The organism is Streptomyces sp. NPDC051133, from assembly GCF_040682635.1.
GTDB lineage: Bacteria > Actinomycetota > Actinomycetes > Streptomycetales > Streptomycetaceae > Streptomyces.
Map to the genome: position 1 here is coordinate 1 of NZ_JBFBBK010000010.1, position 83,171 is coordinate 83,171.

Consider the following 83,171-nt stretch of genomic DNA (forward strand, 5'->3'; position numbering starts at 1 on the left):
TCGATATCCAGTAGTCCGTCGGAGAGTCCTGGCCGTCCGGCCATTCGACGAGGAGTGTCTGGACGGGTAGGACGCCGTCCCACCGGTTGCGGCCGCCGCCCGCCTCCTGAGCTGCGGCCAGGGACTGCTTGCCCGCGGGCCGCACTGTCAGCATCGCGAACCGCGAGGTCATCGCGCCTTTGCTGCCCTGCCTCCAGGTCACCTCGGTGAACCGCTCCGCACCCGCCTCCGCTGCGAGGACGGAGACGGCCCGCGGTGGGGTGCGGTAGCGGGGAAGGGTAGGCGGTCCGAGTCCGCCATAAGCAGGCTGGTGCGGCTCGACATCCTCCGGGTGGGCGACTTCCTTCCCGTTCAGGGCCAGGACATAGGACAGTCCCCGCTCCTCGAGACCGAGCCGGAACGGAGTGCTGACGCCGTAGCCGGCGTCAGCGACCACGACCGGTGCCTTCAACTGCCACTCGGCGAGTGTGTCCAGGAGGCCGAGCGCGAGACGCCATTTTTCCCGGTGCACCACGTCGTCGGGGACTCCTGCCCGGCGGCATCGGCCCGGCTCGTCCGTCCACTCACGCGGCAGATACAACTGCCACTCCAGCGGGCACGAGGCGGTGTCGGTGGCGGCATGGACACTGACCGCGACCTGGCAGTTCGCCCGTTTCCCGACCGCTCCGCAGTACTGGCGGGCCACCCCGACCGACGCCTTGCCGCACTTGGGGAACGACACGTCGTCGATCACCCACACCTCGGGCCTGACAACTCCGGACAGCCGCTCTGCGATCCGCTGCCTGACCGGCAGCGGATCCCACGGCGACTGGTTCACAAACTGCTGCAGAGCCTGCATGTTCGCGTCCGGCAGACGCTCGGCCATCGGCTGGATCGACTTGCGCCGGCCATCCAGCATCAGGCCCCGCAGATAACACTCGCCCCACCGCCGCTGATCCCGCCGCGGCACCGACCCGAACACGTCGGCAACGAACTCCGCCAACTCACCCCGGAGCCGTTCCACTTCCCCCAACCTCACACCACGAAGATGCCCACCACCAGGCGAGATCACTCGACGTAACGAAGCACTACTAGCTCACTTCACGGCCACCGCCCGGATGATCTCCTGGGTCACCGAACCCCCCTTGTCGTCGTGGGCCGAGGCCCGCAGCGAGACGGTCGCGGCACCGCGTGGCACGGTCAGCGTGCCGTGCCAGGCGGCGCCCCCGCCCCGCAGCGGGACCCGCCGCCAGTGGGCCCCCTCGTCGTACGACACCTCGAGCCTCCCGCCGCCGAGCGTGCCGGTGCCCGAGGCACCGGCGACGTACCGGGCGCCGAGGGTGACCGGGATCCGGTGTCCGCCGCGCACCGCACCGGAGAGATCGGTGTCGAGGCCGTACGCGAGGTTGATCAGCGGCAGGTAGGTCCAGTGGTCCTCCGGGGTGGCCGCCGACCGGAAGGTCCACTCGGAGTGGCCCTTCGTGGCGAGTTTCCAGCGGCCGCCGTCGAGCGCGGTGTCGGTGACGACCCGGTAGCCGTGCTCGTCGGCGGGCGCGTCCCACACGTATGCGGCGGAGCCGGTGTTCCGGTCGACGAGCGTGCCGTCCTGGTAGACGGCGGTGGTCTGGCTCATCCCGCTGTCCTCGCTCCACGGGTCGCCGAAGCCGGTGTGGTCGGGCCCGGAGTCGCCCCAGCCGGGGGTGTTGAGCTGGATCTGGTCCCCGGCGCGCTGCTGCCCCCAGCCGAGCCCCGTGCCGAGCCACGGGTGCCACACGGGCCGGAACCAGTTCAGCCGCGGCCGGGTGCCGCCGTCGTAACGGACCAGGCCGCTGCGCTCCTCCAGGGCGCCGTCGCCGGCCGTGACGGACTCGTGCCAGAGCTGGCCTGGGCCGGTGGAGACGTAGTCGGTGCGCTCGGCGGGCAGGGCGACGCGCTCCTGGAAGCCGAGGCCGATCGCGAAGGTGTCGGTGAGGGAGTAGCGGAACTCACCGCCGTTCAGCGGCTGGGCGGAGTGGAACCTGACGTGCACGGCGGCCAGCTGACGCCGCGTCGGGGCGTAGGTGAGGTCGCGGTCCGGGATGGCGCCCCGGTGCCCCTCGGAGAGGTCGTACACGTACGGCGAGTCGGCCGTGCCGGTCATGTCGACGTGGCCGGCGGCGCGGAGGCGTCCCGCGTCGGCCTCGTTCACCGTGGCGATCTGCAGGGGCCGGTCGGCGTTGTCGTCCGTGCCCCACCAGGCCATCAGCCGGCCGGGCGCGTCGTCCGTGACGAACAGGGCCTTGGCGCCCGCGTCCTGGGCGGCCCGGGCGAGCGCGGCCGGGTCGGTGCCGTCGGGGAGACGGGCGAGCACGGCCTTGCCGGACACCCCGGTGAAGGGCCCGTCCCCGACGTCGACGAGCAGCAGCCTGGTACGGCCTTCGAGCAGGGTGCCGCCCGCCTGGACGGTCGCCTCGCCGACGCCTCTGACGGCCAGCCGCGGCTCGGCCAGCCGCCACACGGTCCGGTACTCGAAGCCACCGTGGCCGACCTCGGCCGTGGGTGCGGCGAAGACGCTGTCGTAGGTGAGCGGCACCTGGACCGCGCCGAACAGGTCGGCGCCGTTCGCGGTGCGGTCGTACTCCATGAGCAGCTGGTGGGTCTCGGTGCCCCGGTCCACGTCGGCCCTGATCTCGCGCAGCGTGCGTCCGTCCAGGGTGACGTCCCGGTCGTGGTCCAGGGTGATCTCGGGGGCGGCGAGGAAACCGAGGCCGAGGGAGTCGGCGCCATGGCTGCCGTGCACGTCGAGGAAGGAGGTGAGGGAGTAGGTGCCGGGCTTCAGACGCAGCGCGAGGGTGCCGGAGTCGCCGACGTGGGCGGGCTGGGCGTCCTCCCCCTCGGCGAGCCGCTGCACCGTGAGGTCGGCGGCGGTGGGCGCGCCCGCGCGGTCCTTGACGTGAACGGTGAGCGTGTACCGCTCCTCCTCCTTGACCAGCCCGAACACGGTGTGGGCGACCGGCCGGCCGGACGGGTCCGCGGCCACGATCCGCCCGCTGGTCTCGCCGACCGGGGCCCTGGCGCCGTCACCGGTGACGGTGGTGGACGCGGTGCCGTGCGCGGGCACGGTGAGGGTGTCGCGGGCGAGGGTGGCCACGCCGTCCGGGGCACCCTGGACGGCCAGCTTCAACTCGACCGCCTTGTCGGAGGAGTTGGTGTAGGTGAGGGTGCGGGTGACGGGCTTGTTCGCGTCGTACGGCCAGCTGTGGAAGCCGAGGTCGGCGCTGCCGGTGGCGGTCACGTCCGCCTTCACGGCGTCCGGGACGCTGACCCGGCCCGCGCCCAGCTGGTACGCGGAGGCGTCCAGCTCCTTCGAGCCGGACATCAGCGCGTCCTTCAGCCGCGCGCCGCTCCAGCCGGGATGCTCCTGGGCGAGCAGGGCGGCCACGCCCGCGACATGCGGGGTCGCCATGGACGTGCCGCTCATGGAGGTGTAGGGGCCGCTGCCGGGGGTGAGCGAGGAGCGGGCGGCGAGGATGTCGACGCCGGGTGCGGAAAGGTCCGGTTTGAGGGCGTTGTCGCCGTAGCGGGGCCCGGCGCTGGTGAAGTAGGCGGCCTGGTCGGCGGAGTCGACCGCGCCGACGGTGAGGGCGGCGTCGGCGGCGCCGGGCGAGCCGATGGAGGACGCGGCGCCCGTGTTGCCGGCCGCGACGACGAAGAGCGCGCCCGTCTCCTCGGACAGGGTGTTCACCGCCCGGGCCATCGGGTCCGTGCCGTCGCTCGGCTCGGTGGAGCCCAGGCTCATGGAGACGATCCGGGCGTGCACGTCCCGCGCGGCCCACTCCATCCCGGCGATGATCTGGGACTCGCTGCCCGAGCCCTCGTCGCTGAGCACCTTGCCGACGGCGAGCGTGGCGCCGGGCGCGACCCCCTGCTCCTTGCCGTCGGAGGCGGCTCCGCTGCCGCCGACGGTGGAGGTGACGTGGGTGCCGTGGCCGTTGCGGTCGGCGACCTCCTCGCCGTCGATGAAGCTCTTCGTCTCGCTCACCCGGTGCTCGAGGTCGGGGTGGCTCAGGTCGACGCCGGTGTCGAGGACGGCGACCGTGACCCCCTTGCCGGTGAGCCCGGCGTCCCAGGCGGCCCGGGTGCCGATCTGGGCGTTGCTCTCGGCCATGTCGGTCTCGACCCGCCCGTCGAGCCACACCTTGTCGATGCCGCCGCCCCGGGTGAAGGACCGCCAGAAGGTCCGCCCCCTGTCCGCGTCGAGGGCGGCCCCGCGCAGGCTGGCCAGCGTGCGGATCCGTTCGGCACCGGCGGGGGTGACGGCCCGGGGGTTCCTGCCGTAGGTCACGATCAGCGGCAGCGTGTGCGCCTCGGCGTCCGTGAGTCCCTGCCGGATCAGCCCGCTCACGTCGAACAGCCGCCGGTCCAGCGTCCCGGCCCGCAGATACGGCAGCGCCTCGTCCGGTACGACGGTGAGGTCGCCGTCGCTCGACTGCGTCCGTACGGCTCCGGTGGCCCCGGGCGGGCGCTGCACGGTGACCGTCCTCCTGCCGTGCCCGAGGTCGGTGACGCGCACCGTGTCGCCGGTGACGAGGGTGACGGTGCTGGTGCCGTCGCCCGGCGCGGCGGGGGCGGACGCCGGCCGGGCGGCCGCCGCTGCCTGGCCGGCCGGGAGCAGGGCGGTCACCAGCCCCACCGCCAGCAGGGCCGCCGGGCGTCTGACTGGTCCTCTGGTCATCCACGCCTCTTCTCGTGTGGGTCGAGCGTGTCGCGTGCTGGGACGAGTGTCATGTGCCGCTCACACTGGGGGAGTTGAGCGGAGCTGACGGAAAGGCGCCCTGGCGGGTTCTCGCCAACCCCGGACGGCGCCACGCCTCGCGCGTGCGGTGATGTGACACCCGAAGCACCGTCCGTAACATAGGAGTTGGACACGGATCACGCAGGACGGGGGCGACATCGCCATGGACGGGTTGGTGCAGTTCAGGACCGAGGACGGCGCGGACGTCGTGGTGGAGGGCGTCGACGTCAGGTCCGGCGCCCGGCTCGTCTCGCGCGGCGAGGGGCCGGCCCAGGCGGCGCGCACCTTCGAGGGAGCGCTGGAGGGCGTGCGGGCGGCGGCCACGTCCGCGCTGCGGGTCTTCCGGGACGGGAGCCTGAACCCCGACGCGGTGGAGATCGAGTTCGGCGTGCGGCTGTCCGCGGAGGCCGGTGCCGTCATCGCGAAGGGATCGACCGAGGGCCACCTCGTCGTCAAGCTCAGCTGGTCCCCCGGGCAGCGGCCGGCACCGGCCGCTCCCGGGCCGGGCGAGGCGGCCCGGCCCGTCCCTGAACCGGCGCCCTCCGACCGGTGATGCGCAGTGCCGCCTGGCATGCCCGGATCGTCTGCGGCCATGAGGTGGGGGCGGGCTTCCTGGTCACCGGCCGCCGGGTGCTCACCTGCGCGCACGTCGTCAGGTGGAGCGACAGCGCGGCGGTGACGGTGTCCTTCCCGCACGCCCGGGAGCTGGGCGAGCTGTCCGCGTCGGTCGTCGCCCGGGGCGGCTGGGCCGGCGCCGCCACCGACCCCGGCGACGTCGCCGTACTCGAACTGGACCGTGACGTCCCGCTCGCCCCGGCCGGCTTCGCGCCGCCCGACTCCGCGTACACCGAGCCGTACCCCAAGCTGATCGCGTACGGCTTTCCCGAGGGGTACGACGAGGGCACGCTCGCCGAGTACCAGGCGGTTTCCGGCCAGTTGATCGCCGACGAGTGGCTGGAGCTGGTGGCGTGGAGCGGGCACGGGCAGCCGCTCGTGGCCGGTTTCAGCGGGGCGGCGGCGACCCTCCCGGACGGCCGGGTGGCCGGCATGGTCACCGCGGCCTCGGGCACACCGGACGTGCGCAAGGGCCGGATGCTGCCGCTGGACGTCATGGCCCGGTACTGGCCCGAGCTGGGCGAGCTGGTGCCCACGCCCGGCCACCGGGACGACGCCCGCCGGGAGTTGTACGCCCTGCTGCGGCGGGCCGCGGGCGACGGCGGCCGGGCGGGCGATCCGAACCGGCTGTACGTGGACGCGGTGGGCGCCTTCGGGCCGCCGCTGCCTCCGGGCGGTTTCCCCTCGCTGTGGGCGGCCGCCGGGTACGTGCAGTGGGAGGTCCCGGACCCGGCGGCGGTGAGCCGGTTCGCCGGCCGCCTCCGGGAACTGCTGGACGCGGGCGCGGCCCCGGCGGCTCCGGCGTCCCCCGTCCGCGAGGGGCTCTCGGCCTGGTCCCCGGTCGTCGTCGAGATCGATCACAGCGGCGCCGGGCCCGACCAGGTCACCGTCGAGGTGTCCGCGTACCGCGACGGCCGGCGCCGGCCGGTGGGCGCGCGCCGGCTGCCGCGCACCGGGGTGCGGGCCTACGTGCAGAACCGCATCGACGAGGCCGTCGCCCACCTCGCCCCGGACGCGGACGAGCTGGTGACGTTCGTGCTGCCGCGCGAGTGGCTCAACGAGGCGGTGGCGCACTGGGAGTGCAGCGCGGACGACAGCACGCCCCTCGGCTGCGCCTATCCCCTCGTGGTGACCGACCGCGCGCGCCACCACAGCGGCCGGCTGCGCCACCAGCTGCGCAAGAGGTGGCAGAAGCTGGACTCCGGGCGCGGGGCCGAGATGCACCGCGTCGAGTGCGGCACCCTGGAGCGCCCGCCGAGCCTGCGCAAGCGGCTGTGGGACGGCGAGGCCGGGCTGGCGGGGTTCGCGGCCCCGCCCGCGGCGGCACGGCAGCACTTCGAGGTCGGCCTCACCGTGCCCGTCCCGGTCCTGCTGTGGTCCCGGGCCGGCTGCCCCGGCACGGAGCACCGCCATCCGCCCGGCCCCGGGGCCGCGCACCAGGATGATCCGGTCTGCCCCGGCAGCGCGTTCCTCGACCAGCTCACCGCCTCGCTCGCCGATGTCCCCCCGGCCGAACTCCCGCGCCACATCCTGTCCCTGCGGCTGACCGCGGACGCCGCCGACGAGCCGGACCTGCACTGGGCGCGGGACCTGCAGCTGCTCTGGGACGACCCGCGCTGCTTCCCGGAGACCAGCGCGAGCCTGCACTCCCCCGTCGCCTGACCGACCGCACGACCGCCCGCCCCCCACGGAGAAGAAGATCCCATGCCCCTGTGGCCCGTCTACACCGGTACGAACGAGCCGCACGACGGCATCGAGAAGCTGCCCCCGCCGCCGCCCTGGCGCGCCTTCGACGGCGGGCCGCTGCTCCGGGCCCCGGACGCGGCCGCCGACGCCTCCGCGGTCTCCCCGGACCGTACGCACCGCGCCGCGACGTACCGGGCCACGGAGCAGACGGTGCAGCTGGTCAACGCGGCCCTGTACCTGCGCCGGCCGCTGCTGGTCACCGGCCCGCCGGGCACCGGCAAGTCCTCGCTGGTGTACGCGGTCGCCCGCGAGCTGCGGCTCGGCCCGGTCCTGCGCTGGAACGTCACCAGCCGCAGCACGCTCCACGACGGCCTCTACCAGTACGACCCGCTCTCCCGGCTGTACGCGGCCCGCCAGGAGGCCGCCCGGCCGGAGCGCGCCGGAGGGACGGCGCCGGCGACGGGCGGGGCACCGGCCGGGACGACGGACCCGGCGACGGGCGACGGCTCGGGCATCGAGCACCATCTGCGCCTCGGCCCCCTGGGCACCGCCCTGCTGCCGTACGCCCGTCCCCGCGCGCTGCTCATCGACGAGATCGACAAGAGCGACCTCGACCTGCCCAACGACCTGCTGAACGTGCTGGAGGAGGGGCAGTACGACATCCCGGAGCTGGTGCGCGCCTCCCGGTTCGCCGCGGACGGCGTCGCCGAGGTGCTGGTCGACGGCACCGACGAGCGGGTCCCGGTGGCCCGCGGCCGGATCCGCTGCCGTGCCTTCCCGTTCGTCGTCCTCACCAGCAACGGCGAACGCGAGTTCCCGCCCGCCTTCCTGCGCCGCTGTGTCACGCTGCACCTGCGGCAGCCGGACGACCGGCACCTCGCCGGCATCGTCCGCGCCCACCTCGGCGAACCCGACGCGTACGCGCAGACCCTGATCGAGCGCTTCCTGGCCCGGGCGGGCGTCGGCGACCTGGCCACCGACCAGCTCCTCAACGCGATCTACCTGGCCCGCTCCGCCGGCCTGGACTCCGAGTCCCTGGACCAGCTGGCCGAGCAGCTGATGCCGTTCCTCGGCCGGTCCGCGCAGTCCGATGTCTTCTGACCGGCCCGGCTCCCCGGATCCCCTGGCCCGCCTGGCCGACGTCCTGGCCCGGGCGGCCGACGGGGTGCGCCCGACCCCGCTCGAACTGGCGGAACTGCTGTGGCTGGCCCGGCACGTGACACCCGGCCCCACCGACGCCGACGCCACCGGCCGCCCGGCCGCCGAGCAGGACCTCCCGCAGGTCCCGGAGATCCCGGAAGTCCCGGAGCCCACGGAGCCCCCGGAACCTCCGGCGCTGGAACCGCCGCCCCCGCTCACGCGGGAGGACCCGCGGCCCGAGTCCGCCCGTCCCCCCGGCCCGCCCTCCCGCGTCCCCCTGCACCTGCCCTCCCGCGGCCCCGCGGCAGCCGACGCGGGCCGGTCCCGCACCACGCTCCTCGCCCCGGCACCCCCGATGCTGCGCCACCCGCTCGCGCTGCAGCGCGCGCTGCGCCCGCTCAAGCGCCGGATCGACGCCCCCGTGGGCCACGAGCTGGACGAGCGGGCCACCGCCGACCGCATCGCCCGGCTGGGCGCCGACCCCGCGTGGTGGCTGCCGGTGCTGCGCCCCGCGCGGGAGCGCTGGCTGCGCCTGAACCTGGTGTACGACGCCGGCCCCACCATGCCGGTCTGGCGCCCCCTGATCCGTGAACTGCACACGGCGCTGGCCCAGTCGGGCGCCTTCCGCACGGTCGCCCTGCACCGCGCGGGCGCCGACGGCACGGTGCGGGGCCCCGACGCGCACGCCCCCGCCGACGGCCGCACCGTCACCCTCCTGATCAGCGACTGCATGGGCCCGCAGTGGCGGGAGGGCCCGGCCGGCACCCTCTGGTTCGCCACCCTGCACCGCTGGGCGCGCCGGATGTCCCTGACCGTCGTCCAGCCGCTCCCGGAACACCTGTGGCGGGACACCGCGCTGCCCACCGCCCCCGGCCGGCTGTCCGCCCCGCACCCGGCGGCCCCCACGGCGGCACTCACGTTCACCCCCTACGACGCGCACGAGCACCCCGAGCCCGGTGCCGCCGTTCACCTCCCGGTGCTGGAGCCGGAACCGCGCTGGCTGGCGCACTGGGCCGCGCTGCTGGCGACGCCGGGAGGGGCGGTGTTCCCGGGCGCCGTCGCCGAGTTGGGCCGTCCCCTGCCGGCGGACGCGCAGGACCGTACGGACGTCGGCCTGCTGTCCGCGGAGGAGCTGGTGCTGCGGTTCCGCGCGAGCGCCTCGCCCGAGGCGTTCCGGCTGGCCGGTCATCTCGCGGTGGGCCGCCCCGACCTGCCGGTGATGCGCCTGGTCCAGGCCGCCGTCGAACCGGATCCGCGCCCGCAGCACCTGGCCGAGATCGTGCTCAGCGGGTTGCTCACCACCGTCCCGGGCGGCCCGCCCGGCTCCTACGTCTTCCGGGACGGCGTACGCGAGCTGCTCCTGCTCGGCCTGCCGCGCACCGCCCGCAACCGGACGGCGGAACTGCTCGACCGCATGGGCGAGTTCATCGACCGACGCGCCGGACGGGCGCCGGGCGAGTTCCGGGCGTCGGCCCCTTCCGCGTCCGGCGCGCAGGGCACCGGCACGGCCGTGGAGGGCGATCCGTTCGCCACGGTCAGCCAGGACAGCGTGCGCCGGCTCGCGGAGACGGCCGGCGACGGGGGGCAGCGCGCGGCGCCCGCGGGCCGCGCGGAGATCCGCTTCACGGCCGACGCGCTCACCGGCCGCCCCGAAGCCCGCATCACGCTCGAAGCCGCGGTCCACGACATCCTGGCGCGCGGCTCCCTCGCCCCGCGTCAGTACGCGGTGGAGGTCCGCCCGGACGGCTACCTCGTGCGCACCGAGCCCGGCGCCTATCTGCTGCCCGTGCTGGTCGCCGTCCTGCGCGAACTCCCCCAGGCGCTCACCCGGCTGGCCGATCCGCCGCGGCTGCGGGTGACGTTCGGCGGGCTCGCCGCCGAGCCGCCGGGCCCGGCCGCGGACGTGACGGTCGTCGTGCCGCCCGCGCTGTACGACGACTTCGCCGCCAGCTCCGCCGCCCGTGGCCTCGGGCCCTTCCGGCCCCTGTTCTCCGACACCGCCCCGGACGCTGCACCGGCCGCCTGGTACTGCCCCCTCGCCCCGCCGTCCTCCGCACCGGGGGAACGTGACCTGGTCCAAGGCCCTTTCATCACCCCGGACCTGCGCGCGCTCGGAGTCCCCACCCCCGGCCGCACAGCCATCGTGCACACCCAGCCCGACGGACCGCTGAGGCTGCTCGACCCGCTCCAGCCGTACGGCACGCGTCCGCCCCGCCCGGAGACGTACTTCTCGGTCGACCTCACCCCGTACGAGACCCGGCACACCCTCACCCTGCCGAGTTCCGGCAAGGGCGTCTTCAAGGCCGCCGTCACACTGACCTGGCACGTCGACGATCCGGTCGCCTTCGTCCGTGGTGAGGCCACCGGTGTCCCACGGCTCCTGGTGGACCATCTGCGCGGCGCGGCGGCCCGCGTCACCCGCCGCCATCCGGTGCGCCGGGCGACGGCGGCCGAGCGCGAGGTGAACGCGGGGGCGGGCGACTGGCCGGTCCCGGGGCTGTCGGTGTCGAGCACCGTGCGACTCGTCCCCGAGGGGGCGACCGCACCGCTCCAGGAGCCGCGGGTTCCCTCGCGCCGCGGGCTGGTGTCCCTCCTGAACGGCGCCGACACCGTGCTGATCGGCTTCGACGGTCCCCTCGCCCGGCTGTTTCCGGCGCGGACCGCGCGGGAGGCCGTCCTCGACCTGCTGTCGGTCGTGGCCGAGCACCGTGATCCGCGGGACGCGCTGGCGGGCCGGCCGCTGCCCGTCGTGAGCGGCACCCGGCAGGAGGCGTTCGCGCATCCCCTGGACCTGCTGCGCGCCTACGCCCGCGACCCGCTCGGCCCCCGGCTGCGGCTGCGCCTGGACGACCTCGAACTGCGTGCCGTGCCCGACGCGCCCACGACCCACCGCTGCGTGCCGCTCGTCCGCGCGCTGCACGGTTCCGGCCGGCGCGTCAGCGTGGTGACGGACGTGTCCACCCGGGCCGTCCACCACTGCCTGGAGCCCTACCGTCTGCCCCTCGCGGGCGTCCACGGCCGCGGCGACGACCTCGGCCTGCTCACCCCCCACCCCGACTGTCTGCGACGTGCCCTGACCGCCCGGGACGCGACCGCCGGCACCGGCGTTCTGGTCAGCTCCTCCGTCGCGGAGCTCACCGCCGCCCGGCAGATCGGCCTGCGCTCCGTCGGGTACGCCCCGACCGCCACCGGGCGCCGGCGGCTGCGCGAGGCCGGCAGCGACGTCACCGTCTCCTCCCTCGAACCGCTGCTGGAGGTCGCCCGGTCCCTGTGACGCCGAGCCGACACACCGCAGCGGCCGGAAAGTTCCCCCGTCCGGCGGCACCCCGCCCGGCCCCTCACGAAAGGCGCCCGCTCCCGGCCCCGAGCAGGATGCAGTCAAGAGGAAGGCCCGCCGACCGACGGGCGCCCCAAGGCCTGCGGGAGGATCCGCCGTGACCGTCAGCCTGGAGCAGTTGCGCCGCTGCCACTTCGCCGTCGACCTGGGCGCGGCCCGTACCCGGGTGTATGTGAAGGGTGCCGGTCTCGTCGTCGACGAGTCGTCCGTCGCCGCCGTGAACACCCGTTCCGGGGCGCTCATCGCGGTGGGCGAGCTCGCGGAGAGGATGACCGGGCGGACGCCGGGCTACATCAGGGTGGTACGGCCCATCTCCGGGGGCACGGTGGTCGACATCGAGATGGCCCAGCGCATGCTGCGCCAGCTGCTCGGTGACAAGATGCGCCGGGCCCTGCGCCGCAATCTGCGGCTGCGGGCCGCCGCGTGCACCCCGCACGACGCCGATCCGCTGGCCCAGCGGGCGACCATCGAGACGCTGGTCGGACTGGGGGCGCGCAAGGTCGAGCTGGTGGACACGCTGATCGCCGCCGCCGTCGGCTGCGGGCTGCCGGTGGAACGGCCGGAAGCCACCATGATCATGGTGTGCGGGGCGGCGGCCACCCAGGTCGCGGTGCTCTCGCTGGGGTCCATCGTCACCGCCGAGCGGGTCCCGGTCGGCGGGGAGGCCGTGGACCACGCGATCGTGCAGCATCTGCGGCACGAGCACGAGCTGGTGCTGCCCTACCAGTCGGTACGGCCGCTGCAGCTCGCCCTGTCCGGCAACGGGCTCACGCCGCACGGCCCGACGTCCACCGAGATCCACGGGCGGGACGTGGCCACCGGGCTCGCGCGCAGTGTGCGCGTGGACACCGCCGCGGTGCGCGAGGCGATCCAGACGCCGCTGACGGCCGTCCTCGACGGCATCGGCAAGGTGCTCCGGGAGTGCCCGCCGGACCTGGTGGCCGACCTCGCGGACCGCGGGATCACGATGGTCGGCGGTTCGGCGCTGCTGCCCGGGTTCGACCAGATGCTGCGGGAGGCCACCGGGATGCCGGTGTACATCGCCGAGCGCCCCGACATCTGCGCGGCCCAGGGCCTGGGCGCCATGCTGGAGGGCCGGATCGAGCCCCTGGTGCTGAACCCGCTGGCCGCGTAGGGCGGTCCCCCCGGGCCGGGCCGGCTCAGCGGGCCAGGTGGCAGCGGATCGTCGTGCCGTCCCGGCCGGTGTGCACGCGGACCAGGTCGGCCACCAGGTTGACCAGCAGCAGTCCGCGCCCGCCGCGCTGGTCGCGGAAGGCGGGCCGGCGCCCGGCCGCCGGGGACAGCACGGGCCGCGGCGCCGGCACCACCGGCTCAGGTCCGCTCACGCCTTCTCCCCGGCGCACGTCAATGAGTGCCCCGTATGCGCGCAACCCTTCTCGTCGCGGGGGCGATCCGCTCCGGGGGGCCGCTCGGGTGTAGCCCGTGGTGCCGGGGGCAGGCGCACCGGGGTGGTTTCCGAGCAGCGGGCAGGGGGAGACATGAGCTCTGCGGCAGGCCCGGCGCGCACCGGGCGGCTGGACGGCCTGGTCGTCGACGGCCGGACCGAGGGGGGCCGGGCCCGCTTGCGGGCCCGGGGAGAGCTGGTCCACGGCTGTACGGACGCCGTCGCCGGGGCCCTGGCCGCGCTAGCGCCGGACGTCGGCCGGGTCGAGCTGGACGTGTCGGAGGTGTCCTTCATGGACACGGCGGGCCTGGCGTTCCTGGACGTGCTCGGCGCGTACGAGCGGCAGCACGCGGTGCCCGTCTCGGTCATCGGCTGGCAGGACCAGCCGCGCCGGGTCCTGGAGCTGGTGGGTCTGGACGCCGAGGATCCGCTGCGTTCCGGGATGCCCGCCGACGCGTCCGCCCGCACCGCCTCCGCGGTCGCCCGGGAACGCGCCGAACAGCTGGAGCTGTTGCGTCTGGAGATCGAGCAGCTGCGGCACGCGATCGACTCGCGGCCCGTGATCGACCAGGCCCGCGGCATCCTGATGGCCGCGCACTCCTGCACCCCGGACCAGGCCTGGGAGATGCTGCGGGAGGCGTCCCAGCGGTCCAACACCAAGCTGCGGCAGGTCGCCGCCGCGGTCACGCAGAGCGCGGCGCCGGGCGGCCCGCCCCCGCCCGAGCCGGTGCGCACGGCGCTGCGCGCGGCGGCGGGCCGCCACGCCCCCCGAGGTCAGTAGGGCAGGGCGCGCCCCGAGGGCGTCCTGCGGTCGATCTCCTGCTCGCGCGGCGCGGCGGGCCGCCGGCTGACACGTACTCGGATCCGACGGTCCATGACGCCCTCCTCCTGCCGGTGCCGTCCGGCGGTCGACGCCGGTAGGAGGTGCGTGCCCAGCACGGGGGCCGTTCAAGCGCGGCCCGCTCAAGTCGTGGTGGAGCCCGCGGCATTGGCGCCGGTCCGCCGGGTGTGCCCGGCCGGGAACGGGAAGGCCTCCCCGGGGGGTGACCCCGGGGAGGCCTTCCGGATCCGCTCCGCCGTCCGCCGCGTCAGCGGACCTTCCTGGTGCGGAAGCCCCGGTAGAGCACCGCCCCGCCGAGCAGCAGCGCCGCGCCCGCGGCGGCGGCGGGCAGGGCACCCTCCGCACCGGTCTGGGCGAGCACCGGGACGGTGGGCTGCTGCGGGGTGTGGCTCTGCGAGGATTCCGGGGGGACGTGGGCGCTCGACGGCGCTGGCGGCTCGATCCGCGTCGGCGGCTTCGACGGCTTCGACGGCTCGGACCGTGGCGGAGCTGGCTGATCAACGGAACCGTTGACGGAGGTGTTGCCGAAAACGGGGTTGGCGATGCCGACCACGTTCACCGAGTTTCCGCTGACGTTCACCGGCAGATGGACGGGCAGCTGGATGTCGTTGCCCGAGACGACTCCCGGGGAGTTGTCGGCCTTGCCGACCGCCTGCGCCCCGTCGGTCTTCTGCGCCGTGGTGCCCCCGGACGTACCGGCCCCGCCGTTGGCACAGCCGTTGCCCATCGCCGGGTTCAACAGCCCCGCCACGCTCACCGTGTTCCCGCAGACGTTCACGGGGACGTGCACCGGGAGCTGAATGCCGTTGCCGGAGATCAGTCCCGGGGAGCCCGCTGTGGAGCCGTCCGCCGTCGCGTCGGCGTACGCCGGCACCGCCACGGCCATCGCGCCGGTGGCGGCGATGACGGCGAACGCGCTGTGTCGGGTAACCCGATTCATAGGTTCCCTGCCTTCCAGACTTGGTCGCGGGCAGTCGCCCGCACCAGCACAACGCTGCTGAACCGCCGACGTTCTGGCGCGTCAGCCTTTCGCGCCATCACTCAACCCCACGTCACCGCACCCGCAATTAAAAGCATACATGTCTGAGGCACTCAATTATATTGAATTCAGGCACTGAACAGGGACCGGGTTTCATCGGACACGCTGCACCACAGGTCCATTTGGCCGGCCACGTGCAGCCCGGCCCCGACCATGGCCGTCCACTCGCGGCACCACACGTCCCGTCCAGGCGCAGGGCGGTGGCCAGCGGCTTTCGACTCGAGTAAGGAAGGCCGCACCATGCATCGGAAAGCGATGGCCGCCCTTGTCCGGATGTTCCTAACGTGCCGGATAGGCGCTACGGCCGCTGCGCCCGAGGCGAGGTCGACCCCATCGGGCCGCTGGACCGCTACTGGCTGGTCCTGTTTCGGCATACCGTGACCGAGCAGCTTCACCCAGCGGACCTCTCACGAGTACGTCGCGATCGATGCTTACGCCGTGGTGAGTGCCGGATGCCGCCCGCGTACCAGTCCCTGCCCTACTGCGGGTCGGCGGGCGACCGGGGTCAGGGCGTCAGGAGGCGCTCAAAGCGAGCGGACGTCTTCCACCTGGCCACCACCTGCCAGGACACCGTGGTCACAACGCTGAGCGATCGACCGCCCGTCCACTACCTGTTGAACAGCCACGGCCTGCGGATCTACGACTGGGCCCGCGTGGAAGTACGGCCCCTGGCACGCCCGGAGCGCCGCCACTGGGTGATCGCCCGACACAGCGTCGCCCGCCCGCGGCAGATCTCCTACTACATCGCCTCTTGCCTCGCCGAGGCAATGCTGAACGACCTGATCCGCATCGCGGGCAGCCGATGAGCCATCGAGGAATCTTTACAAGTGCGAAACAGGCAATGCGACCTGGACGACTACCAAGTCTGCCACTGCCCGCGTCCGGCACCGGCACCGGACCCTCGCGATGGCTGCCCACGCCTGCCTGACAACGACACCAGGCCCGCACTAGCCATTACAACCACACGGACAGAGTCCTGACTACCCTTCAGTCACGGCAAAGGCGCCTGGCGGTTTGGGTGAGCAGAGTGGGCTGGTTCGTCCCTTCACCGGGCCACCCCTCGATCGTGTACAACCACCACTGATGGCGACAGCGGTACGGGCAGCTTCCTAAAAGTGATCGACGAACCTGCTGTTGAGATCTGGAACGACGAGCTCGAGGAACTGTTCCTGCGTACCGGCCACCGCTTCAGGCGCGTCGAACCGCGTCGCAGGATGCGTGACTACATCGGCGGACTACTCTGTCCAGTCGCCCGCAAAAACGGCTTGCAACTGGCCGAAGACGACACCGCATACCCGACCGCATCCAGTGGCTCCCCAACGGCGCCCGCTGGGCACCGATGAACTCCGCGACGACCTCCAGCACTGCGTAGCCGAACGGCTCGGCGAGCCCGTCGGAACCTCTCGACGACACCGGCTTCCTCAAAGACGGCACCACCACCGAGAACTGCCAGACCGGCGTGTTCGCCGCCTACGCCAACCCGTGGATGCGTCCTGGTGGACCGGGAGTTGCACCTGCCCAAGTCCTGGACCGACGACCGCGACCGCTGCCGCGCCGCCCACATCGCCGAGCAGCGGGCCTTCGCCGCCAAGCCCGACCCGGCCAGGGCCATTGTGCTGCGGGCGATCGCCTGGGTGACCGCGGACGCCACCTACGGCCAGGAGTAGCGGCTACGCCGCATGCTGGAGGAGACCGGCCTGGGAGAGGTGCTCGCCGTCCCAATCCCAGCAGGCGCGTCACTTCGGACGCATCGATCACCTCTTCTCCCAGCCCCCCGAGGCATGGGAGAGACTTTCGTGCGGCACAGCTTGAGCGGGACCGCCCCGCCATGAACGAGGATGCTCGTCACCGCGGCTTCTGTCGTGGCCCTCCTAGCGAACGCTCGGCTCACGGTCACACTCGGCTCATGGCCACACTCGCCTCCGGTCAGGCGGGAGGCCGCACGCAAGAGCTTCGTCGCGTTCGATGCCATCGTCGGCAACCTGCAGGCACTGTAGACATCGCCCGACGGTGGGGCGCTGTCACGCAGCAATCGGCTCGCGACCGGCACATCCCGTACCGGTTCCACGACACGAATGACGGAACCGGCGAGGGATCCGGCCCACGAGCGCCGGCAATTCAGGCAGAATCTCCGGGCCGGTTGTGAAAGCCGCGAGGCCAACAGCACACCGCAGCAGGATCTGACGCGTTTCATCACCCGGTCCACTTCGACGACTGCAACGGCACCGCCCTCGCCTTCAAGGGCTCCTCCCGCGAGGTGCGCGCTCACCGCCCCGGCCCCACCAGGGGCCGTTCATCCACCGTGACTCCTGCCAGCTGGTCGGCACCAGGAGCACCTGACGATCCGGTCGGCGGACCACGTCCCGACTGTGGCCCGCTACGACATGTGCCTCCTCAAGAACCACCGCCCGCAGGACTTCGCCACAGCGCAAGACAGGGACGCGCTTCGCCACCTTCGTCGGCCGCCTAGCCGATGAGGGGGGACACGCCCCCTGCGGTCGGCACCTCACACTCGGACCGAAGGTGATCTCGCACTCATGCGGGAGGTGCGCCGGACCTGGTCCGGCTGTGTGAACGGTGGCCGCCGCTGCGGCGTGGCGACCACCGTCCTTGCATCACCACAGGTCCCATCGTTTCTGCGCCTGCGGTGCCTGGTGGGGCGGGTGGGACTCGAACCCACGGCCGACGGATTATGAGTCCGCTGCTCTAACCGGCTGAGCTACCGCCCCGTAGCGGCGTGTCGCGTACAAGTGTGCGCGCCGTCTGCCGCAGCATAGCCGCTCATACGATCTCCTGCCTCGGATGGTCGGCTTCCGCGCTGCTCATGACCTTGAGGACTCCGGCGCCGGTGCCGTGGTTCCCCCGGACATGAAAAAGGACCCCGGAGGGGTCCTCGTTCAGCGTGCTCCCCCGACTGGACTCGAACCAGTAACCTGCCGGTTAACAGCCGGCTGCTCTGCCAATTGAGCTACGGAGGACCGAAGCTCCCCCGACTGGACTCGAACCAGTAACCTGCCGGTTAACAGCCGGCTGCTCTGCCAATTGAGCTACGGAGGATCGCCTCGTTTGCATCGAACGTACCTACCTGGGTATTCGCCAGGGGGCGGGCGCTCGCTGCGACACATACATTAGCGCAAGCAGGGGGGTGCTCCGCCAATCGGTTCCCCCCGGCGCCCACGTCGCACCAGCAGACCCAGGCAAGGGAAGGGTGGCAGCCATGCGCTACCGGCTCACGTTCGTCGCCGGACTGGCCCTCGGTTACGTACTCGGCACGAGGGCCGGACGCGAGCGCTACGAGCAGCTGAAGAAGTCCGCTCGCCAGATCGCGCAGAACCCCGCCGTCCGCAACACCGCGGAGACGGCCGCCCAGCAGAGCCGCCAGTACGCCGGAAAGGCGTTCCACACGGTGAGCGACAAGGTCGGCGACCGCGTCCCGGCCTCCGTGGCCCAGCGCGTCCGCTCCCTGCGCGAGCGCAGCGTCAACGGCACGGCCGACGACGACTGGGGCACGAGCAACACCTAGGGGGCTTCGTTTGGATCAGCCCGGGTCCGGCCTGACCCGAACGAAACCCCCTGGCGCGGGCGGCGCGCCCGCCTCCATCGGCGCCCTCGGCCGAACCCGGCGCAGGAATGCTGCAAAATTCTCCGCATGGGGATAGTCGCCGGGTTGGACAGCTCGCCCGATTTCACGCGCATCGTCGTCTGCGACACGGACAGCGGTGCCGTGCTCCGACAGGGGTACGCGCCGCATCCGGTCGAGGCATCGGAGGCCGGGGGACGCCCCAGTGACGTCGACCCCCAGGCCTGGTTGCTCTCCCTCGGTGAGGCCGCCGGAGGCGGTCTGCTGGAGGGCGTCCAGGCCATCGGCGTGTCCTCGCAGCAGAACGCGCTGATCCCGCTGGACGCCCAGGGCAACACCGTGCGCCCGGCCATGGTCGGCGGCGACAAGCGGGCCCAGGTCGCGGCGGCGGATCTCGTCGACGCGCTCGGCGGGCGCGAGGCGTGGGCGCAGGCGGTGGGCTGCGTGCCGCAGGCCGCCCAGCCGGTCACCAAGCTGCGCTGGCTCGCCAAGAACGAACCCGAGAACGCGCTGCGCACGGCCGTACTGCTGCAGGCCCACGACTGGCTGGTGTGGCAGCTGCTGGGCCGGCCCGTGAGAAGGACCACGGACCGCGGCGGTGCCTCGGGCACCGGGTACTGGTCCGCGGCCACCGGCGCCTACCGGCCGGACCTGGTCGAGCTGGCCCTCGGGCACCAGGCGATTCTCCCCGAGGTGATCGGCCCGGCCGACGCCGCCGGGACCACCCCGGAAGGGCTGCTGATCTCCGCGGGGACCGGCGAGACCATGGCCGCCGCGTTCGGGCTCGGCATCGGGCTGGGGGACGCGGTCGTGTCCCTCGGTGCCTCCGGATCGGTGATGGCCGTTCACCCCGAGGCCCTCGCCGACCAGTCCGGAATGATCACCTCCCTGGCCGACGCCACCGGCATGCACCTGCCGGTCGTCACCACCCTGAACGCCGTACGCACCCTGCGCGGCGCCGCCGAACTCCTCGGGCTGCCGGACCTGGAGAGCCTGTCCGACCTGGCGATGAAGTCCACGCCGGGCTCCCACGGGCTGGTCCTGCTGCCCTACCTGGAGGGCGAGCGGACCCCGAACCTGCCGCACACCGCGGGCACCCTCGCCGGGCTCAGGCGTGAGTCGATGAAGCCGGAGCACCTGGCGCGGGCCGCGTTCGAGGGAATGCTGTGCGGGCTCGGCGACGCGCTGGACGTGCTGCGCGGCCGGGGCGTGGAGGTACGGCGGATCTTCCTGCTCGGCCAGGCCGCCGAGCTGCCCGCGGTGCAGGCGGCGGCGCCCGCGCTGTTCGGCGCGCAGGTCGTCGTACCGCAGCCCGCGGACTACGCGGCGATCGGCGCGGCCCGGCAGGCGGCCTGGGCGCTCGGCGTGTCGCAGGGCACCCTCGACCCGCGCACCCCGCCGGCCTGGCAGGGCGCGGCGGCGCAGGTCCTGGAGCCGGGCGACGAGCTGGCCGTGGGCCAGGCGGTGCGCCAGCAGTTCACCGCGGTACGGGAACAGACCCATCCGGGGGCGTTCCGCGTCTGAGGCGCGACCCGAACCGAAAGTGCATGCGGTTGGCTTAATCGGTTGAGGTAACACCGGTGGAGTGTTCGACGATAGGGGCCAAGGGCAACCGACCAGCCCCTGCCGCCGACCCCGAGAGACGTAGCGTGCTCATACGACTTCTGCGGACCTGTCTCAGGCCGTACAAGAAACCCATAGCCCTGGTGGTGCTGCTGCAGTTCCTGCAGACCTGCGCCACCCTCTACCTGCCGACCCTGAACGCGCACATCATCGACAACGGTGTCGTGAAGGGTGACACGGGCTACATCCTGTCCTTCGGTGCCCTGATGATCGGCATCTCGCTGGCGCAGGTCGTGTGCAACATCGGCGCTGTCTACTACGGTGCGCGCACCGCCTCCGCGCTCGGCCGGGACCTGCGCGGAGCCGTCTTCGGGCAGGTGCAGTCCTTCTCCGCGCGGGAGGTGGGTCACTTCGGGGCGCCCTCCCTCATCACGCGTACGACGAACGACGTACAGCAGGTCCAGATGCTGGCCCTGATGACGTTCACCCTGATGGTGTCGGCGCCCATCATGTGCGTGGGCGGCATCGTGCTGGCGCTCGGGCTCGACGTGCCGCTGTCGGCCGTGCTCGTGGCGGTCGTCCCGGTGCTCGCCGTCTGCGTGACGCTGATCGTGCGGCGGCTGCGGCCGCTGTTCCGGTCGATGCAGGTCCGCCTCGACACGGTGAACCGGGTGCTGCGCGAGCAGATCACCGGCAACCGGGTGATCCGCGCCTTCGTCCGCGACGAGTACGAGCAGGGCCGGTTCGGGAAGGCCAACGGCGACCTCACCGAGATGCAGCTGGCCACCGGCCGGATGCTCGCGCTGATGTTCCCGATGGTCATGACGGTGGTGAACCTGTCGTCCATCGCGGTGGTGTGGTTCGGCGCGCACCGCATCGACAGCGGCGGGATGCAGATCGGTGACCTGACCGCGTTCCTCGCCTATCTGATGCAGATCGTGATGTCCGTGATGATGGCCACCTTCATGTTCATGATGGTGCCGCGCGCTGAGGTGTGCGCCGAGCGCATCCAGGAGGTCCTCGGGACCGACTCGAGCGTGGTCCCGCCGACGGCACCGGTCACCGAGCTGCGCCGGCACGGGCACCTGGAGATCCGCGCGGCCGGCTTCCGCTATCCGGGGGCCGAGGAGCCGGTGCTGAAGTCCATCGGGCTGGTCGCCCGGCCGGGTGAGACGACCGCCGTCATCGGCTCCACCGGCAGCGGCAAGTCGACCCTGCTCGGACTGGTCCCCCGGCTGTTCGACGCCACCGAGGGCGAGGTCCTCGTGGACGGCGAGGACGTCCGGCAGGTCGACCCGGTGCTGCTCGCGAAGACGGTCGGGCTGGTGCCGCAGAAGCCGTACCTGTTCGCCGGCACGGTCGCCACCAACCTGCGCTACGGCAATCCGGACGCCACCGACGAGGACCTGTGGCACGCGCTGGAGGTCGCGCAGGCCAAGGACTTCGTGAGCAGGCTGGAGGGCGGCCTGGACGCGCCGATCGCGCAGGGCGGCACCAACGTCTCCGGCGGTCAGCGGCAGCGGCTAGCCATCGCCCGCACGCTCGTCCAGCGCCCGGAGATCTACCTCTTCGACGACTCCTTCTCCGCGCTCGACTACGCCACCGACGCGGCCCTGCGCTCCGCGCTCGCCCGGGAGACCGCCGAGGCGACCGTCGTGATCGTCGCCCAGCGCGTGGCGACCATCCGGGACGCGGACCGGATCATCGTGCTGGACGAGGGCCGGGTGGTCGGCTCCGGCCGCCACCAGGAGCTGATGGTGACCAACGAGACCTACCGGGAGATCGTGCTCTCCCAGCTGACGGAAGCGGAGGCCGCCTGATGTCCGGGCCCATGGGACGCATGATGGCCGGGGGCGGCCCCGACCAGCGCTCGATGGACTTCAAGGGGTCGGGCAAGCGGCTCGTCGCCCAGTTCCGGCCCGAACGGCTCACGATCTACGGCCTGCTGCTGTGCGTGGTCGTCAGCGTGACCCTGAACGTGATCGGCCCGAAGATCCTCGGCAAGGCCACCGACCTGGTGTTCGCCGGGATCATCGGCCGGCGGATGCCCGCCGGGGCGACCAAGGAGCAGGTGCTCGCGCAGATGCGCGCGCACGGCCAGGGCCAGATCGCGGACATGCTGAAGGGCACCGACTTCACGCCCGGCGAGGGCATCGACTTCACCGCCGTCGGGAACGTGCTGCTGCTCGCGCTCGGCATCTTCCTGGTGTCCGGTCTGCTGATGGCGGTGGCGACCCGGCTGGTCAACCGGGCCGTGAACCGCACGATGTACCGGCTGCGCCAGGACGTGCAGGCGAAGCTGTCGCGGCTGCCGCTGTCGTACTTCGACAAGCGCCAGCGCGGTGAGGTGCTCTCCCGCGCCACGAACGACATCGACAACATCGGGCAGACGCTCCAGCAGTCGATGGGGCAGCTGATCAACTCGCTGCTGAGCATCATCGGCGTCCTCGCGATGATGTTCTACGTCTCCTGGATCCTGGCGCTGGTCGCCCTGGTGACCGTGCCGCTGTCGTTCGTCGTCGCCACCCGGGTCGGCAAGCGGTCGCAGCCGCACTTCGTGCAGCAGTGGCGCTCCACGGGCAAGCTGAACGCGCACGTCGAGGAGATGTACACCGGGCACACCCTGGTGAAGGTGTTCGGCCGGCAGGAGGAGTCGGCGCAGCAGTTCGCCGAGCAGAACGAGGCGCTGTACGAGGCCTCCTTCAAGGCGCAGTTCAACAGCGGGGTCATGCAGCCGCTGATGATGTTCGTGTCGAACCTGAACTACGTGCTGGTGGCGGTCGTCGGTGGCCTCAGGGTCGCGTCGGGCGCGCTGTCCATCGGTGACGTGCAGGCCTTCATCCAGTACTCGCGGCAGTTCTCGATGCCGCTGACGCAGGTCGCGTCGATGGCGAACCTGGTGCAGTCCGGTGTCGCGTCGTCCGAGCGGGTCTTCGAACTCCTGGACGCGGAGGAGCAGGAGGCGGACCCGGTGCCGGGCGAGCGGCCGGCCGAGCTGACCGGCCGGGTGCGGCTGGAGCACGTGTCCTTCCGCTACGACCCCGAGAAGCCGCTGATCGAGGACCTGTCGCTCACCGTCGAGCCCGGGCACACGGTGGCGATCGTCGGCCCGACCGGTGCCGGCAAGACCACGCTGGTCAACCTGCTGATGCGGTTCTACGAGGTGTCGGGCGGCCGGATCACCCTGGACGGGGTGGACGTGCGCGGGATGTCCCGGGACGAACTGCGGTCCGGGATCGGCATGGTGCTGCAGGACACCTGGCTGTTCGGCGGCACGATCGCGGAGAACATCGCGTACGGGGCGTCCCGGGAGGTCACCCGCGGGGAGATCGAGGAGGCGGCGCGGGCCGCGCACGCCGACCGGTTCGTCCGCACGCTGCCCGACGGCTACGACACCGTGATCGACGACGAGGGCACCGGGGTCAGCGCGGGCGAGAAGCAGCTCATCACCATCGCGCGGGCGTTCCTGTCGGACCCGACGATCCTGGTGCTGGACGAGGCGACCAGCTCGGTCGACACCCGTACGGAGGTGCTGATCCAGAAGGCGATGGCCAAGCTGGCCGCCGGGCGGACGTCGTTCGTGATCGCGCACCGCCTGTCGACGATCCGGGACGCCGACACGATCCTCGTCATGGAGAACGGGTCCATCGTGGAACAGGGCGCGCACACGGAGCTGTTGGCGGCCGACGGCGCGTACGCCCGCCTCTACAAGGCCCAGTTCGCGCAGGCCGTCGCCGAGGTGGACTGAGCGGGCGGGGGCGCTCACGCCGCCGTGAGCGCCCCTTCAGTCCAGGTAGCCCCTGAGCTGGTCCGCGAAGGCGTGGTCCCGCAGCTTGTTGAGGGTCTTGGACTCTATCTGCCGTATCCGTTCCCGGGTGACGCCGAAGATGCGGCCGATCTCCTCCAGGGTGCGGGGGCGGCCGTCGGCCAGGCCGTACCGCAGCTGTACGACCTTGCGCTCCCGCTCCCCCAGCGTCGACAGCACGGCCTCCAGATGCTCCCGGAGCAGCAGGAAGGCCGCCGACTCGACGGGGCTCGTGGCGTCGCCGTCCTCGATGAGGTCGCCGAGGGCGACGTCCTCCTCCTCGCCGACCGGGGCGTGCAGGGAGACCGGTTCCTGGGCGAGCCGCAGCACCTCGGAGACCCGCTCGGGCGGCAGGTCGAGCTGGGCGGCGACGTCGTCGGGCGTCGGCTCGTACCCCCGCTCCTGCAGCATCCGGCGCTGCACGCGCACGACCCGGTTGATCAGCTCCACCACGTGCACGGGCACCCGGATGGTGCGGGCCTGGTCGGCCAGCGCCCGGGACATGGCCTGCCGGATCCACCAGGTGGCGTAGGTGGAGAACTTGTAGCCGCGGGCGTAGTCGAACTTCTCCACGGCCCGGATCAGCCCGAGGTTGCCCTCCTGCACGAGGTCGAGCATGGTCAGCCCGCGGCCGATGTACCGCTTGGCGACGGAGACGACGAGCCGCAGGTTGGCCTCGATGAGCCGCCGCTTGGCCATCCGGCCCATGACCACCAGCCGGTCCAGGTCCAGCGCCAGCCGGCTGTCGAGGTCGGGGGTGCTGCTCAGCTTCTCCTCGGCGAAGAGGCCGGCCTCGACCCGGCGGGCCAGCTCGACCTCCTCGGCGGCGGTGAGCAGCGGGATGCGGCCGATCTCGCGCAGGTACTGGCGGAACAGGTCGGCCGACGGGCCGCCGGTCTCGGCCCGGGCGGCGGCCGGGTTCCCGGCGGGCTCGGCGGCCTCCAGCGGTTCGCCGGCGTCGTCGGTCTCCTCCGCGAGGGCTTCCGCGGTCGGTTCCGCCGGCTCCGCGGGCATCGACTCCGGGTGCAGGGGGGCAGGTCCCTGCGGGGGTACGGCCACGAGGACGTCCGTCTCCGCGTCCGGCTCGTCCGCGGTTGCGCCGGTGCTGCTGTCGGTCTGGGTGAGGGTCTGGGTCTGCACGGGGGCGACCTCCAGGATGATCGCTGCTGAAGGTGGGGCGGCAGCGGTACTTCGGGGGCGGAGAGTCGTCGGCCTGCGCTCCGAGGACTCGGGCACCGCCCCCAGTGTGGAGTAAGACACATCCCCGCCACGAGGGGCGTGCGGTGACTTTTTGCGTCCGGTCCGTGACCGGCTGGTGATCCGGGCCGGAAAACCGGGCGAACCGCTCCCCCGTGGTCTGGGAGGATCCCGGGGTGTCCGGACTCCTGTACGAAACCCATGTCACTGTCCGCTGTGCCGGTCCCGCCGAGACGGAGCGGCTGCGCGGCTGGGCGGACGCGTCCGGTCTGAAGCTGACGCACATCGTGCTGGCCCGCGGCCGGATGCGGGACCAGCCGATGCTCACCCTCGCCGGTTCGGGCTCGTACGCCGAGCAGTCGACGCGAGCGGCCGGCACCGTGGCGGCGCTGCGGGCGGCCGGTTTCGCGCCGGTCCGGGTGAAGACGGAGTCCGTGCCGTGGGCGCCGGAGGTGCCGGACGGCCCGTGCGGGGGCGGACGGTCCGGCGGACAGTATTTCGAGCACCATGTGAAACTCCTGCTGGACGCCGGCACCGACCTCGGCGAACTGACCGCGCGGGTCGTGCCGCACGGCGCGCATCTGTCGTGGAACGCGCGCCGGGTGCGCGGCGGCGGACGGCACGAGCGCTTCGTGACGCAGCGCTGCCGCGGGGTGGACACCGAGGGGGCGGGGTGGGCGCTGGAGCGGCTGCTGGCCGGCCTCGCGGGGCTCGACGTGCTGTCCGTCGAGCGGGAGTTCGTGCTGTACGACAGCGACGAGTCGGTGGACGACGGATGGCTGGAGGTGTCGGTGTGAGTGAGGCGTGGCGAGCCTTGTGGCGCGGCGGGGAGCTTCCCGCCGGGCCACTGGACGAGGCGACCCGGCGGGCGAACGATCTGCCGCGCACGCTGACCCGGGTCCCCGGTGACGGGGTGACCCAGCGGCCGGTCTTCGAGCCGGCCCTGAAGCAGTACCAGAACGCCTACCGGGCCACCGACCCCGTCTTCGCCGATCCGGCGCGCGGCGAGGCGTGGCGTACCGCCCGGCGGGCCGCCCTGCACCAGGTGCTGGCCGCGATCGCCGATTCGGAGTGGGCCGAGGCGCTGGTGCTGCGCGGCAGTGTGCTGATGTCGGTGTGGTTCGGGGAGGCGGCGCGCGATCCGGGCGACCTGGACTTCGTCGTCGTGCCGGCCGACCGGGGGATCGAGGAGGAGCGGACGGCCCTGATGCTCGACGGGGTCGCGCGGGCGTCCGAGGCCCGTCCGGGCGAGGTCCGCTTCTCGGCGCGGGACGCGGTCACGGAGGACATCTGGACGTACGACCGCGTGCCCGGCCGCCGCACGGTCCTGCCCTGGTCGGCGCCCGGCCTGCCCGGCGGCCACGTGCAGCTGGACTTCGTCTTCAACGAGCGGCTGCCCGAGGAGCCGGAGCCGCTCGAGCTGCCGGGCGGGACGGTCCTGCGCGCGGCGACGCCGGGGCTGTCGCTGGCGTGGAAACTGATGTGGCTGCTCACCGACCTGCACCCGCAGGGCAAGGACCTGTACGACGCCGTCCTCCTCGCCGAACGCCATCCGCTCTCCCACGCGCTGCTGCAGCGGGTGATGAGGGAGTCCGGCGAGTGGCCGGATGCCTCCCTGGAACGGCCGGTGCCCCTGACGGAGGTCGGGCGGGCCGCCGGCGACGTCGAGTGGCACCACTTCGCCACGGAGTATCCGCGGTTCACGGGACGTGAGCGCGAGTTCGCGGACCGCCTGGTCCGTGCGGTGGCCGCGGCCTTCCCGGCCGAGGCCGGCTAGGTCCTGTCGTCAAACTCCCGCCGTTCGCCCGGAGGGCGTGCTCTGCGGCGTCAGGTGCGTGCTCTGGGAGTCCCCCCGGCCCTTTGACGACAGGGCCTAGAGCGCCTGCGCGCCCCGCTCCCGCAGGGTCTGGTCGTACTGCTGCAGGACCCACATCTCGTTCTGCACGGCGGCCAGCTGGGCGGGGTCGCCGCCGGTGGACAGGCGGGTCAACTGGGACTGGATGTCGCGGATGCGGCGCTCGACGGCGCGGCGGCGGATCTGGACCAGGACCGTGCCGGCGTAGGTCTCGTCGACCGTGCGGCGCAGGATCGGTTCGACGGCCAGCTCGGTGACCATCGCGCGGACGGTGTCGTCGGGCGCGGCCTCGCGCACGCGGACCAGGTACTCCTGCGCGTCCTGGACGCCGTACTCGGCGCCGCCCGCCTCCGCGACCGCCTGGCGTACGGCGGCGTACGGCGGCGCGGTGAACTCGTCCACCCCGTAGGCGTCGAAGGCCGGGGAGACCAGCTCGGGGCGCTGCAGGGCGAGTTTGAGCAGTTCGCGTTCGGCGGCGTAGACGGGGTTGCGCAGGGTCAGGGCCGGGCCGCTGTTCGGCCGGCCGGCCGCGGGCGTCGCCCACTGCTGGTCGGCGCCGCGCGGGCGGTCCTGCTGCGGGGCCTTTCCGCCGCGCTCCCGCGCCCAGCGGGCCAGCTGGGCCACGCGCCGGACCACGAACTGGGTGTCGAGGATGCCGAGCATGCCGGCGAGTTCGACGGCGACCTCGTGCTGGGCGCCGCTGTTCTTGATGCGGGCGACGATCGGTGCGGCCTCGTCCAGCGCGGCGGCACGGCCGGCCGGGATGTCGAGGTCGTAGCGGGAGACGATCTGGCGCAGGGCGAACTCGAAGAGCGGGGTGCGCGGTTCGGCCAGGTCGGCGACCGCCTCGTCGCCCTTGGCCAGGCGCAGCTCGCACGGGTCCATGCCGTCGGGCGCGATGGCGATGTACGTCTCGGCGGCGAACTTCTGGTCGTCCTCGAAGGCGCGCAGGGCGGCCTTCTGCCCGGCCGCGTCGCCGTCGAAGGTGAAGATCACCCGGGCCGAGCCGTTGTCCATGAGGAGCCGGCGCAGGATCTTGATGTGCTCGCCGCCGAAGGCCGTACCGCAGGTCGCGATGGCCGTCGTCACCCCGGCGAGGTGGCAGGCCATGACGTCCGTGTAGCCCTCGACCACGACCGCGCGGCTGGCCTTGGCGATGTCCTTCTTGGCCAGGTCGATGCCGTACAGCACCTGGCTCTTCTTGTAGATCGCCGTCTCGGGCGTGTTCAGGTACTTCGGGCCGTTGTCCGCCTCGTACAGCTTGCGCGCGCCGAAGCCGACGACCTCGCCGCCGATGTCCCGGATGGGCCACATCAGCCGGCCCCGGAAGCGGTCGATGGGGCCCCGGCGGCCCTCCTGGGAGAGGCCGGAGAGGGTCAGCTCCTTGTCGGTGAAGCCCTTGCCGCGCAGGTAGCGGGTGAGGTGGTCCCAGCCCTGGGGGCTGTAGCCGACGCCGAAGTGGACGGCGGCGGACTGGTCGAAGCCGCGCTCGGCGAGGAAGACCCGGCCGGTCTCGGCCTCGGGGCTGGTGGCGAGCTGCTCGGCGTACCACTGCGCGGCGATCTTGTGCGCCTCGACCAGGCGGATGCGCTCGCCGCGCTGGTGGGCGGGGTTGTACCCGCCCTCCTCGTAGCGCAGCGTGATCCCGGCCTGGGCAGCCAGGCGCTCCACCGCCTCCGAGAAGGAGAGGTGGTCCACCTTCATCACGAAGGTGAGGGTGTCGCCGCCCTCCTGGCAGCCGAAGCAGTGGAAGAGTCCCTTGCTGGGGCTGACCTGGAAGGACGGCGACTTCTCGTCGTGGAACGGGCACAGGCCCTTGAGGTTGCCGCCGCCCGCGTTGCGCAGCTGGAGGTACTCGGAGACCACGGCGTCGATCGGGACCGCGTCCCGTACCGCCTTCACGTCCTCGTCGTTGATCCGTCCTGCCACGCGTGAATTCTACGGGGGCGCGGTGACAGTCCCGGTGCCCGTCAGGTCCGGGGGACGAGGCTGTCGAGCGGGACGTGCGGGTCCGAGAGCGCCTCCACGTTCACCTGGGCCCGGGAACGGACGAGCTGCTGGATCTTGTCTGTGACATCCCACACGTTCACGTTCATTCCGGCCAGGACCCTGCCCTCCTTCACCCAGAACGCGATGAACTCCCGCTTGCCGGCGTCTCCGCGGATCACCACCTCGTCGTAGGAGCCCGGCGGCGCCCAGCCGCTGTACTCCATGCCCAGGTCGTACTGGTCGGTGAAGAAGTAGGGCACGCGGTCGTAGGTGACGTCCCGGCCGAGCATGGCGCGGGCGGCGGCCGGGCCGCCGTTCAGCGCGTTCGCCCAGTGCTCCACCCGCAGCCGGGTGTCGAACAGGGCGAGCGGGAAGGACGCCACGTCACCGGCCGCGTGGATGTCGGGGTCGGAGGTGCGCAGCCGCTCGTCCACCACGATCCCGCCGCCGTCGGCCCGGGCGGCGATCTCCAGGCCGGCCGCCTCCGCGAGGGCGGCCCGCGGGGCCGCGCCGATCGCCGCCAGCACGTCGTGCGCCGGGTGCTCCTCGCCGTCGTCCGTGCGGACCGCGAGGACCATGCCGTCCTGGCCGACGATCTCGGTGAGCTGCACGCCGAAGTGGAAGCGGACGCCGTGCTCGCGGTGCAGCTGGGCGAAGACGTTGCCCAGCTCGGGGCCGAGGACGCCGTGCAGCGGGGTCGGCGACGGCTCGATCACCGTGACCTCGGCGCCGTACTCGCGGGCCGCCGCAGCGACCTCCAGGCCGATCCAGCCGGCGCCCGCGATCACGAGGTGCCCGTTGTCCCGGCCCAGGTGCTGCAGGACGCCCTTGAGCCGCTCGGCGTGCGCGAGCCGGCGCAGGTGGTGGACGCCCGCCAGGCCGGTGCCGGGGATGTCGAGCCGGCGCGGCTCGGCGCCGGTGGCCAGGAGCAGCTTGTCGTAGCGGACGAGCGTGCCGTCGTCGCCGAAGCGGACCGTCTTCGCCGTGCGGTCGATGCGGTCGACGGTCTGGCCGAGGTGCAGCTCGACGTCGTTCTGCGCGTACCAGGCGGGCTCGTGCACGAAGACGCTGTCCCGCTCCTTCTTGCCGAGCAGGTAGCCCTTGGACAGCGGCGGGCGTTCGTAGGGGTGGTCGCGCTCGTCGCAGATCAGTATCACCCGGCCGGTGAAGCCCTCCGCACGGAGCGTCTCGGCCGCCTTGGCGCCGGCGAGACCGCCTCCGACGATGACGAATGTCTGATCCGCGTCGACCACTTGATGCCTCCTCGTAAGGGTGCCGCCACATGCGAGCGTCCCGCACGCGGCGTGCTGCGGGAAGAGGGAGTGACCCGATCAGGCCACGGCGCGTCATGTTCCTCTCACATATGCCCCGTCAGTCTGGCGTGCAGGGAGCGTGCGGAGGCGTCGGTGAGGGACGCGATCTGGTCGACGATCACCCGCTTGCGCGCGTGGTCGTCGCATGCCCCGTCGAACAGGGCCCGAAACTGCGGATCCAGCCCGTCCGGGGCGCGGGCGGTCAGCGCCTCGGCCAGCTCCGCGACGACCACCCGCTGGTCGGCGCGCAGCCGCTCCTGTTCGGTGCGCTGCATCACGTACCGGTCGGCGACGGCCTTGAGCACCGCGCACTCCATGCGGGTGGCGCGGGGGACGACGAGTTCGGCGCCGTAGCGGGTGAGCCGGCCGCTGCCGTGGGCGGCGCGCGTGGCGCCCTCCGCGGCCAGGCAGAACCGGCCGATGAGCTGGCTGGTGGCGTCCTTGAGGCGGGCCTGGGCGGCCGCCGTGCCGTCGTAGCCGTGCGGCCACCACTCCTCGTCCAGGAGGCGGTCCAGGGCCTCGGCGAGTTCGGCCGGGTCGGTGTCCGCGGGGACGTACCGGCCGACGGCCACCTCGAACACCGCCTGCCGCTCGGGGTCGGCCTGCAGGCAGTTGGGGTCGATGTGGCCGGCGTGCAGGCCGTCCTCGACGTCGTGCACCGAGTAGGCCACGTCGTCCGACCAGTCCATGACCTGCGCCTCGAAGCAGGTGCGGGTGCCGGGGGCGTGCGCTCTGACCCAGTCGAACACCGGGCGGTCGTCCTCGTACACGCCGAACTTCCCCGACGCCGGGTCGGTGGGGTGGGCGCCGCGCGGCCAGGGGTACTTGGTGGCGGCGTCCAGGGCGGCGCGGGTGAGGTTGAGGCCGACGGAGCGGTCCTCGGTGAAGCGTTTGGGCTCGATCCGGGTGAGGAGCCTGAGGGACTGGGCGTTGCCCTCGAAGCCGCCGCAGTCGTCCGCGAAGGCGTTCAGGGCCTGTTCGCCGTTGTGGCCGAAGGGCGGGTGGCCGAGGTCGTGGGCGAGGCAGGCCGCCTCGACCAGGTCGGGGTCACAGCCGAGGGCCGCGCCGAGCTCCCTTCCGACCTGGGCGCATTCGAGCGAGTGGGTGAGGCGGGTGCGGGGGCTGGCGTCCCAGACCTGGCTGCGGGCTCCCGGGGTGACGACCTGGGTCTTGCCGGCGAGGCGGCGCAGGGCGGCGGAGTGGAGGATGCGGGCGCGGTCGCGCTGGAAGGCGGTGCGGCCGGGCCGTTTGTCGGGCTCGGTGACCCAGCGCTCGGCCGACGCCGGGTCGTAACCGGTGGGGGGTGCGGTGCCTTCCATGGTTCGACAGTAAGCGTCGGCGGTGACGAAACGGTGCCCCTAGGCGGCTTCCGTCCACGGTGTTGCCAGGCACTCCGCGTAACGGCGCAGGACCAGACGGGCCATCGCCGGGTGGGCGCCCAGGGGGGCCGCGGCGATCCACGGGGCCGCCTGCGCGACCTGCGTCGCGAAGCGGCCCGGCGCCGTGAAGTACGACGCGATCGCCACCCGGTGCCGGCCGCGGGCCGCCAGGGTGCGCAGCGCCGCCGGGACACCCGGGCTCGCGGCACAGGCGTAGGCCGGGACGACGGGGACGCCGAGGCGGTCGGCGAGCAGGCGGGCCGTGCGGCGGGTGTCGGTGGCCGATTCCGGGTCGCGGGAGCCGGCGGCGGCGAGGACGACCGCGCTGGTGCGGCGCGCCGGCTCGTCCGGCGCCGCGGGCCAGCCGGCCTCCCGCAGGCGGTCGTACAGGGCCTCCGCGAGCAGCGGGTGCGGGCCCAGCGGGGCGGCCACGCGTGCGCGTACCGGTGCGGCGGCGGCCATCTGGGGGATGTCCTGCTTCACGTGGTAGCCGCGGGAGAGGAGCAGCGGCACCAGGACGGCCTGGGTGCCGCCGAGGGCGGCGAGGGTGTCCGGGAGCAGGGGCTCGTTCAGCTCGATGTGACCCAGATGGACGGGGAGGGTGGGGCGCAGCTCGCGGATCCGGTCCACCAGGGTGCGCACGGTGGCGAGCGCCCGCGGGTCGCGGCTGCCGTGGGCGGCCAGGACCAGGGCGGGCGGGGCCGGGCGGCGGCGTCCGGGCGGCGGGACGAGCCGGAGCTGCCCGGCGAGCCGGCTGCCGATGCTGTTCATGAGGTGCGCCGTGCTGTCGAGGTGGAGGTCGGACTCGGGGCGGGGAGGGTGCGACGCCGTCATGGGAGGATCCTGCCGGGGTCAGGTTGCGCGGTCGTTGCCGGACCGTCACGAGCGTTTTCCGCTGCTTCACCGCGTACGGATGCACGCTGTGAGGCACGGACGCACGAGGTGCGGCGAACCGGTTCGTCTCCGGCCGCGTCCTCCAAGGTCGAAGCGATGGGATTCCCCTGGGGGGCCGTATGAAGATCCGCCGACCGCGGCTGCCGCGCACCCGCAAAGGGCAGCGCCGGCTGGTGCAGGCCGTGATGGCCGCCTGCGTGCTGGCGCTGCTGCCGGCGACCTGGCTGTACGTGTCCACTGCGGACCGGCTGCGCACGACGGCGGACGCACCGCGGGCGCAGGTCGCCGTGGTGTTCGGGGCGGGACTGTGGAACGGCGAGCCGTCGCCGTATCTCGCGCACCGCCTGGACGCGGCGGCGAAGCTGTACCGGGCGGGGCGCGTCGAGGTCGTCCTGGTCACCGGGGACAACAGCCGCGAGGACTACGACGAGCCCGACGCCATGCGGGCCTATCTGACCGGGCACGGGGTGCCGGACAAGCGCATCGTCAGCGACTACGCCGGGTTCGACACCTGGGACTCCTGTGTGCGGGCCCGCAAGATCTTCGGTGTGGACCGGGCCGTGCTGATCAGCCAGGGCTTCCACATCCGGCGGGCGGTGGCACTGTGCGAGGCGGCGGGGGTGGACTCCTACGGGGTCGGGGTCGACGCCAAGCACGACGTGACCTGGTACTACGGCGGCACCCGCGAGGTCTTCGCGGCGGGCAAGGCGGTGCTGGACGCGGTGTTCCACCCGGATCCGCGGTTCCTGGGGCCGCGTGAGCCCGGGGTGGCGCGGGCTCTGGCCGCCGGGCGGTGAGGCCTCGCCTCACGGCGCGGCGGAGGGCGCGGGGAGGTCGCCGTGCCGAGGGTGTAACGGGGAGCGGTCCGGGGACGTAACACGCCGGAAGCACGCTGGGCGGTATGGAAACGATCGCCTCGACGCCCACGCACTGCCCGTACTGCGCCCTGCAGTGCGGGATGAACGTCACGCCTCTGCCGCGGGGTGGCGTCGAGGTCTCCGGGCGTGCCGGCTTCCCCGTCAACCGGGGCGCGCTGTGCGGCAAGGGCCGTACGGCGGCCGAGGTGCTGGCACCGGGGGTGCGGCTGGCCTCGCCGCTGGTGCGGTCCGGGGGCCGGCTGGTGGAGGCGGGCTGGGACCAGGCGCTGGACCTGGTCGCCGACCGGCTCGGGCGCACCCGGCGGGAGTACGGTGCCGACGCGCTGGGCGTGTTCGGCGGGGGCGGCCTGACGAACGAGAAGGCGTACGCGCTCGGGAAGTTCGCCCGGGTGGTGCTCGGCACGTCCCAGATCGACTACAACGGCCGTTTCTGCATGTCGTCGGCCGCGGCGGCCGGCACCAGGGCGTTCGGGCTGGACCGGGGGCTGCCGTTCCCCCTGGAGGACGTTCCGAGGACCGGGTGCGTGATCCTCGTGGGGTCGAACCCGGCCGAGACCATGCCGCCGTCCCTGCGCTACTTCACCGAGCTGCGGGAGAACGGCGGCACGCTGATCGTCGTCGACCCGCGCCGGACCCGCACCGCCGAGCAGGCCGACCTGCATCTCGCGCCCCGGCCCGGCACCGATCTCGCGCTCGCCCTGGGCCTGCTGCACCTGGTGGTGGCCGAGGGGCGCACGGACGAGGAGTACATCCGGGAGCGTACGGCGGGCTGGGAGGAGGCCCGGGCGGCGGCGATGGCGCACTGGCCGGAGTACGTGGAGCGGATCACCGGCGTGCCCGTCCCGCACCTCCGGGAAGCGGTACGGCTGTTCTGCGAGCCGGAGGCGGCGATGGTGCTCACCGCGCGCGGGCCCGAGCAGCAGTCCCAGGGCACGGACACGGTGGGCGCGTGGATCAACCTGTGTCTGGCGACGGGCCGGGCGGGCCGCCCGCTGTCGGGGTACGGCTGTCTGACGGGCCAGGGCAATGGGCAGGGCGGGCGCGAACACGGCCAGAAGGCGGACCAGTTGCCCGGGTACCGCAAGCTGGACGACCCCGCGGCGCGGGCGCATGTGGCCGGGGTGTGGGGCGTGGACCCGGACAGCCTGCCCGGCCCCGGGCGCAGCGCCTACGAACTCCTCGACGCCCTCGGCACCGACATCCGGTCGCTGCTGCTGATGGGTTCCAACCCGGTGGTGTCGGCGCCGCGCGCGGCCCACGTCGAGGAGCGGCTGCGCTCGCTGGACTTCCTGGCCGTCTGTGACGTCGTCCTGTCGGAGACGGCGGAGCTGGCGGACGTCGTGCTGCCGGTGACGCAGTGGGCGGAGGAGACGGGCACGACGACGAGCCTGGAGGGCAGGGTGCTGCTCCGCCGCCGGGCCGTCGCTCCCCCGCCCGGGGTCCGCAGCGACCTCTACGTCCTGCACGAGCTGGCGGCCCGCCTCGGTGTGGAGAAGGGCTTCCCGGCCGCCCCGGAGGAGGTCTTCGACGAACTGCGCCGGGCGAGCGCGGGCGGCCCGGCGGACTACTCGGGGATCACCTACCACCGCCTGGCGCAGGAGGACGGGGTGTTCTGGCCGTGCCCGCAGAGCGCGGACGATACGGACCACCCCGGCACCCCGCGCCTGTTCCTGGACCGTTTCGCCACCGCCGACGGACGGGCGCGGTTCGTCGCCGCGGTCCATCGGGGGACGGCGGAGGAGCCGGACGCCGAGTACCCGCTGCTGCTGACCACCGGCCGCGTGGTGTCCCAGTACCAGTCGGGGGCCCAGACCCGGCGGGTGGCGGAGCTGAACGCGGCGGCCCCCGGCCCGTTCGTGGAGCTGCACCCCCGGCTCGCGGCCCGGATCGGCGCGGCCGAGGGCGACCCGGTGAGCGTGGTCTCCCGCCGGGGCCGGGCCACGGCCCCCGCCCGGATCACGGACGCCATCCGCCCGGACACCGTCTTCATGCCCTTCCACTGGCCGGGCGAGGGCCGCGCCAACACCCTCACCAACCCGGCCCTGGATCCGACCTCCCGGATGCCGGAGTTCAAGTCGTGCGCGGTGCGGCTGGAGGTGACACCGGGCGTAGGACCACAGTCGTAGCCAGGATCGGTCCGTGGGGCGCGGCGCAGGGCGGGTCGGGCGGCGTAAGTTCGAGAGCATGTCCGACGATGAGCAGTTCGACCTCGGCGCCTACCTGGACCGCATCGGCTGGAAGGGGGAGCGGCGGGCCGATCTCGCGACCCTCGGCGGTGTGCATCTGGCGCACGCGCTGTCGCTGCCCTTCGAGAATCTGGACCCCGTGTCCGGCAGGGCCCCGTCCCTCGCCCCCGGCGACCTGATGGCCAAGATGATCCACGGGCGGCGCGGCGGGTACTGCTACGAGCACAACACGCTGCTGCGGCTGGCCCTGGAAGCGCTCGGTCTGCGGGTGACACCGCTGGCCGCGCGGGTGGTGGCCGGGGGCGGGACGCCGATGAGCCGGCCGCGCACGCACGCCATGCTGCGGGTCGAGGTGCCGGGCGAGCCGCAGCCGTACCTCGCGGACGTCGGGTTCGGTGCCGCGGCCGCGCTGCTGATGCCGGTGCCCCTGGTGCCCGGTACCGAGTACGAGGGGGCGGGACGCCGGCACCGGCTGGTGCCGCTGCCGCACGACGGGCCGCTTCCGCTGTGGGGGCTTCAGGCGTACGACCGGCAGGCGGCGGACTGGGCCGCCCAGTACGCGTTCACGCTGGAGCCGTTCACCGCCGCCGACTTCGAGGTGTTCAACTGGCACGTCGGCACCAACCCCCGCTCCCCCTTCACCCAGCGCCCCTATGTGCAGCGGACCACCGCGGAGCGCCATCTGTCCCTGGACGGAGCCCGGTTGACCGAGACCCGGGCGGACGGGACGGTGACCGGGCGGACGGTGTCCGGCGAGGACGAGGTACGGCGGGTGATCGAGGAGGAGTTCGGCATCGAGGTGCCCGCGGGGCTGCGGCTGCTCGGCGGCTGAGCCAGCAGGCGAGTCGGCGGCCGAGTCAGCGGCGGGAGAGCCAGTCGCCGCCCTCGATGCGGGTGCCCCGGGTGCGCAGCCGGGCGGCGACGGGCGGGGCGGCGAGGTACACCCAGGCGCGGACCGGGGTGCCGTCGGCGCGCACGGTGTCGCGGGCGACGCGTTCGTAGAGGTTGCGGGGGTCGTCCGGGGCGTACTCCTCCAACAGGTCCAGCGCGGTGAGCAGGTCCTCGTAGGCCTCGGGAAGGGCGGTCACCAGTTCCCCGCGCACCTCCTCGCCGTCCTGCTCGACGGCGTAGGGGTAGCCGGGGCCGTCGTACAGGGCGGCGCCGGGGAGGCGGGCCGGTGCCTCGGCGGCGGTGCGGCCGCGCAGGAACAGGTCGTGGTTGGGTTCGCCGGGGCGCAGCGTGCCGTAGACGAAGAACGGCAGCGGCCGGCCGGGCTCCGGAGTGATCACGGAAACGATTCTGTACCCCCTCGGGCTCGTCACACATCTCCATGAAGGCGCTATGGACATGACATGTCATGGCCTCTTAAATCTCTGTGACGCCAGCGCCCGCCCCCACGCCTTCGAGAGGCGCCTCCCCCGAGGAGACAGATGAGCCGGATACGGCAGCACGTCCGAGGACCCCGTCGCATCGCCACGGCCGGCATCGCCGCCACCACCGCCACCCTGCTGGCGGCCGCTCTCTCCCCCGCCGCCCACGCCGACACGAGACCGACCCGGGTCACCGCGATCGAGAACGCGGCGTCGGCACTCGTCGCCCACGCCACGAGCCTCGGCCTCACCTCCGCCGAGGGCACCAGCGTCCGCGACGTGATCGTGGACAAGGACGGCACCCAGCACGTCCGGTACGACCGCACGTACCGCCACCTCCCGGTCCTGGGCGGCGACTTCATCGTCCACCTCACCCGCAGCGGCGCCTACCACAGCGCCGACCGCGCCAGCAGGAGCCGGATCTCCCTGGCCACGATCGTCCCGGAGGTGTCGGCACCCAAGGCCGCCGACCTCGCGGTGAACGCCCTGCGCGCCGTCAACCTCGGCGAGCGGCTGAAGCAGGTCAAGGCCAGGCCGGAGCTGATCGTCGACGCCCTGCACGGCACCCCCAGGCTGGCCTGGCGCACCAACGCCGTCGGCCAGGACTCGCTCGGCAACCCGGTCGCCCGCACGGTGCTGACCGACGCCCGCACCGGCGCCCAGATCGACGCCTGGGACAGCATCGAGACGGCCACCGGCGACGGAAAGTCGCTGTACAGCGGGACGGTGCCGCTGGAGACCACCCAGTCCGGGTCGTCGTACCAGCTCAAGGACCCGACGCGCGGCAACACCTACACCGGTGACGCCGAGGGCAAGACCGACCTGTGCTTCTTCGGCATCTGCTTCAGCCGGGCGCCCGCGACCCTGTTCACGGACGCCGACAACCACTGGGGCACCGGCGCCACCGCCGACCGCGCCTCGGCCGCCGTCGACGCCCAGTACGGCACCAACGAGACCTGGGACTACTACAGATACGTCCACGGCCGCAACGGCATCGCCGGTGACGGCAAGGGCTCGTACAACCGCGTCCACTACGGCAGCAACTACAACAACGCCTTCTGGGACGACAGTTGCTTCTGCATGACGTACGGCGACGGCGACGGGACCACCTTCGGCCCGCTGGTCGCCCTCGACGTCGCCGGGCACGAGATGACCCACGGCGTCACCTCCAAGACGGCCGCGCTGACGTACTCCGGCGAGTCCGGCGGACTGAACGAGGCCACCTCCGACATCCTCGGCACGATGGTGGAGTGGTACGCGAACAGCGCCTCCGACCCCGGTGACTACCTCATCGGCGAGAAGATCGTGAAGCCCGGCTTCGGCCAGCCCGCCCTGCGCTTCATGGACAAGCCCTCCAAGGACGGCAACTCGGCCGACTACTGGAGCAGTTCGGTCGGCAACCTCGACGTCCACTACTCCTCCGGGGTCGCCAACCACTTCGCCTACCTCCTCGCCGAGGGCAGCGGGGCGAAGACCATCAACGGGGTCAGCTACAACTCCCCGACGTCCAACGGCTCCACGCTCACCGGCATCGGCCGGGACAAGGTCGGCAAGATCTGGTACCGGGCGCTGACGGTCTACATGACGTCCTCGACGAACTACGCGGGAGCCCGTACGGCGACCCTCAACGCCGCCAAGGACCTGTACGGCGCGGGCAGCGCGGAGTACAACGCGGTGGCCGCGGCCTGGAGCGCGGTCAACGTGAACTGAGCGGGCTGCGACGGCTGCAGCGGGCCGGTGCTCCGTGCGGGCACCGGCCCAGCCGTGTCCCTGACGTCCCGTCACCCGGTCGACGGTCTCCGTCGGTCCATTCGTGTTCTCTTCGTACGATTATCTTGAGAACGCCCTCGCGCGCCCGTGACCTGCGGGAACCTCGCGACGCTAGGCCGTGTGGGGGCCGTCGACGCCACCCGTTCACCACATTTCCGACGCAGCATCGGCAAGCGGATCTCCCGGACAGCGACTTACCTCGGAAGGGCAGGGGCGCGCCCCTGGACCAGCCGAAACGCAAGCCGTGGGGAGCACCATGCGACGCACCGCCCGTCTGCTGACCGGTACCGCGCTCGTCGTGGCGGCCGCGGCACCCGCCTACGCCGCCGACACCGGCCGCCTGGACGTCTACCCCGCCACCGTGACGCCGGGCGCCCTGGTCTCGGTGAACACCGCCGCCTGCGGCGACAAGGGCGCGGCGACCGGGGACGCGGGCGCCCTCGGGGCCGGCGTCTTCACCCTGGCGCCCAGCACGCACCAGGGCGAGGCGATCGGCCAGTTCCGGGTGCCGCCGAGCGCGCAGCCGGGGACGTACGAGATCGTCGCCAGGTGCGCCGAGGGCACCCGCCAGGTCACGGGCGACCTGATGGTGGCGTTGAGCGCGGCACACGAGCAGGTGCAGCCGCGAGGAATCATGAAGACGGGGGTCGGCGGAGCACTCGGCCCCGACCCCGTGCAGACCGCGGCGGGCGTGGCGGCACTGGCCGTCGCCGCCGCGGGCGGTACCTGGCTCCTGCATCGCCGGGCGAGAGGCGACGGGATCTGACGGACACCCTCCGCTGTCCGTCCGCCGGTACCGCACGTCCCGCCCCCTCCGGGTCCGATGCCCCTCGCGACCCGGAGGGGGAGGGCGCCTACGGAGGTGCGCCTCCGGGAGAGGGGTTGGTATGCGCAGGAGCGCCAGACGCGACAGGGTCGGCGACACCGCCATAGCCGCCGTCACCGTCGTCGCCCTCGGCTCGGGCGTGTGGCTGCTGGGCGGAGGCACCGCGGCGCACACCCCACCGCAGCCGTCGGCGGTCGAGGGCCGCCCCGACCCCGGCGGCGAGCGCCTCGCCGCACCCTCGCTGCCGCCCTCCCCGCCCCTGCGGATCAAGATCCCCGCCATCCGCGTGAACGCCCCGCTGATGGGCCTGGCCCTGACCCGCTCCGGCAGCCTGGACGTACCGCCCGCCGGTGAGAAGAACCTGGCCGGCTGGTACGAGGCCGGCACCACCCCCGGCGAGACCGGCACCGCGATCGTCGCGGGCCATGTCGACAACGCCGACGGCCCCGCCGTCTTCTACGACCTCGGCGCGCTGAAGCGGGGCACCACCATCGAGGTGGACCGCCGGGACGGCTCGGTGGCCGTGTTCACCGTGGACGCGGTGGAGGTCTACGCGGCCCGCGACTTCCCCGACGACAAGGTGTACGGCGCCGCCCCCCGCCCCGAGCTGCGCGTCATCACCTGCGGCGGCGGCTACTCGAAGGCGACCGGGTACCAGGGCAACGTCGTGGTGTTCGCCCATCTGACGGGCAGCAGATAGCTTCTCGGCGCGGTGCGCGCCGGGGCCGCCTCAGTGCGGTGCCGGATCACCGCCGAGGACGTGCTCCCTGCCCCAGGCGCCCAGCGGTTCCAGCGCCTCGTTCAGCAGGGCGCCCCGGCCGGTCAGCGTGTACTCGACGCGCGGAGGCACCTCGTCGTACTCCTCGCGGTGCACGATGCCGTCGGCCTCCAGCTCCCGCAGCTGCGCGGCGAGCACCTTCTCCGTCACGCCGGGCAGCGCCCTGCGCAACTGGCCGAACCGGTGCGGGCGCTCGTTCAGCGCCCACAGGATCAGCACCTTCCACTTGCCGCCCACGACGTCCATCGCGGCGTCGGTCCCGCAGACGTACGCCCCGGGCCGTCGTCCGACCGGCATGTGCGCTCCCCCCTCGCGGCCTGCAGCCTTCCCTCCAGGTAACCACCCACTTCGAAGTGGGTACTTACGCCGGGCGGCTCCCTGCGACGAGCCTAGCCGTCATGACCGACACCACACCCCTGACCCTGCTCGGCACCGGCGCGATGGGCACCGCCCTCGGCCGGGCCTGGCTGGCCGCCGGACACCCGCTGACCGTCTGGAACCGCACTCCCGCACGCACCGCCGCCCTCACCGCCGAGGGCGCGGTGGCCGCCGGCAGCGCGGCGGAGGCGGTGGCCGCGAACCGGCTCGTCGTGGCCTGCCTGCTCGACGACGCCTCGGTCGGCCGGGCCCTGGCCGGCACCGACCTGGCCGGCCGTGACCTGGTGAACCTCACCACCGGCACCCCCGCCGATGCCCGGGCCCGGGCCGCCTGGGCCGAGGAGCGCGGCGCACGCCTCCTGGACGGCGGGATCATGGCCGTACCGCCGATGATCGGCACGCCCGGCGCGTACGTCTTCTACAGCGGCCGCACGGACCTGTTCGAGGAGCACCGGGACACGCTCGCCGTCCCGGCCGGCACCCGGTACGTCGGCGCCGACCCCGGCCTGGCCGCGCTGTACGACGTGGCGCTGCTGAGCGCCATGTACGGCATGTTCGCGGGCGTGACGCACGCCTTCGCCCTGATGCGCGGGGAGGAGGTGGCGCCCGGGGAGTTCGCGGACGTGCTCGTGCCGTGGCTGCAGGCGATGGCCGGCTCGGCGCACGGGACGGCGGCGCGCCTGGCGAGCGGCGACTGGACCGGCGGAGTCGTCTCCCCACTGGCCATGCAGGTCGCGGGCGCGGAGACGCTGCTGCGCACCGCGCAGGAGCAGCACGTGGGCGCGGAGCTGCTGACGCCGTTCCTGGACCTGATGCGCCGGCGGCTCCAGGACGGGCCCGGCACGCACGGGGCCGAGGACACCGCGGCGCTGGTGGACCTGCTGCGCCGCTGAGACGGCGCCCCGCGGGAAGGCGCCGCGCCCGGCCTCACAGCCCGCCCCGGCGCCTCCTCGGGACCCTCACACCCCCGGCCCGCGCCCGCTGAGGGCAGCGTTCCTCCCGGGAAACAGCGGTGATGCCGCCGGGTAACGTCGGGGCCGCACGCTCGGGGACATGACCTCGAATACGCGTGTGGTGGTGATCGGCGCCGGCCTCGCGGGCGTACGGCTCGCCCGGCGGCTCGGCGAGCTGGGCACGCCCGCGCTGCTCCTCGGCGAGGAGGAGTACCCGCCGTACAACAGGGTGCTGCTCGCCGAGGTGCTGGCCGGCCGGTACGCCCCGGAGGTCATCGGCCTGCCGGCGCCGGCGGGGCTGCTGCGGGCCCGGGTCACCGGCATCGACCGGGCCGCCCGCACCCTGGACTGCGCCGACGGCACCTCGATCCCCTACGGCACGCTGGTCCTCGCCACCGGCGCCAACCCGGTGCTGCCGCCGCTGCGCGGCCTGTTCACCGCGGATCACCGGCTGCCCGAGGGCGTCCACGCGTTCCGCACCATGGACGACTGCCTGGGGCTGGCCGAGGCGGTGCGGCCCGGCGTACGCGCGGTCGTGATCGGCGGCGGGCTGCTCGGCGTGTCCGCGGCCCGCGCCCTCGCCGTGCGCGGCGCCCAGGTGGTCCTCGCCCAGCAGTCCGAGCGGCTCATGGAACGCCAGCTCGACCCGGACGCCTCCCGGCTGGTGCTGCGGCACCTCACGGGCCTGGGCGTCGAGGTGCACACCGAGTGCCGGGTGCGGGACGTGCGCTGCCTCGCGGGTGCCGTCCGCTCGGTGGAGATGGCCGACGGGTACGCCCTCGACGCCGACCTCGTGGTCCTCGCCTGCGGGGTCCACCCGCGCACCGGCCTGGCCGAGCAGGCGGGTCTCGCCGTGGACCGGGGCGTCCTCGTCGACGACCGGCTGCGCACCTCCGACCCGCACATCCACGCCCTCGGCGACTGCGCCCGGCACGAGGGCACGGTCTACGGCCTCGCCGCCCCGGCCCTCGAACAGGCCGACGTCCTCGCCGCGCTGCTCGCGGGCGACGCGACCGCCCGCTACCGCGGCACCCGCTCCCTGACCCGGCTCACCCTGACCGGCCCGGGCTCCCCCTTCGACCTCGCCGCGTTCGGCGAGAGCGAGGCACGCCCCGGCGACGACGTGGTGCGCCTCACCGATGCCACCCGAGGCACCTACCGCAAGGTCGTCGTCCGCGACGACCGCCTGGTCGGCGGGGTCCTCGTCGGCGAACTCGGCACCGTCGGCGCGCTCGCCCGCGCCTGGGAGGGAGCAGAGCCGCTCCCCGACGACGGCCCCCTGCTCCACCTGCTCACCAACGACGGAGGCTCCTGATGTCCAAGACCGCACTTCTTGGGGAACGCCCCCGCCCCACGATCCTGCTCGTCGGCCACGGCATGGTCGGCCAGCGCTTCCTCGAGGCGCTCGCCGAGCGCGGCCTGACCGCCACGCACCGCGTGGTCGTGCTGTGCGAGGAGCCGCGTCCCGCGTACGACCGCGTCCAGCTCACCTCGTACTTCTCGGGCCGCACGCCCGAGGACCTCTCCCTGACCGACCGGGAGTTCATCGAGGCCCACGGCATCGAGCTGCACGTCGGCGACCCGGCGCAGACGGTCGACCGCGCCTCGCGCACGGTCACCGCCCGCTCCGGGCTCACCGTCGGCTACGACGTCCTCGTGCTGGCCACCGGCTCCTACCCGTTCGTGCCGCCCGTGCCGAACAAGGACGCCGAGGGCTGCTTCGTCTACCGCACGATCGAGGACCTCCTCGCCATCGAGGAGTACGCGAAGGCCAGGGCGACGACGGGTGCCGTGGTCGGCGGCGGGCTGCTGGGCCTGGAGGCCGCCGGTGCGCTGAACGGCCTCGGACTGAACGCCCACATCGTGGAGTTCGCGCCGCGTCTGATGCCGGTGCAGGTGGACGAGGGCGGTGGCGCGGCGCTGCTGCGGACCATCGAGTCCATGGGCCTGACCGTGCACACGGGCGTGGGCACGCAGGAGATCGTGACGGACGCGTCCGGCGCCGTCACCGGCATGAAGCTGTCCGACGGCTCGGAACTCGCCGTCGACATGGTGGTGTTCAGCGCCGGCGTCCGCCCCCGCGACCAGCTGGCCCGGGAGTGCGGACTGCGGGTCGGCGAGCGCGGTGGCATCGCGGTGGACGAACGCTGCCGCACCGTCTCCGACCCGCACGTGTTCGCGATCGGCGAGTGCGCGCTGGCGGTGGACGGCCGGGTGTACGGCCTGGTCGCGCCCGGCTACGAGCAGGCGGAGACGGTGGCGGCAACGATCGCCTCCGCCGAGGCCTCCTTCACGGGCGCGGACCTGTCCACCAAGCTGAAGCTGCTCGGCGTGGACGTGGCCTCCTTCGGCGACGCGCACGGCACCAGCGGGGACTGCCTGGACGTCGTCTACTCCGACTCCCGCGCCGGCCTCTACAAGAAGCTCGTCATCGGCCCGGACGGCACGCTGCTCGGCGGCATCCTGGTCGGCGACGCCGAGGCGTACGGCACCCTGCGCGCCCTGACCGGCTCGGTGCCCCCCGTCTCCCCCGAGTCGCTCGTCCTGCCCGCCGGAGCGGGCTCGGGGGCCCAGCTCGGCCCGTCGGCGCTGCCGGACGAGGCGGTCATCTGCTCCTGCCACAACGTCAGCAAGGGCACCGTCCGCGGCGCGGTGACGGAGCACTCGTGCACCACCGTGCCCGAGGTGAAGAAGTGCACCAAGGCCGGTACCGGCTGCGGCAGTTGTGTGAAGGTCCTCGGCCAGCTGGTCGACGCCGAGCTGGAGGCGTCCGGCATCGAGGTCGACAAGGGCCTGTGCGCCTGCTTCGCACAGACCCGCGAGGAGCTGTACGAGATCGTCCGCGCGCTGGGCCTGACGTCGTACCAGGAGCTGCTGGACCGCTACGGCCGCGAGGGCGCCCGGGGCGGCGACGGCTGCGAGGTCTGCAAGCCGGCCGTCGGCTCGGTCATCGCCTCCCTCGCCCCGGCGATCGGCGCGAGCGGTTACGTCCTGGACGGCGAGCAGGCCGCCCTGCAGGACACCAACGACCACTTCCTCGCCAACCTGCAGAAGAACGGCTCCTACTCCGTCGTGCCGCGCATCCCCGGCGGTGAGATCGCCCCCGAGAAGCTGATCGTGATCGGCGAGATCGCCCGGGACTTCGGCCTCTACACGAAGATCACCGGCGGCCAGCGGATCGACATGTTCGGCGCCCGCGTCGAACAGCTCCCGCTGATCTGGACCCGTCTGGTGGACGCCGGCTTCGAGTCCGGGCACGCCTACGGCAAGTCGCTGCGCACGGTGAAGTCCTGCGTGGGCTCCACCTGGTGCCGGTACGGCGTGCAGGACTCGGTCCGCATGGCGATCGACCTGGAGCTGCGCTACCGGGGCCTGCGCTCCCCGCACAAGCTGAAGTCCGCCGTCTCCGGCTGTGCCCGCGAGTGCGCCGAGGCCCAGTCGAAGGACTTCGGCGTCATCGCCACCGCGGGCGGCTGGAACCTGTACGTCGGCGGCAACGGCGGCGCCACCCCGCGCCACGCGGACCTCCTGGCTCAGGACCTGTCCGACGCCGAACTGGTCCGGCTGATCGACCGGTTCCTGATGTTCTACATCCGCACCGCCGACCGCCTGGAGCGCACCTCGACCTGGCTGGAGCGGATCCCGGGCGGCCTGGACCACGTACGGGACGTGGTGGTGCACGACTCGCTCGGCATCTGCGACGACCTGGAGAAGCTGATGCGGGCGCACATCGCGCACTACCGCGACGAGTGGGCGCAGACCGTCAACGACCCCGAGAAGCTCGCCCGGTTCGTGTCCTTCGTGAACGCCCCGGACACCCCGGACCCGGTCGTCGCCTTCGTCCCCGAGCGCGACCAGATCAAGCCCGACCTGCCGCTGCTGTCCATCGGCACGCGTCCCTCGGACGGCGCGGCCGACGTCCTGGAAGGAAGCGCCCAGCGATGACCCTGGCACTCGAGACCACCGACCTGAAGATCCAGCTCCAGCTGACCGGCAGCTGGTTCACGGTCTGCGACCTGAGCCTGCTGACCCCGGGCCGCGGGGTGGCCGCCCTGCTGCCGGACGGCCGCCAGGTGGCCCTCTTCCGGGACCGCGCCGACCGCCTCTACGCCATCGACAACCGCGACCCGTTCACCGGCGCGGCCGTCCTCTCCCGCGGCCTGACCGGCACCCACGAGGGCCGCCCGTTCGTGGCCTCCCCGCTGCTGAAGCAGCGCTTCGACCTCGACAGCGGGGAGTGCCTGGACGACGAGTCGGTGCGGGTGACGGTGTACGAGGTGCGAGCGGCGTAACCCACCCCCGCCCCACCATGTTTGACTGATCGTTCCAGAAAACCTAGGCTGCGCCCCGTGGCCAGGACGAAGGAATTCGACCCCGACGCCGCGCTGCAGTCGGCCCTGGAGCTGTTCTGGCGGCGCGGCTACGAGGCGACGTCGATGGCCGACCTGGTCGAACACCTCGGGATCGGCCGGGCCAGCCTGTACGCGACGTTCGGCAGCAAGCACGAGCTGTACCTGCGGGCGCTGGACCGGTACGGGCAGGTCCAGAACCCGCTGCTGACCCGGGAGCTGTCGCCGCCGGGCCCGGTGCTGCCCGCCGTCCGCGCGCTGGTCCGGCGGTTCGCCGCCGAGGCCACCGCGGAGGCCACCCGGGAGCAGGGCTGCCTGGTCACCAACACGGCCGTCGAACTGGCCCCGCACGATGCGGCCTCCGCCCGCCGCGTGCAGCAGAGCTGGGACGCCCTGGAGACGCTGCTGCACTCCGCGCTGGTCCGCGCCCGCGCCCAGGGCGAGCTGCCCGGGGACCGCGATCCGCTCGCCCTCGCCCGCATGCTGCTCGTCCTGCTCCAGGGCCTGCGGGTGGTCGGCAAGGCCGCCGCGGACCCGGCCAGGGTGCGGGACGCGGCGGAGCAGGCACTGGCCCTGCTGGACTGACGCGACCGAGGCGCACCTCCTGGGTGCGCCTTTTTCCGGCCCACATACTGAACCGATCGTTCTAAAAAGGGAGATCGTCATGACGCACCGCTTCACCGGCCGCACCGCCCTCGTCACCGGCGCCGGCACCGGCATCGGGCGGGGCATCGCGCTCGCCTTCGCCCGCGAGGGCGCGCACGTGGTCGTCGCCGGGCGCCGCAGGGAGCCGCTGGAGGAGACGGCGGCGCTGATCGAGCGGGCGGGCGGAAAGGCGCTGGCGGTCACCGCGGACGTGACCAGCGCCGAGGACCTGCGGGCCCTGGTGGCCGCCGCCGTGGACCGCTTCGGCTCCCTCGACGTGGCGGTGAACAACGCCGGCGTCCTGGAGGGCCGCGGCAAGGCCGCGGCCGACCTGTCCGAGGCGGACTGGCGCCGGATGCTCGACGTCAACGTCACCGGTGTCCTGCTCGCCCTCCAGGCCGAGGTCGCCCAGATGCGGACCCAGCCGGACGGCGGCGCCGTCGTGAACATCGCCTCCCGGATCGGCGTCCACAGCCGGCTGCCCGGCACCACCGGCTACGCCGTCACCAAGGCGGCCGTCTCGGTGCTCAGCCGCAGCGCCGCCCTGGACCACATCGCCGACGGTGTGCGCATCAACGCCGTCAGCCCCGGCCCCACCGCCACGGACATGTCCTTCAGGCCCGGCGAGACCGAGGCCGGCCGGGCCGCCCGGATGCGCGCCGAGGTCCCGCTCGGCCGGGTGTGCACCGTCGAGGAGGTCGCCGCCGCCGTGCTCTACCTGGCCTCGGACGACGCGGCCTCGGTCGTCGGCACCGACCTGGTGGTGGACGGCGGCTCCACCGCCTGACCCGGTTCAGTCGATCCCGGACCGCTCCACCCCCGCCACGATCCACCGCTGGAAGCACAGGAACACCACCAGCAGCGGCAGGATCGACACGGCGGCGGCGACGAACAGCTCGTGCAGCCGCACGACCTGGGCCGTGGTGAAGGACGACAGGGCCACCTGCACCGTCCAGGCGCTCTGGTCCTGCCCGATGACCAGCGGCCACAGGAAGGAGTTCCACGCGCCGAGGAACACGATCGTGCCGACGGCCGCGAACACCGGCCGCGCGTTCGGCACGACGACGAGCCAGTACGTCCGCCAGTACCCCAGCCCGTCGACCTGCGCCGCGTCCTCCAGCTCCCGGGGGAAGCCGAGGAAGTACTGCCGGAAGACGAAGCAGGCGAACGCGGAGAACAGCGTCGGGACGATCAGCCCGCGCAGGGTGGAGATCCAGCCCAGCGACGACACCAGCACGAAGCTCGGCACGAAGGTGACGGCGGCCGGGACCAGCAGGGTGCCCAGGATGCCGTAGAAGACCTTGTTCGCGTGCCGGTAGGGGATGCGGGCGAGGCCGTACCCGGCGAGGGACGCCAGGACCAGGGTGCCCAGCGTCGTGGCGACGGCGATCAGCGCGGAGTTGAGCAGCGAGCGGGCGAACGGCACCGACGGATCGTCGAACAGCTCCCGGACGTTGCCCCACCTCACCTCGCCCGGGAAGAAGGTCCACCCGGGCGAGGTGATGTCCCGCTCGCTGGACAGCCCGTTGCGCACCAGCAGATAGAAGGGGACGAGGAAGAGCAGCGCGAGCGCGACCAGCAGCACCAGCCTGAGCGCCCGCCCGGCCCGCACCAGGGCGTCATCCATCGGCGTCCGTCCTTCCCAGCTTCAGCCACCACGCCTGTCCCACCGTGACGACCGCGATGATCAGCGCCAGGATCACCGCGCCGGCACTGCCGAGCCCGAGGTTCTGCCCCTGCCCGAGGGCGGTGTAGTAGAGGTAGACGAGCGGCGGCCGGGCGTAGGGCGGATAGCCCCGCGCGTCGGACAGCAGGTTGTAGAACTCGTCGAAGGCCTGGAAGGCGTTGATGACGAGCAGCAGGACGACCGCGACCGAGGTGGCCCGCAGCTGGGGCAGGGTGATGTGCCGCAGCACGGTCCAGCCGGGCCGGGCCCCGTCCACGGCCGCCGCCTCGTACAGCACCGGGTCGATCCGCTGCAGCCCGGCCAGGAACAGGATCATGTAGAACCCGGCCTGCAGCCACAGCCGTACGGTCACGATGACCAGCCAGTACCAGGGCGGGTCGGTGCTCGACAGCCAGGCGACGGGATCGCCCCCGAACCACCCGAGCACGGTGTTGGCGAGCCCGAACCGCACCCCGTTGAACAGCGACATCTTCCAGACCAGCGCGGCGACGACGTAACTGCACGCGGCCGGGAGGAAGAAGACCGACCGGAAGAACGCGCGAGCGTGCCCGATGCGGTTGACCATCAGGGCGAGGCCGAGGGAGCACACGTACGTGACCGGCACGATGAAGGCGGTGAAGAGGAGGAAGGTCTTCAGAGCGCCGACGAACGCGTCGTCCCGGAGCATCGCCGTGTAGTTGCCGACGCCGACGAAGTGCGTGGGCGTGACGGTGTTGTGCGCGTCGAAGAAGCTCAGGCCGACGCTCCACAGCAGCGGAACGTACGTGAACAGCGCGAGCCCCAGCGCGAACGGCCCGACGAACACCCAGAACCACAGGGCCCTGCGCCGCCTCACGACTGCTTCTTCACCCGGTCGAGCTCGGCGCTCACCTTCCGTACGACGGCCCGCAGCTCACTCTCCGGAGCGGCGCCGCCCCTGATGATCCGGCTGAGCGCGTCCTGGTAGGCGGTCTGGGCGGCCGGCGTCCACGACAGCGGCTGGGCGTAACCGAACTCGGTCGTGAACCGCACCGCGTCCGCGGCCGGCCCCGACTTCAGCTTGGCGGCCTTCCTGGCGAGGGAGATCCGGGCGGGGATGTGGAAGCCGTAGGAGAGGGCGAAGTCCTCCTGGTAGTCGGTCCGCTCCACCCACAGCCACTTCACGTACTCCTTGGCGGCCTCCCTGTGCTTGCCGCGCGCGCTGACGGCGGCGCCGTACGCACCGACGGGCACGGAGGGCCGGCCCGCGCCGCCGTCCTTCGGGAACGGCAGGACACCGAAGTCGTCCCCGAGCTCCTTCTGCACCTGGGGCAGCGTCCACAGCCCGGACCACTGCATCGCGGTCAGCCCCTGGGTGAAGGCGGAAGGGTCGGCCCAGTCGGCGGGGGCGCCCAGCAGCAGGGACTTGCCGGCGTACAGCTGGTGCAGCTTGCCGAGGGTGCGGGCGGCGGCGGGGTCGTCGAAGCCGACCTTCCCGTCGTCGGTGACGAGCCGGAGTCCGGCCGCGTACAGGGGTGTCCCGCCGAGGACGCCGGCTCCCCCGTCATTGCCGAGGAAGAGGCCCTTGACCTTGCCGCGGGTGAGCTCCCGGGCGGCGTCGATGAGCCCGTCGAGGCCGGCCGGCGGCTCGACCCCCGCCTCCTTCAGCAGGCTCTTGCGGTAGTAGAGCATCTGCATGTCGACGACCTGCGGGATGCCCCAGATCCTCCCCCGGTACGTCTTGGGCGCGAGGACGGCCTGGTTGAAGTCGTCCTTCACCCCGTCGAGCAGCTCGGTGAGATCGACGACCTGGCCGCCCTGGATCTGGTCGAGGGTGGGCCCGTTGACCTCGAACACGTCCGGCCCGGAGTCGGTGAGCAGGGCGGCGGCGGTCTGCTGGTCGTAGTTTCCGGGCCGCCACTGCACATGGACGTCGGCCTTCTTGTAGGCGGCGGCGTACCGCTGCACGGCCTGCTCGGTGCCGGTCTCGCCGTACTGGTGGTACCACTGCGCCAGTTGACCGCTCCCCGAACCACCGCCCCCTCGCCCGGTGTTGGAACCACAGGCGCCGAGAAGGCCACCCGCCCCGGCACCGGCACCCGCTGCCAGCAAGGTCCTACGACTGATGCTCGTCATCGTGCCCCCAGACGTTCGTCACGTTCGTCATCGATGCACGGCCCAACGATCAACCATGCGGAGTGATTACGAAAGGGGGCCGGGGGCGGGGCGGAGGGAGCGGAGCCCCAGGAGGTCCGGGTGGCGAAGGACGTGCCCTTGGAGTCGTACTCGTAAACGGTGTTGTCGGACGCGCGGCGCACGAAGAGGTCGGCACCGGGGCGCGGTCAGGAGTGCGTCCCCGTTCCCTCCAGCCGCTGTTCCGTCGGTGCCGGGGAGTGGGAGGCGGTGACGGCGGCCCGGCGGCGGGGCAGCACGCCGATCGCCACGACGGCCGCGAGCAGGAAGAGGGCGGCGCTGACGGCCAGGCCCAGCGCGTAACCGGAGGAGAGCGAGGCGGGATCGGTGGCCTTGCCGGTGTGGTGCGCGGCGATCGTGGCCAGGGCGGCCAGGCCGACGCAGCCGCCGAGCTGACGGGAGCTGTTGAGCACGCCGGAGGCCATGCCGGCCTCGCTGATGCGCACGCCGGTCGTCGCGGCGGCGGCGGCCGGAGCCAGCACCAGACCGGCGCCGACGCTGGTGAGCAGGGACGGGCCGAGCACATCGGTGAGGAAGCTGCCGTCCGGGCTGATCCGGGAGAACCAGGCCAGTCCGGCGGCGGCCAGCAGCGCGCCCGGCAGCAGGGCGGCGCGGGGCGAGCGGGCCGCGGTGACCTTGGTCGCGACGACGGTGCCCGCGACGAGTCCCACGGAGAACGGCAGGAACGCGGCACCGGTGGCGGCGGCGCCCATGCCGAGGACCTGCTGGAGGTACAGGGACACGAAGTAGAAGGCGGTGAACTGCCCGGCCGCGGCCAGGAACACGAGCAGATTGGCGCCGGAGACCCACCGGCTGCGCAACAGGCCGAGCCGCAGCAGCGGTGCGGAGACCCGGCTCTCCACCACGGTGAACGCGGCCAGCAGGACGACCGCGACGCCGAGCGTGACCAGCGTCGCCGGGGATCCCCACCCCCGGGTGTCGGTCCGTACGACCCCGAAGACCAGCAGCCCGGTCCCGCCGGTCGCGAACAGCGCACCGAGCGCGTCCGGCCGCTCGCGCCGCCGCTCGGGCCGCGACTCGGACGGTACGGCGACGTAGGCGAGCGCGAGGGCCACCGCCACGACGGGCAGGTTGATCAGCATCACCCAGCGCCAGCCGGCGTACTCGGTCAGCAGCCCGCCCGCGAGCACGCCGAGTGCGCCACCGGCGGCGTTCACCGCGCTCCACACACCGAGGGCGCGGACGCGTTTCGGGCCCTCGGTGAAGGTGGTGGTCAGCATCGCGAGCGCGGCCGGGGCGGCCGCGGCGGCACCGATCCCCTGCCCCGCACGGGCGCTGACCAGCTCCCAGGGCTCCTGCGCCAGCCCCCCGGCCAGCGAGCAGATCCCGAACACGACCATCCCGAACACGAACAGCCGCCGCCGACCGTACAGATCACAGGCCCGCCCGCCGAGCAGCAGAAACCCGCCGAAGGTGAGGGCGTAGACGTGGACGACCCAGGAGAGGTCGAGCGGCGCGAATCCGAGGGCGGTGCGTATGGCGGGGAGGGCGACATTGACGACGGCCATGTCGAGGGCGACGACGAACTGGGCGACGGCGGCAGCGGCGAGAACGACACCCGGGCTGCCGCGTAACTTTTTATACATGTAAGGAAAGTAGCGTGCGGGGGCCGGGGTTGTCGACAACGGCTGGGAGAAGTGGCACAGATCTCGCACGCCGGGACGGCGGGGTCCCCCACCCGCACGAAGGAGCGGCCCCCACACCGTGGTGCCGCCCCTCAGCGCCCACCCCCTCCCCTCAGTCCCGCCGAATCAGCTCCGGATCGATCCGCCGCCCGACGAGGGGAAGCGAGCCGAGGGCGGCGACGGCGACGACACCGACGGCGCCGGCGAGCAGGAGGGGGAGCCCGGCACCGTCCCAGAACACCGCCCCACCCCCGGTCACCAGATAGCTCGACTCGGCCATCTTGCCGAGTGTGACGGCCAGCAGCAGGCCTAGGGCCAACGGGAGGACGACCTGGGCAACTTGTACCGCACGGAGCGTGCGAGGACGAGCACCGAGCAGAGCCAGAGCAGTGACCTGGGAGCGCCGCTCCACTGCGCGGTCGGTGGCAGCGACTACGTAGGCGGCTACGCCGATGACGGCACCCAGGACCATGCCGAGGGCCAGCAGCGCTTTGACGACGGCGATCTGCTGGAGGGCGGTGACGTTCAGCCCTTGGGGAATCACCGCAGCGGTGGGAACGATATGAGCGATGCGATCGAGAACGGCCCGGACCGTGTCCGAGTCCGAAGCGCTGATCAGGCTGAGCGTGCCGTCGCTGGGGCGGAGCCCCTCAGGCAGCGCGGAAGGCGGAAGAAGAATCATGCCACTGCTGAGAACCGGCATACCTACCTGATCACGGTACGGCAGGGTGCGCCGTGGTGCCGTGATCTCCATGGTCCGGTGCCCATCGGCCAGCGTGATGCGCAGCTTCCCACCCGCCTTGAAACTCCCGTCCTGCACCTGTGTGGGGTCATACAGCCGTAGGGGCCGACCGTCGACGCACTTGCCGACCCAGGGCACAGCCTTCCGGAGCTCGGCGCAGGTCGCCAGGACGACCGCTGGTGACCAGTCACGCCAGTCATCGCCTACGTGCGTTGGCGCGGTGACGAGGTGAGCACGAATGCCCCGCATGTGTTCGAGGGCGCCCCGCTTGGTTGCGGTGAGCCCCTGATCGGGCATGTCGTACATCTGAATCGAAGCAGTGTTCTTGGAGACCTGATCCAGCTCGATCAGCACGCCCTGGGCGAGTGAAGCCGCGAACACCAGCAGAACCAAACCGGCGGCGACCCGAAGCGCACCACCTGGCTCCGCCTCGTTACGCCGCATGGCGAGCCCTAGAGCGAGTGAACGGGTGCTTCGGGCGACCCGTCCGGAGAAGGACCGGCATAGACGCGGCAGCATCGTCACGAGGCCGATGCCGATGAGGACGATCATTGAGGGGATGAGCAGAGCGGACGCCCCGGTGTCCGAAGGAGCATGCCCCGTCGCCCCGGCGACGCAGTAGCCTGCGGCGACGCCCGCCCCAGCGAGCAACGGGACCATACCCCAGACAGAAGGGGGGTTCTCCGGGGCTGCCCTACGGACAGCGAGCGGATTCACGGCCGCCTTCCGCGCACTGACCCGTCCGACGAACCAGGCGAGCGCCGGACAGCCCAAGAGGCACGCCCCGAGGGTCGAACCGCTCAGTGCACCATCACTCGGATACCAGGTGAATCCAGGAAGACCGACTCTGGAAAGAAACTGGTTCAGTAACCAGTACTCACCCAAGCCCAGCAGCGCTCCAAGGCTGGCGGCGGCGACCGTCTCAACCGCGTTCACTCGCCGCACCTCCCGGGCACTCATGCCCAGCAGACGGAGCGCCGCCAATCTGCGGGCTCGCTCGGCCGCGGACAAGCGAGCACAGACAGATAGGAACACCGCCAAGGGGACCAGGACGACCCCCACCATGGTGAAGCGCAAGATGCCGAGCGTCGCCGGCTCCACGGTGGGTTCCGGGGCCTCCCCCCTGCCGAAGCGCTTGACGGGAATACCGTCGGACAACTCACCACGAGGCATGCCGACGTAGGCAACCAGCTCGCTGGGTCGTGCGAGTCCCTGCGGGCCGATCAACCCCGCTTCCCTTCCTGGAAAACGTTGAGCGAGACCCGGCTGGGAACGCAGCATCTCGTGCAGCCGCGGAGAGACAAAGAACTGACCAGCGGCCGGGAACGACGACAACCCCGGAGGCGACTCAACGTCCTTGGTGCCGCGGGCCAGAAAGATGCGGGTAAGAGGCTTGGCTCCGTACGGATCCGTCCTTTCCAGCGAAAGCGGGAACCCTGAGAAGACCGGCTTGTGCGACCCGTCTCGCGGAACCACAGGCTGCCTTGCCGCAACGCGGGCGTCCTGCGCGGCAAGGATGCCGGGGATCGTGAGCACCACCGCCAGACAGCACACTGCGATCGAGCCGCCCACACTCATCAGCGTGAACCGCACGCGATTGCCGCGACCGCTGCTCAGCAGCAGCCGTAGCCCCAGAAACAGCTCCTTCACGATCCGACCGCCCTTTGTGCGGTGAGGACGCCGTCAACCATGGAGTATTGGCTGTCGGCGCGAGCCGCTACGTCCCGGTCATGCGTGACAAGGACCACTGCTGTGCCTTGCGAACGGGCCAACGCCAGGAACTCCTCCAATACGGCCGAAGCGTTGGCGCTGTCGAGCGAACCCGTCGGTTCATCAGCAAAGACCACGGCTGGTCGATGAACCAGGGCACGGGCCACGGCGACGCGCTGACTCTGCCCGCCCGACACCTGAGAAGGCCTTCGTTCGCGCAGCTCCGCAAGCCCCAGCCTGCCGAGTACTTCACCGGCAGCGGCGAGCGCAGCCCTCTTCCGCTGTCCTGCCAGGCGCAGGGGCAGGGCGGCGTTCTCCTCGATGGTCAACTCGGGCAGCAACTCGCCGTACTGGAAGACAAACCCGAAGCGCTCGCGGCGCAGTGCACTCAGCTCGTCATCATCCAAGTCGCTGAACGAGCTTCGTTCGAAGCGGACTTCACCACGGCTGGCGGGCAGCACCCCCGCGAGGCAGTAAAGCAGGGAGGACTTGCCTGAGCCGCTCGGCCCGGTGATTGCCGCGATCTCGCCGCGACGCAGGACGATCGACGCTCCCTTGACCGCTTGCGACCTCCCGTAGAAGAGATCGACGTCTCTGGCAACAAGACTTTCCGGCCCCATAACCGCGGTCAGCCGTTGAGCTTGTAGCTGAAGCGCAGCTCAGACGCGCAGTTGTCGGGGCGAAGGGCACCTTTATCGCGACAGACGTGGAAACGCGCGTCCTCGATGTACCGCTCGGCTCCGTCCCAGTTGGAGTGGTGCATGAACACAGACTTCCGCTGCTTGCCGTAGTAGCGGATCCAGCCATGGCCTTCGACCTTGACTTCCACGTACCCGTTGTGGCCGTCCCCCGGGTCGGTGTCCTGCAGCTGCCCCTTCCACTCGAACGAGCCGTGGTTCCTCTCAGGAGGATTGACTCGGTACTGCCCCGTGAATGCAACTCCTGTCGTGCTCTGCGCAGGCAGGTTCCGCCACGACGAAGCAACCGCCGTCCCTGCCCCCGCAAGAAACACCCCCGCCGTGACGAAGCCGACCAGTACTCGCTTCATGCGCCACCTCTTCCATGACTCCGACAGCCCCACCGGCCATCGGAGTTACAGAAAGTAGCGCCTCGATCACTTGCTGAATCCTTCAGCCTCCCGCCCACCACCACATCAGGTGATCACGATTCAGACAGCGGCCGAAATTGCACAACACAAAGAGAGACGACACCCCCGCACAAGGGTGCCGTCTCTCTTTCGTGTGCCGGAGCCGTCGCCGATCGGTCTGAGGGTCGGGGACCGGCGACAGCTCCGGGGTCTGGTGGCCGTGAGGCCTAGCGGTGGTCGCTGCCCTCCGACTGCGTCGCCGCGCGGCCCGCCTCCAGGCGGGCGACCGGGATGCGGAAGGGGGAGCAGGAGACGTAGTCCAGGCCGGCCTCGTGGAAGAAGTGGACCGACTCCGGGTCACCGCCGTGCTCGCCGCAGACGCCGAGCTTGAGGTCGGGGCGGGTGGCGCGGCCGGCCTGGGCGGCCGCCTTCACCAGGGAGCCGACGCCGTCCTTGTCGATCGTCTCGAAGGGGGAGACGCCGAAGATGCCCTTCTCCAGGTACGCCGTGAAGAAGGAGGCCTCCACGTCGTCGCGGGAGAAGCCCCACACCGTCTGGGTCAGGTCGTTGGTGCCGAAGGAGAAGAACTCGGCGGCCTCCGCGATCTGACCGGCGGTCAGCGCGGCGCGCGGCAGCTCGATCATGGTGCCGATCGCCAGCTTGAGCTTCGTCCCCGTCGCCGCCTCGACCTCCGCGATGACCTGGTCGGCCTCCTCGCGGACGATCTCCAGCTCCTGGACCGTGCCCACGAGCGGGATCATGATCTCGGCGCGCGGGTCGGCCTTGCCGTTCTTGCGTTCGGCCGCGGCCTCGGCGATGGCGCGGACCTGCATGGTGAACAGGCCGGGGATGACCAGGCCGAGGCGGACGCCGCGCAGACCCAGCATCGGGTTCTGCTCGTGCAGGCGGTGCACCGCCTGGAGCAGGCGCAGGTCGTTCTCGTGCGGCTCCTGGCGGGACTCCGCCAGCGCCACGCGGACCGAGAGTTCCGTGATGTCGGGGAGGAACTCGTGCAGCGGCGGGTCGAGGAGGCGGATGGTGACCGGGAGGCCGTCCATCGCCTCGAAGAGCTCGACGAAGTCCTTCTTCTGCAGCGGCAGCAGCTGCTGCAGAGCGGCCTCGCGCTCCTCCTCGGTGTCGGCGAGGATCAGCTTCTCGACCATCTCGCGGCGCTCACCGAGGAACATGTGCTCGGTGCGGCACAGACCGATGCCCTGGGCGCCGAAGCGGCGGGCGCGCAGCGCGTCCTCGGCGTTGTCGGCGTTGGCGCGCACCCGCAGGCGGCGCTTGCGGTCGGCGAAGGCCATCATGCGGTGCACGGCCTCGACGAGCTCGTCGGCGTCGTCGGCGCCCGGGTGCATCCGGCCCTCGAAGTACTCCACGACCGGGGAGGGGACGACGGGGACCTCGCCCAGGTAGACCTTGCCGGACGAACCGTCGATGGAGATGACGTCGCCCTCCTCGACGACGTGACCGCCCGGTACCGTCATCCGGCGGCGCTTGGTGTCGACCTCCAGGTCCTCCGCGCCGCAGACACAGGTCTTGCCCATGCCCCGGGCGACGACGGCCGCGTGGGAGGTCTTGCCGCCGCGGGAGGTGAGGATGCCCTCGGCCGCGATCATGCCGTCCAGGTCGTCGGGGTTCGTCTCGCGGCGGACCAGGATGACCTTCTCGCCCGAACGGGACCACTTCACCGCGGTGTAGGAGTCGAAGACGGCCTTGCCGACGGCGGCGCCCGGGGAGGCCGCGATGCCCCGCCCGACCTGCTCGGTCTTGGCGCTGTCGTCGAAGCGCGGGAACATCAGCTGGGCCAGCTGGGCGCCGGTGACGCGCTGGAGCGCCTCCGTCTCGTCGATCAGGCCCTGGTCGACCAGCTGGGTGGCGATGCGGAAGGCCGCGCCCGCCGTGCGCTTGCCGACGCGGGTCTGGAGCATCCACAGCTGACCGCGCTCGATCGTGAACTCGATGTCGCAGAGGTCCTTGTAGTGGTTCTCCAGCGTCTCCATGATCTGCATGAGCTGGTCGTACGACTTCTTGTCGATCTGCTCCAGCTCCGCCAGCGGAACGGTGTTGCGGATGCCCGCCACCACGTCCTCGCCCTGGGCGTTCTGCAGGTAGTCGCCGTAGACGCCCTGGTGGCCCGAGGCGGGGTCGCGGGTGAAGGCGACGCCCGTGCCGGAGTCGGGGCCCAGGTTGCCGAAGACCATCGAGCAGACGTTGACGGCCGTGCCCAGGTCGCCGGGGATGCGCTCCTGGCGGCGGTACAGCTTGGCGCGGTCGCCGTTCCAGGAGTCGAAGACCGCCTTGATGGCGAGGTCCATCTGCTCGCGCGGGTCCTGCGGGAAGTCCCGGCCGGCTTCCGTCTTGACGATCTTCTTGAACTTGGTGACCAGCTTCTTCAGGTCGGCGGCCTCCAGGTCGGTGTCGACCGTGACCTTCTTGGCCGCCTTGGCCGCGTCGAGCGCCTCCTCGAACAGCTCGCCGTCGACGCCGAGGACGGTCTTGCCGAACATCTGGATGAGGCGGCGGTAGGAGTCCCAGGCGAAGCGGTCGTCGCCGGCCTGCTTGGCCAGGCCCTGGACCGACTTGTCGGAGAGGCCGATGTTCAGGACCGTGTCCATCATGCCGGGCATGGAGAACTTGGCGCCCGAGCGGACCGACACCAGGAGGGGGTTGTCCGCCTGGCCGAGCTTCTTGCCCATCGTGGTCTCGAGGGCGTCGAGGTGTGCACTCACCTCGTCACGCAGTGCCGCGGGCTCTTCACCGCTGTCCAGGTAGACCTTGCAGGCCTCGGTGGTGATGGTGAAGCCGGGAGGGACCGGGAGACCGAGGTTGGTCATCTCGGCGAGGTTGGCACCCTTGCCACCGAGGAGGTCCTTGAGGTCCTTGTTGCCCTCGGTGAAGTCGTAAACGAACTTCGCTACGTGGGGTTCTTTGTTTTCCGACACGGGTCTCGACTCCTTGAGGCCACGGTGGCTGCCCTGACGGCGAGGAATGTACCCAGATCAAAGGCGCATGGGTACGTCCACTTGTGCGTCATGCGCCTGTAACCACTCGTCCGCCAGCGGATCGAAAGTCAAAGCTTGGCAAGCGGTGACCGGGTTATGTTTTCACTTCTTGAACGCATCACCTCCCAAAGACCGGGGAACCCGCTCGGATGAGCGACCTCCGACACGTCTGAGTTCGATCGATGAACGATCAAGGGGTGGCACTCGGTGCCACCCCTTGGAGAAGTGCAGTCGCCCATGATCCGCTCATCTGAGCGCAACCCTTATCAAGGGTGGCGAGAATCACGCTGCCACAGCGGGCCCGATTTCACCATGCGGACGCCCGCGCGGGCCCGGAACCGCCGGTGAACGCCCTCGTCACACACCCATCTCCGTGAGCCGCTCCTCCACCCGCTCCGGCGCGTACAGGTGCTCCACGACCAGCGCCGCCGCTCCGATGAGCGCCGCCTGGTCGCCCAGCCGGGACGTGACGACGTCCAGGCGGGCCGTGGAGCGGGGCAGCGCCCGCTGGTACAGCAGCTCGCGCACCCCGGTGAGGAAGGGGGTTCCGGCCAGATCGCCCGCGATCATGAGCACGCCCGGGTTGAGCAGGGTCACCACCGTCGCCAGCACGTCCCCGACCCGGCGCCCGGCCTCCCGGGCCAGCGCCGCCGCCTGCGGATGCCCGGCGGCCAGCAGGTCCCGCACGTCCGAGCCGGAGGCGGCCGGCACCCCGGACTCGGCCAGCCGCCGGGCCACGGCGCCCCCGCTCGCGACGGCGGCGAGACAGCCGTACGACCCGCAGCGGCACAGCGCCTCCGCGCCCACCCGGATGTGCCCGATGTCGCCCGCGCCGCCGTCGACGCCCCGGTAGACCGAACCGTCCACGACGACCCCGGCGCCGATGCCCGTGGACACCTTCACCAGCACGAACGCCGCGCAGTCGGGGTGACCGGTGCGCTGTTCGCCGTAGGCCATGAGGTTGGCGTCGTTGTCCACCAGGACCGGGACCGCCGGGGCTCCGGTGCGCTCGCCGAAGGCGCGGGACAACCGGCCGGTGATGTCGTAGCCGTCCCAGCCGGGCATCATCGGCGGCTGGACGACCCGCCCGGTCTCGCTGTCCACCGGCCCCGGCACCGCGAGCCCGATCCCGCAGACCTCCGCCGCCCGGTGCCCGGCCTCGCTCAGCAGCTCGGCGAACCAGCCGCCGAGTTCCCCGAGGACGGTCTCCGGGCCCTCCTCCACGACCAGGGTCCCCGCGTGCTCGGCGAGTATCTCGCCGGTCAGGGTGAGGACGGCCGCGCGGGCGTGCCGGGTGTCGAGATCGGCGGCGAGCACCACGGCGTGCGAGCCGTCGAACTCCAGGGTGACGGCGGGGCGCCCGCCGAGCGGCGAGTCGACCGGCCCGCCGGCGCCCTCGCGCAGCCAGCCCGCCCGGAACAGCCGGTCCAGGCGCTGGCCCACGGTCGCCCGGGACAGCCCCGTGGCCTGCTGGAGCGCGCCGCGCGTCACCGCCCGGCCGCTGCGGACCAGTTCCAGCAGATCACCGGCGCTCGTCTGACCGCCGCCCCTGACGGCTCTTCCCGGACTCCCGGCCATGCGCACCCCCTTGTGTTTCCTCAACCTGCATTACATAGTGGGTTTTGCGTGTTAAATAGACGTAACCCCTCCGGTGGCCACGGTCAAACCCCGCCGAACCCGGTCGCCCCGCCCGCCGGACGTCTTCGTCTTCGGGGAGCCCCGAGTGGATCGCACCGCACAGCTCACCACCCGCCCGTCCGAGCCCGCGACCGCGTACGATCCACCGCCGTCCGCCCTTTCCCCTTCCGCCGCCGATCCCGCGTCAGCGGCCTGTGACGCGTCCCTGCGGGTCAGGGCGGCCCGGGTGCTGGAGGCCAACTGGACGGGCGCCTCGACCGTCCCCTCCCGGAACCTGTATCCGCACCAGTGGTCCTGGGACTCGGCGTTCATCGCGATCGGCCTGCGGCACCTGTCGCCGGGGCGCGCCCAGACCGAGCTGGAGACGCTGCTGGCGGCGCAGTGGGGCGACGGGCGCGTCCCGCACATCGTCTTCAACCCCTCCGTACCGCTCGACGCGTACTTTCCGAGCCCCGACTTCTGGCGCTCCGCCACCGCCGGACGCGCCACGGGCGCCCCGCGCACCGTACAGACGTCGGGCATCGTGCAGCCACCGGTGCACGCGCTCGCCGCCTGGCTGGTGCACCGAGCCGACCCCGCCCTGTCCCGGGCGCGCGGCTTCCTGGCCCGGGTGTACCCACGGCTGGCCGCCTGGCACCGGTATCTGCTGCACCGGCGGGACCTGGGCGGCGGCGGTCTGGTGTCCGTCGTCCATCCCTGGGAGCAGGGCATGGACAACAGCCCCTGCTGGGACGCCCCGCTCGCCCGGATCGTCCCGGCCCGGGCGCGCACCTTCCGCCGCGCCGACCTCGACCACGGCGCGCCCGAGGACCGGCCGACGGATCTGGACTACGGGCGGTACGTGCGGCTCGCCGCCGACTACCGGGACGCCGGATACGCGGACGGCGGCGGGGACTTCGCCGTGGAGGACCCGGCGTTCAACGCCCTGCTCATCGTCTCCGAGCACGCGCTGGCGCGGATCGCCCAGGAGCTGGGCGCCGCCGGCACCGCCCGGCACGCGCGCGCGGAGCGGCTGACCGCGGCGCTGGTGGAGCGGCTGTGGGACCCGGCGGCCGGGATGTTCCTGTGCCGGGACCTGCGGGGCGGCGGGGGGCCGGTCCGGGAGCGCGGCGTCACGGGGCTGGTCCCGCTGCTGCTGCCGGGCCTGCCCCGCACCGTCGCCGCCGGCCTCGTGCGCACCCTGCGCGGCCCGCACTTCTCGCTCGGCGACCGCACCCGGCTGGTGCCCAGCTACGACCTGCTCGGCGAGGCCTTCAACGCGCACCGCTACTGGCGCGGGCCGGCCTGGTTCAACACGAGCTGGCTGCTGGAGCGGGGGCTGCGGGCGCACGGCGAGAGCGCGGCGGCAGACGCCCTGCGCGCGGCGGTCGTCGACCTCGCCGACCGCACCGGTTTCGCCGAGTACGTCGACCCCTACACCGGCGAGGCCTGCGGCGCGACCGGCTTCAGCTGGACCGCGGCGCTCGCGCTTGACCTGCACAAAGATCTGCTCAAGCGCCCCTGACAGGGCGTGTCCATCAGGGCACCGCCACGTTCGACAGGGAGTGACGAAGGAGGGCACCGGGGATGACGGACCGGCATCACCTGCTCGTGCACGGGGCGACGTTCGCCGTCGTGGGCGACCGGGGCGACATCAGCGGGGTGCGCGGCGGCAGCCCCCCGGACGGGCTGTTCGTACGCGACGCCCGGCACCTCAGCCGCTGGCAGCTCACCGTCGACGGCGCGGTGCCCGAGGTGCTCACCCCGGTCGCGGAGGGGGACGCGGCGCGCTGCGTCCTGGTCCCGCGGGGCGGCCGGCAGGAGCCTCCCGCGCACACGCTCTTCCGGGAGCAGGCCGTCGGGGACAACGCGTTCGTGGAGTCCCTGCGGATCACCAGCAACCGCCCGGTGCCCACCACGGTGCGCCTCGCCCTCACCGTCGACGCCGACTTCACCGACCAGTTCGAGCTGCGCTGCGACCACCGCACCTACGTCAAGGCCGGCGCCGTACGCTCCCGTGAGGTCCTCGACGACGGCATCGAGTTCGCCTACCGGCGGGCCGAGTGGCGGTCGTGCACGAGCATCACGGCCGACCCGGCACCCGACGCCGTGGAGGAGACGGGGACGGGCGCCCGCCGCCTGGTGTGGGCCCTCGCCCTGGCGCCGCACGGCACGACCGAGCTGCTGCTCCGGGTGATCGCCCGCCCGCACGGCGAGAGCCGCGCCCTGCGCGTGCCCCGCGACCCGGCCGCCGTGCGCGATCAACTCCGCTCGCTGGAGGAGGAGTTCGTGGAGGGCGTGGCCTTCCCGGCCGGCTGGCCGGAGCTGTCGGAGGCGTGCGCGCGGGGCCTCGCCGACCTGGCCGCGCTGCAGATCCCGGCCACCGGCCCGGACGGCGAGGAGCTGCGCGTCCCGGCGGCGGGCGCCCCCTGGTTCCTCACCCTCCTCGGCCGCGACGCCCTGCTCACCTCCCTGTTCGCCCTGCCCTACCGCCCCCGTCCGGCCGCCGCCACCCTCCTCGCGCTCGCCGCCACCCAGGCGACCGGCAACGGCCCGTCCCGCCTCGCCCAGCCCGGCAAGATCGTGCACGAGGTACGGCACGGCGAGCTGGCCCACTTCGGGCAGGTCCCGTTCGGGCGGTACTACGGCTCGGTCGACGCCACCCCGCTGTTCCTGATCCTGCTCGGCGCGTACGTCGAGCGGACGACGGACACGGCACTGGCCCGGCGCCTGGAGCCGCACGCCCGCGCCGCCGTCGGCTGGATGCTCGACCACGGCGGGCTCACCTCCCGCGGCTACCTCGTCTACCGCGCCGACGAGGGCGGCCTCGCCAACCAGAACTGGAAGGACTCCCCCGGCGCGATCTGCTGCGCGGACGGCACCCGGCCGACCGGCGCGGTGATGGCGGCGGGCGCCCAGGGTTACGCCTACGACGCGCTGCGCCGCACGGCGTGGGTGGCGCGCACGGTGTGGGCCGACGCGACGTACGCGGCCCTGCTGGAGCAGGCGGCGGCGGATCTGCGGGACCGTTTCCAGCGGGACTTCTGGATGCCGGAGCAGTCCTTCCCGGCGCTGGCGCTCGACGGCAAGGGCCGCCGGATCGACGCGCTGGCCTCGGACGCCGGGCATCTGCTGTGGTCGGGGCTGCTGGACAAGGAGTACGGCGAACTGGTCGGCCGGCGGCTGCTGGAGCCGGACTTCTTCTCCGGCTGGGGCGTCCGCACGCTGGCCTCCGGCCAGCCCGCCCACCATCCGCTCTCCTATCACCGCGGTTCCGTCTGGCCGCACGACAACGCGCTGATCACGCTGGGCCTGGCGCGGTACGGGCTGCACGACGAGGCCCGCACGGTCGCCCGCGCGCTGGTCGACGCGGCGACGACGGCGGGGCACCGGCTGCCGGAGGTGCTGGCGGGGTACGGACGGGACACGCATCCGGAGCCGGTTCCCTGTCCGCACGCGTGTGTGCGGGAGTCCCGGTCGGCCGCGGTGCCGCTCGCTCTGCTGACCGCGGTGGGCGGGGCTTAGCGGGGTTCGGCGCCATCCCCGTGGGGGACCCCCGGGGGCGTTTGCCAGGTGTTTGCCCGGCGTTGTGAACAGCGGACCGAGACCGGCCGTAGGGGAGGTCGGATCGGTCTCGCAAGGAAGGACGCCGGGTTGTCCCAGGACATGAGCACGCGCGAATCAGCCGTAGCGGCAGCCGAGGAGGCTGAACCGGACGAGTCCGTCCCCCCGGCGCCCGGCCCGCGCCGCCCGTCGCGCCGCCCCTGGACGGCCGTGGCGGCGCGCACGCGGCGCCTGCGGGAGGAGCACCCGGCGGCCGCCCGGGCGCTGTCCGTCACCGTCACCGTGCTCGCCGCCGCACTCGTCGTCGCCGCGCTGGTGATGCCGAACTCCGTGGTGCGGCTCGGGCCTTCGGCGTTCCTGCGGATACCGGCCGAGGCCGTGATCGGGGCGGCCGTGATGATCGCGCTGCCGCGCCGGCCGCGGGTGGCGCTGGCGGCGGTGTCCGGGGTCGCGCTGGCCGCGATGACCGTGCTGAACGCGCTCGACATGGGCTTCAAGCAGTACCTCGGCCGCGGCTTCAACGTGGTGCTCGACTGGAGCCTGTTCGCCGACGCGGAGTCGTACCTGGAGGACTCGCTCGGCCGCACGCGGACCCTGGCCGCCGTGGCCGGTGTGCTCGCCGTGGTGCTGCTGCTGTTCGTGCTGCTGGCGCTGGCCATGGTCCGGCTGAGCAATCTGCTCGCCCGGCACAGCGCTCTCGCGACCCGGGGCACGCTGGTCGCCGGGGTCGTCTGGATCACCTGCTCCTCCCTGGGCCTGCAGCTGTTCGGCGTACCGCTCGCCTCCGACAGCACCGCCACCGCGCTGAAGGCCCAGGCCCACATGGTCTCGGCGACGCTCAAGGACGAGGCGGAGTTCGAGAAGGTCGCCAAGGTGGACCGGTTCGGGAACACTCCGGGCAGCCAGCTGGTGCCGGATCTGCGCGGCAAGGACATGATCTTCACGTTCATCGAGAGCTACGGCCGCAGCGCGGTCGAGGACCCGATCATGGCGCCCGGGGTCGACGCGACCCTCGACGCCCGCACCAAGGCGCTGGCCAAGGCCGGCTTCCACGCGAAGAGCGGCTGGCTGACCTCGGCCACGTACGGCGGCAGCAGCTGGCTCGGGCACTCCACCACCATGTCGGGGCTGTGGATCAGCAACCAGCAGCGGTACCGCACGGTCATGGCCAGCGACCACCTCAGCCTGACCGACGCCTTCGAGAAGACCGGCGCCTTCGACACCGTCGGTGTCATGCCGGGCGTGCAGAAGGGGTGGCCGGAGCAGAAGTGGTACGGCCTGGACAAGGTCTACAACGCCTTCGAACTGGGCTACAAGGGGCCGAAGTTCAGCTGGTCGACGATGCCCGACCAGTACGCGCTGCAGCAGTACCAGGAGCGGGTGCACAGCAAGAAGCCCGCCGACGGCAAGGCGCGGATGTCGCTGCTGATCCTCACTTCCAGCCACCAGCCCTGGGCGCCGATCCCGAAGATGGTCGGCTGGGACCAGCTGGGCGACGGCTCGGTGTTCAAGGGCATCGAGGCGGCGGGCAACAATCCGGCCGACGTCATCGCCGACACCACCAAGTCCCGCCAGGAGTACGGCAAGTCGATCCAGTACTCGGTGACCGCGCTGACCCAGTGGCTGGAGCGCTACGGCACCAAGGACACGGTGCTGGTCTTCCTCGGCGACCACCAGCCGATCGCCCGGGTCAGCGGCAACCACGCCAGCCGTGACGTGCCGGTCGCGATCGTGGCGAAGGACCCGAAGGTGCTCGACAAGGTGGACGGCTGGGGCTGGACCGACGGCCTGCGCCCGGCCCATGACGCGCCGGTCTGGAAGATGAGCGCCTTCCGGGACCGCTTCCTGACGGCGTACGGCTCGACTCCGCACCCGAAGAAGGGCTGACCGCCGCCCGGGGCGCTCAGCCGCCGGAGGTGTCCAGCTCCGCGTCCTCGCTCACGCCCGCGCAGTCGTAGGGGTCCTTCAGCCAGCCGTCCGGCAGCACCACCCGGTTGTTGCCGGACGTACGGCCGCGGGGCCCGTCCGCGCCGGCCGGCCACGGCTGGTCGAGGTCCAGCTCGTCCAGTCCGGCGCGCAGCTCCTGGAGCGAGGAGGTGATCGCGAGCCGCTTGCGCATCTCGGAGCCGACCGCGAAGCCCTTGAGGTACCAGGCGACGTGCTTGCGGAAGTCGACGACCCCCTTGGACTCGTCGCCGGCCCACTCACCGAGCAGGGTCGCGTGCCGGACCATGACCTCGGCCACTTCCCGCAGCGTGGGACGCGCGAGGTCGTCGAGCCGCCCCTCGAACGCGGCCACCAGGTCGGAGAACAGCCACGGCCGCCCCAGGCACCCGCGCCCGACCACGACTCCGTCGCAGCCCGTCTCCCGCACCATCCGCAGCGCGTCCTCGGCCGACCAGATGTCGCCGTTGCCGAGCACGGGGATCTCCGGGACGTGCTCCTTCAGCCGGGCGATGGCGTCCCAGTCGGCGGTGCCGCCGTAGTGCTGGGCGGCCGTGCGGCCGTGCAGGGCGATGGCCGTGACGCCCTCCTCGACGGCGATGCGGCCGGCGTCGAGGAAGGTGATGTGGTCGTCGTCGATGCCCTTGCGCATCTTCATCGTCACCGGCAGGTCGCCGGCGCCCGCGACCGCCTCGCGCAGGATCGCCCGCAGCAGGTTCCGCTTGTACGGCAGGGCCGAGCCGCCGCCCTTCCTGGTGACCTTCGGCACCGGGCAGCCGAAGTTCAGGTCGATGTGGTCGGCCAGGTCCTCCTCCGCGATCATGCGGACGGCCTTGCCGACGGTCGCCGGATCGACGCCGTACAGCTGGATCGAGCGCGGCTGCTCGCTGGCGTCGAACCTGATCAGCTGCATGGTCTTCTCGTTGCGCTCGACCAGCGCCCGGGCCGTGATCATCTCGCTCACGAACAGGCCCTTGCCTCCGGAAAACTCCCTGCACAGGGTGCGGAAGGGCGCGTTGGTGATACCCGCCATGGGTGCGAGCACGACGGGCGGCGCGACGGCGTGCGGGCCGATGGAGAGCGGGTGGGACATCAGACGGCTCCGGGTCGGACGTACGGCGGATACGGGTCGGGACGAGAGACCATTGTCCCTCACGGCGCCGGTCACTCGTCCGGCAGCTCCGCCGGCGGCTGACGTGCGGGGACATCGGGGCCACCTCGTTTGCCCCGGGTACCCGGGTGTGCCGGGGCGGGGCGAGCCGGGCCGGGCGGCGTTTCGGGCGCAAAGATCATGTACCACTCATTAGTTAGACGCACTATTGAAATCGGCGTACGATGGAACGCATGCCCGAGTTGAGCCACCGCCGACGCCTCCTCGTGCTCGCGATCTGCTGCATGAGCCTGCTCATCGTGAGCCTGGACAACACCGTGCTGAACGTGGCGCTGCCCGCCATGCAGCGCGACCTGCACGCCTCCACGTCCGGGCTGCAGTGGACCATCGACGCCTACACCCTGGTGCTCGCCTCGCTGCTGATGCTCGCCGGCTCCACGGCCGACCGGATCGGCCGCAAGAAGGTCTTCATGGCCGGCCTGGTGGTCTTCTCCGTCGGCTCACTGCTCTGCTCCGTGGCCCCGAGCCTGGAGCTGCTGGTCGTCTTCCGCATGGTCCAGGCGATCGGCGGCTCGATGCTCAACCCGGTCGCCATGTCGATCATCACCAACACCTTCACCGACGCCCGGGAGCGCGCCCGCGCGATCGGCGTGTGGGGCGCGGTGGTCGGCATCTCCATGGCGGCGGGCCCGCTGGCCGGCGGCCTGCTGGTGCAGTCGGTGAGCTGGCGCGCGATCTTCTGGGTCAACCTCCCGGTCGGCCTCGCCGCCCTCCTGCTCACCCTCCGTTTCGTCCCCGAGTCCCGCGCCCCCAAGGCCCGCCGCCCCGACCCGGTCGGCCAGCTGCTGGTGATCGCCCTGTTCGGCTCGCTGACCTACGCCATCATCGAGGCGCCCGACGCGGGCCTCGCCCGGGTCTCCCCGTTCGCCGTGATCGCCGTCGGGGCGCTCCTGGCCCTGCTGCGGTACGAGCCGCGCCGCGAGGAACCCCTGATCGACCTGCGCTTCTTCCGCTCGGCACCGTTCAGCGGAGCCACCGTGATCGCGATCAGCGCGTTCGCGGCGCTGGGCGGCTTCCTGTTCCTGTCGACGCTGTACCTGCAGAACGTGCGCGGCCTCGACGCCCTGCACGCGGGCCTGTGGATGCTGCCGATGGCCGCGCCCACCTTCCTGTGCGCGCCGCTGTCCGGCCGGCTGGTCGGCAACCGGGGCCCGCGCCTGCCGCTGCTGATCGCCGGTACGGCGACGACCGCGAGCGGTGTGCTGTTCGCGGCGTTCGACGCGGAGACGTCGAGCGTCACCCGCTTCCTCTGCTACGTCCTGTTCGGCATCGGCTTCGGTTTCGTGAACGCGCCGATCACCAACACCGCGGTCTCGGGCATGCCGCGGGCCCAGGCCGGTGTCGCGGCGGCGGTCGCCTCCACCAGCAGGCAGCTGGGCCAGACGCTGGGCGTCGCGGTGGTCGGCGCGGTGCTGGCGTCCGGCATCGGCTCGTCCTCGTACGGCCACGCGTTCGTCGCGGCGGCCCGCCCCGGCTGGTGGATCCTCACCGGGTGCGGTCTCGTGGTCCTCGTCCTCGGCCTGCTGACGAGCGGCCGCTGGGCCCGCGGGACGGCGGAGCGCACGGCGGACCGGCTTCAGTCGGCGGAGGTGCGCCAGGTGGTCGGCGCCTCCTGAGCCCGGCCCCGGCGGGCGCGGGCGGCCGTCAGACCCGGCCGAGCGCGAGGGCGTGCAGCTTCTCCAGGCGCTCGCGGGTCTCCTCGGTCCTCGGGGTGTACGTGACCATGCGGGCACCCAGCTCGGGGCCGAGCCACAGGTCCGTGTGCTCCAGCATGAGGTGGCCGACCCAGGGGTTGAGGAACTCCTTGTGCTTGGTGCGGGTGCCGACCACCTCGTAGCGCCGCCAGTTCTCGCGGAACTGCGGGGACTCCGTCTCCAGCCGCTTGACCAGCATCTTCCAGGCCGGCTCGCCGAGGTGACCGGCCAGGGAGGCGCGCAGCCGGGCGGCCATCAGGCGCTGGGACTCCTCCAGGTGCACGACGGCCGCCTGCCAGTCCTCGTTCGTGTACACGAGGAGCATGCAGTTGCGGTCCTCGGGCGGGATCGCGTCCAGGTCGCTCAGCAGCAGGCCGTAGGTGCGGTTGTAGGCGAGGATGTCGTACCGGCTGTTCTGGATGCAGGCCGGGATCGGGTCCAGTCTGTCCAGCATCGCGCGCAGGGCCGGGGTCACGCTGGGACAGTTCGCCGCGGGCGTCGGGTCGGTGGCGCCGGCCAGCTGGAAGAGGTGGGCGCGCTCGCTGGCGTCCAGCCGCAGGGTGCGCGCGAGAGCGTCCAGGACCTGTACGGAGACCTGGATGTCGCGGGCCTGCTCCAGCCAGGTGTACCAGGTGACGCCGACCGCGGAGAGCTGGGCGACCTCCTCCCGGCGCAGACCGGGGGTGCGCCGCCGGGCACCGCGCGGCAGCCCCACCTGCTCGGGGGTGATGCGCTCGCGCCGGCTGCGCAGGAACGCGGCCAGCTCGCTGCGCCGGATCTCCGAGCCCCGGCCGGGCCTCGGCGTGGTCTCCTGGGCCGTGGTCGTCATGGTTCCAGGGTGCCGCCTCCGGCAGCCTGTTGCCAGGTAGTTCTTCTACCAGGACAAGGAGACTCTGGTACCCCTCTGGGCGGGGGCGGACGCTCGGAGGCATGAGCGAAACCGTCACCACCCCGGTCGTCCGTCCGACGGCCGCCGCGCCCGCACTCGGCGGGCTCGGTCTGTTCACCGTTCTGCTGGCCGCGGCACTGCCGCTGGTCGACTTCTTCATCGTCAACGTCGCCCTGCCCACCATCGGCGCCGACCTGCACGCGGGCGAGGCCGTGCTGGAGCTGGTCGTCGCCGGGTACGGGGTCGCGTACGCCGTGCTGCTCGTGCTCGGCGGGCGGCTCGGGGACCTGTTCGGGCGGCGCCGGCTGTTCCTCGGCGGGATGGCCGCGTTCGGGCTCACCTCCCTGGCCTGCGGGCTCGCGCCCGGCGCCTGGAGCCTGGTCGCGGCGCGGATCGCGCAGGGCGCCTCGGCCGCCGCGATGCTGCCGCAGGTGCTCGCCACGATCCAGGCCGCGACGAGCGGCGGGCGCCGGGCGCGCGCCATGAGCCTGTACGGCGCCACGGCCGGGCTGTCCATGGTGGCCGGGCAGATCCTCGGCGGGGTGCTCGTCGCCGCCGACATCGCCGGCACCGGGTGGCGGGCGGTGTTCCTGGTCAACGTGCCCGTGGTCCTGGCCGGGCTGGCGCTGGCCGTGCGGCTCGTGCCCGAGACCCGCTCGCAGCACCCGGAGCCGGTCGACGGGCCCGGCACCGTGCTGCTCGCGGTGTCCCTGCTGACGCTGCTCGCGCCGCTCACCGAGGGCCGCGCGGCGGGCTGGCCGCTGTGGACGTGGCTGTCGCTGGCCGCGTTCCCGGTCGCCGCCGCCGCGTTCTGGATCGTGGAGCGGCGCGCGGACGCGGCGGGCCGTACCCCGCTGGTGCCGCCGAGCCTGCTGGGGCTGGTCTCGCTGCGGCGCGGGCTGGTGCTGATGCTGCCCTTCTCGATCGGCTTCAGCGGGTTCATGTTCGTGATAGCGCTGGCGCTGCAGCAGGGCGCCCGGCTCGGTCCGGTGCCGGCCGGGCTCGCGCTCGCGCCGATGGCCGTGACGTTCCTGTTCGTCTCCCTGGCCGGGCCGCGGCTGATCGCCCGGTACGGCACCCGGGTGGTCACCGCCGGGGCCGGCATCCAGGCCGTGGGCGTGCTGCTGATCGTGCTGGCCGCCTGGCGGGACTGGCCGCATCTGGGCTTCGGCTCGCTGCTGCCGGGCGCGGCGGTGGCCGGTGCCGGGCAGGCGCTGCAACTGCCCAACGTGTTCCGGATCGTGATGTCCGAGGTGCCGCCCGCCCGCGCAGGTGTCGGCAGCGGTGTGATGGTCACCACCCAGCAGTCCGCGCTCGCCCTGGGCGTGGCGACCCTCGGCACCCTGTTCCTCACCCTCGTCCCGCGCGTGGGCATGCGGGACGCGCTGGTCACCGCGCTGCTGGTGCAGCTGGCCGGGGTGGTGCTCACCGGTCTGCTGAGCCTGCGCCTGCCCCGCACGGTCGGCTGAGCCCGGCGGACGGCTCGGACAACTCACCGTGAACCTGACCCTGTTGATGTTGTTCGTGCTGCACACTCCTTGCGGTCACAAGTGCCGGACCCGGGAGGGGTCATGCCGCAGAGCGCCAACTCGAGCAAGGTCAGCCGCTGGGACCAGCACGGCCGCGAACACGTGGTCAGGGTGGTCCGCACGGGCGTGCAGCGCACGATCGGATGCGACACCTGCGGCTGGCGGAAGGGGGCCCAGTTCCTGCCCTGGCTGAAGGCGGAGGAACATCTCGCCGAGGCCCATCAGGCGACGGTCGACCCCACGGTGGCCCGCCAGCCGTCGCGGTGAGCGACGCCCCCCTCGGCACCCTGCTCGACCTGCGCTCCTGCTTCGGTCCGGGGCTCGTTCCCAGCTGTTCCGAGTGGCCGGTCGCGCCCACCGGGTTCAGCCTGGGAAAGGTCCATCGAGCGACGGGAGACGAACATGACCTCGGTACTCCGCCACCACCGCCACGGACGTGCACTGGGCGCCTGCGCCCTGTCCGTGGCGCTGCTGTCCGGCGGGACGGCCGGAGCCTTCGCCGCCACCAGGCCCAGCCCCGACAGCACCATGGCCGCCTCGATCACCGTCACCATCCACGGCAACACCGTGAAGGCCGGTGACAAGGTGAAGATCTCGGGGCGCACCAAGGGCCTGAAGGTCGGTACTCCGCTGGTGCTCCAGCACCGGAAGAACGACAAGTGGGTGCCGCTGAAGGCGGCCGCCAAGGTCAAGGCGGGCAGCTCGTACGCCTTCTTCGCCAAGCTGAACACCAAGGGCGTGGAGATGCTGCGCGTCGCCGGCGCGAACGGGTCGGGGAAGGTCTACTCGCCGCCCGTCACCGTGCACGTGCGCTGAGCCCCCGTACCAGCAGGTCCACGACGGCCCCGAACTCCTCGTCGACGCCGGGGCGGGTCCACTCACGGGCGTGACAGGGGTCGTGGAAGCGGCCGGTGGCCTGGAAGACGGCCCGGGCCGCGGCGGCCGGGTCGGGCACGCGGAAGGCGCCCGACCCGGCTCCGTCGTCGAGGATGCGGGTCAGCTGGGCGGTCAGCTCGGCTATGTGCTCGCCGACGACCGTGCCGTTCTCGTCGGTCAACACCGTGTAGGTGGCGAACAGTTCGGGGTCGTCACCGGCCTTGTGCCGCTTGGCCTCGAACAGCGCCGCCAGCCAGGCCCGCAGCCGCTGCTCGGGATCCTGCCCGTCGGCGGCGGCGATCCCGGCGAGCTTCAGTGACGTCCGGTCCAGCCAGCGCTTGGTCACCGCTTCCCGCAGTGCCGCCTTGGTGCGGAAGTGCCGGTAGACGCTGCCGTGGCTGACGCCGAGCGCGCGGGCCACGTCGACCACGGTGGCCTTGGCCGGGCCGTGGCGGCGCAGCACCTCCTCGGTGGCTTCGAGGATGCGCTCGGCGGTCAGGGTCTCGCTGGTCGGTGCCATGTCCTAGACCGTACCCGGCAGCGGAGTCAGCGCTCGCTGTCGAGGTGTCCCATCTGGGCGCTCGGGTAGCGGTCGCCGGCCGCCGCGTCCGCCGGTACGGCCTCCTCGATCGCCGCGAGGTCGGCCGCGTCCAGGGTCACGTCCAGCGCGCCCAGCGACTCGCCCAGCCGCTCGCGGGTGCGGGCGCCGACCAGCGGCACGATGTCCTCCCCGCGGGAGAGCACCCAGGCGATGGCGGTCTGCGCGACCGTCGCGCCCTTCTGCTCGGCGATCTTGCGCAGGGCGTCGACCAGGTTCAGGTTGTGCTGGAGGTTCTCGCCCTGGAAGCGGGGCGAGTGGGCGCGGAAGTCGTGCGCGGCGAGCTGCCGGTCGCGGGTGAAGTGGCCGGAGATCAGACCGCGGGAGAGCACGCCGTACGCCGTGATCCCGATGCCCAGTTCGCGGACGGTGGGCAGGATCTCCCGCTCGATGCCGCGGGAGATGAGCGAGTACTCGATCTGCAGGTCGGCGACCGGGGCGGTGGCGGCGGCCCGCCGGACGGTCTCGGCACCGACCTCGCTGAGGCCGACGTGCCGGACGTACCCCTTCTCGATCAGCTCGGCGATCGCGCCGACGGTCTCCTCGATCGGCACGTCCGGGTCGAGCCGGGCGATCCGGTAGACGTCGATGTGGTCCACGCCGAGGCGCTGCAGGGAGTAGGCGGCGAAGTTCTTCACGGCGGCGGGGCGGCCGTCGTACCCGCTCCAGTTGCCCTCGGGGTCGCGCAGGGCGCCGAACTTCACGCTGACCAGCGCCCGCTCCCGGGCGGCGGCCGGGGCGGCACGGAGGGCCTCGCCGATCAGCATCTCGTTGTGCCCCATGGCGTAGAAGTCACCGGTGTCGAGCAGGGTGACGCCCGCTTCCAGGGCGGCGTGGATCGTCGCGACGGACTCCGCGCGGTCGGCGTCGCCGTACAGCGCGGACATGCCCATGCAGCCGAGGCCGAGGGCGGAGACGTGGGGGCCGGTGGTTCCGAGGTGTCGTGTGCGCATCGTCATGACTCCACCTTGCCATGACAGATGACAGATTTCAATATCTGTCATTCCATAGCTGCCCGATCGAGCCAGGCCCATTGACGAAAGGTCTGGACCAGCTCACGGTCATGTCTACGACACCTCACCGCACCCCCACCGGGAGGCCCGCATGCGCCCGGCCGGGAGGCCTGTGGGAGGACGGCATGGACTCCGGCGTGAAGGTGGCCACGCCCGCCGAGATGTGCGCGGGCAAGGCGTCCGGCCGGACGATCCCGCTCTCCATCGGCGGGGCGGCGGCCGGTATCGACCTGTCCTCCTCGGCCGTCGCCGACCGCTTCGTGGCATCGACATCGACATCGAGACGGGCCTGACGAACAGTGGAAGCATCAACCAACTCTCCGCTTCCCAGGCCAACTTGATCCGGATCATCGACGGCGTCAACGGCCGCCTGCGGTGGCCGAACATGCAGACCGACTGCCTCGCCAGGGGCCTGGTGGTCCAAGGCACAACCATCAAGGTGCCGTACGACAAGCAGGTCCCCGGCCTGCCCGCCCAGCCCGGCGCGGGCGGCGGCTACATGTCATCACCGTCCCTGGTCTCCCAGACCTGGAAGCACTACGGCGCCTCGTTCAAGGGCCTGATGACCTGGTCGGTCAACTGGGACGGCTCGAAGAACTGGACCTTCGGCGACAACGTCAAGGCGCTGCAAGGCCGTTGAGCCGGCGGTCGGCCGCACCCTCCGCTCCGTTGGACACGGTGCGTCACCGACCGGAGAATGGGAACTGCCGACGCGCAGCCTCCAGGCGGCGCCTGCCGTCGGCCGTGCGGTGTTCCAGCGCCGCCGAGGAGGCCGCGATGGCCATCCGGATCGCCACCTTCAACACCGAGAACCTCTTCCGCCGCCCCTCCGTCTTCCGCCTCGCGAAGGCGGCCGACCGGAAGCAAGTCCTCGACGACTTCGACACGTTGACCACTCTCCTGGACAAGGAGACGTACACCGACGACGACAAGCGGCAGATCTCGGCGCTCGTCCTGAAGCACCGTGCGTACAGCAGCGACCCCGAGGACCCGCCGCTGATCCACATCAACCAGAACCGTCCCGGGAAGCAGAGCGGCCTCTTCGACACGCCCCCGCCGGGAGCCACCCCGACGCAGCTGCCGATCCTCGCCGGCGGGCGGGGGGCGTGGGCCGGCTGGGCCGAACTCGGGCAGGACGACCTGGACATGGCCGCGGTCGGGAACACCGGGCGGGTCATCAGAGAGGTGAACGCCGACGTCCTGCTGGTGCCCGAGGTCGAGGACCGGCTCACCCTGGACCGCTTCAACCAGCACGTCCTGGGCCTGGGATGGCAGCCGTACCCCTTCAATCTGCTGATCGACGGCAACGACCCGCGGGGCATCGACATCGGGATCCTCAGCCGGCTGCCGATCACATCCGTCCGGCCGCACCTGTTCGACCCGAACCCGGCGGACCCGGCGAAGCCCTTGTTCAGCCGCGACTGCCCCGAGTACGAGATCCGGCTCGGCCAGGACAGCCTGGTGATCCTCGGCAACCACCTCAAGAGCAAGGCCAACGACGACCCGGAGCTGCGCCTGGCCCAGGCGGAGCGGGTCGCTGAGATCTACCGGGCCGCGCTGGACCGCGTCCCGAACGTCGTGGTCGCCGGGGACCTCAACGACTTCCCGGACAGCAAGCCGGTCGAGGTGCTGCTGGGGACCGGCCTGCGCGATGTGATGAGCCACCCCCTGTACCACGGGGAGCCCGGCACCCACGGCACCTGCCACCAGAAGCGGGACAAGCTCGACTACGTCATGCTGCCGCCCGCACTGTGGGGGAAGGTGCAGAACGTGGGCCTGGAGACGCGCGGCATCTTCCTCCACGCGAACCACTTCGACAGCGTGCGGGCGAAGACCGACGAGGCGTCGGACCACGCCGCGCTGTACGTGGACGTGGACCTGTGACGACGACGCCCGCCCTCCGGCCGATCGGGTCGGCCGGAGGGCGGGCGGAGGTACGGCGTCAGCAGCCGAGCGTCAGCAGCCGATCAAACGACCCGCGAGGTAGCCCTCGATCTGGTCCAGGGACACCCGCTCCTGCTTCATCGAGTCACGCTCACGCACCGTGACGGCGTTGTCCTCGAGCGTGTCGAAGTCGACGGTCACGCAGTACGGCGTACCGATCTCGTCCTGGCGGCGGTAGCGGCGGCCGATGGCGCCCGCGTCGTCGAACTCGATGTTCCAGTGCTGGCGCAGCGCCTGGGCGAGCCCCTTGGCCTTCGGGGACAGCTCGGGGTTGCGCGACAGCGGGAGGACGGCGACCTTCACCGGGGCGAGGCGGTGGTCGAGGCGCAGCACGGTGCGCTTCTCCATCTTGCCCTTGGCGTTCGGCGCCTCGTCCTCGACGTAGGCGTCGAGGAGGAAGGCCAGCATGGTGCGGCCGACACCCGCCGCCGGCTCGATGACGTACGGCGTCCAGCGCTCGCCGGCCTCCTGGTCGTAGTACGCCAGGTCCTGGCCGGAGGCCTTGGAGTGGGCGCCGAGGTCGTAGTCGGTGCGGTTGGCGACACCCTCCAGCTCGCCCCACTCCGAGCCGCCGAACTGGAAGCGGTACTCGATGTCGGCGGTGCGCTTGGAGTAGTGGGAGAGCTTCTCCTTCGGGTGCTCGTACCAGCGCATGTTCTCGGTACGCAGGCCGAGGCCCGTGTACCAGTTCCAGCGCTGCTCCATCCAGTACTCCTGCCACTTCTCGTCCTCGCCCGGCTTGACGAAGAACTCCATCTCCATCTGCTCGAACTCGCGGGTGCGGAAGATGAAGTTGCCGGGCGTGATCTCGTTGCGGAAGGACTTGCCCATCTGGGCGATGCCGAACGGGGGCTTGCGGCGCGAGGTGGTCTGCACCTGGGCGAAGTTGGTGAAGATGCCCTGGGCGGTCTCGGGGCGCAGGTAGGCGACCGAGCCGGAGTCCTGCGTCGGGCCGAGGTGCGTCGACAGCAGACCCGAGAACTGCTTGGGCTCGGTGAACTGGCCCTTGTTGCCGCAGTTCGGGCAGTTGATGTCGGCGAGGCCGTTCGCCGGGGCGTGGCCCTTCTTCTCCTCGTACGCCTCTTCCAGGTGGTCGGCGCGGAACCGCTTGTGACAGGCGGTGCACTCGGTCAGCGGGTCCGTGAAGGTGGCGACGTGGCCGGACGCGACCCAGACCTCGGACGCCAGGATGACGGACGAGTCGATACCGACCACGTCCTCGCGCGACGTCACCATGTAGCGCCACCACTGGCGCTTGATGTTCTCCTTGAGCTCGACACCCAGCGGTCCGTAGTCCCAGGCGGCACGCTGTCCGCCGTAGATCTCACTGCACGGGAAAACGAAGCCACGGCGCTTGCTCAGGCTGACGATGGTGTCGATCTTGTCGGCGGCCACGGTGCTCTCTTCATTACGACGACGGGCGTTGAAGCGAGATGCTTCCAGCGAATGATTCAGGTTACCGGCGCAGGCTCCCCCACGACCAAATCGGCCCCCTGCTTCGGCCCGCTGACGACCGTTGTTGACAACGGTTTCCATGTTAGTTGAAAATGACTGTCATGAACGTACGACGCCTCATACCCGCCGCGGCGGTCGCCGCGGCCACCGCTGTCGGGATCGGCACGCTCTCCGCCTGCGGCGGCGACACGGCGGCGGCCTCCGGCACCGGCAGGTTCGACGTCGTCGCGTCGTTCTACCCGATGCAGTTCCTCGCCGAGCAGATCGGCGGCGGCCACGTCCACGTCACCAGTCTGACCACGCCCGGCCAGGAGCCGCACGACCTGGAGCTCAGCCCCCGGCAGATCGGCTCGATCGAGGACTCCGACGCGGTCCTGTACCTGAAGGGCCTCCAGCCCGCCGTGGACGACGCGGTGGCCCAGTCCCCGGTGCGGACCAAGATCGACGCGGCCTCCCTGACCACGCTGGAAAACCACGGCGACGAGGTCGGCGGCCACGCGGCGGCCCACGACACCCACCCGGGCGAGGAGCCCGCGGGCAGGGACCCGCACATCTGGCTCGACCCGGTGCGCTACGCCCAGGTCGCCCAGGGCGTCGGCGACGCCTTCGCGAAGGCCGACCCGAAGCACGCGGCCGACTACCGGAAGAACACCGTGAAGCTGGTCGGGAAGCTGGACGCCCTGAACTTCGCGTTCGAGCAGAGCCTCGCGCACACGAAGACCAAGGTCTTCATCACCACGCACGCCGCCTTCGGCTACCTCGCCGAGCGCTACGGCCTCACCGAGGAGGCCGTCACCGGCCTCGATCCCGACTCCGAGCCCAGCGCCGCGCGGATCAAGGACCTGGAGTCGATGGCCAGGGCCGACGGCGTCTCCACCGTCTTCTACGAGACCCTCGTCAGCGACAAGACCGCCCAGACGGTCGCGCACGACGCCAACCTGAGGACGGACGTCCTCGACCCCCTCGAGGGCATCACCGCCAAGTCCCGCGGCACGGACTACTTCTCCGTCCAGCAGGCCAACCTCAAGGCCCTCCGGCAGGCGCTGGGGGCCAAGTGAGCAGCATGGGAGACGAGATGACCGGCGAACCCGTCATAGCCCTGCGCACGGTCACCGCCGAACTCGGCGCGCGGCCGGTGCTGCGCGGCATCGACCTCACCGTCGGCCGGGGCGAAGTCGTCGCGCTGCTCGGCGCGAACGGCTCCGGCAAGTCGACGGCGATCCGCGCGATCGTCGGCCAGGTGCCGGTCACCGGCGGCACCGTCGAGCTGTTCGGCACCCCGCGCCGCGCCTTCCGCGACTGGGCGCGCGTCGGCTACGTACCGCAGCGCACCACGGCGGCCGGCGGGGTCCCGGCCACGGTCACCGAGATCGTCTCGGCGGGCCGCCTCTCCCGCACCCGCTTCGGCGTCTTCCGCAGGGCCGACCGGGAGGCCGTGCGCCGGGCCCTGGAACTGGTCGGCATGGCGGACCGCGCCAAGGACTCCGTGAACGCCCTCTCCGGCGGCCAGCACCAGCGCGTGCTCATCGCCCGCGCCCTCGTCGCCGAACCCGAACTGCTGATCATGGACGAGCCGATGGCGGGCGTCGACCTGGCCAGTCAGGAGGTGCTCGCGCGGACGCTGAGGCAGCAGGTCGAGGCCGGTACGACGGTCCTGCTGGTGCTGCACGAACTGGGCCCGCTGGAGCCCCTCATCGACCGGGCGGTCGTGCTGCGCGACGGCTGCGTCCTGCACGACGGGCCGCCCCCGCAGGCCGTCGGCCAGCACGCCCTGCCCGGCCACGACCATGTACACCCGCACGCGCCCGCGGGCACCGAATCGATCCGCACGGGACTGCTGAGCTGATGCACTTCCTCGACTACGAATTCATGCAGCGCGCGCTCCTCGCCGCCGTCCTGGTCGGCATCACCGCGCCCGCGATCGGGATCTACCTCGTCCAGCGCCGCCAGGCCCTGATGGGCGACGGCATCGGCCACGTGGCCATGACCGGCGTCGGCCTCGGCTTCCTCCTCTCCACCTCCCCGGTGTGGATGGCGACGGCCGTCTCCGTCCTCGGCGCCGTCCTGATGGAACTGATCCGCTGGTACGGCAGGACGCGCGGCGACATCGCCCTCGCCATGCTCTTCTACGGCGGCATGGCCGGCGGCGTCATGCTGATCAACCTCGCGCCGGGCGGCTCCAACGCCAACCTGACCTCGTACCTGTTCGGCTCCCTGGCCACGGTCTCGCCGTCCGACGTGACCGCGATCTGCGTGCTCGCGGCCTTCGTGCTGCTGGTCACGCTGGGCCTGCGCCGTCAGCTGTTCGCGGTCAGCCAGGACGAGGAGTTCGCGCGGGTCACCGGCCTGCCGGTGCGGGCGCTGAACCTGCTCACGGCGGTGACGGCGGCCGTCACGGTGACCGTCGCCATGCGCGTGGTCGGCCTGCTGCTGGTGTCCGCGCTGATGGTGGTGCCGGTGGCGGCGGCGCAGCAGCTCAGCCGCAGCTTCACCGCCACCTTCGCGATCGCCGTCGCGATCGGGGTGGCCGTGACCGTCAGCGGCACGATCACGTCGTACTACCAGGACGTCCCGCCCGGTGCGACGATCGTCCTGCTGACCATCGCCGCGTTCGTCGCCCTGACCGCCCTCGCCGCCCCGCTGGCCCGCCGACGCGCCCGCGCGGCCGCCTCGGCGCAGCCCGTGGGGGACCCGGCGGAGTGCTCGATTCCGGCCACGCGGGCCGCCGGGGACGAGATCGGCGTCCGACCGCCGACAGCCCGGGCTGGCACAATGGCCCGCGGCAGAGGCGAGACGTGAGGAGGCACCCGTGACGACCGCTGGACCGCCCGTGAAGGGCCGCGCGACCCGACAGCGGGCAGCCGTGGCGGCGGCCCTGGACGAGGTCGACGAGTTCCGCAGCGCGCAGGATCTGCACGACATGCTCAAGCACAAGGGCGACTCGGTCGGGCTCACCACCGTCTACCGCACGCTGCAGTCCCTCGCCGAGGCCGGCGAGGTCGACGTCCTGCGCACCTCCGAGGGCGAGTCCGTCTACCGCCGGTGCTCCACCGGCGAGCACCACCACCATCTGGTCTGCCGCGGCTGCGGCAAGGCGGTGGAGGTCGAGGGCCCGGCGGTGGAGAAGTGGGCCGAGGCCATCGCGGCCGAACACGGGTATGTCAACGTGGCCCACACGGTGGAGATCTTCGGCACGTGTGCCGACTGCGCGGAGTGCGCCGCGGGTTGAGCGCCGCTCCTGGACGGTCGCCATCGAGACCCCCGCGTCGCTCACCGTGACCGTCGGCCGGTACCTCAGCCGGTCCCGCGGCGCCCGCGCTCATCCCGGCCGAAGCAGCGCTCCAGTTCGTCGAGGTCGTAGAAGGTGCTCCCCTCGGCGATCGGGCGGCACCCCGCCTTGAACGCCGTCTCCTTCTCGTTGTAGAGCATGCGGACCAGGTAGCGGCCGTTCCTCTCGTACACGTCCCACTGGATGTTCGCGCCCAGGGGAGCCACGGAGGCGCCCCGCCAGGGGTTGTCGGCGTAGGTGTACGGCTCCCCCGGCGTCGCCGGCTCCGTGCTGCCCGGCAGGCCCATCAGCGCGGCCAGCGGGATGATCTCCTCGGCGTGCGTGAAGCGCAGCTCGGCGCCCAGGTCGCTGGTACCGGCCCGCTTGGCCTCCACCTGCCGGAAGAAGTCGTCGAGCAGGACGTCCGCCATCCGGTACGTGATGTCGCTGTCGGAGAACCCGGGACCCTTCTCGTAGAAGTCCTCGGCGTCGGACAGATAGCCGAACCAGGCGGCGTCGGAGCGGGAGATGTAGCGGTCCATGCCCCAGCCCTCGCCGTCCGGGCTCTCCTCGCTCATCGCCGGGGCGATCCCGTACAGGTTGTAGACGGCCTCGGCGGCACCCACCTGATCGCCGATCTGCTCCACGAACGGCTCCTCGAACAGCCCGCGCAGCACCCGGCGGGCGGCCTCCCGGGTCCTCGCCCGGCCGGTGATGCCACTCAGCGTGTCCTTGAGGCGCTGGTCGTTCGCGATGTAGTCCCGGTACGCCGCACCGCCCGCCGCCTTGTGGAAGTACAGCAGGTCCTTGTCGGTGCGGGTCGGCCCGATCAGCGGCTTCAGGGCCGGCTCGGCCGCGGCGAGCGCCCCCGTGTACTCCCCGGCGCTGTCCACGGCCCGCCCCTGCCCGGAGCTGACCACGTCGATCTTCTCGCCCTCGTCGGCGATCCGGGTGAACAGCGACGGCAGCCGCCGCTGCATGCGCCCGGCCGTGTCCCGCATCTCCTGCCGGCCGCGCCCGCTGAGGTTGCCGTAGCCGACCCGGTCCATGGCGGCGAGCAGCGCCCGCACCTTCGGCCCGAACTCCTCGCCCTTCGCGGTGAGCCGCCCCTGCGCGTCCGCCTTGTCCCACAGCGCGAGGATCAGGTCGCCGTCGGCGCTGTCGGTCGCCGAGCGGGAGCCGTGCCGCGAGACGTTCTCGGTGAAGACGGGCTCGAAGCCGGCCGGCGGCCGCTGGTAGCTGCGCGCACTCTGCCGGGGCTCGTACGGCGCCTTCGTGCCGTAGCTCTCGCGGTGCCGGGGGGTGTCCGAGGCGTGCGCGGGCAGCGCGGTGAGCAGCAGGGCGCCGAGGGCGAGGAGAGGGGTGAGACGTCTCATGAGTCCCGCATCCTCGACGGCCCCGATGAACCACCGATGACTACGAGGTGGACTCACCCTCCATGGCCAGCAGCTCCTCGTTCGGGATGGCCCCGCCGAACCGCCGGTCACGGGAGGCGAATTCGAGGCAGGCCCGCCACAGGTCACGGCGGTCGAAGTCCGGCCACAGCACGTCCTGAAAGACCATCTCGGCGTACGCGCTCTGCCAGAGCAGGTAGTTGGAGGTGCGCTGCTCGCCGCTGGGCCGCAGGAAGAGGTCCACGTCCGGCATGTCGGGGTAGTACAGGTACTTCTGGAGGGTCTTCTCGTTGACCTTGCCCGGGTCCAGCCGGCCCGCCGCCACGTCCTCCGCGAGCGCCTTCGCGGCATCGGCGATCTCGGCCCGGCCGCCGTAGTTCATGCAGAAGTACAGGGTCAGCAGGTCGTTGTCCTTGGTCTGCTGCTGGGCGATCTGCAGCTCCTTGGCGACCGACTTCCACAGCTTGGGCATACGCCCCACCCAGCGCACCCGGATCCCGAGTTCGTCGAGCTGGTCACGGGTCTTACGGATGAAGTCGCGGTTGAAGTTCATCAGGAAGCGGACCTCGTCGGGCGAGCGCTTCCAGTTCTCGGTGGAGAAGGCGTACAGGGAGATGTTGCGGACGCCGATCTCGATGGACCCCTGGAGCACGTCCAGCACCCGCTCGGCGCCGACCTTGTGCCCCTCGGTGCGCGGCAGCCCGCGCTCCTTGGCCCAGCGCCCGTTGCCGTCCATGACGATCGCCACATGGCTCGGGACCAGCTCGCCGGGGAGCTTCGGCGGGCGCGCACCGGACGGGTGCGGCTCCGGCGCCCTGTACTCGCGCCGCTGTCGCCCCAGGAACCCGCGTACCACCATGTGCTTCTCGTCTCCCTCTTCGTGGGGTGTTACTTCTCGACGTACCTGAGCGAACGCAGCCCGCGCTCCAGGTGCCAGTGCAGATAGGCGGACACCAGCCCGCTGCCCTCCCGGACGTACCGCGCCTCGCAGGCGTCCGCCGTCTCCCAGTCTCCCGTAAGCAGCGCGCCGAGCAGGACCAGGGTCTGCGGCGAGGGCACGACGCTGCCGGGCACCCGGCAGTCGACGCAGACGGAGCCGCCGGAGGCGACCGAGAAGAAACGGTTCGGACCCGGCATGCCGCACTTCGCGCAGTCGCTGAAGGTGGGGGCGTAGCCGTTGACGGCGAGGGAGCGCAGCAGGAAGGCGTCCAGGACGAGATGCGGGGCGTGCTCACCGCGCGCCAGCGTCCGCAGCGCACCGACGAGCAGCAGATACTGCTGCACGGCCGGCTCGCCCTCGTGATCGGTGAACCGCTCGGCGGTCTCCAGCATGGCCGTCCCGGCGGTGTACCGGGCGTAGTCGGTGACGATCCCGCCACCGTACGGCGCGATGGTCTCACTCTGGGTGCACAACGGCAGCCCGCGCCCGACCAGCTCGCTCCCGCGCGCGAAGAACTGCACGTCGACGTGGGAGAAGGGTTCCAGCCGGGCCCCGAACTTCGACTTGGTCCGCCGCACTCCCCGGGCCACGGCCCGTACCCGCCCGTGCCCCCGGGTGAGCAGCGTGATGATCCTGTCGGCCTCACCCAGTTTCTGGGTGCGCAGCACGATGCCGTCGTCGCGGAAGAGACTCACAGCCCACCCCCGCTTCCCGCCGGCG

65 protein-coding genes, 3 tRNA genes and 3 pseudogenes are annotated in these 83,171 nt (G+C 72.3%); 40 read left to right on the forward strand and 31 right to left on the reverse strand.

Annotated features, from left to right (window positions below; genetic code table 11):
- Both AB0N17_RS12925 and AB0N17_RS12930 read right to left on the reverse strand, forming a co-directional pair.
- The coding region (locus AB0N17_RS12925; protein ID WP_366011292.1) for an IS701 family transposase at nucleotides 1-1,018 on the reverse strand (1,018 nt) is incomplete at its 3' end.
- 57 nt (nucleotides 1,019-1,075) lie between these two features.
- Nucleotides 1,076-4,693, reverse strand: coding sequence for a S8 family serine peptidase (locus AB0N17_RS12930; protein WP_366011293.1), 3,618 nt, complete (start codon nucleotides 4,691-4,693; stop codon nucleotides 1,076-1,078).
- A gap of 223 nt (nucleotides 4,694-4,916) precedes the next feature.
- Here AB0N17_RS12930 and AB0N17_RS12935 point away from each other — a divergent pair, with 223 nt between their 5' ends.
- The 5 genes from AB0N17_RS12935 to AB0N17_RS12955 all read left to right on the forward strand — a co-directional run bounded on the left by AB0N17_RS12935 (nucleotide 4,917) and on the right by AB0N17_RS12955 (nucleotide 12,666).
- Nucleotides 4,917-5,306 (forward strand): CU044_2847 family protein, encoded by a 390-nt coding sequence (locus AB0N17_RS12935; protein ID WP_366011294.1) that lies wholly within the window; start codon nucleotides 4,917-4,919, stop codon nucleotides 5,304-5,306.
- Nucleotides 5,306-7,030 carry a trypsin-like peptidase domain-containing protein gene (locus tag AB0N17_RS12940; protein ID WP_366011478.1) on the forward strand — a complete coding sequence of 575 codons (1,725 nt, stop codon included), beginning with the start codon at nucleotides 5,306-5,308 and terminating at the stop codon, nucleotides 7,028-7,030. Before AB0N17_RS12935 ends, AB0N17_RS12940 begins: the two co-directional genes overlap by 1 nt.
- A gap of 42 nt (nucleotides 7,031-7,072) precedes the next feature.
- Nucleotides 7,073-8,155, forward strand: a complete 1,083-nt coding sequence (locus AB0N17_RS12945; protein ID WP_366011295.1) for a MoxR family ATPase — start codon at nucleotides 7,073-7,075, stop codon at nucleotides 8,153-8,155.
- Nucleotides 8,145-11,468 carry an SAV_2336 N-terminal domain-related protein gene (locus tag AB0N17_RS12950; RefSeq protein WP_366011296.1) on the forward strand — a complete coding sequence of 1,108 codons (3,324 nt, stop codon included), beginning with the start codon at nucleotides 8,145-8,147 and terminating at the stop codon, nucleotides 11,466-11,468. Before AB0N17_RS12945 ends, AB0N17_RS12950 begins: the two co-directional genes overlap by 11 nt.
- Before the next feature lie 160 nt (nucleotides 11,469-11,628).
- On the forward strand, nucleotides 11,629-12,666 hold the full coding sequence (locus AB0N17_RS12955; protein WP_366011298.1) for a rod shape-determining protein: 1,038 nt from the start codon (nucleotides 11,629-11,631) through the stop codon (nucleotides 12,664-12,666).
- A 25-nt stretch (nucleotides 12,667-12,691) separates the two neighbouring features.
- Here the strand turns inward: AB0N17_RS12955 and AB0N17_RS12960 are convergent.
- Nucleotides 12,692-12,829, reverse strand: a pseudogene (locus AB0N17_RS12960) (sensor histidine kinase); the annotation flags it as partial.
- 201 nt (nucleotides 12,830-13,030) lie between these two features.
- Between AB0N17_RS12960 and AB0N17_RS12965 the strand changes: the two are divergent.
- A complete protein-coding gene (locus tag AB0N17_RS12965) occupies nucleotides 13,031-13,717 on the forward strand; it encodes an ANTAR domain-containing protein (RefSeq protein ID WP_366011299.1) in 687 nt (228 codons plus the stop codon).
- 307 nt (nucleotides 13,718-14,024) lie between these two features.
- Here the strand turns inward: AB0N17_RS12965 and AB0N17_RS12970 are convergent, their stop codons facing one another.
- Entirely contained in the window at nucleotides 14,025-14,717 is a 693-nt protein-coding gene (locus tag AB0N17_RS12970) for a chaplin family protein (RefSeq protein ID WP_366011300.1), read from the reverse strand.
- A gap of 626 nt (nucleotides 14,718-15,343) precedes the next feature.
- On the opposite strand from AB0N17_RS12970, the pseudogene AB0N17_RS12975 reads away from it, so the two are divergent.
- The 3 genes and pseudogenes from AB0N17_RS12975 to AB0N17_RS12985 all read left to right on the forward strand — a co-directional run.
- Nucleotides 15,344-15,746 (forward strand): annotated as a pseudogene (locus AB0N17_RS12975) (IS701 family transposase); the annotation flags it as partial.
- Nucleotides 15,747-15,931: 185 nt separating this feature from the next.
- Nucleotides 15,932-16,159 carry a hypothetical protein gene (locus tag AB0N17_RS12980; RefSeq protein WP_366011301.1) on the forward strand — a complete coding sequence of 76 codons (228 nt, stop codon included), beginning with the start codon at nucleotides 15,932-15,934 and terminating at the stop codon, nucleotides 16,157-16,159.
- A gap of 153 nt (nucleotides 16,160-16,312) precedes the next feature.
- Nucleotides 16,313-16,483, forward strand: a complete 171-nt coding sequence (locus tag AB0N17_RS12985) for a transposase (RefSeq protein ID WP_366011302.1) — start codon at nucleotides 16,313-16,315, stop codon at nucleotides 16,481-16,483.
- 985 nt (nucleotides 16,484-17,468) lie between these two features.
- On the opposite strand, the gene AB0N17_RS12990 is transcribed toward AB0N17_RS12985, so the two are convergent.
- From AB0N17_RS12990 to AB0N17_RS13000, 3 genes are all read right to left on the reverse strand, one after another.
- Nucleotides 17,469-17,545 (reverse strand) — tRNA-Ile (locus tag AB0N17_RS12990).
- A gap of 176 nt (nucleotides 17,546-17,721) precedes the next feature.
- Nucleotides 17,722-17,794: transfer RNA gene (locus AB0N17_RS12995), tRNA-Asn, on the reverse strand.
- 6 nt (nucleotides 17,795-17,800) lie between these two features.
- Nucleotides 17,801-17,873 (reverse strand) — tRNA-Asn (locus AB0N17_RS13000).
- Nucleotides 17,874-18,033: 160 nt separating this feature from the next.
- On the opposite strand from AB0N17_RS13000, the gene AB0N17_RS13005 reads away from it, so the two are divergent.
- From AB0N17_RS13005 to AB0N17_RS13020, 4 genes are all read left to right on the forward strand, one after another.
- Nucleotides 18,034-18,339 (forward strand): YtxH domain-containing protein, encoded by a 306-nt coding sequence (locus AB0N17_RS13005; protein WP_366011303.1) that lies wholly within the window; start codon nucleotides 18,034-18,036, stop codon nucleotides 18,337-18,339.
- A 126-nt stretch (nucleotides 18,340-18,465) separates the two neighbouring features.
- Nucleotides 18,466-19,920 (forward strand): FGGY family carbohydrate kinase, encoded by a 1,455-nt coding sequence (locus AB0N17_RS13010; RefSeq protein ID WP_366011304.1) that lies wholly within the window; start codon nucleotides 18,466-18,468, stop codon nucleotides 19,918-19,920.
- A 125-nt stretch (nucleotides 19,921-20,045) separates the two neighbouring features.
- On the forward strand, nucleotides 20,046-21,779 hold the full coding sequence (locus tag AB0N17_RS13015; protein ID WP_366011305.1) for an ABC transporter ATP-binding protein: 1,734 nt from the start codon (nucleotides 20,046-20,048) through the stop codon (nucleotides 21,777-21,779).
- Nucleotides 21,779-23,707: an ABC transporter ATP-binding protein gene (locus tag AB0N17_RS13020; protein ID WP_366011306.1), complete on the forward strand. Its 1,929-nt coding sequence runs from the start codon at nucleotides 21,779-21,781 to the stop codon at nucleotides 23,705-23,707. The genes AB0N17_RS13015 and AB0N17_RS13020 overlap by 1 nt, the downstream gene beginning before the upstream one ends.
- A gap of 36 nt (nucleotides 23,708-23,743) precedes the next feature.
- Here AB0N17_RS13020 and AB0N17_RS13025 read toward each other — a convergent pair whose 3' ends face one another.
- A complete protein-coding gene (locus tag AB0N17_RS13025) occupies nucleotides 23,744-25,000 on the reverse strand; it encodes an RNA polymerase sigma factor (RefSeq protein ID WP_366011307.1) in 1,257 nt (418 codons plus the stop codon).
- 137 nt (nucleotides 25,001-25,137) lie between these two features.
- On the opposite strand from AB0N17_RS13025, the gene AB0N17_RS13030 reads away from it, so the two are divergent.
- Nucleotides 25,138-25,758 carry a hypothetical protein gene (locus tag AB0N17_RS13030; protein WP_366011308.1) on the forward strand — a complete coding sequence of 207 codons (621 nt, stop codon included), beginning with the start codon at nucleotides 25,138-25,140 and terminating at the stop codon, nucleotides 25,756-25,758.
- Nucleotides 25,755-26,738, forward strand: a complete 984-nt coding sequence (locus tag AB0N17_RS13035) for a nucleotidyl transferase AbiEii/AbiGii toxin family protein (protein ID WP_366011309.1) — start codon at nucleotides 25,755-25,757, stop codon at nucleotides 26,736-26,738. Before AB0N17_RS13030 ends, AB0N17_RS13035 begins: the two co-directional genes overlap by 4 nt.
- 96 nt (nucleotides 26,739-26,834) lie before the next feature.
- Here AB0N17_RS13035 and dnaG read toward each other — a convergent pair whose 3' ends face one another.
- The 4 genes from dnaG to AB0N17_RS13055 all read right to left on the reverse strand — a co-directional run bounded on the left by dnaG (nucleotide 26,835) and on the right by AB0N17_RS13055 (nucleotide 32,331).
- Nucleotides 26,835-28,745, reverse strand: a complete 1,911-nt coding sequence (dnaG, locus tag AB0N17_RS13040; protein ID WP_366011310.1) for a DNA primase — start codon at nucleotides 28,743-28,745, stop codon at nucleotides 26,835-26,837.
- Nucleotides 28,746-28,786: 41 nt separating this feature from the next.
- On the reverse strand, nucleotides 28,787-30,058 hold the full coding sequence (locus tag AB0N17_RS13045) for an FAD-dependent oxidoreductase (protein ID WP_366011311.1): 1,272 nt from the start codon (nucleotides 30,056-30,058) through the stop codon (nucleotides 28,787-28,789).
- Between the two features lie 104 nt (nucleotides 30,059-30,162).
- Nucleotides 30,163-31,437, reverse strand: a complete 1,275-nt coding sequence (locus AB0N17_RS13050) for a deoxyguanosinetriphosphate triphosphohydrolase (protein WP_366011312.1) — start codon at nucleotides 31,435-31,437, stop codon at nucleotides 30,163-30,165.
- A 39-nt stretch (nucleotides 31,438-31,476) separates the two neighbouring features.
- The gene (locus AB0N17_RS13055; protein ID WP_366011313.1) at nucleotides 31,477-32,331 is read right to left on the reverse strand and encodes a sirohydrochlorin chelatase; all 855 of its coding nucleotides are present in this window, start codon (nucleotides 32,329-32,331) and stop codon (nucleotides 31,477-31,479) included.
- Between the two features lie 179 nt (nucleotides 32,332-32,510).
- Here AB0N17_RS13055 and AB0N17_RS13060 point away from each other — a divergent pair, with 179 nt between their 5' ends.
- From AB0N17_RS13060 to AB0N17_RS13070, 3 genes are all read left to right on the forward strand, one after another.
- Nucleotides 32,511-33,188 (forward strand): ElyC/SanA/YdcF family protein, encoded by a 678-nt coding sequence (locus AB0N17_RS13060; RefSeq protein WP_366011314.1) that lies wholly within the window; start codon nucleotides 32,511-32,513, stop codon nucleotides 33,186-33,188.
- A gap of 104 nt (nucleotides 33,189-33,292) precedes the next feature.
- Nucleotides 33,293-35,395 carry a molybdopterin oxidoreductase family protein gene (locus AB0N17_RS13065; RefSeq protein WP_366011316.1) on the forward strand — a complete coding sequence of 701 codons (2,103 nt, stop codon included), beginning with the start codon at nucleotides 33,293-33,295 and terminating at the stop codon, nucleotides 35,393-35,395.
- A 58-nt stretch (nucleotides 35,396-35,453) separates the two neighbouring features.
- Entirely contained in the window at nucleotides 35,454-36,287 is an 834-nt protein-coding gene (locus tag AB0N17_RS13070; protein WP_366011318.1) for an arylamine N-acetyltransferase, read from the forward strand.
- Nucleotides 36,288-36,312: 25 nt separating this feature from the next.
- On the opposite strand, the gene AB0N17_RS13075 is transcribed toward AB0N17_RS13070, so the two are convergent.
- Nucleotides 36,313-36,744 (reverse strand): gamma-glutamylcyclotransferase family protein, encoded by a 432-nt coding sequence (locus AB0N17_RS13075; RefSeq protein WP_366011319.1) that lies wholly within the window; start codon nucleotides 36,742-36,744, stop codon nucleotides 36,313-36,315.
- A gap of 141 nt (nucleotides 36,745-36,885) precedes the next feature.
- Between AB0N17_RS13075 and AB0N17_RS13080 the strand changes: the two genes are divergently transcribed.
- The 3 genes from AB0N17_RS13080 (at nucleotide 36,886) to AB0N17_RS13090 (ending at nucleotide 40,121) form a co-directional block, all read left to right on the forward strand.
- Entirely contained in the window at nucleotides 36,886-38,535 is a 1,650-nt protein-coding gene (locus AB0N17_RS13080; protein WP_366011320.1) for a M4 family metallopeptidase, read from the forward strand.
- 316 nt (nucleotides 38,536-38,851) lie between these two features.
- Nucleotides 38,852-39,361, forward strand: a complete 510-nt coding sequence (locus tag AB0N17_RS13085; protein ID WP_366011321.1) for a hypothetical protein — start codon at nucleotides 38,852-38,854, stop codon at nucleotides 39,359-39,361.
- Between the two features lie 121 nt (nucleotides 39,362-39,482).
- Nucleotides 39,483-40,121, forward strand: a complete 639-nt coding sequence (locus AB0N17_RS13090; RefSeq protein WP_366011322.1) for a class F sortase — start codon at nucleotides 39,483-39,485, stop codon at nucleotides 40,119-40,121.
- Between the two features lie 30 nt (nucleotides 40,122-40,151).
- Here the strand turns inward: AB0N17_RS13090 and AB0N17_RS13095 are convergent, their stop codons facing one another.
- On the reverse strand, nucleotides 40,152-40,496 hold the full coding sequence (locus AB0N17_RS13095) for a helix-turn-helix domain-containing protein (protein ID WP_366011323.1): 345 nt from the start codon (nucleotides 40,494-40,496) through the stop codon (nucleotides 40,152-40,154).
- 101 nt (nucleotides 40,497-40,597) lie between these two features.
- Here AB0N17_RS13095 and AB0N17_RS13100 point away from each other — a divergent pair, with 101 nt between their 5' ends.
- From AB0N17_RS13100 to AB0N17_RS13125, 6 genes are all read left to right on the forward strand, one after another.
- Complete coding sequence (locus AB0N17_RS13100; protein ID WP_366011325.1) at nucleotides 40,598-41,470, forward strand: NAD(P)-binding domain-containing protein; 873 nt, start codon at nucleotides 40,598-40,600, stop codon at nucleotides 41,468-41,470.
- Nucleotides 41,471-41,630: 160 nt separating this feature from the next.
- Nucleotides 41,631-42,845 carry an FAD-dependent oxidoreductase gene (locus tag AB0N17_RS13105; protein ID WP_366011326.1) on the forward strand — a complete coding sequence of 405 codons (1,215 nt, stop codon included), beginning with the start codon at nucleotides 41,631-41,633 and terminating at the stop codon, nucleotides 42,843-42,845.
- The gene (nirB, locus tag AB0N17_RS13110; protein WP_366011327.1) at nucleotides 42,845-45,475 is read left to right on the forward strand and encodes a nitrite reductase large subunit NirB; all 2,631 of its coding nucleotides are present in this window, start codon (nucleotides 42,845-42,847) and stop codon (nucleotides 45,473-45,475) included. The genes AB0N17_RS13105 and nirB overlap by 1 nt, the downstream gene beginning before the upstream one ends.
- On the forward strand, nucleotides 45,472-45,822 hold the full coding sequence (nirD, locus tag AB0N17_RS13115) for a nitrite reductase small subunit NirD (protein ID WP_366011329.1): 351 nt from the start codon (nucleotides 45,472-45,474) through the stop codon (nucleotides 45,820-45,822). The genes nirB and nirD overlap by 4 nt, the downstream gene beginning before the upstream one ends.
- Nucleotides 45,823-45,879: 57 nt before the next feature.
- On the forward strand, nucleotides 45,880-46,464 hold the full coding sequence (locus AB0N17_RS13120; RefSeq protein ID WP_366011330.1) for a TetR family transcriptional regulator: 585 nt from the start codon (nucleotides 45,880-45,882) through the stop codon (nucleotides 46,462-46,464).
- A gap of 79 nt (nucleotides 46,465-46,543) precedes the next feature.
- Nucleotides 46,544-47,311: an SDR family oxidoreductase gene (locus tag AB0N17_RS13125; protein WP_366011331.1), complete on the forward strand. Its 768-nt coding sequence runs from the start codon at nucleotides 46,544-46,546 to the stop codon at nucleotides 47,309-47,311.
- Nucleotides 47,312-47,317: 6 nt separating this feature from the next.
- On the opposite strand, the gene AB0N17_RS13130 is transcribed toward AB0N17_RS13125, so the two are convergent.
- From AB0N17_RS13130 to AB0N17_RS13170, 9 genes are all read right to left on the reverse strand, one after another.
- Nucleotides 47,318-48,151, reverse strand: a complete 834-nt coding sequence (locus AB0N17_RS13130) for a carbohydrate ABC transporter permease (protein WP_366011332.1) — start codon at nucleotides 48,149-48,151, stop codon at nucleotides 47,318-47,320.
- Complete coding sequence (locus AB0N17_RS13135; protein ID WP_366011333.1) at nucleotides 48,144-49,046, reverse strand: sugar ABC transporter permease; 903 nt, start codon at nucleotides 49,044-49,046, stop codon at nucleotides 48,144-48,146. The genes AB0N17_RS13130 and AB0N17_RS13135 overlap by 8 nt, the downstream gene beginning before the upstream one ends.
- Entirely contained in the window at nucleotides 49,043-50,305 is a 1,263-nt protein-coding gene (locus AB0N17_RS13140; protein WP_366011334.1) for a sugar ABC transporter substrate-binding protein, read from the reverse strand. The genes AB0N17_RS13135 and AB0N17_RS13140 overlap by 4 nt, the downstream gene beginning before the upstream one ends.
- A 206-nt stretch (nucleotides 50,306-50,511) precedes the next feature.
- Nucleotides 50,512-51,969: an MFS transporter gene (locus tag AB0N17_RS13145; RefSeq protein ID WP_366011335.1), complete on the reverse strand. Its 1,458-nt coding sequence runs from the start codon at nucleotides 51,967-51,969 to the stop codon at nucleotides 50,512-50,514.
- A 151-nt stretch (nucleotides 51,970-52,120) separates the two neighbouring features.
- A complete protein-coding gene (locus AB0N17_RS13150) occupies nucleotides 52,121-54,400 on the reverse strand; it encodes an FtsX-like permease family protein (RefSeq protein WP_366011336.1) in 2,280 nt (759 codons plus the stop codon).
- Nucleotides 54,397-55,080, reverse strand: coding sequence for an ABC transporter ATP-binding protein (locus AB0N17_RS13155; protein ID WP_366011338.1), 684 nt, complete (start codon nucleotides 55,078-55,080; stop codon nucleotides 54,397-54,399). Before AB0N17_RS13155 ends, AB0N17_RS13150 begins: the two co-directional genes overlap by 4 nt.
- 8 nt (nucleotides 55,081-55,088) lie before the next feature.
- Nucleotides 55,089-55,508, reverse strand: coding sequence for a hypothetical protein (locus AB0N17_RS13160; protein WP_366011339.1), 420 nt, complete (start codon nucleotides 55,506-55,508; stop codon nucleotides 55,089-55,091).
- Nucleotides 55,509-55,774: 266 nt separating this feature from the next.
- Complete coding sequence (gene ppdK / locus AB0N17_RS13165; RefSeq protein WP_366011340.1) at nucleotides 55,775-58,495, reverse strand: pyruvate, phosphate dikinase; 2,721 nt, start codon at nucleotides 58,493-58,495, stop codon at nucleotides 55,775-55,777.
- Between the two features lie 417 nt (nucleotides 58,496-58,912).
- The gene (locus AB0N17_RS13170; protein WP_366011341.1) at nucleotides 58,913-60,133 is read right to left on the reverse strand and encodes an ROK family protein; all 1,221 of its coding nucleotides are present in this window, start codon (nucleotides 60,131-60,133) and stop codon (nucleotides 58,913-58,915) included.
- Between the two features lie 145 nt (nucleotides 60,134-60,278).
- On the opposite strand from AB0N17_RS13170, the gene AB0N17_RS13175 reads away from it, so the two are divergent.
- The 3 genes from AB0N17_RS13175 (at nucleotide 60,279) to AB0N17_RS13185 (ending at nucleotide 65,623) form a co-directional block, all read left to right on the forward strand.
- Complete coding sequence (locus AB0N17_RS13175; protein ID WP_366011342.1) at nucleotides 60,279-61,697, forward strand: hypothetical protein; 1,419 nt, start codon at nucleotides 60,279-60,281, stop codon at nucleotides 61,695-61,697.
- Between the two features lie 62 nt (nucleotides 61,698-61,759).
- Complete coding sequence (locus AB0N17_RS13180; protein WP_366011343.1) at nucleotides 61,760-63,697, forward strand: glycogen debranching N-terminal domain-containing protein; 1,938 nt, start codon at nucleotides 61,760-61,762, stop codon at nucleotides 63,695-63,697.
- 357 nt (nucleotides 63,698-64,054) lie between these two features.
- Nucleotides 64,055-65,623 (forward strand): CDP-alcohol phosphatidyltransferase, encoded by a 1,569-nt coding sequence (locus AB0N17_RS13185; RefSeq protein ID WP_366011479.1) that lies wholly within the window; start codon nucleotides 64,055-64,057, stop codon nucleotides 65,621-65,623.
- Between the two features lie 16 nt (nucleotides 65,624-65,639).
- Here AB0N17_RS13185 and dusB read toward each other — a convergent pair whose 3' ends face one another.
- Nucleotides 65,640-66,773 carry a tRNA dihydrouridine synthase DusB gene (dusB, locus tag AB0N17_RS13190; protein ID WP_366011344.1) on the reverse strand — a complete coding sequence of 378 codons (1,134 nt, stop codon included), beginning with the start codon at nucleotides 66,771-66,773 and terminating at the stop codon, nucleotides 65,640-65,642.
- A 251-nt stretch (nucleotides 66,774-67,024) separates the two neighbouring features.
- Here dusB and AB0N17_RS13195 point away from each other — a divergent pair, with 251 nt between their 5' ends.
- Complete coding sequence (locus tag AB0N17_RS13195; protein ID WP_366011345.1) at nucleotides 67,025-68,467, forward strand: MFS transporter; 1,443 nt, start codon at nucleotides 67,025-67,027, stop codon at nucleotides 68,465-68,467.
- A gap of 28 nt (nucleotides 68,468-68,495) precedes the next feature.
- Here the strand turns inward: AB0N17_RS13195 and AB0N17_RS13200 are convergent, their stop codons facing one another.
- Nucleotides 68,496-69,374: a helix-turn-helix transcriptional regulator gene (locus AB0N17_RS13200; RefSeq protein WP_366011346.1), complete on the reverse strand. Its 879-nt coding sequence runs from the start codon at nucleotides 69,372-69,374 to the stop codon at nucleotides 68,496-68,498.
- Between the two features lie 101 nt (nucleotides 69,375-69,475).
- On the opposite strand from AB0N17_RS13200, the gene AB0N17_RS13205 reads away from it, so the two are divergent.
- The 3 genes from AB0N17_RS13205 (at nucleotide 69,476) to AB0N17_RS13215 (ending at nucleotide 71,779) form a co-directional block, all read left to right on the forward strand.
- Entirely contained in the window at nucleotides 69,476-70,903 is a 1,428-nt protein-coding gene (locus AB0N17_RS13205; RefSeq protein ID WP_366011347.1) for an MFS transporter, read from the forward strand.
- 102 nt (nucleotides 70,904-71,005) lie between these two features.
- Nucleotides 71,006-71,230: a hypothetical protein gene (locus AB0N17_RS13210; protein WP_366011348.1), complete on the forward strand. Its 225-nt coding sequence runs from the start codon at nucleotides 71,006-71,008 to the stop codon at nucleotides 71,228-71,230.
- 135 nt (nucleotides 71,231-71,365) lie between these two features.
- On the forward strand, nucleotides 71,366-71,779 hold the full coding sequence (locus tag AB0N17_RS13215) for a hypothetical protein (protein ID WP_366011349.1): 414 nt from the start codon (nucleotides 71,366-71,368) through the stop codon (nucleotides 71,777-71,779).
- Here the strand turns inward: AB0N17_RS13215 and AB0N17_RS13220 are convergent.
- Nucleotides 71,760-72,359, reverse strand: coding sequence for a TetR family transcriptional regulator (locus AB0N17_RS13220; protein WP_366011351.1), 600 nt, complete (start codon nucleotides 72,357-72,359; stop codon nucleotides 71,760-71,762). The genes AB0N17_RS13215 and AB0N17_RS13220 overlap by 20 nt on opposite strands.
- Before the next feature lie 26 nt (nucleotides 72,360-72,385).
- Entirely contained in the window at nucleotides 72,386-73,396 is a 1,011-nt protein-coding gene (locus tag AB0N17_RS13225; protein WP_366011352.1) for an aldo/keto reductase, read from the reverse strand.
- 164 nt (nucleotides 73,397-73,560) lie between these two features.
- Here AB0N17_RS13225 and AB0N17_RS13230 point away from each other — a divergent pair.
- Nucleotides 73,561-74,090: pseudogene (locus tag AB0N17_RS13230) on the forward strand (chitinase); the annotation flags it as partial.
- 137 nt (nucleotides 74,091-74,227) lie between these two features.
- The gene (locus AB0N17_RS13235; RefSeq protein WP_366011353.1) at nucleotides 74,228-75,334 is read left to right on the forward strand and encodes an endonuclease/exonuclease/phosphatase family protein; all 1,107 of its coding nucleotides are present in this window, start codon (nucleotides 74,228-74,230) and stop codon (nucleotides 75,332-75,334) included.
- A 72-nt stretch (nucleotides 75,335-75,406) separates the two neighbouring features.
- Here the strand turns inward: AB0N17_RS13235 and AB0N17_RS13240 are convergent, their stop codons facing one another.
- Nucleotides 75,407-76,789, reverse strand: a complete 1,383-nt coding sequence (locus AB0N17_RS13240) for a glycine--tRNA ligase (protein ID WP_366011355.1) — start codon at nucleotides 76,787-76,789, stop codon at nucleotides 75,407-75,409.
- 161 nt (nucleotides 76,790-76,950) lie between these two features.
- Here AB0N17_RS13240 and AB0N17_RS13245 point away from each other — a divergent pair, with 161 nt between their 5' ends.
- The 4 genes from AB0N17_RS13245 to AB0N17_RS13260 are packed head-to-tail and all read left to right on the forward strand — an operon-like array spanning nucleotide 76,951 to nucleotide 80,078.
- Nucleotides 76,951-77,907, forward strand: a complete 957-nt coding sequence (locus tag AB0N17_RS13245; protein ID WP_366011356.1) for a metal ABC transporter substrate-binding protein — start codon at nucleotides 76,951-76,953, stop codon at nucleotides 77,905-77,907.
- A gap of 17 nt (nucleotides 77,908-77,924) precedes the next feature.
- Entirely contained in the window at nucleotides 77,925-78,695 is a 771-nt protein-coding gene (locus tag AB0N17_RS13250; protein ID WP_366011358.1) for a metal ABC transporter ATP-binding protein, read from the forward strand.
- Nucleotides 78,695-79,648, forward strand: coding sequence for a metal ABC transporter permease (locus tag AB0N17_RS13255; RefSeq protein WP_366011359.1), 954 nt, complete (start codon nucleotides 78,695-78,697; stop codon nucleotides 79,646-79,648). Before AB0N17_RS13250 ends, AB0N17_RS13255 begins: the two co-directional genes overlap by 1 nt.
- A gap of 10 nt (nucleotides 79,649-79,658) precedes the next feature.
- A complete protein-coding gene (locus AB0N17_RS13260) occupies nucleotides 79,659-80,078 on the forward strand; it encodes a Fur family transcriptional regulator (RefSeq protein ID WP_366011360.1) in 420 nt (139 codons plus the stop codon).
- A 65-nt stretch (nucleotides 80,079-80,143) separates the two neighbouring features.
- Here AB0N17_RS13260 and AB0N17_RS13265 read toward each other — a convergent pair whose 3' ends face one another.
- From AB0N17_RS13265 to recO, 3 genes are read right to left on the reverse strand one after another with little or no spacing between them, the layout of a single operon-like run.
- Entirely contained in the window at nucleotides 80,144-81,493 is a 1,350-nt protein-coding gene (locus AB0N17_RS13265) for a histidine-type phosphatase (RefSeq protein WP_366011361.1), read from the reverse strand.
- Nucleotides 81,494-81,533: 40 nt separating this feature from the next.
- Nucleotides 81,534-82,370 (reverse strand): isoprenyl transferase, encoded by an 837-nt coding sequence (locus AB0N17_RS13270; RefSeq protein ID WP_366011362.1) that lies wholly within the window; start codon nucleotides 82,368-82,370, stop codon nucleotides 81,534-81,536.
- Nucleotides 82,371-82,399: 29 nt separating this feature from the next.
- On the reverse strand, nucleotides 82,400-83,146 hold the full coding sequence (gene recO, locus AB0N17_RS13275; RefSeq protein WP_366011480.1) for a DNA repair protein RecO: 747 nt from the start codon (nucleotides 83,144-83,146) through the stop codon (nucleotides 82,400-82,402).
- Between the last annotated feature and the right edge of the window lie 25 nt (nucleotides 83,147-83,171).

Coding starts and splice junctions, on each gene's coding strand:
- AB0N17_RS13050 (WP_366011312.1), bottom strand. CDS start 31,437: ATGGAAGGCACCGCACCCCCCACCGGTTACGACCCGGCGTCGGCCGAG.
- AB0N17_RS13100 (WP_366011325.1), top strand. CDS start 40,598: ATGACCGACACCACACCCCTGACCCTGCTCGGCACCGGCGCGATGGGC.
- AB0N17_RS13105 (WP_366011326.1), top strand. CDS start 41,631: ATGACCTCGAATACGCGTGTGGTGGTGATCGGCGCCGGCCTCGCGGGC.
- AB0N17_RS13210 (WP_366011348.1), top strand. CDS start 71,006: ATGCCGCAGAGCGCCAACTCGAGCAAGGTCAGCCGCTGGGACCAGCAC.
- dusB (WP_366011344.1), bottom strand. CDS start 66,773: ATGTCCCACCCGCTCTCCATCGGCCCGCACGCCGTCGCGCCGCCCGTC.
- AB0N17_RS13265 (WP_366011361.1), bottom strand. CDS start 81,493: ATGAGACGTCTCACCCCTCTCCTCGCCCTCGGCGCCCTGCTGCTCACC.
- AB0N17_RS13055 (WP_366011313.1), bottom strand. CDS start 32,331: ATGACGGCGTCGCACCCTCCCCGCCCCGAGTCCGACCTCCACCTCGAC.
- AB0N17_RS13180 (WP_366011343.1), top strand. CDS start 61,760: ATGACGGACCGGCATCACCTGCTCGTGCACGGGGCGACGTTCGCCGTC.
- AB0N17_RS13065 (WP_366011316.1), top strand. CDS start 33,293: ATGGAAACGATCGCCTCGACGCCCACGCACTGCCCGTACTGCGCCCTG.
- AB0N17_RS13185 (WP_366011479.1), top strand. CDS start 64,055: ATGCCGAACTCCGTGGTGCGGCTCGGGCCTTCGGCGTTCCTGCGGATA.
- AB0N17_RS13270 (WP_366011362.1), bottom strand. CDS start 82,370: ATGGTGGTACGCGGGTTCCTGGGGCGACAGCGGCGCGAGTACAGGGCG.
- AB0N17_RS12950 (WP_366011296.1), top strand. CDS start 8,145: ATGTCTTCTGACCGGCCCGGCTCCCCGGATCCCCTGGCCCGCCTGGCC.
- AB0N17_RS13250 (WP_366011358.1), top strand. CDS start 77,925: ATGACCGGCGAACCCGTCATAGCCCTGCGCACGGTCACCGCCGAACTC.
- AB0N17_RS13160 (WP_366011339.1), bottom strand. CDS start 55,508: ATGAAGCGAGTACTGGTCGGCTTCGTCACGGCGGGGGTGTTTCTTGCG.
- AB0N17_RS13255 (WP_366011359.1), top strand. CDS start 78,695: ATGCACTTCCTCGACTACGAATTCATGCAGCGCGCGCTCCTCGCCGCC.
- AB0N17_RS13060 (WP_366011314.1), top strand. CDS start 32,511: ATGAAGATCCGCCGACCGCGGCTGCCGCGCACCCGCAAAGGGCAGCGC.
- AB0N17_RS13070 (WP_366011318.1), top strand. CDS start 35,454: ATGTCCGACGATGAGCAGTTCGACCTCGGCGCCTACCTGGACCGCATC.
- AB0N17_RS13010 (WP_366011304.1), top strand. CDS start 18,466: ATGGGGATAGTCGCCGGGTTGGACAGCTCGCCCGATTTCACGCGCATC.
- AB0N17_RS12930 (WP_366011293.1), bottom strand. CDS start 4,693: ATGACCAGAGGACCAGTCAGACGCCCGGCGGCCCTGCTGGCGGTGGGG.
- nirD (WP_366011329.1), top strand. CDS start 45,472: ATGACCCTGGCACTCGAGACCACCGACCTGAAGATCCAGCTCCAGCTG.
- nirB (WP_366011327.1), top strand. CDS start 42,845: ATGTCCAAGACCGCACTTCTTGGGGAACGCCCCCGCCCCACGATCCTG.
- AB0N17_RS13130 (WP_366011332.1), bottom strand. CDS start 48,151: ATGGATGACGCCCTGGTGCGGGCCGGGCGGGCGCTCAGGCTGGTGCTG.
- AB0N17_RS13020 (WP_366011306.1), top strand. CDS start 21,779: ATGTCCGGGCCCATGGGACGCATGATGGCCGGGGGCGGCCCCGACCAG.
- AB0N17_RS12965 (WP_366011299.1), top strand. CDS start 13,031: ATGAGCTCTGCGGCAGGCCCGGCGCGCACCGGGCGGCTGGACGGCCTG.
- AB0N17_RS13005 (WP_366011303.1), top strand. CDS start 18,034: ATGCGCTACCGGCTCACGTTCGTCGCCGGACTGGCCCTCGGTTACGTA.
- AB0N17_RS13220 (WP_366011351.1), bottom strand. CDS start 72,359: ATGGCACCGACCAGCGAGACCCTGACCGCCGAGCGCATCCTCGAAGCC.
- AB0N17_RS13155 (WP_366011338.1), bottom strand. CDS start 55,080: ATGGGGCCGGAAAGTCTTGTTGCCAGAGACGTCGATCTCTTCTACGGG.
- AB0N17_RS13170 (WP_366011341.1), bottom strand. CDS start 60,133: ATGGCCGGGAGTCCGGGAAGAGCCGTCAGGGGCGGCGGTCAGACGAGC.
- AB0N17_RS13245 (WP_366011356.1), top strand. CDS start 76,951: ATGAACGTACGACGCCTCATACCCGCCGCGGCGGTCGCCGCGGCCACC.
- AB0N17_RS13145 (WP_366011335.1), bottom strand. CDS start 51,969: ATGTATAAAAAGTTACGCGGCAGCCCGGGTGTCGTTCTCGCCGCTGCC.
- AB0N17_RS13215 (WP_366011349.1), top strand. CDS start 71,366: ATGACCTCGGTACTCCGCCACCACCGCCACGGACGTGCACTGGGCGCC.
- AB0N17_RS13095 (WP_366011323.1), bottom strand. CDS start 40,496: ATGCCGGTCGGACGACGGCCCGGGGCGTACGTCTGCGGGACCGACGCC.
- AB0N17_RS13235 (WP_366011353.1), top strand. CDS start 74,228: ATGGCCATCCGGATCGCCACCTTCAACACCGAGAACCTCTTCCGCCGC.
- AB0N17_RS13090 (WP_366011322.1), top strand. CDS start 39,483: ATGCGCAGGAGCGCCAGACGCGACAGGGTCGGCGACACCGCCATAGCC.
- AB0N17_RS13195 (WP_366011345.1), top strand. CDS start 67,025: ATGCCCGAGTTGAGCCACCGCCGACGCCTCCTCGTGCTCGCGATCTGC.
- AB0N17_RS12945 (WP_366011295.1), top strand. CDS start 7,073: ATGCCCCTGTGGCCCGTCTACACCGGTACGAACGAGCCGCACGACGGC.
- AB0N17_RS13225 (WP_366011352.1), bottom strand. CDS start 73,396: ATGACGATGCGCACACGACACCTCGGAACCACCGGCCCCCACGTCTCC.
- AB0N17_RS13085 (WP_366011321.1), top strand. CDS start 38,852: ATGCGACGCACCGCCCGTCTGCTGACCGGTACCGCGCTCGTCGTGGCG.
- AB0N17_RS13140 (WP_366011334.1), bottom strand. CDS start 50,305: ATGACGAGCATCAGTCGTAGGACCTTGCTGGCAGCGGGTGCCGGTGCC.
- AB0N17_RS12940 (WP_366011478.1), top strand. CDS start 5,306: ATGCGCAGTGCCGCCTGGCATGCCCGGATCGTCTGCGGCCATGAGGTG.
- AB0N17_RS13205 (WP_366011347.1), top strand. CDS start 69,476: ATGAGCGAAACCGTCACCACCCCGGTCGTCCGTCCGACGGCCGCCGCG.
- AB0N17_RS12935 (WP_366011294.1), top strand. CDS start 4,917: ATGGACGGGTTGGTGCAGTTCAGGACCGAGGACGGCGCGGACGTCGTG.
- AB0N17_RS13200 (WP_366011346.1), bottom strand. CDS start 69,374: ATGACGACCACGGCCCAGGAGACCACGCCGAGGCCCGGCCGGGGCTCG.
- AB0N17_RS13125 (WP_366011331.1), top strand. CDS start 46,544: ATGACGCACCGCTTCACCGGCCGCACCGCCCTCGTCACCGGCGCCGGC.
- AB0N17_RS13080 (WP_366011320.1), top strand. CDS start 36,886: ATGAGCCGGATACGGCAGCACGTCCGAGGACCCCGTCGCATCGCCACG.
- AB0N17_RS12970 (WP_366011300.1), bottom strand. CDS start 14,717: ATGAATCGGGTTACCCGACACAGCGCGTTCGCCGTCATCGCCGCCACC.